The organism is Maritimibacter sp. DP1N21-5 (assembly GCF_019218295.1).
Taxonomy (GTDB): domain Bacteria; phylum Pseudomonadota; class Alphaproteobacteria; order Rhodobacterales; family Rhodobacteraceae; genus Maritimibacter.
The window spans coordinates 56583-168333 of the sequence record NZ_JAHUZF010000003.1; the positions used below are offsets into that span (position 1 = coordinate 56583).

The following is a 111751-nucleotide window of genomic DNA, read 5'->3' on the forward strand; positions in this document are numbered from 1 at the left end:
CGAGCGACCCGAAGGCGAAGAGCCGCATGAGCGCACCCTCCAGCACGCGCACGTTCGTGGTAATCCGATGGGCGAGGAATTCGAGCACGCCGGGCGCGATCTTCATGTCCGGGAAGGCGCTCGCGTTCTGGGCCACCTTGGACTGAAGCACGCCAAGGCGCAGTTCGTAATCGGTGGGATGAAGGTCCACGACCAGACCACACTGAAGCCGGGACTTGATCCGTTCCTCGAGGTCCTTGATGTCCCCCGGCGCGCGGTCCGCCGAAATAATGATCTGCTTGTTCTGGTCCACCAGCGCATTGAACGTGTGGAAGAACTCTTCCTGCGTGGAATCCTTACCCGCGATGAACTGAACGTCGTCGACCATGAGAACATCGACCGAGCGGAACATGTGCTTGAAGTCCATCATCTGCTTGTCGCGCAGCGCCTGCACGAAGCGATACATGAACTGTTCCGCCGATAGATAGAGCACCCGAAGCTCGGGTTTGCGGGTGGTCATCTCATGCGCGATGGCGTGCATGAGGTGCGTCTTGCCTAGGCCGACGCCACCGTAAAGAAAAAGCGGGTTGAAGGTGACCGGCCCGCCTTCGGCCACGCGCCGGGCGGCGGCATGGGCCAGTTCGTTGGGCTTGCCCACAACGAAGTTGTCGAAGGTGAAGCGTTTGTCGAGCGGTGCACCGGGCAGCTCGCCGCCGTTTCCGACAGTCGGGGCCGCACTGGCAGGTGCGGCGGGGCGGCCGTTGCCGTTGGCTGGCGGCGGCGCGACGCGGCCCGAGGCCTGAGCCTTCGGCACCACGAATTCAAGCCGCGACACCTGCGCGCCGTCGCTCATCAGCTGCTTGAGGATCGTGTCCCCGAAATTACGCTGAACCCAGTTGCCCATGAAGTTGGTCGGCACAATGAAGCGGGCGACGCCGTTTTCGAGATCCGCGAACTCCAGCGGTGCGATCCAGTTGCGATAGTTGTTCGCCCCGACCGATTGTTCGAGTCTCTCACGTACACGTCCCCACATGTTTTCCGCCATATTCCTTGACCTGTCATTTCATGGATCACCCTCGTCCGGCCCAGTCCCGGATATACGAGGGCGACTACCGCTCTTTTCGAAAACGGACGCCTGAACGCGCCACTTAGCCCACTCCCTTGACGGGAATGAGGCGAACGCGGGCCAACAGTGGGTCATTGCCTGCCGGGAGCAGCCCGACAAACCTGTCAACGTCTTGCACGCCCGCAAAATGCAGCTTGCCGGCTATACATCAGTCAAAACTACCGGAGATGTCCCCTCAGATCCCCTCCGGTACGGTCCTCGCGTGAAGATCCCCATCTTCACCAACCGCCTGTCCCAAGTCAGCGACGTGAATCGCAGGGTCAAATTAGTTTCCCGGGGTAACGAGTCGCAACTGATCAATACGCTTGACTCAAAGATATGCAGGTCGAATCCGGGGCCGCTTTCACAAATGCAATTTTGCTCAAGTAATCATGGGGAGAATTGCCTGTCGGTGTGTCGTGATCACGAATCGAGCCGACCGAAGGGATGTGTCGCGGGTGCATCAACGCCGTGTCGGAGCCACGGTTCACGGTCTCTGCGACGTTGTGTCCGCCGATGTTTCGCCGCGTCTTTGGGCAGTCCGTCGAGCCCTCCAAAGTGGACGTAACGTCATGCCACCGTTCCGTCCAATTTGGTGCCCGCTGCCGATTCCCCGCCCCGAAACGCAAAACGCGGCGACCTTTCGGTCACCGCGTTCCAGTCTTCGGATCGAATCGCGCTCAGGCGAGCGTTTTCACCCGGTGGGCGAGGCGCGACATTTTCCGCGACGCGGTGTTCTTGTGATAGACGCCCTTGGTGACGCCCCGCATCAGTTCCGGCTGGGCGGCCTTCAGAGCGGCAGCGGCAGCGTCCTTGTCGCCCGAAGCGATGGCTTCTTCGACTTTGCGGAGGTAGGTGCGGATGCGCGAACGGCGGGCTTTGTTGACTTCGAAGCGGCGCTCGTTCTGACGTGCGCGTTTCTTGGACTGCGGCGAGTTGGCCATGGTGATCTTCCCTTCGTCGGGTTCGTTTCAATACTGTGTGCACGAGACAAATCCCGACCGGGTTCTCTACCGGCATCGTCCGACCAAGCGGGTCTCACGCGCATATGAGGGCTGCCTATAAGGCGTCTTTCCAGCTTTGTGAAGCCGATTCTCGTTCCTTGCATGAGACGCTGCGATCCCTGCCACTGCTTATGGGCATGCAAAATGGATCGCGTGCCCTTTACGCCTCGCCGCCTGACGCCAATATGCTGCAATGCAGCGAAAGGAAGGCGACAATGCCTAAGGACATCACGACGACCACCCCGATCGACGTGGCGCTTCAGGGCGGTGGGGCCCATGGCGCCTTCACCTGGGGGGTGCTCGACCGGCTCTTTCAGGACGAAACTCTCCGGATCGGTGCGCTGTCCGGCGCCTCGGCCGGGGCGATGAATGCCGTGGTCGCCGCTTCCGGGTTCATGCGGGGCGGGCACAACGCCGCACGGGAGGACCTGCGCATCTTCTGGACCGCCGTGAACAAGGCCGCGCGTCGCACGGCACCGTTCCTGCCGATCTTTGACCCGGTCTCCGCCTGGCTGCGCGCCTCGTCGCGATGGCTCGATACGCTTTCGGCCGGGCGCACGACTTTTTCCGCCTCGCCGCTCGCCGGGCTTCCCGCGCAGGACATGCTCCGCCGGATCCTGACCGAGGTCATCGACTTCGACGCCCTGCGCCGGCCTGAAGCCCCGCGCCTCTTCATCGCCGCGACCCACGTCCTGACCGGTCTCGCCCGAATCTTCACGAACGAAGAGATCACGCCGGAAGTGCTCCTTGCCTCGGCCTGCCTGCCCACGGTCTTTCCGCCCGTGACCATCGAGGGGGAGGATTACTGGGACGGCGGCTTTTCCGCCAATCCGCCGATCATGCCCCTGATCGAGAACACCGAAACCCGTGACCTCATCCTCGTCACCATCAACCCCTATCGGCGTCTGGGCACGCCCCGGCTCGCCACCGACATTCCCGACCGGATCAGCGAACTGACCTTCAACCAGTCGCTCCTGTCCGAACTCCGGGCCATCGCCATGCTGAAGGAAGAGTTTCAGGACGATCCCACCGCTTGCCGGATCGGTATCGTGCGCGCTGTGGCCCGGCTTCGGTTCCACGAAATCAACAACGAAGAGGCGATGGGCGAATACGACCCCGTCTCCAAGCTGTTTCCGTCATGGGGTCTTCTGACCGAGCTGCACGGGATCGGGGAGCGCACGACGGATCACTGGCTCAAGGCGCACCGCACGACCCTTGGCACCCGGTCCACCGCGCAACTGATCGAGCGTTTCGGCTAGATCAGGTCCCGCCAGTCGTGCTTGGGCGCGAAGCCCAGGAGTCTCTTGGCCTTGGCGTTGGAATAGAACGTCTCGCGCTCACCCATGTCGCCCCTCATTGGCACGCCCTCGTAGAATCGAGAAACCAACTCGGGCGTCGTCGCCGCCACCGAGTGGTGATCGTTGGCGACATTGAACACCTCGTATCCCAGCCCGTCGGTGCGCAGGCAGCACGCAACCATCTGGCCCAGATCCCGCGCGTCGATATAGGCGAAGATGTTGCGGCGGCGTTTCTCGGGATCGTTCACGAAGGTCGGAAACAGCGTCGCATATTCGTGCGGCTCGATCACGTTGTTGATCCGGAGGCCATAGATATCCGCCCCTGAGCGCGCCTGAAAGCTCCGCGCCGTCGCCTCGTTCACCACCTTGGACATGGCATAGCTGTCGTGAGGCACCGTCGGGTGCTCCTCGTCGATGGGGATATAGGCGGGCTTCATCTCGCCTTGGGCGAAGCAGATGCCATAGGTTGTCTCGGAAGAAGCGAAGATCACCTTTCGGACCCCGGCGCGCACCGCCGCCTCGAGCACATTGTAGGTGGCAAGCGTGTTGGTGCGATAGCATTCGGCGTCGGACGTCACGAGAATGCGCGGCACGGCGGCGAAATGCACGACGGCGTCGAAGCCGGGCTTCTCGGGTAGGTCCAACTCGTCCAGCCCCACGTAGTTCAGGACCGTGTCCATCACCTGACCCGGGTCGGTCAGGTCCACGTGGCGGGTCTCGACCCCCTCCATGTCGAGGGGCTTCAGATCGACGTTGAGCACGCGGTGTCCGGTCTCCACCAGATAGCGAACCGCATGTTTGCCTGCCTTGCCAGAGCCGCCCGTAAAAAGAATGCGCATGATGCCTCCTGTCCTACTGGCGACGGCCTAGCAGATCACTCGGCGCAGCGCACGTAGTCGAAACTGCCGGCGTTTTCGTCAACCCCGGTGTCGATCCGGGTGAGCCTGTCGCCCCCACCCGACAGGGTCAGGACCAGATCGCGTTCCCATTCCATGCCTTCGCCCGCAAAGACGAAATGGCCCTGCAGTTCCGAATCCGATCCGCCCGTGACCGACTCCAGCACGCCACGCGATTCGTAGAACCGGAGCGTGTCGCCTTCGACCACCATCAGCCCTTTCGCGATCGCGGGATCAGCGGTGCATTCCGTCGCGGTCAGCCCCCAGCGTCCCTGCATCGCCTCGGGAATGCCTGTGGGCACTACCTCTGCGCCCGCATCGGGCAGGCAACCGGGCACCGCGAACGGCAGCATCAGGATCAGCGCTTTCATGAGGTCCTCCTGTCTCTGGACACCCAAACGAAAGGGCGGCGCCGGGGGTTCCCCGCGCCGCCCTTGGCCGGCCAAAGGCCGCCGGATCACTTGTCCCGGAACTGGGGCTCGCGCTTTTCGATGAAAGCGCCCATGCCTTCTTTCTGGTCCTCGGTCGCGAAGAGCGAATGGAACAGCCGACGCTCGAACAGGACCGCTTCGGTCAGCGGCATCTGGTCGGCGCGGTGCACGGCTTCTTTGATCGCCATGACGGAAATCATCGACTTCTCGGCGATCTTCTTGGCCGCCCCTGTCGCTTCCTTCAAAAGCTCCTTGCAGGGCACCACGCGGGACACGAGGCCCGAACGCTCGGCTTCTTCGGCATCCATGAAACGGCCCGTGAGGTTCATGTCCATCGACTTGGCGCGCCCGACGAGCGCGGTCAGACGCTGGGTTCCGCCCATCCCGGCCATGACGCCAAGGTTGACCTCAGGCTGGCCGAATTTCGCGGTGTCCGACGCGATGATGAAGTCGCACATCATGGCCAGTTCACAACCGCCGCCCAGGGCATAGCCGCTGACCGCCGCGATGATCGGCTTGCGCACCCGCATTACGGCTTCTTCCTCGGGGGTGAAGAGATCGCCCAGGAATACGTCTGTGAAGCTCTTCTCCGACATCATCTTGATATCGGCGCCGGCAGCGAAGGCTTTTTCCGACCCGGTGATGATGAAGCAGCGCACCTTGTCGTTCTTCTGGCCCTCGGTCAGCGCCTTGCCGAGTTCGCGCAGGAGATCGAGGTTCAGAGCGTTGAGCGCCTCGGGCCGGTTGAGTTTGATCGTGCAGACGTATTGGTCCACGTCCACGATGATGTTTTCATATCCCATGAAGCCTCAGGTTCCTTCCATGCGGTTTCAAGTGGGACTCCTACCCACAAGATCGCCGCCCTCGCAAGTCACCTTTGGCAGGTCGGACAATAGAAGGACGACCGGCCCGATTGCACGATCCGCCCGACGGTGTCGCCGCAACCCTCTGTCACGCAAGGCAAACCTTCGCGGCCATAGACCCGGAAGGTGTGTTGAAAATACCCCAGTTCGCCGTCCGCCTGCCGATAATCCCGAAGCGAGCTTCCCCCGGCCGCGATGGCCTCGGTCAGCACGTCGCGGATGATCGGTACCAGCGCCGCGAAGCGCCTGGCCGAGATGTTGCGACAGCGCCGCGCCGGATGGATGCCGGCGCGAAACAGCGCCTCACAGACGTAGATGTTACCCAGCCCCGCCACGATGCGCTGATCGAGGAGCGCGGACTTGATCGGCGTGTTGCGCCCCTTGAGGGCGTCGACCAGATAAGTTTCGTCGAAGGCATTGCCCAGCGGTTCCGGTCCCAGACGGGCAAGAAGCATATGCACCGTCTCGCCCCCCTGCGGCAAAAGGTCCATCGCTCCGAACCGACGCGCGTCGTTCAGCGTCACCCGCGCGCCGTTCTCCATGTGAAGCACCACATGGTCATGTTTCTCGGTTGCGGGATGGTCGTGCACGAACTGCCCCAGCGGATCGCCGGAAATGAGGATCCGCCCGGACATGCCAAGGTGCAGCAGAAACACCTCGCCGGTGTCGAGATCGCCAAGGATATACTTCGACCGTCTGCGTAGCCCCGTCACAGTGGCCCCGGTCAGCCGCTCGGCCATCCGCGGCGGAAACGGCCAGCGCAGACCCTCGCGCCGAACCTCGGCCTGCGCGATCCGGACGCCGGTCATCGCCGGTTCCATGCCCCGGCGCACGGTTTCCACTTCAGGTAATTCGGGCATCCGTCCGCCTCTCGTGCCTGCTGCCTCGGTCCGCCGCCGACCCTATTGGCCTCCAGAGGAACCCTGCGACGTATAGGGGTTTGTCTCTCCGCCGTCATACGTATATCCCCAAGCAGACGAAAACGAGGCGCTATCCATGTCCGACCAGAAGACCACCCACTTCGGCTTTCAAACCGTGGACGAAGACCAGAAGGCCGGAATGGTCCATGGGGTCTTCACCAACGTCGCCTCGAAATACGACATCATGAATGACGTGATGAGCATGGGCATCCACCGGGTCTGGAAGGACGCGATGATGGACTGGCTCGCGCCGCGCGCCGGAACGAAACTGCTCGACGTGGCCGGCGGCACCGGCGACGTGGCGTTTCGCTACCTCAAGCGTGCGCCGGGCGCCCATGCCACCGTCTGCGACATGACCGAGGGCATGCTGATCGAAGGCCGCAAGCGCGCAGAGGCCGAGCAGATGGCGGGATCGCTCGACTGGATCGTGGGCGACGCGATGGCGCTGCCGTTCGAGGACAACAGCTTCGACGTCTACACCATCAGCTTCGGCATAAGGAACGTGACGCGCATCCCCGACGCGCTGTCCGAGGCGTTCCGCGTCCTGAAACCCGGTGGCCGGATCATGGTGCTCGAATTCAGCCAGATCCCCAACGACCTGATGCAAAAGGCTTACGACCTCTATTCCTTCAACGTGATCCCCAAGATGGGCAAGGTCATCGCGAACGACTCGGAAAGCTACCAATACCTCGTGGAATCGATCCGCCAGTTCCCGGATCAGGAGACCTTCGCGGCCATGATCCGCACGGCAGGGTTTGAGCAGGTCAGCTACCGCAACCTCACCATGGGCATCGCCGCGCTGCATTCGGGCTGGAAGATCTGATGCGCGGACCGATCAACATCTGGCGGCTCGTGCGAACGGGCGCGACCTTCGCGCGCACCGGCGCGCTTGGCGAAATGCTCGACGCGATGCGGGCGCCGCCGCTGATGCGGGTCACCGCCCGCACCGTGTCCTGGACCTTCGCCTGGCTCGGCAAGCGCGGCGATCCCGCGCTGCCGCCGGTGACCCGTGCGATCACAGCGCTGGGTCCCGCTTACGTGAAGTTCGGCCAGATCCTCTCGACTCGCCCCGATGTGGTGGGGCCGGAGATGGCCGAGCAACTGACCTATCTTCAGGACAAGCTCGACCCGTTCCCCACCTCGGTCGCCCGCGCCACGGTGGAGCGCGAGCTTGGCATCCGCATCGACGAGGTTTTCTCGGAGTTTTCCGATCCCATCGCCGCCGCCTCCATCGCCCAGGTCCACAAGGCGACGATCCGCGCCACCGGCCAGCAGGTCGCGGTCAAGGTGCTGCGCCCGCGCATCGAACGCGCTTTCCGCACCGACCTCGACGCCTTCCACTTCTCCGCCGCCGTCATCGAGTTCCTGCTGCCCCAGACCCGCCGCCTGCGCCCGCAGGACGTGATCCAGCACTTCGAAAACGTGGTCATGGGCGAGCTGGACCTTCGCCTCGAAGCCTCTTCGGCGTCCGAGTTCGCGGAGAACACCCAGAACGACGAAGGTTTCGTCGTGCCCCGCATCAACTGGAACCTGTCCTCGCGCCGGGTCATGACGATGGACTGGGCCGAAGGCATTCCCGCCAACGACCTCGCAAGCCTGCGCGCCTCGGGTCTCGACATGCCTGCGCTGGGCAACCGGGTGCTGCATCTCTTCCTTAGCCACGCCCTTCGGGATGGCCTCTTTCACGGCGACATGCATCAGGGGAACCTGAAGTTCGACGCGATGGGCAACATCGTCGCCATCGACTTCGGCATCATGGGCCGGATCGACGAATACACCCGCCGCGTCTATGCCGAGATCCTCTATGGCTTCATCAAGCGCGACTACATGCGCGTGGCCAAGGTCCACTTCGAGGCGGGCTATGTTCCTGCCGACAAGGATGTGGAGGATTTCGCCCGCGCGCTGCGGGCCGTTGGCGAGCCGATCTTCGGCATGGACGCCACCCATATCTCCATGGGACGGCTCCTGTCCTATCTCTTCGAGGTGACCGAACGTTTCGGGATGCAGACGCGCACCGAGCTCATTCACCTGCAACGCACCATGGTCATCGTCGAAGGTGTCGCGCGTTCGCTCAATCCCTCGATCAATATCTGGCAGGTCGCGCAACCCGTGGTCGAGGACTACATCGCCGGCTCCATCGGGCCCAAGGCGATGCTTGCCGATCTGGCCAAGACCCTGCGTGTGCTCGCCCGTTTCGCGCCCCGGCTGCCCGACATCGCCGAAGACCTGCTCATCAAACAGGCCGAGCCTCCGCGCGAGCTCGATCGCGCGCGCCCGCTTCGGGCCATGGGCTACTTTGCACTGGGCGGCGCGCTGGCGCTCATCGCGGTCACCATCGCGGAACTGCTCTGACCAGGCGTGCCCCGGCATTTCATCTTTCCTGAAAATACTCCGCGGGTGCTGCCGCAGGCAGCGGGGAGGATCTCCCTCGGGTGGCTCGCCAAGGGCGAGGCACCGCGCCCGTTTCGCCGCAGGCGAAATGCCGCAAGACCTGTACGCGCGTCAGCGCGTTCCGCTAGGTTTCCTCCAGCAGAGAGGCCTTGCCATAGCCCTCGTCGCCGCGGGCCGCGCGCCATCGGCAATAGGCCCGCATCCGCGCGGCATAGAGCGGGGCGAGCGCGCGATACCTTGCCGCGACCTCCTCGTTCCCATAGGCCGCGAGAAATCCCTCGACCTCTTCCGGGCTCAGGGGATTGTTCCCCGACATCCACTGCATGGCCGGCGACAGGAACACCGCGATATCGGCGGCCGCGTCGCCCGAGGCCGGGCATTGCCAGTCGATCAGAGTGACCTCGTCGTCATGCACCAGCACGTTGGCCGCTGTCGCGTCGCCGTGCAGGAAGACCTCGGTCGCTGGAGGCAGGTCGTCTGGCACCGGGGGCACTTTGCCCGACATGACGAGCGTCTGGCGCACCAGTTCGTTCTTGCGCAAGTCCGCGTGCGCGAGCCCTTCGGGGATCGGCTGGGCATGGAGCCGGGCGAGCGCCTTTGCCACGCCTTCAACCCCGTGTTCCGGGCGCCAGACCTCGCCTGTGACCCGGCGATAGACCACCGTGTCGCCCTCGGCGTCGATCAGCTCCGGGGCGAGGCCCGTGCCCTTCAGCACCCGAAGCGCCAGCCGTTCGGAGCGCACATCGTTGCCGAAGATGGGCGTTTCGCCGCCTTCTCGGAACCGTTTCACGATCCGCTCGCCCACGCGCCAGGTTTCGTTGGTGTTGCCTCCGGTGAGCAACTCCCAGTCGTCGGCCCCGTCGACCGCGCCCCGCGCGATCCAGAAATGGGCGAAATCAGCGTCCGGGGATGGCACCGCGCTTCACTCCTTTACCGTCCCAGTTCTCCATGGCCGCCATCGCTTCTTCCGCCGTTTCCACGAAACGAAAGAGCGACAGGTCGGCGGGCGAGATCGTGCCCGCATCGGCCAACGCATGCCAGTTCACGATGGTTTCCCAGAATTCACGTCCAAAGAGCAGAACGGGCACCTGCCGCATCCGCCCGGTCTGGATCAGGGTGAGCGCCTCGAAGAGCTCGTCGAGCGTACCGAAGCCCCCGGGGAAGACCGCGATCGCCTCGGCCCGCATCAGGAAATGCATCTTGCGGATCGCGAAATAGTGGAAGTTGAAGCAGAGCTCCGGCGTCACGTATTCGTTCGGCGCCTGTTCGTGCGGCAGCACGATATTGAGTCCGATGGATACGCCGCCCGCCTCCATCGCGCCCCGGCTTCCGGCCTCCATCACGCCCGGACCGCCGCCGGTGACGACCACCTTGGAGAGGTCCGGGGTCTTCAGCCCCTCTTCCGTCAGCATCCGGGCAAAGATCCGGGCTTCCTCGTAATACTTCGACAACCCCTGGAGCGTTTCGGTCCGTGCCAGATGCGCCATTTCGGGCGCGGGGATGCGTGCGCCGCCGAACATGACCACAGTGGACTTGATCCCGGCCTCGTTCATCGCGAGTTCCGGCTTCAGAAGCTCCAGTTGCAGCCGCACCGGGCGCAGTTCGTCCCGGGTCAGGAAATCCAGGTCGTCGAAGGCGAGCCGGTAGGTCGGGCTTCGGGTCTGCGGCGTGTCGGGGATATCGTGGCTCGCTCGCTGGTCCTCCTGGGAGTCCCGAAAGGGGTGCGCGCGGGAGCGGGTCTGTTCTGTCATTCTTGTCCTTCTTGGCCGGTCTGGCGGCGCTCTCATCCTCGATGCCGGGCACGCTCGGCGCGGTCCTTCGGCGGCCTTGCTGCATTGCGCGGCAGGGTTCGACCCACTATAGCCGTGCGCGAACAGACGAAAACCGCCAAATTCCGGCAATCCATCTTCGGGGAGAGACGATGTCCAACGCTCAGCTTGAAACTGCCATCGAAGCCGCCTGGGAGGCACGCGATACGATCACGCCCGCCACCACGGGCGAGACCCGCGAGGCGATCGAGGACACGCTCAATGCGCTCGACAGCGGCTCCCTGCGGGTGGCCGAGCGTCGCGAGAACGGCGACTGGCACGTGAACCAATGGGCGAAAAAGGCCGTGCTTCTGGGTTTCCGTATCAAGGATATGGAGATTCAGACCGGCGGTCCGCAGGGCGGGGCCTGGTGGGACAAGGTCGACTCCAAGTTCGCCGGATGGGGTGACAATCAGTTCCGTGCGGCGGGCTTCCGCGCCGTGCCGAACGCGGTCGTGCGCAAGTCGGCCTTCATTGCGCCGGGCGTGGTGCTCATGCCCTCCTTCGTGAACCTCGGCGCCTATGTGGACGAGGGCACGATGGTTGACACTTGGGCCACCGTCGGCTCCTGCGCCCAGATCGGCAAGGGCGTGCACCTGTCGGGCGGCGTCGGCATCGGCGGGGTGCTCGAACCCATGCAGGCCGGCCCCACGATTATCGAGGACAATTGCTTCATCGGTGCGCGGTCGGAAGTGGTCGAAGGCTGCATCGTGCGCGAGGGCTCGGTCCTTGGGATGGGCGTCTTCATCGGCAAATCGACCAAAATCGTCGACCGCGAGACGGGCGAAGTCACATATGGCGAAGTGCCGCCCTATTCGGTGGTCGTGGCAGGCTCCATGCCGTCGAAGAACGGGATCAACCTTTACTGCGCCGTGATCGTGAAGCGGGTGGACGAGAAGACTCGCTCGAAGACCGGGATCAACGAGCTTCTGCGCGACTGATCGCGCTGCGTCGATCCGCTGACAGGCCTCGCGCAATCGCGCGGGGCCTTTTTGTGTCCGGTCATTGGTGGGAAACGCGGGTCAAGTCGTCGAGCCCACCGGTTACGAGGTCCGTAATCCGCGGGTCGCTGGCCGGCAAGGCTCGACTCCTGACGCGGGACCGCGCCGCCCGAAAAAAGGGTCGGCCACGGCACTCGTTGAAACACCGACGCCTGTCTAGCGGCGGGGTCGCCCCTAATTATGGCCGACTTCGTACGTTTTCATGCCAAGCGCTGCGGACCTTGGCGTGATTGCCATGAATCAGGCCCTCGGAACCCGAGCACCCTTCGCGTCGTTGAGAGTGAGGACGCCGGGATCCTCCCGGATGCAGACTTGAAAGGTGTATTCACATGACCGGTATCGGCTGGCTTGCCGCCATCATCATCGGGGCCATCGCGGGGTGGCTTGCCGAACAATTCATGAAGTCCAACATGGGCCTCCTGATGAACATCATCCTCGGGATCGCCGGTGCGCTGATCCTGAATGCGATCCTCATGGCCGTTGTCGGCTCTACCCTTGGCGGCTGGCTCGGACAACTCGTGATCGGGTTCATCGGGGCTTGCCTGCTGATCGCCATCGCCCGCATGTTGCGCCGCGCGACCTGATGCGGGGTAAATTTCCATCGACGGAGGCGGGTGCCATTGCATCCGCCTTTTTCGTCTCCACATGTCCCGGGCGCGGGTCGTCCGCGTTGCCGGAGTCCCTCCCCCAATGCTCGATATCCTTCTTGTGGCCGTCGGCCTGATCGGCCTTCTGATCGGCGGCGAATTTCTTGTGCGTGGTTCGGTCGCGGTGGCCCGTGCGGCAGGTTTGTCGCCAATGGTGATCGGTCTGACACTTGTCGGCTTCGGGACCTCCGCGCCCGAGCTTGTCACGTCGCTTCAAGCTGCCGCCATCGGGTCGCCCGGCATCGCCGTGGGGAACGTCGTCGGCTCGAATATCGGGAACATCCTGCTCATTCTGGGCATCGCGGCCTCGATGGGGGTGATCGTGGTGGATCGCGGAGCCTTCGCGCGTGACGGTCTCGTCCTCGCCATCGCCTCGCTCGCGGCCCTCGCGGTTGTGCTTTCTGGCGCCATGAGCCGCCCGGCTGGGGCCGTGCTCTTCGCGCTCCTTCTCAGCTATCTGGCCTTCACGCTGATCTCCGAGCGTCGTCGTCCGCAGGCGATGGACGTCTACGAAGCCGAAGCCGACCTTCCAGCGCCGATGGCCACCTTTCCCGCCATCCTCACCACCATCGCGGGTCTTGCAGGCACGATCCTCGCCGCCAAGGCGCTGGTCACCGGGAGCGTCGGGCTTGCACAACTGGCGGGCCTCTCGGAAACGCTGATCGGCCTGACCATCGTCGCCATCGGCACCTCCATGCCCGAACTCGTCACCAGCGTCATCGCCATGCGCAAGGGCGAGGGTGACGTGGCCTTCGGCAACGTGGTCGGGTCGAACATCTTCAACATCCTGGGCATCCTCGGTATCACCGCACTGATCAGCCCGCTCGCCGTTCCGCCCGAGATCGCGCGCTTCGATATCTGGGTGATGCTCGCGGCCACCTCCGCCCTGATCGTCGCGGCTGTGTCAGGCTGGCGGATCACGCGGGGGGAGGGGGCCGTGCTCCTTCTGGGCTATCTTGTCTATCTCGGCGTTCTGATCGCCGGCGCCTGACCGGAACCATCGGAGGGGCCGCGTGTTGGCTTCCCGATGTTCTCCGCGCTTCCGACCCCCGTTCTCTTCACGCTCTTCGCGCTCGCCGGGGCGGTGGTCGTCGCGGCGTCGGTGAAGGCGACGCATCTCGCCGACATCATCGCCGACCGCACACGCATGGGCGAGGCGCTCGCAGGCGGGGTCATCCTCGGGGGTGCGACCTCGCTTTCTGGCGTCGTGGTATCAGTGACGGCGGCAGCGCAGGGCGACGCAAGCTTCGCCTTTTCGAACGCGGTCGGCGGCATCGCGGCACAGACCATGTTCCTCGCTCTCGCCGATCTCATCTATCGCCGCGCCAATCTGGAACATGCGGCGGCGGAACCGGCGAACATGTTCCAGGCTGTGATGCTCCTCATCCTCCTGAGCCTGCCCATCGCCGCCATGTCCGGCCCCGACATCGCCTATTTCGGCATTCACCCGGTCTCGATCGTTCTCTTCCTCGCCTATCTCGCGGGCGTGCGCCTATCGGCGGGCGTGCGCGAGCGACCGATGTGGCAACCTGTCGAAACCCGGGAAACCCGTCACGACACGCCCGAAAGCGCGGAAGAGGCCGAGAAACCTGTTGCGCGCCCGGCCACGCTCTTCGCGGCGCTCGCCGTGACCATGGCGATGGCCGGCTGGATCATTTCGCAGGTAGGCACCCAGTTCATCGACCGCTTCGCGCTGTCCTCCTCGCTCGTCGGCTCGCTCATCACGGCGGTGGTGACCTCGATCCCCGAGCTGGTGACGACGCTGGTCGCGGTCCGGCGTGGTGCACTGCAACTTGCGGTCGGCGGGATTATCGGTGGCAACACCTTCGACACGTTGTTTCTTGTCTTTTCCGACGTCGCCTATCGTGACGGCTCGCTGTTCCATGCGGTCGGGATGAACGACCTCTACTGGCTCGCGACGGGCATGTTGCTGACGGCGATCCTGCTGGGCGGGTTGATCTTGCGTCAGCGCGAAGGTCCGGCGCGGATCGGCATCGAAAGCCTGCTCATGCTGGTGGTCTATGCCAGTGCCGTCGCGGTCGAGGTGACCGCGAATGGATAGGAGCCCCGTGTCCTTCGAGCGGTCCCGTTCGCCCGCGCCGCTTGACACGCGCCCCGCCCCGTCGCACCCATCCCTCAGGCGACCGGAGGCTGGCATGACCGAAACAGCGGAAAAACCGAAAAAACCGAAGCGGCCCCAACAGGTCTTCACGCTGCTCGTCGAAGTGGGCCGCCACAAGGACGACGGCCTGCCTGACGGCAGCACCGGCGCCGCGCTCATGTGCTATGCCTCCGGCGTGGACGAGGCCGAAGCCGTGCGCGAGACAGTGGCGATCCTGAAGCAGGCCGACCTCGCGCCCCTCGATGTCACCGGCTACGGCACGCTCGAGGAACGGCTGGAGATGGGCCATGACATCTCGGAGGAGGAGCGCGACCTGATGGCACGGGCGCTGGCCGAGAATTCGGTCATCGTGGCCCAGATGACGCCGTTCTTCGAGGACGGCAAGAATGGCTGACCGCCTCATTCAGGTCATCGCGGGCAAGGACGACATCGGCACCATCACCAAGTGTTTCGAGGACCTGCCGGAAGAACATTGGTATTGCATGCCGGCCGGTGACGGCGACCGACAGGCGGTGATCGCTGCGCTCGACAAGGTCGATCTGCAGGACGTGCTCGACGCGATTTCCGAGGCGATGCAGGGCCGTGAGGGCTGGACGCTCCATGCGCTCCCGACCGAGGCGAGCCTACCCGAGGTCGACGAGGAAGAGGAAGAGCGCGTCGCGCAGGCCGAAAGCGCCAATGCCCGGGAAGAGATCTACAACGACATCCGGGCCGGCACCGCGCTGACGGTCGATTACCTCATCATGACGGGGCTGGCGACGGTCGTGGCGGCGATCGGGCTCTTGCAGGATCAGGTCGCCGTGGTCATCGGGGCGATGGTTATCGCGCCACTTCTGGGGCCGATCCTCGCCTTTGCCTTCGCCACCACCATCGGCACCGTGCCCCTCATGCTCATCGCGCTTCGGGCGCTTGGCGCGGGGCTGCTGGTGGCCATCGTCGCGGGCGTCGCGCTGGCCTACATCGTTCCGTTCAACGGCGAGTCGTCGCTGCTCGACTACACGGGCGAGTTGTCCCTGATGACCGTCGCCCTGCCTCTTGCATCCGGCGCCGCGGCGGCGCTCATGGTCGCGGGCGGGCAGACTTCGGGTCTGGTCGGAGTGATGGTCGCCGCCGCGCTCCTGCCGCCGCTGGCGGCCTTCGGGCTTCTGTTCGGCAACGGCAACTATGTGCAGGCACTTCGCGCCTTCGCCACGGTCATCATCAATATCGCTGCCATCAACCTCGCTACGCAAGGTGTGTTCTGGCTCAAGGGCATCCGCCCTCGAAAATGGGAAGGCGAGAACTACGCGACGTCCATCCGCATTTCGCTCGGCTCGTCGGTCCTCGTCGTTCTCGTCCTTGCGGGCGCGGCCATCGCTGCAGACCAGGGCTGGGCGTGGTTCGGATGAGCACCGTCTTTCTCGATCTCGACGGCACCCTCACCGATCCGAAGCCGGGGATCACACGGTCGGTGATCCACGCCCTTCAGCGCCTTGGCCTGCCCGCGCCCGAGGAGGACGAACTGACATGGGTCATCGGTCCGGCTCTCATCGACAGTTTCGCCCGGCTCGGCGTGTCGGAACCCGACATCGCGCTGGCGCATTACCGGGAACGGTTCTCCACCGTGGGGCTTTTCGAGAATGCGCCCTTCGACGGCATTCACGACGTTCTGGACCGGCTCGCCGCGTCGCATCGCCTCTGTCTCGCTACCGCGAAACCGCATGATTTCGCGGTCCGGATCACCGAGAAATTCGGCCTCGACCGCCACCTTGCCGCGCAATTCGGCCCCGAGCTCGACGGCACCCGCAACGACAAGGCCGAGCTTCTGGCCTATGCGCTCGACACCCTCGGGGCGGACCCTGCCGACTGCGTCATGGTCGGGGACCGGCACCACGATTTCGACGCGGCGCGGGCCAACGGGATGGCGAGCGTCGCGGTGACCTGGGGCTACGGGACTGACGAGGAATACCGCGGCGCGACCGTGATCTGCCGGACGCTCGCGTATCTGCCGCAGGCGGTGGACGTCGCGCTCGGGATGGACTGATCGCGCCTGGATATGCGGATCAGCCGCCTGGCTGCACCACGACTTCGAACATCTCGGGCACGTCGGGATTGGCGGACGAGAACATGTCCTCGAGCGGGATCACAAGCTGGGCGGTCTTGCCGTCGTCCACGATCTCGCCGCTCGTTTCGATGATCTCCTCGCCCCGCACCCGTATCGTGATTGCGTGGCCCACGAAGGCGTCGCCGAACATCATCGCCATCTGGGCGCGTTCTTCAGGGCTGGGCATGTCCGCGGTCATGTCGGAAAGGTCGAAGCTGACCCGGACATAGCCTTCGGGCGTTTCTACCATGCTCACGCCTTCGCTCATGCCCAGATCGCTGTTCGGATCGGCGACTTCGGCCATCAGGGCCTCGAGCGTGCGGACGTCGGACTGCGCACAGGTATAGGACCCGTCGGCGTTCACGGTCCCGACGCCGTCCTTGCAGGGATCTTCACCCATGGAAGCGGCCATCTGATAGACATCCGCCCCCATCGTCATCACCGCATCGAGGCGCACGGCCTCGCGATCCGTGAAATCCGCGGTCACATCGGCGTCGAAGCAGGCCGCGAGGGGCAGGGTCAGGGCCAAGACGGCCAAGGCTAGGAAACGACGCATCAATGTTCTCCAATGGACTCACGGGGCACCTTGGCAGGGGGTGCCGGAACTGTCTAGCGGTGCAGGACCATCGCCAGACTGCGCGCCTCGTGGTCCGAAAGGCGATGGCGGGCAAAAACGCGGTGCATCGGCAGCGCGGTGACCGGAAGATGCGCCAGAGCGGTGGCGGAAAGTCGCGTCTTGTCGAGCGCGATCTGGCCAACGAAAAGGCTCTCGGACCAGACCGTGTCATGCAGCAGGCAATCATGCTGGTCGAGCAACACCTGGTAATAGGTCACGAGCTTCGCGCGTTCGTCCGGGCAGGCGGCGTGACTGCCGACAAGACGCCGCGTCTCAAGCAGGACGTCGTCTTCGCCCAACATGTATTCCGCTTCGGCGCCGCCCACCCGGATGCGGTGGTCGGGCGCCATCGTGAGATCGTTCTCGAGGCCGAAGAAGGGCGCGCGCAGGCGCACGGGGCGGAAGGCCCCCAGCGCCGGGACCGTGCGCTTGGTGATCCAGCGCACCGGCTGGACGCCCGAACTCGCCGTCACGACACTGTCGCCCAGCCTCAGTCGCTCGATCGGCACCGCGCCCGAGGGCGTTTCGACCGGCGTGCCCTCGCAGATGCCGGCGCCAAGCCCGATCGGCTCGACCTTGTCCGACACTGCGAGGAAGACGCAGTCCTCGGACGTCTTCGACTTGTTCCCGTTGCGCATGATCGTCATGGCATCGAGCACCGGCATCGGCAGCGGGTCGTCAAAGTAAGCGACGTGGAACTCGCCAGAGGCGATGAATTTGATCGCGAGACGCGCCCAGCGTTGGGGCCCGTTCCAGCTGTAGTAAAGCCGGACGCCCGTATCCTGATGAGGCACCGGGAAATCGAGGGACGCATCAATGCGGGACCGGCCTTGCACCGCCTCGACCTCGAACTTGCCCGAGGCATGAAGGGTAAGTGACAACTCCCGCTTCCATTCGCGGTGACGGGCGAAGCGCAGGACCTCTTGCGGCGTGTCTTCGGTGGCGAGAAAGCGGGTTTCGACGATCAGCGTGCCTTCGGCGAGGATCGCGTTCGGCAGCTCTTCCTTGACTGCTTCGGACTTGGGCGTGCCGATCCCCGCAGGGTTGAAATGGGCGCGCTTGAGGTCGGTCAATCCAATCCAGCTCATGCCGCGGCCCCCTGCGGCAGGAGAAGCCGCGCTTCGTAACCCTTGAGCATCTTGCGGGCCGCCGCCGGAAAACCGGTTCCCGTCACGGGGTCGAGCTCAGGGAACAGAGACAGGATCTCGGCGGCGATCTCTGCTTCGAAGCCACCGATGATATGCGGACCGGGCAGGAAGCTCTCGGTCGCGAGCCCTTCAGAATAGATCACCTGATGCCGGTCGAAGAGTACATGGACATAGTCCACATCACCGCCTTCGACCCGGCGCACGCTGCGGTCGTTGACGAGGTTCTTCGCGGCGATCAGCACTTCAGGCTCGCCGAAGAGAAGTTCGGCCATCCCGTCGCGGATGAGGACCCGGTGAAGCGGCGACAGGCGCAGCGTGCCATGGGTGCCGAAGGTGTTGGCGCGAATTTCGATGGGGGCGAACAGTCCCGTGGCCGCGACCCGCCGCATGCCGATCCAGCGCACCGGCTGCGGTCCCTGATCAAGGGTGAGCACGAGATCGCCGGGGCTGAGGCTTTCAACCGGCACCGCGCCCGAGGGGGTGTCGATGCGCGTGCCCGCGACGAAGCAGGGGATCGAGTTGATCGTGACGAAGGCGCTGTCGGACGCGCCGGCGCCACCGCCGGAGGCGACCGTGTAGGAAAAGTTCACCGACTCGATGTCGGTGCCGTTCACGACCGTGAAGGTGCCGTTCGGGTTCAGCGTCACCTGCTGACCGGTGGTCAGGGTGACGGTATCGCCCGCGACCACGGCGATTCCGTTGACATGGGTGATCGTCAACGTCGAACTGCCCGGGCCGTCGTCGTTGGACAGGACGTCGATGGTTTTGGTCCCGCCCAGCCCGATGGACAGTTCATCGTCATGCGCGATCACGGCCGATTGCCCGGACTCCGCGGCGATGAGCAGGGTGGAATCGTAGCTCGCGTCGCCCACGTCGGCGATGCCGATACGGATCGTGTTCACCACATTGGGAATGACCGACATCTTCACGGTCATGGTGACGGTGAACCCGTCCATCTCGGTGTTGTATTGGTCACCGGTATTGGAGACGTAGAGGTTCTCGTTCGACGATCCGTTGATGTTGCCGACCGAGGACTTGCCGGTCCCGATGGTCATGGTCGCGGGCTGGCCATTGACCCAAACGCCGACGATGTCGTTGTAGATCGAGCCCGCGTATTCCGGGTATTCTTCCGACGAGAACACGAACTGAAGCGAAATCGTGTCGCCTGTCGGGATCACGTCCGCCGTGATGTAGCTCGCGTCATAGGTCGAGGCCCCCGCGAGCGCGTTGAAGAGCGCGTTGTTGTTCTGGCCCGAGGTATCGGTCGACGTCGAGGCGGATCGATTCGGGTCGCCGTTGCGTTGAGTGAAATCGGCAAGGTTGCCTGTCGAGAGCAGAACGCCGCTGTCCGCCGGCGTGATCTCGGGCGAGACGGTGTCGCCGTTGGAATAGATGCCGGAGGACCGATTGTCCCCGGTATAGGTCGCCGATACGACCGTGACGCCCTCGCCGAAGATGGTGTTCGCCATCTGCAACGCCGACGCGCCCGTGTTGATCGGGAGTTCCTGTCCCGTCGCCATACGCTCTGCCCCTTGCCCCGGACGGCAGAGACGGTTCAGCCGGGCACAGTGCCCGCTTGTCCTGAAAGTCCGCTCGGTGGTCCCCGCTTTTGCCGCGTCTAGATGGACCGCACCCCTGCCTCGGGATTTGTTATGAGCCGACTATGGGGCAAAATGGGCAACCTGTTAACGGACTTGTTCATTTTCGCTGCGCAGGGAGAAGACCCTGTCGCAGGCCTGCAACATTTGCGCCTTCGGACAGGGGACGGTAAGTATCGCGGGCGCAAGGAGAAAACCCCATGGTCGAACGTCACGCTGTCGAGATCACCAGACGGTTGATCGAATGCCCTTCGGTTACGCCGGAAGAAGGCGGGGCGCTCGTCTATCTGGCGGAGGTGCTCGAGCAGGCGGGCTTTGCCTGCACCCGCGTCGACCGGGGCGGGATCGCGAACCTCTTCGCGCGCAAGGGCCCCAAGGGCGCGGGAAGGACGCTGGGTTTCAACGGCCATACCGATGTCGTGCCGGTCGGGGACACGGGCGCCTGGACGGTGCAGCCCTTTGGTGCGGAAGAGCGGGACGGGATGCTCTGGGGCCGGGGCGCGACCGACATGAAGTCCGGCGTGGCGGCCTGGGTCGCAGCGGCCGCGGCGGCCGATCTGCCCGAGGACGGGGCCCTTGTGCTGGCCATCACGGGCGATGAGGAGGGCGATGCCACGGACGGGACCGTGGCGCTGCTCGACTGGATGGCGGCCAACGGCGAAGCGATGGACGCCTGCATCGTGGGCGAGCCGACCTGTCCCGAGGTCATGGGCGACATGATGAAGATCGGGCGACGCGGGTCGATGACCGCCTTCTTCACTGCGCGCGGCGTGCAGGGGCACGCAGCCTATCCGCACCGGGCCAAGAACCCGGTGCCCGCGCTCGCCCGGCTGGTCGCGCTGCTCGATACCCATGTGCTGGACGACGGTACCGATCATTTCGACGCCTCGACCCTGGCCGTCACGACGATGGACGTGGGCAATCCCGCGACCAATGTGATCCCGGCCGAGGCCCGCGCCACGGTGAACATCCGCTTCAACGACGCGCATACCTCTTCCGGGTTGACCCGTTGGCTCGAAGAGATGGCCGACGAGGTGGCAGCACAGACCGGGATCGGAATTTCCATGACGGTGAAGGTTTCGGGCGAAAGCTTCCTCACCCCGCCCGGTGCCCTGTCGGACCTCGTCGCCGCGGCCGTCGAGGTCGAGACGGGGCGGCGGCCGGAAATGTCGACGAGCGGCGGAACCTCGGACGCGCGCTTCGTCAAGGACCACTGCCCGGTGGTCGAATTCGGGCTGGTCGGAAAGACCATGCACCAGGTCGACGAACGGGTCGAGATCGTCCAGATCGAACAGCTCGCGCGGATCTACGAGCGGATCATCAGGGACTTCTTCCGCTAAAGCGTTCCTTTGCTTGGGGTTGGACTGTTAACCTTTGGCAGGGGGCGGGGTCTCATAAGGGCCTGATTTCGCTCTGGTTTTAAGGAATCCAGGATTCTAGAATTCCGGAATCCTGAAACACCTCTTGCGCCTAATGCGGCCCGCCCCTGAAACCCGCGCCAATTGCCCGACCACAACCTAGCTCAGCGTGACCCCCGCCGCCCGCATGTCCTCCAGCGCCCCGTCGAGCGAGCCGTCGAGGTCGATGGCGCGGCAGGCCGACAACTTCACTTCGACCTCGAACCCAAGTCGCACCGCATCGAGGGCCGACCATGCGACGCAGTAGTCCGTGGCGAGACCCACCAGGGTCAGCCGGGTCGCGCCGCGTGTCCTCAGGTAGCCTTCAAGCCCTGTCGGCGTCTGATGGTCGTTCTCGGAAAAGGCCGAGTAGCTGTCGATCTCCCTGCGAAACCCCTTGCGCAGGATGAGATCGGCGGGATCACGGTCCAGAGCTGCGTGGAACTCCGCCCCCGTGCTGCCCTGAAGGCAGTGATCGGGCCAGAGCACCTGCGGCCCGTAGGACATTTCGAGGACTGAAAAAGGGGCACGCCCGGGGTGGGAGGAGGCGAAGCTCGAATGCCCGGCGGGGTGCCAGTCCTGCGTGAAGACCCGGATCGGAAACTGCGGCAGCATCCGATTGATGTAGGGCACGACCTCGTCCCCTCCCGCCACGGCGAGCGCGCCGCCGGGGCAGAAATCGTTCTGCACGTCGATGACGATGAGCGCGTCCATGACGGGCCTCAGCCGTTGAAGCGCGCGGTGACCTGCCGGTTGCCGCGCAGGTAATCCACCCGCCACCAGCCCGATTGCCCGGTGACAACGGCTTCCAGGTCGGCCGCGGTGCGAACACCGATGCGGTTCACCGTGAGGATGACGTCGCCGCGCTGAAACCCGGTGCGGGCCGCGCGTCCTTCGACCTCCACGACAAAAAGCCCTTCGGTGACATAGGGATTGCGGGTCGCTGCGCCGATTTCCGGGCTCATCGGGGCGACGGTCAGCCCCTGGAACGGACCGGGCGCCGCGATGGTGACGAGGTCGAGTTCCGGTCCTTCGGGTGCGGGCACGAGCGCCACTTCGGTGCCTTGCCAGGATCCGCCCGAGACGTAACGCACCGCGACGCTTTCGCCGAGGGGATGGGTGGCCAGGCGGAAGTCGAGCTCGGCCGCCGCGTTCACCGGCTGATCCTCGATCGCCACGATCACGTCGCCGGGGACAAGCCCCGCCTCGGCGAAGGGGCTGTCGTCGGCGAGACGGCGGAGGATCACACCCATGGGCCGGTCAAGCCCCAGCGCCTCGGCCATGGCGGCGTCGACCACCTGCACCTCGACCCCGGAATAGGGTCGGGTGAAGCGGTCGTTGCCGGCGGCGGCCTGATCCACGACCTGTTTCACGAGGGCGGCGGGGATCGCGAAGCCGATGCCGTTCGACCCGCCCGATCGCGTCACGATCTGGGTGTTGATGCCGACGAGGCGACCTTCCATGTCGACCAGCGCGCCGCCCGAGTTCCCGGGATTGATCGGCGCGTCGGTCTGGATGAAATAGCGCCCGCCCTGCATCATCGCGCCACCCCCCTGACCGCTGCGGGCAAGGCCCGACACGATGCCGGAGGACACCGTCTGGCCCACGCCGAAGGGGTTCCCGATGGCCAGCACCAGGTCACCGACCCGGAGCCCGTCACTGTCGGCAAATTCGAGCGCGGGCAGGTCCGGCGCGTTCTCGAGCCGGATCACCGCGAGGTCAGCGAATTCGTCGGCGAGCACCATGGTCCCGGCATATTCGCGCCGGTCGGCGAGGACGACGCGGATGTCGTCGGCATTGCCCACCACATGGAAGTTCGTAACCACGAGCCCTTCGCCAAGGATCACCCCGGAGCCGAGCGAATTCTGCTCCCGGGGACCCAGCACGAAATCCTTGAAGAATTGCGAGAAGAAGGGGTCGTCCTGAAACGGCGAGCGCTGCTCGAGCGTGCGCGAGGCATAGATGTTGACCACGGCCGAGGCAGTCGCCTCGACCACCGGGGCAAAAGACATCTGCATGTCCATCCGGCTTTCCGGCACGCGGGTGTCGGTGGCGGTCTGTGCCGCGAGGGGTGTCGCCAGTCCGGCGACGATCAGGATCAGAATGCGAAACATGGTCCCTCCCATTGTGTCTTCGATGTGGGCAAGTCCGGAGCGAAATCAAGAGAATGCACCAGCTGAGCCAAAATCCAGCCCCATTCCCGGACCATCGTGCGGGCACTGCCACGAGGACATCATGACACCCGAAACATACGACTACACGTTGACCACCGCAAAGGGGTCCACGCTTGGGGGGCTTTTCGCCGTTGCGGCGCTTGGACTTGGCTACATGGCCGTTTCTCATGACGGGTCCCTGCGGATCCTGTGGGTGGACCTGGGCCAAGTGGGAACGACAGCCTTCCTTGCCGCGCTGGCGCTTGTCGCGGCGGCGCTTGGGGCGGACCAATTGCGCCTGATCCTGCGGCCCGGTGCGGTGAACGCGCCGATCCGTCTGGATACGGAGGCCATCGTCGCGCCTGCGCGCTGCGACGATCCGGCGCTGCTCCGCCTTACCTACAAGGGAATTTCCGAGATCAAGCCGCGCACCATGGCGGGCGACCGCGTGCTCGAGATCAGGCATATCGAGGGCAACCTCTATATCTCGGGCACCGCGATGGAGAGCCGCGAGGCTTTTGACCGGCTGTGGCGCTCGCTCGAAGCGCGGGTCGGGCTGCATCGCGGCTATCGCTACTGACGCTTGATTGAAGAGGGCGGGGGGCGTAATCCCCCGCCCATGTTCACCGTCTGCGCCCTTTACCACTTCACGCCCTTCGACGACCTGCCCGCGATCCAGAAGCCGCTGGCGGCGCTGTGCTGTGGTCAGGGGATCACCGGCTCCCTGCTCCTGGCCCCCGAGGGGATCAACGGCACCGTCGCGGGCAGTGCCGAGGCCATCGACAGGCTGATTGCCTATATTCGCGCCCTGCCGGGTTGTGCGGATCTCGATTACAAGCTCTCGACGGCGCAGGAGCAGCCTTTCGGCCGCATGAAGGTGCGGCTCAAGCGCGAGATCGTGACCATGGGCCAGCCCGACGTCGATCCCCGCGCGGGCACCGGGCACTACTGCACGCCCGAGGAGTGGAACGACCTCATCCGGCAGGACGACGTCGTGGTGATCGACACGCGCAACGACTATGAGGTCGCCATCGGCACTTTCGAGGGTGCCGTCGATCCGCATACGACGAGCTTTCGCGAGTTTCCCGCGTGGTGGGAGGAAAACCGCGAGCGGTTCCACAACAAGCGCGTCGCGATGTTCTGCACCGGCGGCATCCGCTGCGAGAAATCGACGAATTATCTGCTCGGGCAAGGGGTCGAGGATGTGTTCCACCTAAAGGGCGGCATCCTCAAGTATCTGGAAGAAATACCCGCCGAGGAAAGCCTCTGGCAGGGCGAGTGCTTTGTCTTCGACGGACGGGTGAGCGTGGGCCACGGCCTTGTCGAAGGGCCGCACGAGATGTGCCATGCGTGTCGCCGCCCGATCCTGCCCGAGGACAAGGCGGGGCCGGAGTATGAGGAAGGAGTGTCCTGTCACCTTTGCGCGGGCGACTACGACGCGGATCGGCGCGAGCGATTTCGGGAACGCCAGCGCCAGATCGCGCTCGCCAGGTCGCGCGGCGACAGGCATCTGGGTCCGCGTGATCCGGACTGATCTCACGTCACGCGTGACCTGAGCGCCCCGCGCGTTATCCTTCCGACAAACCACGGGAGGACCGAACATGAGCCTTTTCACACCGACCGCCACCTGGGCCACGGACGAACACCGCATGTTCGCCGACATGGCAGGCAAATTTCTTGACGACGCGATGGTGCCCAACATCGAGAAATGGGTGAAGGCCGGCGTCGTCGACCGCGACTTCTGGCGCGCGGCGGGCGAGGCGGGCCTCATGGGCGGGTCGATCCCCGAAGAACATGGCGGCGTTGGGGGTGACTACGGCTTCGACGCAGTGCTCCTTTACGAACAGACCCGGCGCGGCGACATGGGCTGGGGCTACGGCATCCAGTCGATCGTGGCGCATTACATCACCGCCTATGGATCGCAGGAACAGAAGGCCCGCTGGTTGCCGGGGCTCGTCTCTGGCGACATCGTCGGCGCCATCGCGATGACCGAACCGGGCACCGGGTCCGACCTGCAAAGCGTGCGCACCTTCGCCGAGAAGGATGGCAACCACTACAAGATCAACGGGTCGAAGATATTCATCACCAACGGGCAGACGGCCGATCTGGTGATCACGGTGGCGAAGACGTCGAAGGAAAAAGGCGCGAAGTCCATCTCGCTGATCGCGGTCGAGCCGAAGGAAGCCGAGGGTTTCCGGCGCGGGCGCAACCTCGAAAAACTGGGCATGAAGGCCAATGACACGGCGGAGCTTTTCTACGAGGACGTGCGCGTGCCGACCTCGAACCTCATCGGGACGGAAGAGGGGCAGGGGTTCTACCAACTGATGAAGCAACTCCCGTGGGAACGGCTGCTGATCGCCATTCAGGCGCTGGGCGCGGTCGACTTCGCCATCGAAGAGACGGTGAAATACGTGCAGGAGCGCAAAGCCTTCGGCCAGCGCGTCATGGATTTCCAGAACACGCGCTTCAAGCTCGCGGAATGCAAGACAAAGGCCGAAGTGCTGCGATCCTTCGTCAACGACTGCACCGCGCGGCTGGTCAAGGGCGAGCTCGACGCGGCCACGGCAAGCATGGCGAAATATTATGGGTCCGAGGTGCAGGGGCAGGTCATGGACGACTGCCTGCAACTCTTCGGCGGTTACGGCTTCATGATGGAATACCCCATCGCGCGCGCCTATGCCGATGCGCGGGTGCAGCGGATTTATGGCGGCACCAATGAGATCATGAAGGAACTGATCGCGCGGTCGATAGACGTCTAGGGGCGGCGATGAACGTCCGCTTTGCCCTTCACTTCCCGGCGGCAGTGCATAGGTTCCTAGCCAGCCAACCATAAACAGCAGGAGCCCCCATGCGCTACCTCCACACCATGATCCGCGTCACCGACATCGACGAAAGTCTCGACTTCTGGGTGGGCAAGATGGGACTTGTCGAAACCCGGCGCAAAGAAGTGCCGGAAGGCAAGTTCACCCTGATCTTCCTTGCCGCCCCGAAGGACGAAGCGGATGCAAAGGCGCACAACGCGCCGGAGCTCGAGCTTACCTATAACTGGGACTCGGACGAAAAGCTCGACACGGCCCGTGCCTGGGGTCATCTCGCCTACAAGGTCGACAACATCTATGACACCTGCCAGCGGCTGATGGATGCCGGGGTCACGATCAACCGGCCGCCGCGCGACGGGAACATGGCCTTCGTCAAGTCGCCGGACAACATCTCGATCGAGCTTCTGCAAGAGGGCGATCCGCTTCCGAAACAGGAGCCTTGGGCCAGCATGGAGAACACCGGGAGCTGGTAAGTCCCGGGGCCCGGCCTACACCGGGTCCTCGTCCTTGGACCAGCGGCGTTCGACTGCGCCCAGAAACCGGATGACGATCAGCGCCGGCACGGCGGTCAGGATCGCTACATCCCATAGCCCGAGGCCGCAGGCCACGCCTACCGCCGCGACGAGCCAGAGGCTCGCCCCGGTGGTGAGGCCGTGGACCTTGCCCTGAGAAAAGACGATCATACCGGCCGCGAGGAAGGCAACGCCCGAGGTGACAGCTTCGATCACACGGATCGGATCGTAGCGTGCTGTGTCCACGGTGTTGTCGCCTTGGGCCATCAATTCGAGCGTCAGGATGCAGTAGACCGCCGCCGCCAAACCGACGAGCATATGGGTGCGCAGCCCCGCCGGACGGTCGCGGGACTCGCGTTCGAAGCCGATCGCCCCACAGAGCACAAGTGCGCCCAGAATACGGAGCGCAATGATGCCCAAAGGCATCTGAGTCGTCGGCGAGAATTCGGCTATGAGTGTATCGAGCATGATTTGAACCCTTGCCTCAACACGCTGAATCGTTGGATGGTTCCCTTGCAGGGGGTGATTTCGCAGCAAGCCCAAGAAATTCGGGAACATTTTTGTGAGATGCGAGATTACCTCATAGGACAAAGATTCCGTGAACGAAGGAGACAGACATGAAAGCCCCCCTCTTTGCCATTGCCATTGCGTCCGCATTTGCCGTCGCTGGCTGTGAAACGCAGAACCAGACGCAGGCGACGCTTGCCGGTGCCGCTACCGGCGCGGCCATCGGGGGTCTGACCTCCGGCTCCGTGGGCGGTGCGCTTATCGGTGGTGCGACGGGTGCCGTCGCCGGCAACCTCATCGGCCGCGTGGCCGACAGCCAGAACGATTGCTACTACCGCGACGCTGCCGGTCGCCGTTACGTGGCAGCCTGCCCGTCCTGATCCTTCAAGACAACAGGTGCACCTTGCCCCGTCTCTTCGTGAGGCGGGGTTTTTCTTTGCGTCGCCATCCTGCGCTCAAACAAAAAAAGCGCCCGCCGGATTACTCCGACGGGCGCTCGTCTGTCTTGGCGCGATCAGTGGCGGCTCAACCAGTTGTCGACTTCGTGGCGGGCTTCTTCCTTGGATTTGCCGTAGCGTTCCTGGATCTTGCCTTCGAGCTTCTCGCGGTCGCCCGCGATTTCGTCGAGCTCATCGTTGGTGAGCTTGCCCCACTGGCTCTGTGCTTCACCTTTGACCTGTTTCCATTGACCTTGGACTTGGTCCCAATTCATAACGTTCTCCTTTCACCTCATGGGTTGTGAAAGAGAAACGTCGAGTCCCTCGTGGGGGTTCCCGCTTATGCGCGGGCGACGATGGGGTGAGTGTGATCCGACGGCACGATCTCGTCGTCGAAGGCCTGGATCGGGAACTCGATCTGAACGTGGTATTCCCCGTCCTCTTCGAGCCGCGTGACCTTGGCTTCCATCTGGCTTGCAAACGCGCGCACGAGCTGTTCGCCAAGCCCGGTGCTTTCCTCGCCCGCGCCCTCGCCGAAGGGGGTGCCGAGGGTGTTGCACACGGTCACGACACCCTTGTCGCCGCCCGCCTCGCAGGCCAGCCGAACGGTCAGCCGCGGCGGGCCGCCGGTCTCGGGGCGGCCGAGATGCTTCAGGGCGTTGGTCACGAGCTCGGACACGGCGAGAGACAGAGGCACGGCCTGATCCGGGTAGACCACGCATTCGTCGAAGTGGAACTCGGTCTCGATGCTTTCGTCGCCCGTCGTCGCGGAAGCGAGGATCTGGTGCACGATGGCGTCGAGCAACTCGTTGGCGCGAACCCGTTCTGCGGTCGATGTCTCGTAAAGGTTCTGGTGCACGCGGGCGATAGACATGACCCGCTGCTGGATGTCGGCGAGCGCGTTCTTGATCGTGGGCGAGTTCGACTTGCGCATCTTCATGCCCACGATGGACACGATGAGCTGCAGGTTGTTCTTCACCCGGTGATGGACCTCCTTCAACAGGACGGTGCGCTGGTGGATCGTGTCGTAAAGCTCCGCCTCGTCATGGAGGATGTTCTCGGCCAGACGCATCCAGGTTTCTTCCATGTCCCGGATTTCGGCGGGCACGGTCGGATCGGCCTTGGGCTCGACCAGCTTGCGCGACCGCATGAAGGCGAGCATCCGTGCGCGAAGGTTACGGGTCGGTTTGATGACCATGCGCTGCACGGCGTAGAAGGCGACGACGAGGCTGACGATCCACATGATGAGCGGGAACACCATCGAGGTGCCCCAGCTGACGCCGCCGATCGTGGCGCCTGACCGATACTCCCAGGAGCCGAGGGCAAAAACCTGCCCGGGGACGATGGGCACGACAGCGAACAGGCGTGGCTCGCCCGAGGCGGTTTCGCCGGCGAATGTCACTTCGTCCGTGCCGGCCAGCGCCGCCAACGCACGATTCAGCGGGATATGCTGCTCTACGTCGTCCATGCCTGAAGACGCCGTCAGCACGTCGCCCTCGGCGTTGAAGGTGATGAGCTCGAGGGGGCGACCTTCGGTCGCCGTGTCGTCGATGGGTGTCAGTTTGCGGTGCGGGATGGAGGCGCTGACGTAGCCATCGTATTCCCCGTCGGTGATGACGGGAAGCGACACGATGATGACCGGAGTCTGGCTGATCGAGGGCGCGAGGTTGAACTTCACGCGCGGGCCGGGACGTTCGATGAACTCCTCGTGCAGGGGGCGGCCAGTCAGGTCGTTGCCCTGCCCGCCGGAGGCACAGGCCACGGTGCCATCGGCCTGGACATAGGCGATCAGGGACAATTCCGGCGTGTCGCGCAGGAGCGAGGCCAGGGGCCCCTCGCAGGGCCAGCCTTCTGCCCGCAGGACCGGAATGAGCGAGACCAGCGTCTTCGCGACGCCGGTGGCCGTGCGGATGGCAGCCTCCGGCTCGGCGGCCGCATCCGACGTCAGCGCCAGAAGCGTGTCGGCAAGGTCCTCTTCGGTCCTGTTGAGGAGCTGATAGGTCGTGGCGACGGAGATCAGGCCGACCGGCAGGAGCGCAAGCGCCAGCAGGGCCGCAATCCGGAAGGTGAGGGTTCTACTCCGCTCGCGAAGCGTTGTAATCAAGTGCCGGATTTCCTCACCTGAAGACCCGCATTGATCACGGCCATGGTGGCCCGATCCGTGATCTCGATTCCATCTTCGTCGCCCAGTTCCAGCAACTCGGCCAGACGCGACCGACCCCGGTTGATGCGGCTCTTGATCGTGCCGATGGCCACGCCGCAGGTTTCGGCGGCTTCCTCATAGGACATGCCGGAGGCGCCAACAAGGATCAGCGCTTCGCGCTGTTCGACGGGCAGTTCGGAGAAGACCTTCTCGAAATCGGCGAAGGCCAATCGACCGTCGTGCGCCGGTTTTTCGGAAAGCGTCCCGGCCATCACGCCATCGACATCCTCCACCTCGCGGCGTTTCTTGCGCAGGTCGGAATAGAAGGTGTTGCGAAGAATGGTGAAAAGCCAAGCCCGCAGGTTGGTTCCGGGCTTGAACTTGTCGAAGTTCTTCCACGCCTTCACGATGGTGTCCTGCACCAGATCGTCGGCGGCGGCGGAATTGCGCGTCAGGCTCGCGGCAAAGGCACGCATGGCGGGCAGATGCTCTACCACAGCCTCTCGGGGATCGTCGAACGCCTTGTCATTTGCCATGGGCCGAACCCCCGGCATCCTGCTCCTTCAACTTGGCGAGAAGGTCCAGAAACTTGTCCGGCACGTCTTCGTCCAACTTGCTTTGAAACACTTTCCGAAGGTTGTCGTCTATCTGCCTCTGCAGTCGATCGTCGTCTTTTTGCTTTGTCATTCCCGGCTCGTCCCGTCCAATGTCTGGCCGATGGCTCGGCACATTTTTTTTGCGCAGTTTGGAACCTAACGCCATGGGCGACGTTCGGTTCCCGTGAAGACCAAAAAAAGTAGGGGCCTTTCAGGGATGGACGGAATGCCGGACAACGAACAAGAATACCTGTCGGTGAAGATCGCATCGCTCTTGCCGTATCTTCGCCGCTATGCGCGTGCGCTGACGGGCAGTCAGACCACCGGAGATACATATGCTGCCGCCACGCTCGAGGCGCTGCTCGAAGACCGCTCGGTGTTCGAGATGGGGCTCGATCACAAGGTGGCGCTGTTTCGCGCCTTCAACCAGATCTGGACGAGCTCCGGCTCGCCCGTCGCGACCGAAGAAAACGGCATACGCGAGCGCGCTCAAACCCATCTGGCGCGGCTGACCACCAACACCCGCGAAGCGTTGCTTCTGCACACGGTCGAAGAGTTCAGCGTTTCCGATATCGCCGCGATCATGCAGGTCGACGAGGTCGAAGTGACCGAGCTGATCAAGATCGCGCGTCGCGAGATGGAAGACAGCGTGAAGGGCCGGATCCTCATCATCGAGGACGAGGCGATCATCGCGATGGACCTCCAGGATATCGTGGCCGACATGGGCCATGCGATCACCGGAGTCGCCCGCACGGAACGCGGTGCCGTCGACTTGGCCGGCAAGGAAAAGCCCGACATGATCCTGTCGGACATCCAGCTTGCCGACGGATCCTCGGGGATCGACGCCGTGAACGCGATCCTGAAGTCGGCGGGCGACGTGCCGGTCATCTTCATTACCGCTTTCCCGGAACGACTTTTGACCGGCGAACGCCCGGAACCGGCATTCGTGATCACCAAGCCCTATTCCGAGGACCAGGTGCGCTCGGCCGTGAGCCAGGCGATGTTCTTCTCTTCAACGGAAACGCTGGAGATCTAACTCTTCGATCTAAGGTGCACGATCGAAAGAAGCGCGGGGCCATCGGTCCCGCGTTTTCTTGTGCGCTGACCGCAGACACGAAAAAGGGGCGCCCGAGGTACATTCGGCGCCCCTTAACTCATTCTCTTTGAGCGTCTCGTCAGATGTTACGGCCACGAACGGCCCGTGCCACGAGGGTGACCACGAAGAGCACCAGGAACACGAAGAACAGGATCTGCGCGATGCCGGCCGAAGCCGATGCGATGCCGCCGAAGCCGAACAGCGCCGCGACAAGCGCGATGACGAGGAATGTAAGAGCCCAACCAAGCATGGGTATTCTCCTTCGATTTGCGATGTGCCGCACGGGCACGGTGATTGAGAAGAAAACCGCCTGCGGCATGGAAATGTTCCGCCAAAAAGAATCTCGGGCGCTTCGGAACAGCCGCGCGGGGGATTGCGTTTATGGCCAAAGGACAGACACCTTAAGGAGTTTCTACATGGCAACCGCCACCCAAACTGCGAAGCCCTCGAACGGCATGGACAAGAGCGTCAAGGAGCTCGAGGCCCAGATCGCCGCGTTGAAATCGGATGTTTCGGAGCTGACCGCCACCCTTGGAAAACTTGGCCGCGAGGCCGGAACTGAAGCCCGTGCGCGTGCGTCGAAAGCCGCCAACACGGCCAAGGAGAGCGCCTATTCGACGGCCCACGCAGCCGGCGCACAGGCCCGTGAGTATTACGGACAGGCCGAAGCGCAGGTGCGCGAGAATCCCGCTGCGGCCGTCGGCATCGCAGCCGGCGTCGGATTCCTCGCCGGTCTCCTTTTCGCGCGGAAGTAAGCCGTTGTTGTTCGGCGCGATCGAAATGAAGGCTCGTCTGGCTGCACGCAGAGCCGCGTTCAGCCTGGCGGGCGCTTTGCTGTTGATGGTGGGGCTCGCGTTCCTGACGGTAGCGGCCTGGATCGGCTTGGTTCAGGCGACCGATACGCTGACGGCCGCTCTGGTCATTGGCGGGGCCTATACCGGCCTCGCACTCATCGCATTCGCCTTTGCGATCCGGCGGCCCCGCGTGCCGATGCGCGATCCCTACGTCGCCGCTGCGATGGCGACGCCGCCCCGTCACAAGAGCGGGCTGGAGGAAGCGGGCGGAATCGCTGCGGCCTTCATGTCCGGGCTGAACGCGGGTTCGGCGGCACGCAACGGCTTTCACCGTGGGCGGGAGCACTGATCCAACTGGATCGTGCCGCCCGCGGCCAGAACCTATCCTCAATGCTTGTGGTGCTTGAGATCGCCGTGGTGCAGAACCGGTGCCGCGTCGATATCCCTTGCGTCGAGCATCGCCGCCACGCGTTCGAGCGCGGCGATGATCTGCGCCTGCTCCCAGTCTTCCAGGGCCTCGAACTTGCGCACATACCGCTGTTGAAGCGCGTCCGGCGCCTCGTCGAGCACCGCTTGCCCGGCGGCCGTGACCGTGACGTTCGTCTGCCGCCGGTCACGTTGGGACTGCTCGCGGGACACGAGCGCCTTCGCGACGAGCTTGTCGACGAGTGTCGTGATCGTCGCCTGGCTCACCCCCATGCGCGCGGCAATGGCCGAAGGGGTCGCAGAGCCCGCTTCCCCGGCAATCTGGAGCACACGCAACTGCGGCGCGGAAAGACCCGCCGCCTGGGCAAGCTCTTTCCCGTAAAGCTCGGTCGCGCGCAGGATACGGCGCAGCGCGATCAGACTGACATCGGTCCGGTCCATGGTTTTCCCCTCTTTCGGCATAGGTGCCACAAGGGTGAGCAGTGAATCAATCATGATCCTTAGATAGGCGAAAGATTAGATAAGTAAAGGTTATGCGGTGCTTATCTGAAGCCTATCAAAGCAAAAAGGCCAGATATTCATGGGTTTCTCCAGAATTTTCCTTAGACGGTTGAAACATTATGGCCGATCCATTAGTTTAGTTTGCGAAGGAACTTTGGAGGCACTGACCCATGAAAGACATGAATGACTTCATGCATTCCACCGACCGAACCGGATCGCCCCGATCCGACGCTCTCACCCTGCGCAAGCCGGTGAGCGAGGACGGGGCCGCAATCTGGGACCTCGTGCGCGCGTGCAAGCCGCTCGATGAAAACTCTGTCTACTGCAATCTTCTGCAATGCGACCATTTCCGCGACACCTGTGTCGTGGCTGAGAAAGACGGTGAAGTTGTCGGCTGGATCTCCGGCTACATCGTCCCGAATGAAGACACGCTGTTCGTCTGGCAGGTTGCCGTTGGCGAAAAGGCACGCGGTCTGGGGCTCGCGGGCAAGATGCTCGACGAGATCATGGAGCGCGAGGAATGCATCGACGTGGACCGCATGAAGACCACGATCACCGAGGATAACGACGCCTCCTGGGCGCTGTTTCGGAAATTCGCCCGCCGTCACGGTGGCGAGTTGACCGACGATCCGCATTATCACGAGGACGACCATTTCGGCGGACGTCACGACACCGAACATATGGTGACGATCACGCTGCCGGAACCGCTGGCCGCCGCCGCGTAATTCGCGCCGCGCCGCACGTCCCTTTCACATCACTGGAGAATTCTCATGACGACCCAGAAGTCCGTCAACGACCCCGTTTTTGCCCGCCGTGAGAGCGAAGCCCGCTCTTACTGCCGGAGCTTCGACACCACCTTTGCCTCTGCGCAGGGGTCCATCATGACCGACACGAACGGCCGCGACTACATCGACTTCCTCGCGGGCTGCTCGTCGCTCAACTATGGCCATAACGACCCCGACATGAAGGCGGCGCTTGTCGACCACATCACGTCGGACGGCATCGCGCATGGTCTGGACATGTTTACCGAGGAAAAGGCCAAGTTCCTCAAGGCCTTCGAGGAGATCATCCTCAAGCCGCGCGGCATGGACGACTACAAGATCATGATGACTGGCCCCACCGGCACCAACGCCGTTGAAGCCGCTATCAAACTCGCCCGCAAGGTGACGGGTCGGCGCAACGTCGTGGCCTTCACCAACGCGTTTCACGGTATGACGATGGGCGCACTTGCCCTGACTGGCAATGCCGGCAAGCGCGGCGGAGCGGGCACCGGCTCGCTCACCGACGTGACGCATTTGCCCTATGACGGTGCATTCGGCGACGACGTCGACACGCTCGCGATCATCGAACAGATGCTGACCAACTCGTCCTCCGGCATGGACGCGCCGGCGGCTTTCATCTTTGAACCCGTGCAGGGCGAGGGGGGCCTCAATGCCGCCTCGCGCGAATGGATCGAAGGTGTCGCGAAACTCGCCCGTGAACATGGTGCGATGATCATCGTGGACGACATACAGGCGGGCATCGGCCGCACCGGCAAATACTTCGGTGTCGAGGATATGGACATCGAGCCCGACATGATCACCCAGGCGAAATCGCTCTCTGGCTTCGGGCTTCCCTTTGCCTGCCTGCTCATCAAGGGCGAGCACGACATCTGGAAACCGGCCGAGCACAACGGCACCTTCCGGGGCAATACCCATGCCTTCGTGACTGCCCGCGTGGCGCTCGAGAAATTCTGGGCCGACAAGGTCGCCATGGAAGGCATGATCGCCGAGAAATCGGAGACCCTGCATAAGAAGCTGTCCGAAGTCGCCAAGCTGATCCCGGGTGCGCGGCTCAAGGGACGCGGCTTCATGCAGGGCGTGGACGTCGGCTCGGGCGAGCTTGCCTCCGACATCTGCGCGCGGGCCTTCAAGAAAGGTCTGATCATCGAAACCTCGGGTGCCGAGGACGAGGTGGTCAAGGTCCTCGCCGCGCTCACCATCCCGAACGATGTGCTGGAGCGGGGGCTCAACATCCTCCTGGATGCGACCCGCGACGCGCTTGCCGACAATCACAAAATCGCTGCGGAGTGACAGACATGCTTATTCGCGACTTCAACGAACTGAAAAACACCGACAAGGAAGTGGCTGACGCGCGCTGGACCTCGGTCCGGATGTTGCTTGCCGATGATGGAATGGGCTTTTCCTTCCACATCACGACGCTCGAAACGGGCTCGGAGCACACGTTCCACTACAAGCACCACTTCGAAAGCGTCTATTGCATCTCGGGCAAGGGATCGATCACCGACCTCGCCACCGGCGAGACGCATGAGATCAAGCCGGGCGTGATGTATGCGCTCAACAAACACGATCACCACACGCTGCGCGCGGAAGAAGAGCTGGTCATGGCCTGCTGTTTCAACCCGCCCGTAACCGGGACCGAGGTGCACCGTGAAGACGGCTCCTACGCGCCCGCAGAGGACGCGGCGTAAGGAGGGCCAGATGACCCAAGACGAGATCAACAAGCGAAATCATACTGTCGAGAAAATCGGCGGAACCTCGATGAGCCGGGTGCACGAACTGCGTGACAGCCTGCTCATCCGCGCCACGGACCCCTACAACCGCATCTTCGTGGTGTCGGCCTTCGGAGGGATCACCAACCTGCTGCTCGAACACAAGAAGTCAGGCGAGCAGGGGGTCTATGCGCTCTTCGCCGAGGACAACGACGACCACGGCTGGCTCGATGCACTCAAGCGCACCGGGCGGGCGATGGAAGACGCGCATCGCGCCGTGCTCGACCACCCTGCCGACATTTCGGACGCGACGGACTTCGTGCGCGACCGGATCGAGGGCGCGCGGTCCTGCCTTTTCGACCTGCAACGGCTCTGCACCTATGGCCACTTCCGGCTGTCCGAACACATGGGCCGGGTGCGCGAGCTTCTGTCAGGTCTCGGCGAGGCGCATTCCGCCTATGTCACCGCGCTCATGCTGAAGCGGGCCGGTGTCGCCGCGCGGTTCGTGGACCTGTCGGGTTGGCGCGACGAAGGTGACGTGACGCTCGACGAGCGGATCGCACTGGGCCTCGAGGGCGTCGACGTGTCGGCGGAGATGCCCATCGTCACGGGCTATGCCCAGTGCCGCGAAGGGCTGATGAGCGAATACGACCGGGGTTACTCAGAAGTGACCTTCGCCCGGCTCGCCGCGCTGACGCAGGCGAAAGAGGCGATCATTCACAAGGAGTTCCACCTGTCCTCGGCCGATCCGAACCTTGTCGGCGGCGCGGTGCGCAAGATCGGGCACACGAACTATGACGTGGCGGATCAGTTGTCGAACCTCGGGATGGAGGCCATCCACCCCTCGGCGGCAAAGATGCTGCGCCAGGCGGACGTGCCGCTTCGTGTGACCAATGCCTTCGAGCCGGAAGATCCCGGCACGCTCATCGACGACAAGCCCGCGGACAAACCGGGCGTGGAGATCGTCACAGGGCTCGACGTCTTCGCGCTCGAAGTCTTCGAGCAGGACATGGTTGGCGTCAAAGGTTACGACGCGACGATCCTTGACGCGCTCAAGCGTCACAAGGTCTGGATCGTCTCGAAGACGTCGAACGCCAACACGATCACGCATTACCTGCGCGGCAATCTCAAGTCCGTGCGGCGGGTCGAAGCCGACCTGAAGGAAGCCTATGCAAACGCCTGCGTCGGCGTGCGCTCGCTCTCGATCGTCTCGGCGGTCGGTCGCGATCTGCGCAAACAGTCGGTGCTGGGCCGCGGGCTTCTGGCGCTGGACCAAGCCGGGCTCGACGTCATCGCCGCCCATGCGACGCCGCGCAACGTGGACGTGCAGTTCCTCATGAACCGTGACGAGGCGAAAGCCGCCATCGCCGCGCTTCACAAGGCCTTCATGGAAGAAGAGGCCGACCTGCAAGACGCCGCCTGACGCCAAGGTTCCTTCAAGACTTGTCAGGCTGTGATGCGGGCGCTCGGGTGGACCGGGCGCCCGTCTTTTTGTGCCGCCTATCCCCGAGACACCTGCACCCTCTGTTCAACGAGCGTCGCCGGCGCGAGCGAGGTCATGAAGGCGATGTCGTAGGCGTCGCGTCCGACCGCCACGATGGCGAGCGTTTCCGGCGTGCTCATCCCGGTCGCGTCCACCAGATGCCAGCCGCCATCGAGCCAGACCTGGGCGACGGCATGGAAATCCTGCGGGTTCACATCCGGTCCATAGGCCGCGACCATTCGCGCGGGAAGGTTGGCCGCCCGCAGCATGGCGCAGGTCAGATGGGCATAGTCGCGACACACGCCTTCCCGCCCAGCGAAGGTATCGAGCACGGTTGTGTCCGCAATCGAACTGCCGGGTACATAGGACAGCTCCCGCCCGATCCAGTCCACGATCGCCTGCGCCTTGGCGCCGCCGTCCAGATGCCCGAACTTCTTGGCCACGAAACTCACGAACTTGTCCGACTGGACATAGCGCGAAGGTCGAAGATAGGGCGCGGCCTCGGCGGGGATCTGGTTCAAGGGCTGCGCGGTGAGGCTGTCGAGTGGCGGGTTTGCGCGGGGCGTTTCGACCTCGGCATGATAGGTCAGGGTCAGCCCCGCGCCAGGGATGTCGACCCAGAGCCTGTTGCCGACGCCGGAATCCCCGATGAAGCGGGTCACCGTGGCGTCCTGTATCGCGATGTTCTCCGTCACGATCTCCTGCCCATCGGTGTGGGCGGCCTCGATGGCCAGAAGGGCGGTCGTGGGTTCGGGGAAGGTATACTGAAGCGAAACGTCGAGGATGAGGCGCATTGCGGGTCCATGTTCGGGGAAAGGGTCCTGTCCACGCCAACGGGCCAAAGGGGACGAGGGTTCCAGCAGGAGGGGAGTATTCGTGTCAGGCTCGTCACCCGGTCACCCGATCATCCGTGATTTGTCGAGGGTCAGGACGAACTCCGACCCCAAGGCGCGGGCAGGGGTCTGAAAGCCGGTCGGAAGGCGCCCGTCCGCCGCAGCCTGCGCGAACATCGGCGCGGTGATCGAGGTCAACTCGTAGGGCTCCATCGTCTCGAGCCGAAGCTCTACCACCTCGCCCGCGCCATTTACCGCCCGCCCGTAGATGCGCGCGCGACCCGTGGCGCGCGCTTCCGCGTCCGGCCCGTCCGGCATCTTGCGAAGCTGGGCGTTGACGATGGGCTTGCCAAAGGGTGTGGACAGGAACCATTTCACCACGCGCGGCAGGCGGAGCAGCGCGACCGTGGCCGGTGGGGGTTGGAAGAAGACCTCGATGTTCTGGACGCCGGTGGTATGGGCGGCGGTCACGATATCGCCCCATGAGACGGCCATCACCTCTTCCGGACCTTGGCCGAAATCGACCTCGGTCGAAAGCGGTCCTTGGCGCGCCTCGATGCGGCCGTTCCGGCGCACCTGTGGTGGCGTCGCCAGATGCCGCGCGCCGGTCGTCGCGGTCCCGCGCGAGGCCTGGCCGACGCCGCGAAAGGCGAGCGTGATCTCCTGCGCGTCGGGCAGGCGTTCGACCAGCATCGCGGCCATGCAGTCGGTCGGCACCACGTCGAAACCGACGCCGGGCAGGATCGTGATGCCCACGCCCTTCGCCGCCTCGTCAAGCGACGCGCAGCCAGCGAGCACATCGGGTTCGCCGGTGATGTCGAGGTAATGGGTGCGCGTGTCGAGACAGGCGCGGGTCATGTGCTCCCAGGTGTCCGCGAAAGGCCCGGCACAGTTCAGGACCGCCTCCACATCGGCGAGCGCCTCACGGGCGGCGGCATTGTCGGTGACTGCGAAGGCCGTTTTCTCGCAGCCAAGCTCCTCGGCGATCGGGGCAAGGCGAGTCATCGAGCGCCCCGCGAGGATCGGATCAAGACCCACCGCCACCGCCTGCCTCGCCGCAAGGGCGCCGGTGTATCCGGTGGCTCCATAGATCATGATCTTGCGCATCAGGTGCTCCTGTTCGGGACAGAGGGACGCTAGGCCGGTGGTGCCGTGACGGTGGTGCTCACCGTGTCGCCCGAGACGGGCGCGCTGGCGAGGATCGCCTCCAGCGGATCATGTTCGGCGACCCAATGCCCCGGCGCCACCTGTTCGAGCCGGGGCGTATAGTCGTCCTGGCCGGCGGCGAGCTTCGAGGGCAGGAAGCGAAGCGCCGCCTTGGGATCGAGCGGGGAGGGTAATTCGCCGGGAATGCGGATGCGTTCGCGCGAGCGTTCGAGTTCCGGGTCAGGGATCGGCACGGCCGATATGAGCGCCTTGGTATAGGGGTGCAACGGGTTTTCCACCACGTCGCCCGCATTGCCCAGTTCCACGATCCGCCCAAGGTAGAGCACCATGATCCGGTTCGAGATGGCGCGCACCACGGAGAGGTCGTGCGAGATGAAGATCATCGACATGCCGAACTCGGCCTGAAGATCCTTCAGAAGCTGCACGATCTGCGCCTGAATCGACACGTCGAGCGCGGACACGGCTTCGTCGCAGATGATGAGTTTCGGCTGGTTGATCATGGCGCGGGCAATGCCGACGCGCTGGTTCTGGCCACCGGAAAGCTCGTGCGGATAGCGGTTGTAGTAGGTCTGATCGAGCCCCACGCGCTTCATCATGGCGATGACTTTGTCCCTGCGTTCGGACTTGGTGAGGCCGGGCTGGAAGGTCTTGAGCGGCTCGGCGATGGAATCCGCGATGGTCATGCGCGGGTCGAGCGAGGCGAGCGGGTCCTGGAAGACGAGCTGCATGTCGCGGCGGGATTTCGTCATCTCGCGCCGGTCCAGCGCCGTAAGGCTGCGACCCAGCCATGTGACCGAGCCATCCGTGGGCTCGATGAGCCTCAGGACGGCGCGGGCCATGGTGGATTTGCCGCAACCACTCTCTCCCACGACGCCGAGCGTCTCGCCGCGTGCGAGGTCGAAGGTCACGCCGTTCACGGCCTTGAGCGGAATGGTCCGCCCGAAGAAGCCGCCCTTCACGCGGATCGGGAAGTGAACCTTGATGTCATCGGCAGAAAGAAGCGGCTCGGCATCGGGTGCGGTCCCCTCCGGTGCGCCGTGATCGTCGATCCGGGGCATCGCGTCGAGAAGCCGCCGGGTGTAGTCGTGCTTGGGCTCCTTGAAGACTTGCATCACGTCGCCCGACTCCACGTATTCGCCAAGGCGCATGACCTCGATCCGGTCGCACATGCGCGCGACCACGCCCATGTCGTGGGTGATGAGCGCGATGGCGGTGCCCTGATCGTGCTGCAGCTCGACGATGAGATCGAGGATCTCGGCCTGCACCGTCACGTCCAGCGCGGTGGTCGGCTCGTCCGCGATCAGGAGCTTGGGTTCGCAGAGCATCGCCTGCGCGATCATCACGCGCTGGCGCATGCCGCCGGACAGCTCATGCGGATACTGGTCCAGTCGCCGCTCCGCTTCCGGGATCTGCACGCGGTTGAGCCAGTCGAGGCAATGGCGCCGCGCCGCCGCGCCGGACATTCCCCGGTGGACCTTCAGGACCTCGGCCATCTGGTCGCCGACCTTGAGATGCGGGGTGAGGGCAGTGAGCGGGTCCTGAAAGATCATGCCCACATCCGCGCCGCGAAGCCGGTTGAGCTTGCCCACCGGCAGGTTCAGGATTTCGCTGCCCTGAAAGGTGACGGACCCCGTCGCCTTCCCGTTGGGCGGAAGGAGGCCCATTGCGGCCATGAAGCTTTGCGATTTGCCGGAGCCGGACTCGCCGACAATGCCAAGGCATTCGCCGGGGGCGATGTCGAAGCTCACGCCCTTCACGGCGTGGACGGGACCATCGTTGGTCTGGAAGGTGACGCTGAGGTCGCGTGCGGACAGAACGGTCATCGTGGCGGTCCCCCTTACCTGTCTTTTGGATCGAGCGCGTCGCGTAGACCGTCGCCGATGAAGAACATCGTGATGATGATCGCGACATAGAAGAAGAGCGGATAGAGAAGCTGCCATGTCGTGCCATAGGCCATGGTGCCAGCGCCTTCCGCGATGAGCTTGCCGAGCGAGGTGTAGGGCTCGGAAATGCCAAGACCGAGGAACGAGATGAAGCTTTCCGTCAGGATCATCTCCGGCACGAGGAGCGAGGCATAGACGATCACCACCCCGATCAGGTTGGGCAGGATATGCCGCAGCATTATGGTGGTTTCGGGCACACCGGCGGCGCGGGCGGCCTCGATGAACTCGCGGTTCTTGAGGCTCAGGGTCTGGGCCCGCACGATCCGGGCCATGGTGAGCCAGCCGAAGGCCCCCAGCGCCACGAAGAGCATGAAGAAGCTGCGCCCGGCGATGACCATGAGGAGGATGATGATAAGCGTAGTCGGGATCGCCAGAAGGATATCGACGAAGCGCATCATGGCGCTGTCGGCCCGCCCGCCCACATAGCCCGCGATAAGTCCAAAGGCAGTCCCGATGATGAGTGCGGTGGCCGCACCCACCACGCCGACAAGGAGCGATGTTCGCGTCGCCTGAATGACGCGCGAATAAAGGTCCCGGCCCAGTTCGTCCAAGCCGAAGTAATGCCCGTTCGCGATCGAAGGCTGGCCCGAGGCCGCGATGTCGCCCATCCGTTCCCAGTCGATTTCCTCGTTCGACCATTGCGCGAAAAGCGGGCCGATCAGGACGAAGAGCACGATGAGCGCCAGAACGACGACGGAACCCATTGCGGCCTTGTTGCGGATGAACCGGCGGTAGGCGTCTTGAAACAGCGACCGGCCCTTGACGGGCAGGACGTCGGTGACCTCATCCGCGATCTGCGCGGCCTTGGCGGAGCTTCCGAATGCCATGTCGCCCCCTTAGTAACGGATTTTCGGATCGAACCATGCATAGGCAAGGTCGGTGAGAAGGTTCACGAAGACGGTGAGCACCCCGTAGAGGATCGTGACCCCCAGAAGCACGGCGTAGTCGCGGGTCAGCGCGGAGCCGACATAGGCCTGGCCCAGACCGCCGGTCGAGAAGTAGAGGTCGACGAAAACCGACCCTGTCAGCACATATACGAACACGGGACCGAGATACGACACCACCGGCAAGAGCGTCGGCTTCATCGCGTGTTTCCAGATCACGCTGCGCATGGGCAACCCCTTGGCGCGCGCGGTGCGGATGAAGTTTGAGTTGAGGACTTCGAGCATCGAGGATCGGGTCAGGCGCGCGATGTTGCCCATGTAGGACGTCGACAGCGCGATCACCGGCATGATCAGGTATTCCCACTGGCCACCGTTCCAGCCGCCGCCAGGCAACAGGCCCAGCCAGAGCGTGAAGGTCAGGATCAGGATCGGCCCCATGATGAAGTTGGGCAGCGCCTGCGCCGCGATGCCCAGGGTCACGGCGAAATAGTCGATGAAGCTGTTGTGCCGGATCGCGGCCCAGACGCCGAGGCCGACACCCACCAGCGTGGCGGCGATGAAGGACAGCGACCCGTAAGTGAGCGAGATCGGGAAGCCCTGCGCGATGATGTCGTTCACGTCCCGGTCCTTGAACTTGAAGGACGGGCCGAAATCGAAATGCAGGATGATATTGGTCAGGTAATCCCAGAGCTGTTTCCACAGCGGCTGATCGAGTCCATAGCGCGCCTCGATATTGGCGAGCACGGCAGGCGGCAGGGGCCGTTCTGACGTGAAAGGACCGCCGGGCGCGAAGTGGATCAGGAAGAAGGACGCGATGATCAGGATCAGGATCGTCGGAATGGCGATCAGCAGTCGCTTGATGATGTAGGCCAGCATGGGGCGCTCCAATACCGATGACCGCGCCCCCGAGGTGATCGGGGGCGCGGATCGTTAGGATGCGAGCAACGCGGGGTTACTCGGCGATCTTGTAGAGGTTCTTCGAGTACCAGTTCTGCTCGACGTTGTTGACGGGCCAGTTGCCCAGATCGGTGTCGAGCATGTAGACGCCGGCATAGTGGTAGATCGGGATCACCGGCATTTCGTCGTAAAGGATCTGTTCCACCTCGGTATAGATCGGGCCGGTGTCGTCCGCCGTCTTGGCCTCTTCCAGAAGCTCGTCGACGCGGGCGTTGTTGTACTTGCCGTCATTATATCCCGACTCGCTGTCGAGCAGGTCGAGGAAGGTCGAGGCTTCGTTATAGTCGCCGCACCACGCGCCGCGCGCCATTTCGAAGTTCTGGTTGCCGCGCTCTTCGAGGAAGACCTTCCACTCCATGTTGGCGAGCGTGGCCTGAACGCCGAGCTTCGACTTCCACATCTGGCTCAGGGCCACCGCGACCTTCTCGTGGTCGTCCGAGGTGTTGTAGACCATCTCGAACTCGAGCGGGTTGTCGGGTCCATACCCGGCTTCGGCCAGAAGCTCCTTGGCCATCGCGTCACGGTCGGCCTGCGTCATGCTCGCCCATTCGAGTGCCGGCGGCTCGAACCCGGCCACGGCGGCGGGGGTGAAGGTATAGGCGGGCGGCTGGCCCCCCTGCATCACCTTCTCCACGATGATGTCACGGTCCACGGCCATGGCGAGCGCCTTGCGCACGTTCACGTCCTTGAAGGCCTCGGGGCCGGACTCGGAGACGTTGAAGGTGTAGTAGTAGTTACACAGACGGGGGAAGCTCGTGGCTTCATCCGGGTATTCCTCGGCCATCTTCGGATACTGACCGGCCGGGATTTCCGTGCGGTCGAGCTCGCCGGCGAGGTAACGGGTCAGGGCGACGTTTTCATCATTGATGACCAGGGCCACGGTCCGTTCGATGACCGTGTTCTCGTTGTCCCAATACATCTCGTTGCGTTCACGCACCGAGCGTTCGTTGGGCAGGTGCTCGGTCAGGACGTAGGCCCCGTTCGACACGATGTTCTCGGGCTTGGTCCAGTCTTCGCCGAACTCCTCGATCACCGACTGAGGCGCGGGGAAAGTCGTGGCATGGGTGGTCATATAGGGGAAATAGGGGAGCGGGGCGGTCAGCTTGACCTCGAGCGTGCGGTCGTCGATCGCGGTCACGCCCAGCGTGCCCGGTTCGGCGGTTCCGGCGATGATCTCGGACGCGCCTTCGATCGACATCAGTTCGATGAACCACTGGTAGGGCGAGGCGAGCGCCGGATCGGCGGCGCGGTTCCAGGCATAGACGAAATCGCCCGCGACCACGGGGTCGCCGTTCGACCACTTGGCGTCTTCGCGCAGGTGGAAGGTGTAGGTCATCTTGTCTTCGGAGACATCGTAATCAGTGGCGACACCCGGCACGAGATTGCCGTCGGCGTCCTGGTTCATCAGGCCTTCAAAGAGGTCGCGCACGATTTCCGAGCCGGTGACGTCTTCGACGACCTGCGGATCGACCGAGGAGTGTTCATCGAGGACGCGATAAGTGAAGGTTTGATCATCTGCGAGTGTCACGCCTTCGGGCACGTGGCTCGCGGCCACGGCGACCCCGGCCAGCATGGTGGACGACAATAGCGTCGCCACAGCAAAGCGAGTGGTGTGTTTCATGAGTGTTTTCTCCCTGTGTTCGTGAAGGGTCCCGGGCGTTTCGGCCCCGGCCATTCTTTTTTCCGATTGGTCAATCCTAGCGGGACAATAGGTCCCGACAAGCGATTGCAAGGCTGACGTGAGGAAACCGTGCGAAAATTTGCTCAAATTCCGTGAACCATTTCGTCCGCAAGTCGACGCATCCGCCAGCGCGCCCTGAAGCAGGCCGAATCGTTTTGGTATACCGTCGCACACATTGACTTGCCCGATCCCGTGATTTAGGGCGGTGGCAACCCGGCGGCGGGGGGTGCCTTGCCGCGATTCCCACCCAGCGACGGAGACCTCCCGTCGCGCGATTTACCGTGACGGAGACGAGCATGGCCAAGGACATTCCCGATATCATCTACACCCAGGTCGACGAAGCGCCGGAGCTTGCTAGCCATTCGCTCCTGCCGATCATCCGGGCCTTCGCGGGCGCGGCGGGGCTCGATGTCGACATCATGAACATTTCGCTCGCCGGTCGCGTGCTGAGCCAGTTCCCCGACGTCCTCACGGATGATCAGAAGGTGTCCGACGACCTGGCCGCGCTGGGCGAGATCGTGAAGCAGCCGGAAGCCAACGTCATCAAGCTGCCCAACATCTCCGCCAGCCAGCCGCAGCTCGACGCCGCCATCAAGGAGCTTCAGTCGCAGGGCTATGCGATCCCGGACTACCCGGTGAACGCCACGACCGACGCGGAAAAGGACATCAAGGCACGCTATGACGCGGTCAAGGGCTCGGCTGTGAACCCGGTCCTGCGCGAAGGCAACTCGGACCGCCGTTCGGCGAAGGCCGTGAAGAACTACGCCAAGGCCAACCCGCATTCGATGGGTGACTGGTCCGCCGACAGCCCGACGCATGTCGCCTCGATGAAGGGCAACGACTTCTTCGCGAACGAAAAGTCGGCGACGATCACCGCGGCACAGTCAGGCGGCGCCAAGATCGTCTTCGTGGCAGACGACGGCAACACGAAGACGCTTAAGGACGGTCTGAAATACGAAGAGGGCACTGTTGTCGATGCCACCTTCCTGTCCGTGGCCGACCTGCGCGACTACATCAAGGAAGAAATCGCGAGCATGGAGCCGGGCGTGCTGTTCTCGGTGCACCTGAAAGCGACGATGATGAAGGTCTCGGACCCGATCATCTTCGGCCATTTCGTGAGCGGCTACCTCGAAGAGTTCATCACGCGGCACGCGGACGAACTCGATGCGCTCGGGTTCAACCCCAACAGCGGTATCGGTGCGCTCGAGAAGAAGATCGCGGGCAATGCCGAGCTCGAGGCCGACCTCAAGGCCGTGATGGCGAAGCAGCCGCCCATGTATATGGTCGATTCGGACAAGGGCATCACCAACCTGCATGTCTCGTCGGACGTGATCATCGACGCCTCCATGCCCGCCGTGATCCGCGCGGGCGGCATCGGCTGGGGCCCGGACGGCAAGGCCGCGCCGACCAAATGCTGCATCCCCGACAACTCCTATGCGCCCGTCTATGACGAGACGATCAAGTACTTCAAGGAAACCGGGAAACTCGACGTGACCACCTGTGGCGCCGTGTCGAACGTAGGTCTCATGGCGCAGAAGGCCGAGGAATACGGCTCGCACCCGACCACCTTCGAAATCCCCGCGTCGGGCACGGTGCGCATCGTTCTGGACAACGGCGACATCCTGCACGAACACAAGGTCCACGAAGGTGACATCTGGCGCTCGGCCACCGCGAAGAAGGCGCCGATCCTCGACTGGATCCAGCTTGGCATCGACCGGACCCGCGCGACCGGCAAGGCTGCCTTCTGGCTCGACGCGAACCGGGCGCACGACGCGGAACTGATCAAGTATGTAAAACCGGCGCTCGAGAAGGCCGGGATCGACATCCCGATCATGGCCCCGCGCGAAGCGACGCGCTTCTCGCTCGAAACCATGCGGGCGGGTGAAGACTGCGTCACGATCACCGGCAACGTGCTGCGCGACTACCTCACCGACCTCTTCCCGATCCTCGAGCTTGGCACCTCGGCCAAGATGCTGTCGATCGTGAAGCTGATGAACGGCGGCGGTATGTTCGAAACCGGCGCCGGCGGCTCGGCCCCCAAGCACGTCCAGCAGTTGATGGAAGAGAACCACCTGCGCTGGGACTCGCTGGGCGAATTCTGCGCGCTGGGCGAGAGCCTCAAGTTCCTCGGTGAAACCCGCTCCAAGCCGAAAGCGGTGGTGCTGGGCGATGCCGTGGACGTGGCCACGCAGAAGGTGCTGGACGAAGACCGCTCGCCCGAACGCAAGGTCGGCCAGAACGACAACCGCACCTCGCATTACTGGTTCGCCCGCTACTGGGCCGAGGCGCTGGCCGCGCAGTCGGACGACGCCAACCTCGCCGCCCATTTCGCGCCGATCGCTAAGGCGATGGCCGAGAAGGAAGCCGAGATCCTGAAAGAGCTTCAGGCGGACGAGGGCAAGGCTGTGGACCTTGGCGGCTACTATCATGGGGACGAGGCCAAGACCTTTGCCGTGATGCGCCCCTCGGCGACGATGAACGCCATCGTGGACTGATCCGGTCCTCTGGCCGACAGGAAAGGGCGGGGCCATTGGCGCCGCCCTTTTTCGTGGGTGCTGCGGCGCCCTGACGGTATGTTTCGGCACCTCGCGGGCGACCACACCCGGCGGGGCCGGAAACAAGCTCTTGTCCGCCGGAAAAAACACCCCCAATCGCGTGACATTCCCCCCTGAAAAAGCTAGAAAACAGCAACAAAAATACAGGACGGTATCAATGGCCGACGACGCGCAGAACAACGCCGAATACGGCGCGGATTCCATCAAGGTTCTCAAAGGCTTGGAGGCGGTTCGCAAACGCCCCGGCATGTATATCGGGGACACCGACGATGGTTCGGGTCTGCACCACATGGTCTATGAGGTCGTGGATAACGGCATCGACGAGGCGTTGGCGGGTCATGCCGATCACGTCCGGGTGACGATTCATGCCGATAACTCGGTCTCGGTCTTCGACAACGGTCGCGGGATTCCCGTCGACATCCACCCCGAAGAGGGTGTCTCGGCGGCCGAGGTCATCATGACCCAGCTCCATGCGGGCGGGAAGTTCGACTCCAACAGCTACAAGGTGTCGGGTGGTCTGCACGGCGTCGGCGTGTCGGTCGTGAACGCGCTCTCCGACTGGCTGGAGCTGACGGTCTGGCGGCAGGGCAAGAAGCACCGGGCGAAATTCGTGCGCGGCGACACGTCGGAACATCTGGAGGTTCTGGGCGATGCCGAAGGGCTGACCGGGACCGAGGTGCGTTTTCTCGCCTCGACTGATACGTTTTCGAACCTCGACTACAGCTTCAAGACGCTCGAAACCCGTCTGCGCGAGCTTGCCTTCCTCAATTCCGGCGTGCGGATCATCCTGCGCGACGAACGCCCTGCCGAGGCGCTCGAGACCGAGCTTCACTATGACGGCGGCGTGAAGGAATTCGTCAAATACCTCGACCGGCACAAGCAGCCGATGATCGCGGAACCGATCTTCATCACCGGCGAGCGCGACGGCATCGGCATCGAAGTCGCGATGTGGTGGAACGACAGTTACAACGAGATGGTGCTGCCCTTCACCAACAACATCCCGCAGCGCGACGGCGGCACCCATATGGCGGGTTTCCGGGGCGCGCTCACGCGGACGATGAACCTTTATGCGAACTCCTCGGGGCTCGCGAAGAAGGAAAAGGTCGCTTTCACCGGCGACGATGCCCGCGAGGGTCTGACCTGCGTGCTCTCGGTCAAGGTGCCGGACCCGAAGTTCTCGTCCCAGACCAAGGACAAGCTGGTGTCCTCCGAAGTGCGCCCGGCGGTCGAAGGCCTGATGAACGAACGCCTGACCGACTGGTTCGACGAACACCCGGCCGAGGCCCGGCTGATCGTCGGCAAGATCATCGAGGCGGCACTCGCCCGCGAAGCCGCGCGCAAGGCACGGGAACTCACCCGCAAGAAGTCGTCCAACGACGTGGCGAGCCTTCCCGGCAAACTTGCAGATTGCCAGGAGAAAGACCCCGCCAAGCGCGAGATCTTCATCGTCGAGGGTGACTCGGCCGGCGGCTCGGCAAAACAGGGCCGGTCGCGCCACAACCAGGCGGTGCTGCCGCTTCGAGGCAAGATCCTGAACGTCGAACGCGCGCGCTTCGACCGGATGCTGTCGTCGGAAACGGTCGGCACGCTGATCACGGCGCTGGGCACCGGCATCGGTCGCGACGAGTTCGACATCGAGAAGCTGCGCTATCACAAGGTCATCATCATGACCGACGCCGACGTGGACGGCGCGCATATCCGCACGCTCCTGCTGACGTTCTTCTATCGCCAGATGCACGAGATCATCGACGGCGGCTACCTCTACATCGCGCAGCCGCCGCTCTACAAAGTGTCGCGTGGCCGGTCCGAGGTTTACATCAAGGACGTTCCGGCGCTCGAGGACTACCTTATCCAGCAGGGCATCGAAGGGGCCGTGCTGCGGCTCTCAAACGGCGAGGAGATCGCCGGCGCCCATCTGGCCGAGGTCATCGACGCCGCCCGTGGCGTGAAGAAGATCCTCGACGCCTTCCCGACCCATTACCCGCGCAACATCCTCGAACAGGCCGTGTTGGCCGGCGCTTTCGACGCGGGCGCTGTGGACCGCGACCTGCAAGCCGTGGCCGATGCGGTCGCGCGCCGGCTCGATGCCGTCGCGGTGGAGTATGAAAAAGGCTGGCAGGGCCGGATCACGCAGGATCACGGCATCCGGCTCGCCCGGATCCTGCGGGGGGTCGAAGAAATCCGCACCCTCGACGGCGCGATTCTGCGCTCCGGCGAAGCGCGCAAGCTGTCGCAGGTCTCCGCCGAGTCACGGCGCTATTACGAGGATCCGGCCAAGCTCGTGCGCAAGGACCGCGAGCAGGAGATCTTTGGTCCGACCGACCTTCTGGCGGCCGTCCTGGCAGAGGGCGAAAAGGGCCTCACGCTCCAGCGCTACAAGGGTCTGGGCGAGATGAACCCCGATCAGCTCTGGGAAACCACGCTCGATCCCGAGGCGCGCACGCTCCTGCAGGTAAAGGTGGAAGACCTGGCCGAAGCCGACGATCTCTTCACCAAGCTCATGGGCGACATCGTCGAACCCCGCCGCGAGTTCATCCAGCAGAACGCCCTGACGGTCGAGAATCTGGATATCTGAGACAGTTGTAGGTCCGTGGGTCCATCTGGCGCAATGAGACCATTCCCTCTGTTGGCCTCCGCCTCTACGCGTAGTATGGGGACCAACGCGACCGCGGGGCCCAGTTGCTCCGGATCACCTGGCGGGGGATGCACGTGGGACGACAGTCCGTCACATCGGCCAAGGCCATCGCGACCATGGCAGGGCCTGGCACGGCCCGCGTGGCGTGGCTGAACCTGTCGGGCGTGACGCTGCGGATTGACGGCCGGACCATCATCGACAACCTGTCTTGCGACATCCGGGAACGACGCGTGGGCATCGTCGGGCGCAATGGATCGGGCAAGACCACGCTGGCCCGGCTCATAGCCGGACTGCAGAAGCCCGACTCCGGTCGCGTGGAAATCGACGGGGCGGACATGCTGTCGGACCGGCGCGCGGCCCTGAGCCATGTGGGCATCCTGTTTCAGAACCCCGAGCACCAGATCATCTTCCCCACCGTGGAAGAGGAGTTGGCTTTCGGCCTCTTGCAACAGGGACAATCGAGAGAAGACGCGGCCGAGGGCGTGGCGCGGGTCCTCGCCCGTTTCGGGCGCTCGGACTGGCGCGATGCGGCGACCGCCACCCTGTCGCAGGGCCAGAAACAGCTGGTCTGCCTGATGGCGGTGCTGGCCATGCGGCCGCGGTTGATCGTGCTCGACGAACCTTATTCGGGGCTCGACATCCCGACGCGGCGGCAACTCATGCGCCATGTCGATCAGGTCGAAGCCAGCGTGGTGCAGATCACGCACGACCCGGACAGCGTGGCCGATTGCGACCGCGTCCTCTGGATCGACAAGGGAGCCATCCGCCGCGACGGTCCCGCGCCCGAGGTGCTGGCCGAGTTCTGCCGGACGATGGAAGCCTGGGGGGACGACGATGATCTCGCTCACCTCGCCAGTTGAGACCTGGGCGCACCGGCTGCCGGCCGGAGTGAAACTCGCCGCACTCTCGGCCGCGACAATCCTGCTCTTCGCGCTGGACGACCCTCGCCTGCTCGCCATGGCCCTCGCCGGGGCGGCGGCACTGACCTTGAGCGGGGGGCTGCGGTTTTCACGGGCGGCGGTGCGGGCGCTGCGCGTGCTGGTGCCCTTTCTGCTGCTCATCGCGGTCTGGCACGGGGTCACCGGTCAGCTCGCGACGGGCCTCGCGGTATCGCTTCGCCTGTTGGCAGCCCTCGCCCTGGCCAATTTCGTTACAATGACCACGCGGATCACCGACATGGTCGCGGTCATCGCCTGGCTGCTCGCGCCGCTGCGCCGGTTCGGCCTGTCCACCCGGCATTTCGAGCTTGCCGTGGCGCTGGTCATCCGCTTCACGCCGGCCATCGCCCGCAAGGGCACGCTTCTGTCCGAAGCCTGGCGCGCCCGTTCGCGCCGGCGAGCAAGCTGGCGCATTGTCTTACCACTCGCTGCGCTGGCGCTCGACGATGCCGATCACGTGGCCGAGGCGCTGCGCGCGCGGGGCGGGCTGATCCCGCCCGGCGCCCCACATCCAAACCCCGCCCCCTGACAAAGAGGATACGTCATGGAACGCAACATCGCTCATATCGCCCTGTTCGCCGCGCTGATCGCGGCGCTCGGGCTCATTCCGAAATTCACGCTCGCCTTCGGGGTGCCGATCACGGCGCAAAGCATGGGCGTCATGCTCTGCGGCGCGGTGCTGGGTGCGCGGCGCGGCGCGTTGGCCGTGCTCCTTTTCCTGGCGCTCGTCGCCATTGGGCTGCCGCTGCTTGCCGGGGGACGGGGCGGGCTTGGCGCCTTCGCCACGCCGTCGGTGGGCTTCCTGATCGGCTGGCCGATCGCGGCCTTCGTCACCGGGCTGGTGGTCGAGAAATGGCGCGGCAACATCGGCATGGTCGCAACCCTCGGCGCGCTCGTCGGCGGCGTGCTGGTTATGTATGTCTTCGGCGTGCTGGGCATGGCCTATATGCTCGACAAGGGTCTCGTCGAAAGCCTGATGCTCGTCACGGCCTTCATCCCCGGCGACATCGTCAAGGCTATCGTCACTGGCGTCGTGACCGCGGGCCTCGCCCGGTCGCGGCCTTCAAGCCTGCTGTCGCGGGCATGACCGAACGCCCCGTTTCGAGCGCGCTCACCAAGCGCCGCTCGATCCGGGCTTTCCGTCCGGACCCGGTGGACCGGGACATCGTCGCGCGGCTTCTGACCGCCGCGCGCACGGCACCTTCGGGGGCCAACCTGCAACCGGGGCGGTTCATCGCGCTTGCCGGTGCGGCCCTCTCCGATTTCACCGAGCGCCTCTGCGCGGAGATCGAGGCAGGACGCCCTCCGGTTTCCGAGTATTCCTATTTTCCCCAGCCGATGCCGCCGGCGCTCAAGGAACGGCAACGGGCCGCCGGTTATGCGCTTTACGAAAGCCTTGGCGTTGCGCGGCGCGACGTGGCGGGCCGAAAGGCGCAGTTCCTTCTGAACTATCGATTCTTCTCGGCCCCGGTCGGGATCGTCATCACGATCCGCCGCGACATGGGCAAAGGGTGTTTCATGGACCTCGGCATGTCGCTCATGGCGCTGATGATGGCGGCCGAGGACGAGGGGCTCGCCACCTGCGGGATCGGCGCGCTGGCGAATTACGGCGATCTCGCAGGGGCGCTCCTGAACATCCCAGGGGAAGAGCTCGTGGTTTGCGGCGTGGCGCTGGGATACCCCGATCCGGACGCGCCGGTGAACCGGGTCCGGACGGCGCGCGACGACCTCGACGTCTTCGCCGAGTTTCGCGGCTTCTAGGGCGCGGTGGACAGAAGCACCGCCGTCCCGATCCCACCGGCTGCCGCAATGGCGGCAAGCCCGAGCCCGCCAACCGACCGAAGTTCATGCCAGAGCCGCACGGCGTTGACTGCGCCCGAGGCGCCGATGGGATGTCCTCGGGCCAGCCCGCCGCCGCCGGGGTTGACGCGCGCGGGATCGAGACCGGCCAGGCGCACGCAGGCCATCGCTTGCACGGCATAGGCTTCCATCACCTCGATCACCGCCAGATCGCTCACGCGGGTCTCGGTCTGCGCAAGGAGATCGCGGATCGCCTCGACCGGCGCCAGTCCCGGCATCTCGGGCCGCCCGCCAAGCGTGATCCCCGCAACGAAACGGGGGCCCGGGCGCCCGAGCTGCCGCGCGACGCGATCAGAGACCATGACACAGACCGCGGCACCGTCGGCGGCCACGGCGGCATTGGCGGCCGTCACCGGTCCGACGAGCACGGGGGCCCGCGCGGCGATCCGGGGTGTGAGGTCGCGGGTGAAAGCATCTTGGGCGAGCCCGCCCAAAGGCAGGATCTCGGACCGGAGGCGGGCTTCGGCCATCCGCGCGCGGCGATGGCTTTCCACGGCCCAGCCGTCCATCTCTTCCCGCGTCAGGCCCAACTCCCGCACCAGATCTGCCGCCGCATCGTCCATCTCCGGGTCGCGGTCGGGCCAGGGGGTAAAGGGGGGCCGGTCATAGGCGACCGGGGGGCCACCGTCGGGATCCGTGCGCCATCGCAAGGGTCGGCGGGAATAGCTTTCGACACCGCCCGCGACGACGACCTCGGCCTGTTCGGCCCGGATCAAGGCGGCGCCCATGACCAGAGCGTCAAGACCGCTCACGCATTGCCGGTCGAGCGTCAGCCCGGCTACCCGTTCCCCAAGCCCTGCGGCCAGTGCGATGCGTCGCGCCGGGTTACCCCCGGCCCCAAGGGCGTTCCCAAGGATCACCTCATCCACGGCATCTCGTGCCATGCCGGCGGCCTCGAGTGCCGCGCCAATGACAGGTGCGCAAAGCTCGGGCAGGTCCAGCCGGGACAGGGCGCCGCCCCGGGGCGCAACCGGGGTCCGCAGAGCCGCGAGGATCTGCACGCCGCTCATACTGCGGTTCTCATGCGCCGCGTCACTTCGGCATAATGCGGCTTTCCGGCAGCCGTGAGAGGAAAATCGTCGAGGACCATGAAGCGGCGCGGCGCGGCGAGGGGGCCGAATGCCGTTCGGCAGTCGGCCAGTAGCTGTGCCGTGACCTCGGGGCCGGTCGTCCTTTCGGGTCGGGCGCCGATGGCAGCGACCAGCACGTGACCGCGCAACGGATCGGGCACCGGAACCACCGCACAGAAGTCCACATCGGGGTGGGCCAGACACCGTTCCTCGATAGCTTCGGGAAAGACGTTCTGATCCGCAATCGTCACCATCCGGTTGCGCCGTCCCAGCACAGTCAGAAAGCCCGCCTCGTCGATCCGGCCCATCTCGCCAAGGCTCACGTGGCCGTCCACCTGCTCCAGCGGCGTGATCCCGTCGCCCACGTAGCCTTCGGCGAGGTAGGGGCTCTTGATCCAGATGTCGCCAACCTCTCCGGGCGGAGCATCCACGCGCAGCGACACGCCCGGATAGGCGCGGCCTACGCTCCCCTCCGGGCCGGTTCCGTCGCCCCAGGCGATGAAGCTCGTCTCGGCTGCGCCGTAGAACTCCCGCACCACGGCCTTGGGGCAGAGCGTCGCAACAGCCCTGCGCAGGTCAGCGCCCATCCGGCCGCCACCGCAAAGCACATGGCGCAGGGCGGGCAGCGTGATGCCGGTGCCGACGAGAAGGCGCAACTGGGTCGGCGTGGCGTAAAGCACGCTCACCCCGTCAAGAGCCCGCGCCTGTGCCCGTGGCCCAAGTCCTGCGAGCGCGTGGATGTCGGCGCCGAGGAAGGCCGCCTCGACCATCGCGTAGAGCGACAGGGAGTGGACTTCGGGACCCAGAACGCCGTAGCGGTCTGCGTCGGTCAGCCCCAGTTCGGCCGCATTGACCCGAAAGCTGGCGATCCACGAGGAATGGGTTCGCCGGATCGCCTTGGCCTGGCCTGTCGTTCCGCCCGTCGCCGTGCGGAAGAAACCGGGAACGCCGCCTTGCACGTCGGACACTCCGGACGGGCCGACAGCGAATTCGATCCCGCGCGCAATCGCGTCGAGCAGAGGCGTCAGGTCGCCAGCACCTTGAACCCGGGTCCGGGTCGAAGGATGCAGGCGAAAGGTCTCGGGCGAGGTGGGGTGCAAGGCGCCGGGGGTCATGGTCATGTCCCTGCTATAGCCGGGCGGAACACCTGCGGGAAGCGGTGGGTGGAGGTCCGGGCGGTCAGCCGAGCCCTGTCCATAGCGCGACTGCGCCAAGAATTACGCGGAACAGACGGTTGATCACGCGCGCTCTCGTCCCCGACGCGGGGTCCTCTCGGCTCTCCGCTCCGCCCTTTCCAGCGGGACTCAGCAGACTTCCGCCATAAACCAGAGCTATAAATGGACCATCTGGTACGGGTCCCGGGTCCTCGGTTCCGCCCCAAAATAGTTCTCTTTCAATAACTTACATTAGGTAAGGCATAGGCTTGCCGATGCCACGGCGCAATTCTGCCGAACGCGACTCCGACCGCCGTTTGACTTGAATAACCGCCTCGGCAACGTTTTCGCCAGTCGGCCAAAGCGGTCGGCAGGCCTGCTTCGCGACGTCGAAGAGGTCCTGCGCCGCACACAGAGCCGGTCATTGGGACAGGACAGGACATTAGGACATGAGCATGCGGCGTTGGCCACGTACGGACATCGGCACGGTGGTCCTGCATTGGCTGGTTGTCGGCGCCATCGGCGTCCTGACCTGGACAGGCCTTAGGTTTGCCGCCGACGATGTTCATAGCGAATGGCTGCGTGACTTCGACCGGCAACTCGCGTCGGAGGATCTCTGGGTCTGGCACATCTATGGGGGATATGTCCTGACCTTCGCTGTCGCCGCCTATGCGGTCTACATGATCCGGGCGCGGCTGGGTGCACGCATTCGCCTCGACGCCGCGCGACTACAGGGTCTCTTCGGCACCGCGAAACAGCGTTGGAGCTGTATCAACGTCCTCCTTTGCTGGGGCCTCTTCGCGTCCGTGGCGGGCGTCTGTGTGACAGGCTGGCTCGCCTATCACGATGCCGGGGCGCCGGTCCTGCTGGTCCATCGGTGGTGCACCTGGGCGATCCTCGGCTTTCCCCTGCTGCATGTCTTCGCCCTGATCCGGATGGGTGGGGCGACGCAGATCGTGCGGATCTTCCGTCCGAAGCGAACGGAGGTTCCGGAAGAGGACATCGACCTTGCCGATCTGGTCGCCGACCTGCTCGCCCAAAAGCAGGACAAGACCCGAACGCTCGACCGCACGCATTGACCGAAGAGGCGATCATGGCTTCCAGAAAAGCACATCCACTCGTCACCGCCGCAGTTGGCGGGACCATGGCCTGCCTCGGGCTCATCGCACTTGACTGGGTGACGAGCCCGCGTCTCGTGGTGTCGACGATCAACGCGGTCGATGCCCCGATGCTCGACGGTGACATCTCGGACCGGGTCTGGGCGGATGCGACCCCGGTAACGGTCCTGACCCGGCATGGCGGGGATTTCGGCGGCAGCGGCGAAAGCCGGATCGTCGTGCGCGCGGTGCGCGACGACCAGAACGTCTATTTCGCCTTGCAATGGGAAGACCCGACCCGGTCGCTCAAACACCTGCCCCTGGTCAAGGCCAATGGCGGTTGGCACGGGCTGGAAACCGATACGGACAGGGCGAGCGAAGAACGGTTCTTCGATGACAGGATCGCCGTGATGCTCGCGTCTCCGGGAATGCCTCTGATCGGCGGTGCAATTCATCTGGGCGAGCGGCCGCTGCCCGATGGCCCGCCTTCGACGACAGGCCGGGGTCTTCATTTCACCGATCCCGGAACCTGGGTGGATCTGTGGCAATGGCACGCTGCCGTGGGGGCTGTGAGCGACCGGGTCGAGGATGGATTCGTCGGAGAACCCTTGCCGCCGACAGAAGCCCAGATGGCCGGCGAGGAGCGCTATCCCGGCGGGCTTGGCATCGACGACCCGGAAGCGCCCGTCCTGATGTCGAACATCGACCCGCGCTTTTCCGGTGAAGGCGACAGTCTTGAGCCCCGCGTTCTGCCGCGCCTTGCGAGCCTGAACCTTGGCGACGTCGAACCCGACGCACAGTTCAGCGACGAGAGGAACGGCATCCGAAGCTGGGCGCTCCGCGCGTCGTTCGCGGTGCCGCACACGGAAGCGGTCGACGATACGCTCCCGGACGGAACCGTCATTCCCGGCGTCTTCGTCGACGACAGCGTGGCCCCCGGTGCCCATGATGTCACCGCCCGCGGTGCCTGGGCGGGGGGGCACTGGATCCTCGAAATGAAACGCAGCCTCGATGCCGGACCGATGGATCTCGAAATTTCGGACGGCCTCATGTTGTGGTTTGCCGTCTTCGACCACGCCCAGACCAGACACACCTATCACCTTCGTCCGCTCATCATGGAGATGCCCTGACATGCCCAAGACTTTCAACGTGACCGTCAGCGATCAGAGTTTCACGATCAAGGCGGGGGACCGGTTGCTCGATGCAGCCCTGCAGAGCGGCGTGGACCTGCCGCATGATTGCCGGTCCGGACAATGTGGGACCTGCACGGTCGAACGGGTGCGGGGCATCACGCTTGGGGGTGAGGCGGGCAGCGGCAGCATCCTTGCCTGTCAGGCGCGGGTGTTTTCGAACCTCGAAGTTCAGGTGCCCAACGCCCCGAAGACGGTCGAACGCAATGCGGTCGTCGAAGAAATACGGGATCTTGCCGAAGGGGTGGTCGAAGTCGTCATTCAGCCCCGCCAGCCGATCGACTGGCTGCCCGGCCAATACATGAAGTTGCAGTTTCGCGGCTATCCCGCCCGCTGCTTCAGCCCCACTGCGACCCTTGGCGGCGGCGCATTCGATGGCAAGCTGAGGTTCCATATCAAGCGTGTTCGGGGTGGGCTGGTCACACCCAGACTCGGCACCGAGATTGTCGCCGGGGCGCGGTTGAAACTGGTGGGACCTTTGGGGCACGCCTTCCTGCGCGATCACGAGGCCGGACGGCTCGTTCTGGCCGGGAGCGGCACAGGCTTCGCGCCGATCTGGGCCATCGCGTCGGCTGCACATCACGCGTCGCCAGAGCGTGAGATCCTGCTGGTCTGCGGCGCGAAGGACGCCAAGTCGCTTTACATGGGCGAGGCCCTGTTGACGGCGTCGCGGCGAAAACGCACCTCGGTCAAGATCGCCTTCGAACGCAACACGCCCCCCATTCCTGGTGTGGGAACCGGCACGCCCGCCGATTTCCTGGGCCAGTTGTCGTCTTCGGATGTGGTCTACGCCGCCGGAGGTCCGCGCATGGTGGAGCGCGCAAGGGACCTGGCCGAGGACGCCGGGGCGCGCTTCTACGCCGATCCCTTCCTTCCCTCGCCCCGGTCGGACCCTTCGAGCGCATTCGGACTCGTGTCGCGCGTGTTCAGCGCAGCCAGATAGACTGTCGGTGAGGCGATCCGGGCCGGCCCGAGGCCCGCCCGGCACGCCATCTGCCATCAGTCTGTTACAAAAAATTCACTGTCATCTCTTAATTATTTCTTATATTCGTGAATTATGGAAAAAGAAGCCCAAACACTGCTCTCACCGCTCGCCGATCAGCTTGCCACGCTCGGCCATTCCCAGCGGCTCGCGCTGTTTCGCCTCATGGTGCGCCGTTACCCCGATCAGGTGCCGGCGGGCGAGCTTGGCGCTTCCTTGGGCGTGAAGCCGAGCACCCTGTCCTCTTACCTGGCCTCGCTGCAAAGGGCGGGGCTGATCACGCAGACGCGGCACGGAACCTCGCTTCTCTATACCGCCGAACTCGATGCCGTGCGTCGCATGTTCGACGGGCTGCTTGGCGATTGTTGCGCAAACAGGCCCGACCTTTGTTTTCCCATGCCTCAAGGAGCGATGACCGTGGCGAACCGGCACTACAATGTCCTCTTCATCTGCACCGGGAACTCGGCGCGCTCCATCTTTGCCGAGACGCTGCTGCGCGATCTGGGCGGGGAACGCTTCATCGCCTACAGCGCCGGAACGACGCCGCACTCGGAGCTGAACCCCTTTGCGGTTAAGGTCCTCAAGGACAAGGGACATGACGTGAGCCCCTTGTACTCGAAAAACGTGGCAGAGTTCACCGGCCCCGATGCGCCGCAACTCGATTTCGTCTTCACCGTCTGCAACACGGCCGCGAACGAGGTCTGCCCGCCATGGGAAGGACAGCCCGTCAGCGGCCATTGGGGCATGCCGGACCCGGTCAAGGCCACCGGGACGGACGCGGAAAAGGCGCTGGCCTTCCAGCAGGCCTACGGCGCGCTGCGGCGGCGGATCGAAGCCTTCGTGGCCCTGCCGGTCGAAAGCCTCGACCGGATCGCGCTTCAGACTGCGATCGACGATATCGCGAAAAACCACAAGGACTTCGCATGACGACTTATGCCCTGAACGGGCTTGGCCGGATCGGCAAGCTCGCCCTGAAACCGCTGCTTGAACGCGGGGCCGAGATCGCCTGGATCAACGATGCGGTGGGAGACCCGGAGATGCACGCGCATCTGCTCGAGTTCGACACGGTTCATGGTCGTTGGTCCGCGGATTTTTCCCATGACAGGGATAGCGTGACGGTGAACGGAAAGCGCCTCCCCTTCATCGGGACGCGCAGGATCGAGGATCTGCCACTCGCGGGCGTGGACGTCGTCATCGACTGCACGGGCGTGTTCAAATCCGAAGCCGCGCTCGCGCCTTATTTCGCGGCGGGGGTCAAGAAGGTGGTGGTCTCGGCACCGGTCAAGGACGGACCGACCGCCAATATCGTCTATGGCGTGAACGAGGCGACCTATGACGTCGACCTGCATGACATCGTGACCGCCGCGTCCTGCACCACCAACTGCCTCGCGCCGGTGGTCAAGGTCGTACACGAAAACCTCGGCATCCGGCACGGGTCAATCACGACGATCCATGACGTGACCAATACGCAGACCATCGTGGACCGGCCCGCCAAGGACCTGCGGCGCGCGCGCTCGGCGCTCAATTCGCTCATTCCGACCACGACGGGGAGCGCGACGGCGATCACTCTCATCTATCCCGAACTCAAGGGCCGGCTGAACGGTCATGCCGTCCGGGTGCCACTCCTGAACGCCTCGCTCACCGATTGCGTTTTCGAGGTCGAGAGGGCGACGACCGCGGAAGAGGTGAACGGCTTCTTCAAGGCGGCGGCCGAAGGCGAATTGCGCGGCATTCTGGGATATGAGACGCGCCCGCTCGTGTCCACGGATTACACCAACGACACAAGGTCGGGGATCGTCGATGCGCCCTCCACGATGGTCGTCAACGGCACGCAGGTGAAGGTCTATGCCTGGTATGACAACGAAGTCGGCTATGCCAACCGGCTCGTCGATGTGGCGCTCATGGTAGGGGCAAGCCTGTGAGCCAGGCCGAAACCCGGCCCGAGGGCATGTCGGCCTATGTCGCGGTGACGGCGGCTTATTGGGCCTTCATGCTGACGGACGGGGCCCTGCGCATGCTGGTGCTTCTCCATTTTCACACGCTCGGGTTCTCGCCCGTCGCGCTTGCCTATCTCTTCGTGCTTTACGAAATCGCGGGCATGGTGACCAACCTCACCGCTGGCTGGATTGCCGCGCGCTTCGGACTGACCTCGACGCTCTATGCCGGGCTCGGGCTACAGGTCGTGGCGTTGCTCGCGCTGACCCAACTCGATCCGGCCTGGACCATCGGCGCATCGGTCGCTTTCGTGATGTGCGTGCAAGGGGCCAGCGGCGTGGCCAAGGATCTGGCCAAGATGTCGTCCAAGTCGGCGGTGAAGCTGCTCGCGCCCACACAGGACGGCGGACTTTTCCGCTGGGTGGCCGTGCTGACCGGGTCGAAGAACGCGATCAAGGGGTTCGGCTTTCTGCTGGGTGCGGCGCTTCTTGCGACGGTCGGCTTCACGGGGTCGATCCTCGCCATGGCGGCCGTGCTGACCGTCATCCTCGTGGCGGTCGCGGTTTTCATGCCTCAGGGGCTGCCCCGTGGCCGTAAAGGCGCGAAATTCACTGAGGTCTTCTCGAAGTCGGCCAATGTGAACTGGCTTTCTGCGGCCCGGGTGTTCCTTTTCGGAGCGCGCGACGTCTGGTTCGTCGTCGGCATCCCGATCTACTTCTACGCAGTCCTGTCGGACGGGACCACAGAGGGCAATCGCACGGCCTTCTTCCTGATCGGCGGCTTCATGGCGGTCTGGATCATCCTCTACGGGGCGGTGCAGGCTGCTGCCCCGCGCATTCTTGGCGCGGCCCGCCGGCCGGAGAGCGACCTTGTCCAAGCGGCGCGGCGCTGGGCCGTGGCGCTGTTCTTCGTGCCCGTCGCTTTGGCTCTTGCGCTCTTCTTCGCTGGCGGGCCGCAATCCTGGATGACCGCCACGCTGGTGGTCGGATTGCTCGTCTTCGGCGTGATCTTCGCGGTGAACTCGTCGCTCCATTCCTATCTCATCCTAGCCTTCACACAGTCCGAGCGGGTGACGATGGATGTCGGGTTCTACTACATGGCCAATGCGGGCGGGCGGCTTCTTGGGACGGTGCTGTCGGGTCTGACCTATCAGATCGGCGGGCTTTCCTTGGTCATGGCGACCGCGGCCTTCATGGTCGCGCTGGCGGCGCTGACGTCGACCCGGCTCCGCGCCTAGTGCACCTCAGGGTGGGGGCGCCTGCGAAAAGGCGTCGCGCCAGCGGGCGAAGAACTGTTGCTCGGTGCTCTTGTCCAGCGCCACGAGGAGCGGAGGAGCCAGCGGGATCGAGCGGCGAGCCGACGGGATCAGCCCCTGGTCCACCGGATCGCCCGCCTGGATCAAGCCGGCTGCGGCCAGGATCGCCTGCCCCTGATCGGAGAGCAGAAAGTCCAGAAATCGCTCGGCGGCCTCCGGGTTCGCGGCGCGGCGCGGGATCATGTAGGCCCGCGAGAGGAAGAGCGTATAGTCCTCTGGCAAGACGATCCCCACATTCGCGGGCGCGGCATTCGTCACGTAGGACCCGAGCACGTTATAGGCGATGAGATATTCGCCGCGTGACACGCCGTCGATGATCTCGGCGGAGCAACAGGTGGCGATGGCATCCGACCGCGCGAGACCTTCGAGGAGCGAACCGAAGGTCGTGGCCTCCAGGCTGTCTGCATAGGCGAAGAGATAGCCCAGTCCCGAGTCCTCGATGTCGTAGGTCGCGATCCGACCTTGCAGGAGCGCGGGGCGCTGTCGCATGAGGTCGAGCAGGGCGAAGCGCGACAGGGGCACCTCGTCGCCCGAGATCCGGTCGGTGTTGTAGATGATGACGGCAGGTTCCTGCGTCAGGCCCCAGACTTCGTTGCGCCAGCGCCGTGTATCAGGGAGCGCGTTTGTCAGGGACGAGGAATAGGGGCGGGCGCAGGCCCGGTTGACCAAGGCGACAACCAGATGCGCCGCCGAGGACCAGACCGCATCGGCGGCCTGGGCGTTTCCGTCACAGGCGCGTTCGGCTTCCTCGAACAGCGGGATCGAGCCCCATTGTTCGTAGGTCACCGCGAGGTCGGGGTTCGCGTCGGCGAAAGCATCGAGCGCGGGCTGGATGATGTCGATATCCGTTGTCGAACGTACGACGAAGGGGGTCGGTCCATCCCCGACGGTGGTGACCGCTTCCTGAGCGGCGAGCGGCCCCGTCGCGACAAGGACGGCGAGGACCGCAGGGATCAGGCGGGACATCATCATGGGTCCTCCACGAGCGGCAGGGACAACGTCACGCGAAAGGCGTTGCCGTCATGATGGGTCGAGAGGGAGCCGTCGAAGGCCTGCGCCACGGCAGTGACGATGGATAGGCCAAGTCCCACGCTATCTTCCCGGGAAGCGGCGCTGCGCTGGAACCGCTTGCCGAGATCGGCCGAGAGCGCGGCAGGCATGCCCTTGCCGTGGTCCTCGATCCAGAGCCGGGCCAGCCCGTCCTGACTGTCGACCCCGAGACGCACGGGGGGTGCGCCATGTTTGAGCGCATTGGTGAGGAGGTTCTTGCCCGCCTGCACCAGCGAGAACTCGACCGCCGCGACCATGACCGGACTTTCCCCCAGAACGAGGTCAATCTCCCCACCCTGCGACAACGTTTCGTGGTCGCGCGTTTCGATGATGTCGAGCGCGATCTGGCGCAGATCGAAGACCTCGCGCGCCACCGAGTCGGTCCGATGAATGACCAGCGCGCGCGACAGCATCTGGTCGAGAAGTGTGCCGAGCGACCGAGTGCGTTTCGCAAGCCGTTCGAGAAGGCGTTCGCGCTCGGCGGCATCGGTCGTTTCAATGGCGGTTTCGGCCTGTGCCCGGATCGCGGCGACGGGCGTGCGCAGCTGGTGCGCCGTATCGGAGATGAGGGACTGCATCGCGGTGAACTGGCGGTCGAGGCGCCCCATGAAACGGTTCATCGCCAAGAGAATCCCGGTGATTTCGCGTGGCACCTTGGCGGTATCGACCGGGGTCAGGTCATAGGGATCGCGGCGCAGCATGTCGTCGGTGATGCGGTTCAGCGGACGGACCGCGCCGCGCACCACGAAGATCGAAATGAGGACGAGCGCGATCCCGCCCGCCGCCATGGGCACCAGCGCATTGAGCATGAGGTCGGTCGCAAGCGCCCGGCGCGCGATCATGGTCTGGCCGACGGTGATTTGAACGGTGCCCGAGAAATCGCGCTCGGCGAAGCGGCGCGGAACCTCCACGAAGCGCGCGCTTTCGCCCTGAAGCACGCCGTCGAAGAAGAAGGCGCCCGCCGCGCGGGGACGGTCTGGCGGGGCGACTTCGTTCTCTCCGGTAACTAGGGTGCCCCCGGGATCGCGCACGGCATAGGCGATCCGGTCGTCGGGGGCCTGTGCGAGCAACTCGAAGGCCGAAGTGGGCAGGTTCACGACAACGGCGCCCTCGACGATGCGGATCGATTCCGCGATGTCGTTCGCCGCGCCCAGCAAGAGCCGGTCGTAAGCCTCCCACGATGCGCGGCGACCGTTGAACCACGTCGACAGGGCAAGGACCACCGCGCCCACGATCAGGATCAGGACGACCCCGGTCAGAAGCCTCGCCAGAAGGCTGGGCGCCGGGCGAAGGCTGCGTGGATCAGCCATCCTGCAAGATCCGGTATCCGAAGCCGCGCTGCGTTTCGATGGACACCCCGCTGGCCGCCAGTTTCTTTCGCAGCCGCGCAATATAAAGCTCGACGGCATTGAGGCCCACATCGGCATCGTCGAAGGCGAAGAGCCCGTCGTAGAGACGTTCCTTGGACAGGAACTGCTCCGGGTAACGCATCAGGAGCTCAAGGAGCGCGGCCTCGCGTCGGGTCAGGGTCAGCCTGTCGTCACCCAGTGTCGCGGTGCGCTCCGCAGGCCAGTAGGCAAGGGGGCCAAGCCGGATCACGTCGCTTTTCTGGATCGCCTCGCGCCGGACCAGGGCGCGCAGCCTGGCCTCCAGCTCGCGCTGGTCGAAGGGTTTGACGAGGTAGTCATCGGCCCCGATGTCGAGCGCGTCGACCCGATCGTCCACCGTCCCGAGCGCGGTGAGCATGAGCACGGGCGTCCGGTCGCCCGCCTCCCGAAGACCGCGCAGGAGCGTCGTGCCGGTTCCGTCCGGGAGGTTGATGTCGAGAACGAGCGCGTCATAGCGCTGCACCGAGAGGTGGTCGCGCGCGTCCGACACGGTCCCGGCGATGTCGCAGACGATGCCCACGCGGGCGAAACGGGCGGCGACCGTTTCGGCAAGGTCCGTCGCGTCTTCCACCATCAATACGCGCATGTCGGGGTATCCGTTGGGGCCTTGGGTGGCGATTTCAAGGGGGCGGCCCTCTGGGCTTGGGGCACATGACAGGTTTGTGACAGCTTCACGCGGTATTTCCCTCCTAACCCGTCCGGAGGATTGCTGCAAAGACTGGCGGCATGGGCGGGGACTGGTGTGAGCGGCATGGAGGCCGCTCGTTCACAAAGTGGAGGACATAAATGACTTTCGTGACCCGCATCGCGCTGGCTGCCGCATTTGTCGGCGCTTCGGCTTTCACCGTTTCCGCACAGGGCTTCTCGCCCGAAAACCCCGAGTGCATTGCGCCCGCCAACCCCGGCGGCGGCTGGGACTTCACCTGCCGTCAGGTCGGCAAATCGCTGCAGGACCTCGGCCTGATCGACAAGACCATGCAGGTCGTGAACCTTGCCGGCGGTGGTGGCGGCGTCGCCTATGCCGAGGTGGTGAACAAGCGCAACGATTCGAACGATCTCATCGTGGCGGCCTCGTCCGCGACTGCGACCCGTCTCGCCCAAGGGGCGTTCCCGGGCAACACCATGAACCAGGTGCGCTGGCTCGCGTCGGTCGGTGCCGACTACGGCGTGGTCGCCGTGGCCGCTGACAGCGACATCGCGACGCTCCCCGAGCTTCTGGACATGATCAAGGCCGACCCGACCAGCGTGTCGGTCGCCGGCGGTTCGGCCGTGGGTGGCTGGGATCACCTCAAGGTTCTGATCGCGGCCAATGCCCATGGCATCGAAGATGTCCGCTCGGTCAAATACATCGCCTTCGATGGCGGCGGCGAGGCTGTGACCCAGCTTCTGGCCGGGTCTGTGCAGGCCTTTACCGGCGATATCTCGGAAGCCAAGGGTTTCGTCGACTCGGGCGACATCAAGGTGCTGGCCGTGCTCGCGCCAGAACGGCTTGAAGGCGAGTTCTCCGAGATGCCGACCGCCCGCGAACAGGGCGTTGATGCGCTCGGCGCGAACTGGCGTGGCTTCTATGCGCCCGGCGGCATGTCCGACGAGGCCTATGACGCCTGGGTCGCGAAGATCGGCGAGCTCTACGCCTCGCCCGAATGGAAAGAGATCATGGCCGTGAACGGGATCGCCCCGCTCGACCTTCAGGGCGCCGAGTTCGAGGCCTTCGTCGCCGACTCCGTCCAGCAGATCCAGGACATCTCCCGCGAAATCGGGATCATCAAATAACGCGCCACTCGCGTAACTTCGGGGGCCGGCCAATTAGGGTCGGCCTCCGACCCCCACGGGTATTCACCAAGACCAAGCCGTAAAGGAGGTCGCCATGAGCGATCGGATTTTCGGCGTCGTCGGGCTCCTGCTTGCCATCGGTTTCGCGCTTACGGCGCTCAGCATCGAGGAAAGCTTCCTGTCGGACGCTGTCGGCCCCAAGGCCTTCCCTCTCATTATCGCCGTCATCCTCGGGCTGTCGAGCCTCGTAATCGCCCTGCGCCCCGATCCGGAGCCGCATTGGCCCGCCTTCGGGCGGCTGGCCGAGATTGCCGGCGCCGTCGTCGTGATGCTGCTCTATGCCGAGCTACTCCCGGTCGTCGGCTTCGTCATCGCCACCGCTTTCGCCGCCGCCTACCTTGGATGGCGGCTCGGCTCCGGCCCGTTGGGTGCTGTCCTGACGGGCGTCGGAACCTCTCTCGGCATCTATGTCATTTTCCACCTCGTGCTGGGTCTGTCGCTCGCGCGCGGTCCGCTCGGGTTCTGAGGAGGCGCGCATGGACATTTTCGCAAACCTCGGCGACGGCTTCGCCATCGCTTTCACCTGGAACAACCTGTGGCTCGCGCTTCTGGGATGTTTCCTCGGCACCATCATGGGCGCGCTGCCGGGCCTTGGCCCGTCGAACGGCGTGGCAATCCTTATTCCGCTCGCCTTCACGCTCGGACTTGGTGCGACCCCCGCGCTGATCCTGCTGACATCTGTCTACTATGGCGCAATGTATGGCGGGCGTATCTCGTCCATCCTTCTGGGCATCCCCGGAGACGAGCCAGCCATGATGACGGTGCTCGACGGGCATCCGATGGCGAAAAAGGGCATGGCCGGCGAGGCGCTTTCGCTGTCCGGCATCGCCTCTTTCGTCGGGGCCTTCATTGCGACCTGGGGCCTGATCCTGCTCGCCCCGCAACTCGTGAAAATCGCGCTTCTGTTCGGCCCTGCCGAATACTTCGCGCTCTTCGCCCTGGCCTTCATGACGCTTGGCGGTGTCTCATCGACGAACCAGGCGAAATCGGCCTTTGCCGCCGCGCTGGGCCTTGGCCTCGCCATGATCGGCGTGGACACCCAGACCGGCGTGCCGCGCTTCACCTTCGGAGAGGTCCACCTTTACGATGGTCTGGATTTCCTCGTCGCTATCGTCGGCCTCTTCGCGCTCTCGGAAGTGTTCATCTTCCTCGAAACGCGCCACGGCGCCTCCGATGCCCAAGGGCAGAAGCTCAATATCGGTCGTCTGACCCCGCCGATGTCGATGATCAAGCAGACCACCCCAACGATGCTGCGCACGTCGGTGCTTGGTTTCATCGCGGGCGTGCTGCCGGGGGCGGGCGCGTCGCTCGGCTCCTTCATCAGCTATTCCTTCGAGAAGCGGCTGGTGGACAAAGAGGGCACCTTCGGAAAGGGCGATCCCCGGGGCGTCGCGGCGCCCGAGGCGGGCAACAACGCCGCCGCCGGGGGTGCTCTGGTGCCGATGCTCGCGCTGGGCGTGCCGGGGTCGGGGACCACTGCCGTGCTTCTCGCGGTGCTCCTGTCGCTCAACATCACGCCGGGGCCGCTCCTCTTCACCCAGAACCCGGACGTGGTCTGGGGCCTGATCGCGGCGCTCTTCATCGCGAACTTCATGCTGCTCGCGCTGAACATCCCGATGGTGGGGCTCTTCACCCGCATCCTGCTGATCCCGCCGCGCGTCCTCATGCCCATCGTGGCCATGGTGAGCTTCGTCGGCATCTACGGCATCTCGGGCTCGTCCTTCGACCTGCTCGTGATGATCGGCTTCGGTGTCATGGGCTGGGTGCTGCGCAAGTTCGACGTGCCTCTGGTGCCGATCATCCTCGGCACGCTCCTGGGCAACGCGATGGAGAACAACCTGCGTCGTGCCATCACCATCGACAATGGCAACTGGTGGACGCTGATCGACAGCCCGCTGACCATCGTGCTCTGGTCGATCGCGATCGTCGGGTTCATCCTGCCGATCATCGTGGGCCGCCGGGTCAAGGCGAAGATGCAGCGCCGGGACGAAGAAGGCGCGATCCGGGACTGATCCTTGTGATCTTGTCGAAAGAAAGGGAGCGGCGTGCGAGCGCCGCTCTTTTTCGTTCAACTGCAGATACGCGCCTTGGCGGATTCGTATTCCGCCTCCAGTCTGTCAACGACTGTGGCGGTGGGCAGCACCTCACGGATCGGCCCGATGCCTTGACCCGCGCCCCAGATGTCGCGCCAGGCTTTCGACTTCTCGCCTGCCGCGACAGAGGAAATCGCCCCCTTCTCCCCGCCCAAGGCTGTCGGGTCGAGGCCCGCGTTCACAATGGAGGGGATCAGGTAGTTCCCGTTCACTCCGGTGAAATGGTCGGAGTAGAGGATGTCTTCCGCCCCGCAGTCGCAGATCATCTGCTTGTAGCCCGGCTGGGCGTTCGCTTCCTCGGTCGCGATAAACAGGGACCCGGCATAGCCGCCGTCTGCCCCCATCGCGCGCGCCGCGAGGACCGCGTCGCCCTTGGCGATCGCGCCGGACAGAAACACGGGCCCATCGAACCAGTCGCGGATTTCCTGAACCAGCGCGAAGGGGGATTGCACCCCCGCATGACCCCCGGCCCCGGCGGCCACCGCGATCAGCCCGTCTGCACCTTTTTCGATGGCCTTCTTCGCGAAGCGGTTGTTGATCACGTCGTGCAGCACCACGGCGCCGACCGAATGCGCCGCCTCGTTGATCTCCGGCCGGGCGCCGAGAGAGGTGATCCAGAGCGGCACGCGGTGCTTCACTAGGATGTCGATGTCGCGCTGAAGCCTTGCGTTGGTGCCATGCGCGATGAGGTTCACGCCAAAGGGCGCGGCGGGACGTTCCGGATGGGCCGCGTCATGGGCGGAAAGCTCGGATTTGATCCGTTCGATCCAGGCTTCGAGCAGGATCGGTTCGCCCTCCTTCTCCCGCGCGTTGAGCGCCGGGAAAGTGCCGACGATCCCCGCCTTGCACTGGGCGATGACGAGTTCCGGGCCGGACAGGATGAACATCGGCGCCCCGACGAGCGGAAGGCGGAGATTGTCGAAAAGGGCGGGCAGGGTCATAGGTTACTTCCCCTTGAAGGTCGGTTTGCGTTTCTCGATGAAGGCCTGGACCGCTTCGCGCGCATCCTCGCTCTCGGTCAGGTCGGTCTGTTCCCGTGCCTCGGCGCTGATCGACGCTTCGTAGCTCATGCCATCCATCTGCCGCAGAAGCCGCTTGGCAGCAGAGGCGGCCAGCGGCGCGCTGGCGGCGATGCGGTGAGCGAGCGCCGTGGTATCCTCGGCCAGCGTCTCCGGCGCATGGGCCGAATTGGCAAGGCCGAGCGCCACCGCCTCCGCCGCCGGGATCTTGCGCCCTTCCAGGATGGCCTGCATCGCGCGCTTGTAGCCAAGCCCCCGGTGCAGAAGCCAGGTGTTGCCGCCGTCCGGCACCAGACCGATCGCGGCGAAGGCCATGTAGATCGTCGCATCCTCGGCCATCGTCATCAGGTCGCAGTTCATCGCAACCGCCGCACCGATCCCGGCTGCCGAGCCATGCACCTGCGCGATCCAGATCTTGGGAGAGTTCGAGATCGCCGCCAGAATGGGCCTGTATTCCTGTTCGAGGAGCAGCGAGATCGGGCTCACCAGCCCCTCTTTCAGATCGGTGCCCGCCGAGAACCCGCGCCCGTTGCCGGCCAGGATGACCACGCGCACATCCTTGGCCTTATGGATGCGCGAAATCGCCTCCTTGAACCCGTCGCGGAGCGCCTTGTCCATGGCATTGAAGGCATCGGGCCGATTGAGCGTCACACGCGCAATCGTGCCGTCGATCTCGCACAGGAGCGGGTCTGTCATGTCATGTCCCCTCAGGTCAGCACGCCATCCTCGCGCATGTGCGCAAGCGTGTCTTGGTCGTAGCCCAGTTCAGCCAGAACGGCGTCGGTATCGCCACCCGGGGCGGGCGGTGACGTGACGTCGCCGGGGGGCGAGCGGGAAAAACGCGGGGCGGGGGCGGCTTGCGTTACGCCGCCCGGCGCGAGGAAGGTTCCGCGTGCCGCCATATGCGGGTGATGCGGTGCTTCGGACCATGTAAGTACCGGGGTCGCGCAGGCGTCGGAGCCGTCGAAGATCGCCGCCCATTCGTTGCGCGTTTTGCTGGCGAAGACGGTGGCGTATGCTGCACGCCGCTCGGGCCAGGATTTCTGGTCCATCTGGGTCGCGAGATGCTCTTCCGGCAGTCCGGCGAGCCGCACGAGTTCGGCAAAGAACTGCGGCTCCAGAGGTCCGACGGCGAAGAACTTGCCGTCCTTGCATTCGTAGGTCCGGTAGAACGGCGCGCCGCCGTCCAGCAGGTTGGTCTCGCGCGTTTCGCCCCATTGGCCGCGGGCGATGAAGGTATGGATCAGTCCCATCAATGCCGACGCCCCGTCGACCATCGCGGCATCCACCACCTGACCCTTGCCCGAGGTCTGGCGCTCGTAGAGCGCGGCCATGATCCCGAAGATCAGGAACATCGTGCCGCCGCCGTAGTCCGCCCCGATGTTGAGCGGCGGCGGCGGGCTGTCGTCGGCCCGTCCGATGGCGTGAAGAAACCCGGTCAGGCCAAGGTAATTGATGTCGTGCCCGGCGGTCATGGCCAGCGGCCCGTCCTGCCCCCAGCCGGTCATCCGCGCAAAGATCAGTCCGGGGCTGTCCGGGAAATCCCCCGGCCCCAGCCCCATCCGCTCCATCACGCCGGGCCGGAAGCCCTCGATCAGCACATCGGCCTTCGCGGTCAGCCGCTTGACCGCCTCGACCCCTTCCGGCGTCTTGAGGTTGATCGCGATGGACCGCTTGCCCCGGTTGTTGATGTCGGTCGGGTCCGCTGGCCCGCTCTTGCGCGTGACCAGTGTGACCTCGGCCCCCAGATCGGCGAGGAGTTGCCCGGCCAGTGGCGCAGGGCCGAGGCCCTGCATCTCCACGATCTTCAGACCCGCGAGGGGCCCGCTCTTCTTCGCGCTCATGCCGCCTTCACCGCCGGTTCGCGCAGCCGGTCATACATGCGGTCGGGCACCGCAAAGCGTTCGCCATAAAGCTCGGCCAGCTCTTTCGCCCGCGCCGCAAAGGCATCGACGCCCTCGCCCCGAATGAACTGGATCGCGCCGCCAGTATGGGCCGGGAAGCCGATGGCGAAGATGCCACCGAGGTTCGCTTCGACCTCGGTGTTGAGCACGCCTTCATCCAGACAACGCAGCGTCTCGATCGCCTGACGGTAAAGAATCCGGTCCACCGCGTCCTGCAAAGGCATCTCCTCGTTGCCCTTGGCGAACTGACCGAGCCCCGCCCAGAGCGTCCGGTTGCCCTCGCTGTCGTAGTCGTAGAACCCGCCGCCATACTGCCGTCCTCCGCGACCCATCTCGATCATCGGATCCGTCACGGCGACGGTCGCCGTGTTATGCGCGCCGAAATGGCTTTCCACCCCTAGCCGTTTGTCGAGCGACTCATGCGTCTTGCGTACCTTCTGGCCGAGGATCAGCGACACCTCGTCGAAGACCTGAAGCGGTCCGACCGGCATGCCCGCGAGCCACGCGGCGCGTTCGATGGCCGAGGGTTTCATGCCGTCGACCAGCAACTGGCAGCCCTCGTCCATGAAAGTCCCGAAGACGCGGCTGGTGAAGAACCCGCGCGAGTCGTTCACGACGATGGGCATGTAGCCGATCTGCTGGACGTAATCGTAGGCCTTGCGGAGCGTATCCTGCGAGGTCTTTTCACCCATGATGATCTCAACCACCTTCATCTTGTCGACGGGGCTAAAGAAATGCAGGCCGATGAAACGGCTCGGATCGGGGCAGCTTTCGGCGAGGATCGAGATCGGCAGGGTCGAGGTGTTGGACCCATAAATACCATCCTCCGACAGCATCGGCCAGGTGTCCGCGATGACCTTGTCCTTGAGGTCGATGTCCTCGAAGACCGCCTCGATGATGATGTCCAGCGTCCCGGGATCCGCATTCGCGGTCGTCGGCGTGATCTGGTCGAGCAAGGCCGCCTTCGCGGCCTCGTCCATCCGTCCGCGTGACAGTGCCTTGTCGCAGAGCTTTTCCGAATAGGCTTTGCCCTTGTCCGCGTTCGCCTGATCGGTGTCCTTCAACCGCGTCGCGAGGTCGCGCTTGGCATGGGCATAGGCGATGCCCGACCCCATCATGCCCGCGCCCAGAACGGCGGCATTCCTTGCCTTCCAGGCAGGACCTTCGGGGCGCACCTTGCCCGATTTGATTGCCTGCATCCCGAAGAAGAAGGTGCTGATCGCGGCCTTCGATTCCTTCGACGCCATGAGCCCGATGAACCGCCGCGTCTCCATCCGAAGCGCGGCATCGAAGTTCATCCGCATGGAGTTGACCGCCACATCCAGGATCTTCTCGGGTGCAGGCAGCAGACCGCGGGTCTTCTTGGTGAGCATGGCGGAAGAGGCCACGATCATCTGGCGCACTTTCGGATGGAGCGCGTCGCCGCCGGGATAGCGGAAGCCCTTCTGGTCCCAAGGCTGCGTGTGACTGTCGGGGTTCGCCTTGATCCACGCCTTTGCGGCGGGCACCAGCTCGTCCCGCGTCGCAACGATCTCGTCGACCATCCCGACCTTCAGCGCCTCCTGCGGTGCGGCCTGTTTGCCTTCCAGCAGATAGCCGAGCGCGGTTTCCAGCCCGAGCTTGGCGGTCAGTCGCACGACGCCGCCGGCACCGGGCAGAAGCCCCAGCGTCACTTCGGGCAGGCCGACGACGGCTTTGCGGTCGTCCACCACGATTCTGTGGTTGCAGGCCAGGCAGAGCTCATAGCCCCCACCCAGCGCCGCGCCGTTGATCGCCGCCACAACGGGCACCGGCAGTTTCTCCAGCCGCCGGTAAGTAGCCTTGTTCGCCTCGATGAAGTCGAAGGTCTCCTGCGTGACCTCGGTCGTCGCCAGAATGTCGTGCAGGTCGCCGCCGGCAAAGAACGTGGACTTGGCGCTGGCAAAGACCACGCCGGTCAGCCTCTCTTCGGCCACGAGCCGATCACAGACCGCGCGCATCCCCGGCTCGAAGCGGGCATTCATCGTGTTGGCGCCCTGACCCTGCATGTCCATCGTCACCGTGACGATGCCGTCCGCGTCTTTCTCGTAGATGAAATCTTCCATGGTTTTCTCCCTCAGGCCTTGGCCTCAGACCCGTTCGATGATCGAGGCGATGCCCATGCCGCCACCGACGCACATGCAGATGAGCGCGCGCTTCAGGTTTCGGCGCTCCAGTTCGTCGAGCATCGTCGAGACGAGGCAACCGCCCGTGGCACCCAGCGGATGACCCATGGCAATCGCGCCGCCCACGACGTTCAGCTTCTCGGCCGGAACGTCCAGATCGCGTTGCAGCCGCAGCGCGACCGACGCGAAGGCTTCGTTGATCTCGACAAGGTCGATGTCGTCCATGGTCATCCCTGCCTTGGCCAGCGCCTTTTTCGACGCGGGGCCGGGGCCGGTGAGCATGATGGTCGGCTCGGTTGCCGTCAGCGCGATGGACACGACACGACCCCGCGGGTCGAGCCCCATATCCTTGCCCGCCTGTTCGTTCCCCACCATGACGAGGCTCGCCCCATCCACGATGCCCGAAGAGTTCCCCGGCGTATGGACATGGTTGATGCGTTCGACCTCGGGATATTTGGCGAGCGCCACGGCATCGAAACCGAATGCACCAGGACCGGCGAAGGACGCCTTCAAAGAACCCAGTTTCTGCATGTCGGTGTCGGGCTTGATGAAGTCGTCGCGCTCCAGAATGATCAGCCCGTTCTCATCGCGCACCGGCACCACGGAACGGTCGAACCAACCGGAATCCCGCGCATGGGCGGCTCGCTTCTGACTTTCGAGCGCGAAGGCGTCCACGTCATCGCGGCTCCAGCCTTCGATCGTGGCGATCAGGTCGGCGCCGATGCCTTGCGGCACGAAACCGGTGTCGAGCGCGGTTTCCGGATCCTCGGCAAAAGGTCCGCCGTCCGCCCCCATGGGCACGCGGGACATCGACTCGAACCCGCCCGCACAGACGAGGTCCTCCCAGCCGGAGGCGACTTTGGCGGCAGCGGTGTTGAAGGTGTCGAGACCCGAGGCGCAGAACCGGTTCACTTGCGCGCCGGGCACGGTTTCGTCCCAGCCGGCTTTCTGAAGCGCGATCTTCGGCAGCACCGCGCCCTGTTCCATCACCGGGGCCACGCAACCCAGCATCACGTCGTCCACGCGGGACGTGTCGAGGTCGTGGCGGCTCTGCATTTCTTCGAGCAGCGTCGTGACAAGTGTGATCGGCTTCACTTCATGCAAAGACCCGTCCGCCTTGCCCTTGGAGCGCGGCGTGCGGATCGCGTCATAGATATAGGCTGCTTCAGCCATGGGCTTTCCTCCTCCCAAAATCCCCTCCCGATCAGGCGGCGTCGAACGCCGCGAGCCGGGGTAGGGGGTCCAGTTCCCTGTTTGTTATGTCGCGGGCCTCGGCGCGGTCCAAACCGACGCCGCGCAGAATGATCTCGGCGGTGTCTGTGCCCGCCTGCCGCCACGTCCGGCGACCGTCGAGAACAAGGCTCATCGCCCCGAAGGTCGCCCCGCCCGCCGTCGCGGTGATCGAGGCGATCTGGTCGCGGTGGATGTTGAACCGGCCCGAGATCATGCCCCGGCGCAGTTCCTCGGCGGGCATCTCGGCCCAGAAGCTGCCGAGGATCGGTTCGATCATCGCGTAGCGGGCGATGAATTTGCCCCAAGGCGCATCGTCATGGACCCGACGCACGCATAGGCGGATCGCGGCCGAAATGCGCTCGGCCGGATCGGTCATCTCTGCCGTGGCCGAGTGTATCGAGTCGCGAAACTCGGTGGCTACGGATTCGCAGACGGAATGGAAGAGCGTGTTGGGGTCGTCCACGTTGTTGTAAACCGTCCCGCGCGACAGCCCCGCCTCGCGCGCAAGGTCGCTGACAGCCACGGCAGTTCCACCGTTTTCCGCGAAGAGCCGCATGGCGGCCTGATGGATGCGCTGGGTCGCTGCGTTCATGCGTGTCGTGCCGTTCTTACTTTTTCGCGAGTCCGAAAAATCACTGTTGACTGAAATTGAACACGAGTGTTTAAATCGTGTCAACAGCGTTCATTGCCGATGGGAGGAAACGGCCGTGAATACCAAAGGGAGGGGCGCCCAGGCGCTTTGGCTCCGCGTGGGATGCCACGTATGGAGCTGATACAACTCATCATCGGCGGGCTTGCCAACGGCTGTATCTACGGCCTTGTCGCCCTTGGCTTCGTGCTCATCTACAAGGCGTCAGAAGGCGTGAACTTCGCGCAGGGCGACATGATGATGCTCGGCGCCTTCATCGCGCTCGGGCTTGGCAATTCGGATCAGACGGGGCTGTCGTTCTGGCTCGCCGTGCCTCTGGCCATCGTCATCATGTTCGGGGTCGGCTGGGGGGTCGAGCGTGTCGTCGTCCGGCGCATCTTCGGTCAGCCGCAATTCGCGCTCGTCATCCTGACCATCGCGCTGGGCTTCGTGTTCCGCTTTGTCGCTGGGTCGATCTGGGGTTTCACGCCCTTGATCCTCGAAACCCCCTTCGGCGGCACGAACCTGCGGGCCGGCACACTGGTGATTTCGCTCGCTGACCTCGTGACCATCGGCGTCACCCTTGTCCTGACCATCGCGCTCTGGGCGTGGTTTGGCTTTACCCGGATCGGGCTGGCCGCACAGGCCGCGAGCCAGAACCAGATGGCCGCCTATATCGTGGGCGTGCCGGTCATGAAGGTGAACTCGCTGATCTGGGGTCTTTCGGGCGCCGTGGCCACGGTCGCCGGCGTGCTCTATGCCACGCGCGGCGCTATCGACCCCAATATCGGGCTCCTGGGCATCAAGGCCTTCGCCGCCGCCGTCATAGGCGGGCTGGGGAGCCTTCCGGGCGCGCTCATCGGCGGACTGATCATCGGCGTCGTCGAGCCTGTCGCGGGCCGTTATATCCCCGGCGAGCTGTCCAAGATGTCCCCCTACATCATCATGCTGATCGTGCTCGTCACCCGTCCTGGTGGCCTCTTCAGCCAGATACAGATGAAGAAGGTCTGAACGATGCGGGTGGTCTTCAAGACAAGCTACGACAGCGACATCGACCTGTTCGAGCACTGGCGCAAGCGAGCCTGGATCCTCGCGCTCCTGGGGCTCATGATCGTGCTCCCGTTCCTCGTGGGCGAGTATTATCTGGCCGAGGCGGCGAATACGCTGATCTGGGCACTTGCGGGCATGGGGCTCATGATCGCCGTGGGGCATACCGGGCAGGTGAGCCTTGGCCACGCTGCTTTTCTCGCCATCGGCGCCTATACCGATGCGGCGCTCATGAACGTTGGTGTGCCGTGGCTCGTCGCCTTCGCGGCGGCGGGGCTTGTCGCGGGGATCTTCGGGGCGCTCATCGCCATACCCGCAGTGCGCATGTCGGGCATCTACCTCGCCATCGCCACGCTCGCGGTCTTCGTCATCGTCGAGGAACTGGTGATCATGCTGGAGCCGATCACCGGCGGCGTGGGTGGCATAATGGCGCCTTCCATCACCATCCTCGGGATTAGTTTTGACCGCTATGGCGCGCTTCAGAACTTCTACTGGTTGATCCTCGGCGTCGTCGCGCTGGTCACATGGGGTTACGCGAACCTCATGCGCTCTCCCACCGGGCGTTCCTTCCTTGCTGTCCGGGATAGCGAGGTCAGCGCGCGGGCGCTGGGGATCAACGTCACGCGGACGCGGGCGCTGGCCTTCGGGCTCTCGTCGGGCGTGACGGGGCTCGCGGGGGCGCTCATGGGCCACTACATCGGCTTCTTCAACTACGAGCTTTTCTCGATCTTCATCTCGATCAACCTCCTGCTCGTCGTGACCATCGGGGGGCTGGGGTTCATCCAGGGGGCCTTTCTCGGCGCGATCCTGATCACTGGCATGCCACAGGTCATTGCGATCCTGCGCGACGGGCTTAACGCCAACTTCGGGATCAACATCGGCGCGATCCCGGGTCTCGACACGATGCTCTTCTCGGTGATCCTGATCCTCTTCATCATCTTCGAGCCGACCGGGCTTTATGGCCGTTGGCTCAAGATCCGCACATGGTTCGAGATCTTCCCACTGGCCCGGCGCGACATGTTCCGTCGTCAGAAAAGCTATCTCAAGACGGAGCGGATGAAATGAGCCTGCTCGAAGTCAAGGATCTGGCTGTGCATTTCGGTGGCGTGAAGGCGGTGGACGGCGTGTCCTTCGCGGTGGAGCCCGGCGAGGTCTTCGCGATCATCGGCCCGAATGGGGCGGGGAAGTCCACGATCTTCAACCTGATATCCCGGATCTACCAGCCGACGCGTGGCACGATCCATTTCGATGGCGAGGACATCACGGGACTCAAAGCACATCAGACCGCGCCCCTCGGCATCGCGCGGACCTTCCAGAACATCGAGCTCTTTGATCATTCGACGGTGCTCGCGAACCTTCTCATGGGGCGCCACACGCATCGGACGACGAACTTCGTGCAGGACATCCTGTTCCTGCCGAAAGTGCGCCGCGAGGAGCGCGCGCACTGGGAACGGGTCGAGCAGGTGATCGAGTTTCTGGAACTCGAAGCCTACCGCAACAAGATGATCGCGGGGCTGCCCTACGGTGTGCGCAAGGTGGTCGAGATCGGGCGCGCGCTGGCGCTGGGGCCGAAGATCATCCTTCTGGACGAACCGGCCTCGGGCCTGTCGGTGGAAGAAACGCAGGATGTCGCCTTCTGGATCGAAGACATGCGCCGCGACATGGGGCTGACGGTGCTCATGGTCGAACACGACATGTCCTTGGTCAATCAGGTGTCTGACCGGGTGCTTGCCGTGGCGAACGGTCAGCCTCTTGCCCTCGGAACGCCGGCCGAAGTTCAGGCGGACCCGGAGGTGCAGGCGGCCTATCTGGGCACGGGGGTGGCGGCATGACCGTTCTATCCGTTCGCAACCTCGAAACCTTCTACGGCGCGATCATGGCGCTGCGCGGGGTGTCCATCGACGTCTCCGAAGGCGAAATCGTCACCATCCTTGGCGCAAACGGCGCGGGGAAGACGACCTTGATGAAGACCATCGCGGGGCTCATGGACCCCGAGAAGGGCACGATCACCTTCATGGGTCAGCCGATCCATGGCCTCGATCCAGACCGTGTCGTGGCCAAGGGCATCGCGCTCGTCCCGGAGGGGCGCGAGGTGTTTCCTTATCTCTCGATCGAGGAAAACCTGAAACTCGGCGCCTTCACCCGGCGCGAGAGCCACGCCGATGACCTCGACCTCGTCTATCAGTATTTCCCGATCCTGAAGGAGCGCCGCCGTCAGGCTGCCGGGTTCCTCTCGGGTGGCCAGCAGCAGATGCTCGCCATCGGGCGTGGTCTCATGGCGCGGCCGAAGCTCATGATGCTGGATGAACCCTCGCTCGGTCTCTCGCCGCTTCTTACGCAAGAGATTTTCGGGATCATCTCGCGCCTCAATGCCGAGCAGGGCGTCACCATGCTCCTCGTCGAACAGAACGCCCATATCGCGCTCGCCACGGCGCACACCGGATATGTCCTCGAAATGGGCCGCATCGTCATGGCGGGACCGTCCGAGAAACTGCGCGCCTCCGATGACATTCAGGAGTTCTACCTCGGTCGAACGGATGCGGGCGAACGGGGGCAGAAACGCTGGAAGAGGCGCAAGACATGGAGATGATGCGCGTGACCCCATCCGACCCGCTCGCCTTCGACGGCCATACCAACATGGTCTCGCTCTGGGCGGACCGCTGCGCCAAGTATGGCGCACGCACCGCGCACCGCGAGAAACGTCTGGGCATCTGGCAGGCACACAGCTGGGCGGAGTGGTACGACACGAGCCGCAAGATCGGACGCGCGCTCATGGCTTTGGGTGTGAAACGCGGCGAGCCGGTGCTGATCCTGTCGGAGGACCGGCGCGAGTGGCTCTATATCGACCTTGGCACGGCGGCCATCGGGGCCATTCCGGCGGGCGTCTACACCACCGACAGCGCCAAGCAGCTCGCCTATCTTGCGGGAGACAGCGGCGCCACGGTGCTCTTCGTCGAGAACGACGAGCAGCTGGACAAATACCTGACCGCCCGCGCCGACATGCCCGGCATCAAGCATGTCGTGGTGCTCGACCGGGACGGGCTGGCCAATTTCACCCATCCCAACGTGATCTTCTACGACGATTTCCTTGCGCGTGGCGCGGACGAAGAAGCGGGCGATCCCGGCGCCTTCGAGGCGGCGATCGAGGACATCCGCCCGGAAGACCCGAGGATGCTCATCTACACTTCGGGCACGACGGGCCCGCCGAAGGGCGCGATCATCACCCATCGCAACATGATCTTTCAGCTTGTGGCGGGTAAACAGGTGCTCGATTTTCACGAGTCTGACGAACAGCTCTGTTTCCTGCCGCTCTGTCACGTGCTGGAACGGCTCGTTTCGGTCGAAGCCCCCATCGCGAACGGATCGACCGTGAATTTCGCGGAAAGCCCGGAAACGGTGTTCGAGAATCTGCAGGAGGTGAACCCCGATACCTTCGCCGGCGTGCCGCGTATCTGGGAAAAGATCTATTCCCGTGTGATGATCCTGCGGTCCGAAGCCGGGCCCATCGGGCGTCGCGCGCTCGATTGGGCCATGTCCGTCGGTGACCGCGCCGCGCGGACCGACACGCGCGGTCTCGGGCTCCGGCTGCAACATGCGCTTGCGAATGTTCTGGTGCTCTCGAACTTGCGCCGGATGCTCGGCTTCGCGAACGCCCGTCGTGTGACCTCGGGCGCCGCGCCCATTTCGCCTGACCTCATCCACTGGTTCGGCGCGCTCGGGGTGCCGCTGGTCGAGGGCTACGGCATGACCGAAACCGGCGGCGTGGCCACCGTGAACACGGTCGCGGACAATCGCGTCGGCACGGTCGGCCCGGCCCTGCCCGGTGTCGACCTGAAGATCACCGAGGAGGGCGAATTGCTCGTCGGCGGTCCCTGCGTCTTTGGCGGATACTGGAACAAGCCGGAGAAGACCGCCGAGACCATGACCGAGGATGGCTGGCTGAAGACCGGGGACGTGGGCCGGATCGGCAACGACGGCGCGCTTACCATCACGGGCCGGATGAAGGACATCATCATCACCGCGGGCGGCAAGAACATCACGCCCGCCGAGATCGAGTCGAAACTGAAGTTCTCGCCCTACATTTCCGACGCCGTCGTGATCGGGGACAAGCGCAAGTACCTGACCTGTCTCATCATGATCGACCAGGAGAACGTCGAGAAATTCGCGCAGGACGGGCAGATCCCCTTCTCCGACTTCGCATCGCTCACCCGGGCGCCAGAGGTCCGCGAGCTGATCGGCGGCGTTGTGGCGGCGACGAACAAGGATTTCGCGCAGGTCGAACAGATCAAGGATTTCAGGCTCATCGACATATTGCTCACGGCGGAAGACGAGGAGCTTACGCCGACCATGAAGCTCAAACGGAATTTCGTGAATGAGCGCCACAAAGGCCTCATCGACGAGATGTATGCCCCGGCAGGGGCGTGATTAAGGGAGGAAAGCATGAAATATATCAAAGCATTGGCGGCGGCTGCACTGCTCGCGTCGCCCGCGGCGGCCCAGACGATGGGCGTCACGGATACGGAAGTGAAGATCGGGGGCGCGCATGACCTTTCCGGCATCTTCGCGCCCTTCTCGGTGCCGGCCGTGGCCGCAGCCCAAGCCTATTTCGCCGAGGTGAACGCGGCGGGCGGCGTGCACGGTCGCCAGATCAATTACATCGTCGAAGACCACGGCTATCAGGTGCCCCGCGCCGCGCAGGCCGCGAACAAGCTCGTGAACCGCGATCAGGTCTTCGCGATGCTCCTGAACCTCGGGACGCCGCATAACCTCGCGATGTTCCAGCTGATGGAGCCTAAGGGCATCCCGAACATCTCGCCGATCACTGCGGCGCGTCAGATGATCGAGCCGCCTGCGCCGTGGAAATTTGCGGGCACCTCGTCCTATTACGACGGGACCATCTCCGCGCTGACCTACATGGCCGAGAACGAGGGCACCCAGAAGGTTTGCCTCATGATCCTGCCTACCGACTTCGGTCAGGAGATCGCCGAAGGAGCCAAGAAACTCGCCGAGGACGGCTTGATCGAAATCGGCGAAGAGATCGGGCACAAGCCGGACGAGAGCGATTTCACCGGTGCGCTGGGTCGCGTGCGTGACGCAGGCTGCGACACGGTCGGCATGGCGCTGGGCATTTCCCAGCAGATCAACGCCATCGCGACGGCCCGCAAGCTCGGCATGGATGACCTCAAGTTCTATCTCTCCGGCGCTGGGTTCCACACCGTTGTCGCCAAGGGCCTTGCCCAGCAAGGCGTGATGGATGGCGTCTATGCCGGGGCGGGCTGGCAGGACCTCGAGGCGCGCGTGGGCGAGCCTGAAGTTGCCGAATGGATCGCGCAATACAAGGAGGCCACCGGCGAGGACTATCCCGGCACCGGCGCACTTCTGGGCCGCTCGGGCGCGGAAATCTTCGTGCGGGCGCTGGAAGCCGCCGGTCCCGACCTGACGCATGAAAGCTTCATCGCCGCGATGGAAAGCCTCGACTACGACGACGCGATCGCGGGCAACCACGTCGACTTCTCGGCAGAGGATCACACCGCCGCCGACGAGATCTTCGTCTCCCGCATCGAGAACGGCTCCTGGGTGCTCGTTCAGACGATCGAGTAATCCCGACGCGGGGCGGCGCCTGCCGCCCCGCCACCACCACTCACGCCACAGCTTCCAATGTCCCACTCAGCCGGAGGTCCCGATGCTGAAACGAACGATTTATGCCGAAGAGCACGAGATGTTCCGCCAGACGGTCCGCGCCTGGGCCGAGAAGGAGGTCTACCCCAACGCCGACGCATGGCGCGAAGCGGGCGTCGTGTCGCGCGAGGTCTGGAAAAAGGCCGGGGAGGAGGGTTTCCTTTGCATGTATGCGGACGAGAAATACGGCGGTCTCGACACCGACGATTTCCGCTACGACATGATTCTCTGCGAAGAAATCGGCCCTCGCGAACCGGGGCTGTTCATTGGGCTCCACAACCGGATCGTCGGGCCGTATCTCCAGAAATTCGCCAGTGACGCGCAGCGCGAGAAATACATGCCCGGTGTCGTATCGGGCGAGACGATCCTTGCCATCGCGATGACGGAACCTGGCACCGGGTCCGACCTCGCCGGGATCAAGACACGTGCGGTGGACCTGGGAGACCATTGGGTTCTGAATGGGTCCAAGACCTATATCTCCAACGGCTTTCTCGCGGGGCTTATCCTGGTCGCCGCGCGGACCAACCCCGAGAAAAGCCACGAGATCGGGCTTTTTTGGGTCGAGGACGGGACGCCGGGCCTGTCGCGTGGCCGCAACCTCAAGAAGGTCGGTCTGGAAAGCCAGGACACCGCCGAATTGTTCTTCGACGACATGAAGATCCCGAAAGAGAACCTGCTGGGCGACGCGCGCTCGGGCTTCAAGACGATGATGATGAACCTCGCTGAAGAGCGCCTGATCGGGGCCGTCGGTTTCGTCGCCCGTGCCGAACATGCCTTCAACATCACGATGGAGTTCATCATGGAGCGTCGCGCCTTCGGGCGGCCCATCGGCACGTTCCAGAATTCGCGCTTCAAGATGGCCTCCATGCGCACAGAACTGGATGCCGCCTGGGCGCTCACCGACCACTGCGCGCACGCGCACATGAAGGGCGAGCTTTCCGCCGAGATGGCCGCCGAGGCCAAGCTCTATACCTCCGAAGTCGAAGGACGCGTGGTGGATGAATGCCTCCAGCTTCATGGCGGGGCGGGGTATATGGACGAGTACGAAATCTCGCGTCTCTACCGCGACGCACGGATCAGCCGCATCTACGCGGGCACGTCCGAGATCATGCGCGAGATCATCGGTCGTGGTCTTGGCCTCGACGAACGGCAGCGGAACTGATGGGCCTGTCGCTCACCCAGCCGCTCGACAAGGCGGCGTCGGAGCGGCCGCAGGGAATCTTCACGATCTTCGGGGACCGTCGCCGCACCAACGCGGATTTCGTGGACCGGGTCGCCCGGCTGGCGGCGGCGCTCCGCGACCGGGGGGTGGGCAAGGGCGACCGCGTCGCGATGCTCGCGATGAACTCCGACGCCTATGTCGAATACGTCTATGCCACGCTCTGGGCGGGCGCGGCGATCAACCCCGTGAACGCCCGCTGGTCGCCCGCCGAGATCGCGTTCTCGCTCGAGGACAGCGAGACGCGGGTGCTGATCGTGGACGACACCTTTGTGCCCATGCTCCCCGCGCTCCGTGCAGCCGCACCGGGACTGCACCATATCATCCACATTGGCGACGTGACCCCCGAGGGGGTCGAACGATACGAGGACCTTCAGTCCACCGCGCCGATGGACAATACGGGTGCGCAGGGCGACGACATGGCCGCGCTCCTTTACACTGGCGGCACGACCGGGCGGCCCAAGGGCGCCATGCTGTCCCACGCCGCCATCACGACCTGTTCCCTGTCCCTGACCGCCGCCGCCCCGAACGGCGGCGATGCGCCGGGGCTCCATGTCGCGCCCTTCTTCCACATCGGGGGCGTCGGCGTGATCTTCCAGTTCGCCTTCCGCCGCGCGCCGCAGGTCATCACGCCCGCCTTCGACCCGGGCGAGGCCCTGCGCCTGATCGAGGCCGAACGCGTGGGCGACATTTTCGTGGTGCCCACGATGCTGCGCATGATGCTCGACCACCCAGACATCGCGACCCGCGATCTGTCCTCGCTCGTCTCGATCCGCTACGGCGCGGCCCCCATCGACACGACGCTGCTGCACCGCGCGATGGACGCGGTGCCGACCGCAGGCTTCATGCAGGTCTACGGCCAGACCGAATTCGCGCCGGTCATCACCTGCCTCGCACCTGCCGATCATCTGGGCGAGGGGTCCGAGAAACGGCTGGTCAGCGCGGGTCGCCCGCTGCCCTCCGCCACCGTCCGGATCGTGGACGAGAACCGCAATCCGCTCCCCACGGGCGCGGTTGGGGAAATCGCCGTTCAGGGCGCGCAGCAAATGACGGGCTACTGGCGCCGGCCCGAGGAAACCGCCAGGGCGCTTGCAGACGGCTGGCTCTATACCGGGGACGCGGGGCGGATGGACGAAGAGGGGTTTCTCCACGTCGTGGACCGGGTGAAGGACATGATCGTGACCGGCGGCGAGAACGTCTATTCCGCCGAGGTCGAGAATGCCTTGGCCACCATGCCCGAGGTCGGCCAGTGCGCCGTCATCGCGTTCCCCGACGAGTATTGGGGTGAACGCGTCCATGCGGTCATCGTGCCCAGGCCGGGGGCCGACATCACGCTCGACGGCGTGCGCGCCCACCTCAAGCTCCTCATCGCGGGTTACAAGGCGCCGCGCTCGATTTCGCTGGTCGAGGCGCTGCCTTTGTCGCCCGCCGGCAAAATCCAGAAAAACGTCCTGCGCGACACGCTTTCCGAGGAGGCCAGTTGATGCCCTTTCCCCGCGTCCACCTTGAACCCGAACACGAGATGTTCCGCGATCAGGTCCGCCGTTACCTGCGCGACACCATGTCCGACAAGGTGTCGAAATGGCGCGAACAGGGGCATGTGGACAAGGAGGATTTCCTCGCGTTCGGGGAACAGGGATGGCTCTGCCTCTGGGCGGACGAAGAACACGGGGGGCTTGGCATCCGCGACATCCGCTACGATCAGGTCTTGCAGGAGGAAACCGTGCGCTGGACTGACAGCGGGTTCTTCCACAACGCCCATTCCATGCTCGTCGGCCCGTATCTCGACCGTTTCGCCAATGCCGACCAGAAAGCCCGGTTCCTGCCCGGTGCTGTGTCGGGCGAGACGATCATGGCCATCGCGATGACCGAACCGGACACGGGATCGGACCTTGCCGCGATCAGGACCAAGGCCGAGGATATGGGGGATCATTACCTGCTCAATGGCTCCAAGACCTATATCTCCAACGGCATCATCGGCGATCTCTGCGTCGTCGCCGCCAAGACCGGTGCCAAGCGCGGCGAGATCGGGCTTTTCGTCGTGACCTCGGACATGGAGGGCTTCTCGCGCGGGCGGCACTTGAAGAAAATGGGGCTGCAAGCGCAGGACACCGCCGAAATCCGCTTCGACAACGTGAAAGTCCCCACGGAAAACCTGTTGGGCGAGGCGGGCATGGGGTTCAGCTACATGGCCGAATGTCTCGCCGTCGAACGCACGATGAGCGCGATTGGCTCGCTGGCCCACGCGCAGGTCGCCTTCGACATCACGCTCGACTTCATCAAGGAGCGCACGGCTTTTGGCCAGCCCGTCGGCACCTTCCAGAACACCCGCTTCGTCATGGCGGACCTGCGCGCGCGCCTGGATGCGACGCAGGCATGGCTCGACCAATGCGTGATGCTGGCCAATGCAGAGAAACTGACGCCCGAGGACGCGGCCGCCCTGAAACTCGTGACCTCCGAGTTGCAGGGCGAGGTGGTGGACGCGGGGCTCCAGTTCCACGGCGGCGCCGGATACATGGACGAATATGCGATCAGCCACATGTTCCGCGACGCCCGTATCGCCAGGATCTACGCGGGCACATCCGAGATCATGAAGGAGATCATCGGTCGCGGGCTTGGGCTGGGCGAACGGCGCTAGGTTAGCAGAATCATGCTGGAAGCACGATCCGCTGCCCCTCGACCTCGACCACAGACACCTGCGTTTCGTAAAGGTCCGACAGCCCGCGTGCCGACAACACGTCCTCTGCTGCCCCGGCACTGTGGACCCGCCCGTCCTTCAGCGCCACCGCATGATCGGCATGGGCCGCTGCGACCGACAGATCGTGCAGCACGACGATGACCGTGCGCCCCCTTGTGGCTTCCTCCCGGGCGACCTCCATCACCACCCGCGCGTGGTTGATGTCGAGCGCCGCGAGCGGTTCGTCGAGCAGCATCACCTCGGCCTCCTGCGCGAGCGTCATCGCGATCCGCGCCCGCTGCCGTTGTCCGCCAGAGAGCGTGTCGAGAAACCGGTCGGCGAGGTCCAGAAGCCCGAGCCGCGCCATCGCCTCCTCCACCTTGGCCTTGTCATCTGGTCCGGGTCTCCCGCGGCTGTGGGGATAACGGCCAAAGGTCACGAGGTCGCGCACCGTGAGCCGTGGCATCATCTGCGCATCCTGCCGCAGCACCGACAGCTTCAAGGCAAGCGCCCGGTCGCTGTATCCCGACAGCGCCACGCCGCCCAGGCGAACCTCGCCGGTTGCGGCCGGTATGAGCCGACCCAGAACGCCGAGCAGCGTCGACTTGCCCGCCCCGTTCGGCCCGACGAGCGCCGTCATCCGGCCTTCCGGGAAGGTCACACTCACATCCGACAAGATCGTCGCGCCCCCAAGGTTTGCAGCCACGCCTCGCGCCTCGATCATCGTGCCCTCCGTCTTAGAATCAGGATCAGGAACACCACGCCTCCCAGCGCCTCGATCACCACCGAGACCGAGGTTTGCAGCCCCAGCACCCGCTCGAACAGCGTTTGCGCCCCGACCAGCGTGATTGCCGATACCAGCGCCGACACCGGCAAGAGCACGCCATGCCGCCACGTCCCCGCGATGCGATAGGTGAGCGCCGACACCAAGAGGCCAAAAAAGATCACCGGGCCGACGAGCGCCGTGGACACGCTCACCAGGAGCGCCACGACGACGAGCAGACGTCGCACCTCCCGGTCCTGCGACACGCCCAGCGACAGCGCCGTGTCGCGCCCCAGCGCCATCACATCGAGCATCCGGTGCCGTGCCATGAGCCAGAGGAAACAGGCGACGACGATCGCCGCCGAGATCCATGTGAGCTCTGCCTCGATGGCCGAGAACCGCGCGAAACTCGCCTGCTGCACCACCGAGAATTCGTTCGGGTCGATCATGCGGTTGAGCAGCGAGGTCAGCGACCGGAGCAGGACGCCCAGAATGAGGCCGGTCAGCACCATCCGCGCCAGATCCTTGGCATTGCGCAGCACAACGCCAAAAAGCGCCAGCGCTGCCACCAGCATCAGCGCCGTCTCGACCCCGAACTTGGCGAAGGGGTTGAGCGACGCGAAGCCGAAACCGCCAAGGAAAAAGACGAGCGCCGTCTGAAGAAAAAGGTAGAGTGCGTCGAACCCCATGATCGACGGCGTCAGGATGCGGTTCGCCGTGATGGTCTGGAACACCACGGTCGAGACTGCCACGGCCACGGCAATCGTGAGAAGTGCCGAGAGTTTTGCCCCGCGAAACGCCAGGACGAAATCCCAATGCCCTTTCGCATCGATCGTCAGATAGCCGACGATGACCGTGATGAAGAGCACGCTCAAGGTGCTGAACAGCCTATCCACGTCGCGGCCCCCGGTGCAGGATCCAGAGGAAGAGTGCCGCGCCGAGCACGCCCAGGACGGTGCCCACCGGCACTTCGAAGGGATAGCGGATCACCCGGCCGATGATGTCGCAGGCAAGGACCAGAACGCCGCCGGAGACCGCCACATAGGGCAGCGTTTCGCGCAGGTTCTCGCCGCGCATCCGGGCGACGAGGTTGGGCACGACGAGTCCGACGAAAGGGATCATGCCGACCGTGACCACCGTCACCGCCGTGATCACCGACACGATCACCAGACCCAGCGCCACGACCTGTCCATAGCCGAGCCCGAGAGAGCGCGTCGTTTCCTCGCCGAAGCCCGCGATGGTGAACCGGTCAGCGTAGAGATAGGCGAGCACCGTCAACGCCCCGCCGATCCAGAGAATCTCGTAGCGCCCCAGCATGACGCCGGAAAACTCACCGCTCATCCAGATGTCGATGTATTGCAGAAGGTCGCGCTCGTAAGCGAGGAACGTGGTCGCGGCCCCGAGGATGCCGCCGTAGACGATCCCCGTCAGCGGAACGAGGAGTGGATCGCCCGTGGGCAGCCGTCTGACCAGAGCGACGAAACCGGCGGTGCCGATGAGCGCCGCCGTTGTCGCCGCACTCATCTTGAGCCAGATCGCCGCGCCGGGGGCGAGCAGCGTGACCGCCACCAGTCCCAAGCCTGCCGCCTGCCCTGTGCCCGCCGTCGCGGGCTCCACGAAGGGATTGCGCGCGAGCATTTGCATGATGACGCCCGCCACGGCCAGCCCTGCGCCTGCCAGAAGTGCGGCCAGCGTCCGGGGCAGGCGGCTCACGAAGACGAGCCACCAGCCATCCTCGCCCAAGGACGCGACCCCCGTGACAAGGCTCACGAGGATCAGCGTGACGAGCACGGGAAAGACGAAGGCTGGCCGTGTCATGGCGACTGGGGCGGGCTTCTGGCTTCTGCGTTCTTACGAGGAAGCGCCGAAGGCCGTCTGGATGATCTCCAGCGTATTGAGGACCGAGGTGATCCCGCCGCCTGCGACATAGATGTCCCCGGCGTTCAGATAGACGATCTGGCCCTTCTGCGCCGCAGTCGTTTCGGCGACCAGCGGGTTGTCGAGCGTCGCCTCGGCGCTCTCGCCCTCGCCACCGATGGCGGCCACGCGGTCGAGCACGAGGATCCAGTCAGGGTTCGTTTCACGAATGAACTCGAAGGACACGCTTTCGCCGTGCGAGGTGTCCTCCAGCCCCTCGATGACTTCCGGCAGGCCGATTTCGGTGTGGATCCAGCCGAACCGCCCGCCTGCGCCATAGGCCGACACCTTGCCGCCGTTCGTCATGAGGATAAGCGCGTTGCCCTTGCCCTCGACCGCCGCTTGGGTCGCCGCGATCTCGGCGTCGAGCGATTCGGTCAGCGCCGCCGCTTCAGCTTCCTTCCCGTAGAGCGCGCCAAAGGCGGCGAGACGGGCACGCGTCTGATCGAGGAGATCGTCGCCCCACATGGTCATGTCCACAGTCGGTGCGAGTTTTTCGAGTTGCGGCACGGCTTCGGTCGAGCGTCCGCCAGCGACGATGAGGTCGGGCGACAGCGCATTCAGCGCCTCGTAATCCGGTTCGAACAGGGTGCCGAGATCCCCGGCATAGGGGGCGAGACGTTCAAGGTAGGTGTTTGAAGTCGCGGTGACGCCCTCGATCCCCAGCGCGTCCAGCATGTCGAGCGATGCCATGTCGAGCACCGCCGTTGTGGCGGGGGTTTCGCTGATGGTGACCGGACCGGTCGCGGTCTCGATGGTGGTCTCCGCAAGGGCGGGAGCGGCGAAGAGCGTCAGCGCCGTGACGGCGGCGAGGGTGCGTTTCATATGAGAACCTTGTGACGTGGTGAATACCTGAGTGATTCACTAAACAATATATCGGGAATGGCCAACGTCAATTCCGATAGATTTACTCAGTTTTTTGTGACCAGCCCCAGATGTGCGAGGGGACAGACTGCGACCCCTCGTCGCGGTGGCGCCGGACTTGACCCAGCGCAAAGCCGGTCGGCGGCTCTGGGAGCATTACGCGGCGCAGACGAAATGCGACAAGGAACAGACCGATGATCAGATCAATTCTTACAGGCGCCGCACTCACACTTCTTGCAACGGTCGCCTCCGCCGAAACCATTCAAGTGAAAATGCTGGGTGCCAGCCCGAACGAGGCGATGCGCTTCGAACCCGCTTTCGTACAGGCCCAGCCTGGTGACACCATCGAGTTCATCGAGACCTCGCACGGCCACAACGTGGCGACGATCCGGGGCATGTTGCCCGCTGGCGCGATTGCGGTGAAATCGCCCATCGGGGAAAGCTATGCCATGACCGTGACGGAAGAAGGGCTCTACGGTGTAACCTCTTCCGCGCGTTATACGGTCGGGATGGTCGCGCTGATCCAGGTGGGCGATGCCGTCAATCTCGAGGATGCGGTCGCGGCCCCGCAAAAGGGTCTCGCCCGGGCCGCCATGGCCGACCTTCTGACGCAGGTGCCGCATTCGGGAAGCTGAGTGGCGCCACACAGTTCTTTCGCTCCGCGCGGAAACATGATCCTCTCGGCCTTGCATCGAACGGGGCAGGGATTTGACCGCAAGACCTTTGTGGATCGGCATCGCGGGTGCCGGGATCGGCGGCCTCGCCACGGCAGCCCTGCTCGCGCGCGCGGGTCACTCTGTCGAGGTCCATGACCGCTTCGACCGCCCCGCGCCGGTGGGCTCGGGTCTGGTGATCCAGCCCGTCGGGCGCCGGGTGCTTCAGGCCATCGGCGTCGAGGCGGTCGCGCTGTCGCAGGGCCAGATCCTCTCTGGCCTTCTAGGCACCAGCGTCGAAACCGGCGGCCCGGTGCTCGTCGCGTCATATGGACAGTCGGCAGACGCCAAGGGCCTTGGCATCCATCGCTCGGTGCTCTTCGACCTGCTTCTCGAGGCCGCGACGGGTGCCGGCGCGGTGTTGGTACCGTCCTCGGAAGTTGTCGGGCAGGCGGGCGACAAGTTCGCGCTGACCCACGGGCAAAGTCGCCGATATGATCTTCTGATCGACGCGACCGGGGCGGGGTCTCGGCTCTCGCCGCTCGCCCATCGCATCCTGCCCTTCGGGGCGATCTGGGCCACGGTCGACTGGGTAAGCGGCACGTTTCCCAAGGACGAACTCACGCAGAAATACCACTATGCCGACCGCATGATGGGCGTGCTTCCCATCGGCGGGGTCAACGGCGCCCGGAAAGCCGCGCTGTTTTGGTCCCTGCCGCGCGATGGCTACGACGCCTGGCGGCACCAAGGCGTCGCCGCATGGCGCGACGTCGCGCGGGCGCATTGGCCGCAAGCCGCGCCGTTCGCCGATCAGATCACCGATCCTGACCAGTTCACCATGGCCCGCTATGCGCATGGCACGCTCCTGAACCCTGTGCGCGAAAACCTTGTCCATATCGGTGACGCTGCGCACCGGACCTCGCCGCAGCTGGGGCAGGGCGCGAACATGGCGCTGCTCGACGCCTTCGCCCTGTCACAGGCTCTGGCGCTGCATCCCCACACGCTCACCGACGCGCTGCGCACCTATGCCTGGATGCGGCGCGTCCATGTCTGGGGCTATCAGGCGCTCTCTGCCGCGTTCACACCGCAGTATCAGTCCGAGAGCCGCGCGCTCGCCCATTTGCGCAACCGCTGTCTCTATCCCCTGTCGCGGGTCTGGCCGGTGCCGCGGTTGCTCACTCGTCTGGTGCAGGGCGACCTGCTGCCGCCAATTACCGGGCTGCCCCGGAACTAGGTCGCAAAAAGCTGATCCATATCGGCAAAGGCCTTCAGTTCGACCGCATTCCCCGACGGATCGAGAAAGAACATGGTCGCCTGCTCGCCGGGCTGACCCTTGAACCGGATATAGGGTTCGATCACGAACTCTGTGCCCGCAGCGCGCAGTTTCTCCGCCGTCGCTACCCAGGTTTCCATGTCCAGAACGGCCCCGAAATGGCGCACAGGAACGCCGTGTCCGTCCACCGCATTCGTCGCGGCCGACCCGCATTCATCAGGCGCCAGATGGGCCACGATCTGGTGGCCGTGGAAATTGAAGTCCACCCAATCGGGCGAGGAACGTCCCTCGGTGCAGCCGAGCAGTCCTTTGTAGAAATCACGCGCGGCGGCCAGGTCATGGACCGGGAACGCGAGGTGAAAAGGGGGCATCGCCATGGTCGTCTCCTTTCAGGTGTCGGGCCAACATGACCGGTCGCGCGAGGCTTGGCAAATGCCCATGCCAGTGACTCCGCGTAGGTTTGGACTTGGGGCTAGGAAAGGCGGAACCGATATTCCGGCAGACCCCGTGGCGCGTTCTCGATGCCGAAGGTCTTCCCGGAGTGGGTTTCGTCCTGGGTGCTCTTGAACCCGTGGCCGTCTGTCGCGCTCGTGACATAGAGCGTGGTGAAATCGGGCCCGCCCGGGGCCGGACAATTGGCAAAGGGGGCAGGCACCGAAAGCCGGCCCGTGATCCGCGCGTCCGGGTCGACCAGAAGCACCTCGCCGCGGCCCCAATTCGTGACGGCGAGCGTGCCGTCGGCCAGCACAACCGCGCCGTCTGCCAGCAAGTCGTGTTCCTTTCCGTCCAGAAACAGAACTGGGTCGCTCTCCGGCCAGCCGTCGCTGTCCAACGCGACACGCCATGTCTTGCGCTGGCCCGTATCGCTGAAATAGGCCGCACTACGGTCGGGCAGGAACGAGATCGAGTTTGGGACCGAGATATCGGGGAAGAGGAGCCGTGTCTCGCCCTCGTAATGGCGGTAGATCGCCCCCGCCGCCCGTTCGTGCGCCTTTCCCATCGTCCCGATCCAGAACCCGCCCCAGGGGTCGATCCTGCCGTCATTCGTCCGGTTCCCGGGCCTGTCGCTCTCAAGCTCGGCGAAGGACTCCATCTGCCCGTCCACGGTCCAGCACCAAAGACCAGTCTCCGAGGCGAGGACGAGCGTTTCCCGGTCGATCCAGCCGGCGGCGGAAAAGACCTCGGGCAGGTCGATGTCGCGGGTGACGCCCGTGCCGAAGTGACGCGACAGAAGCCGCTGTCCCTTGATGTCGAACCAGAAAAGCTCGCCCCGCTCCGGGTGCCAGAGCGCCCCTTCCCCCAGGATGCAGGCGCGGTCGTCAAAGATCATGTGGTCTCCTCCTGTCCAGAGCCTGCGATGGCCCGATCCCCCTGTCCAGCATTGACGCCGCGTGCCCGATGCGTGAGGGAAAGGAAAAGGGAGGACAGGATGAAGATCTTTCGGTTCGGTGAACGGGGTTTGGAGCAGCCCGGCGTGGTGGACAAGGACGGCGGGCTTCGCGACCTGTCCGGAACGGTGCCCGACTTTTCCGGAGAGACGCTGTCGCCGGCGCATCTCGCCCAGATCGCCGCGATGGACCTCGGGACACTGCCACTGGTGCCGGACGGCGCGCGGATCGGTGCGCCGGTGGGCGGGACCCGCAACTTCATCGGGGTCGGCCTGAACTTTGCCGATCACGCTGCGGAGGCTGGCATGGACATCCCCAGCGAGCCGATCCTCTTCAACAAGGCGCCTTCCTGCATCGTCGGCCCCAACGACGACGTGGTGCTGCCGCGCGGTTCGGTGAAGTCGGACTGGGAGGTGGAGCTCGCCATCGTGATCGGGACCGGCGGGAGCTATATCGACGAGGAAGATGCTCTCACTCATGTCGCGGGCTTCACGATCTGCAACGACCTGTCTGAACGAGAGTATCAGATCGAACGGATGGGCACCTGGTCCAAGGGCAAGGGCTGTCCGACCTTCGGCCCGCTCGGACCCTGGCTCGTCACGCCGGACGAGGTGGACACCGCCGATCTCGCGATGGAGCTCGACCTGAACGGGCGACCGCAGCAGCGCGGGTCGACTTCGACGATGATCTTCAAACCGGCGTTTCTGGTGAGTTACATCAGTCGCTTCATGGCCCTGGAGCCGGGGGACGTGATCTGCACCGGCACGCCACCGGGCGTCGGCATGGGGATGAAGCCGCCACTCTACCTCAAGGCCGGCGACGAGATGCGCCTGTCGATCGCGGGGCTTGGCGCCCAGCGACAGAAAGTCGTGTCAGCGTAGACGCTCCGCGAGGAAATCGTAAACGAAGCGCAGCCGCCGGTTCTGATGAATCTCCCGGTGCGCGACGAGGTAGACCGGAAAGCTGAGCGGGGGCAGCTCGGCCAGAACCCGGACCGCCCCCGGCTCCGCATCCCCGATCCGGTCGTCGATGATGCCGATGCCCATGCCGCGCAGCACCATGGCCCACATGACAAGGAAGTTCTCGCAGCGGATCGGGATGTTCGCCTCGGTGATCGGCACGCCCATCTGTTGCAGGACACCAAGCATCAGCCCGGTATTGTCGAGCCCGATGAAACGGGCCTGAGTCAGATCCGACGGCGTCTCGAACGGGCCGTAACGCCGCACGAAATCGGGCGAGGCATAGAGACGGGCGTCGGCAGTGCGCAGGCGACGAGCGATGAGTTCGGGCTCCTTCGGCTCGAAGCTGCGGATGGCGATATCGGCTTCGCGGCGCAGAAGGTCCGAGGCCGAATTGGACACCACGACCTCGACCGTGATGCGCGGCTCGACTTCGGTCAGTTCATCGAGGATCGGCGGCAAGAGGATGCCCGCGTAGGCGTCCGAGGACGAGATCACCACCGGCCCTTCCATCGCGTCATTCTGGCCGAAGGCGGTCATGGAAAGGCGCGCCGCCGCCTCTCCCATGACGCGGGCATGAGGCAGGAGCGCATGGCCGGCGGGGGTGAGCGACAGCCCGCGCCCGACCCGTTCGAAGAGCGCGACGCCCAGTTCTTCCTCGAGCAGGTCGACCTGCCGTCCGAGCGTCGGCTGTGTCAGCCCCAGAGCACGCGCGGCGGCCGAGAGCGATCCCTCTTCCGCGGTGACAAGGAAGGCACGCGCGCGGGTCCAGTCGAAGGTGACGTTTTTCCAATCCATAGAAAAACGCATACCACATCCAGATATTCAGGCAATTTTCTAGAGACGCCCGTCGGGCTATTCCTGTGACACGGGCCGCGACGGTCCATCCCGACAAGTTTTCAAACGCCATCCCCTGCGACGCCGTTTCGCAGGCCCGGCACCCCTTTGCCCGAGAGGAGGCACCAGATGATATTCGACAATCCTACCACCCGCTCCTATGCCCGGCTGACCGGCAGCTTCTACCTTGGCATCGCCGTTTTCGGTGCCTTCGCAATCGGTTACGTGCCCAGCCAGATCGTCGTCGACGGCGATGCCGCCGCGACACTTGCCAATGTGACGGCCCGGCGTGGTCTCTTCAACGCGGGCATCGGGGCCGATGCTCTGGTCATGATGCTCGAAGTCATGACGACCACGATGATCTACCAGATGTTCCGCCGCGTGAACGAAACGCTTGCCTTTGCCGCCGCGCTGGCCCGTTTCGGCATGGTGGCCGTGATGGGTGCGATGCTCCTCCTGCACGGCGGTCTCCTGTCGCTGGCGAAGGTGGGCGGCGATCCGGCACTGGCGCAGATTCTGCTCGATGCGCATCATTCCGGCGTCTGGATCTGGCAAGTGTTCTTCACGCTTCACCTGTGGCTCCTTGGCACCCTGGTCATCCGTTCCGGCCTCTATCCCCGGCTTCTGGGCCTCGGGCTCGTGATCGGCGGGACGGGATATCTTCTCGACAGCCTCTACAGCTTCGCTTTCCCGGATGCCTCGGCGCTGGGCTACCTGCGCATCGGGCTTCTGGTCATCGTGACCCTGTCCGAGGTCGGCTTCGCCCTTTGGCTGGTCGTCCGCGGTCCCCGCGGCGCGCAATGAAACCCAGAACAGGAGTGCATGACATGAAAGTCGCGATCATCGGCATCTCCGGCAAGCTCGGTCAGTACATGACCGAGCACTGCCTGAACCGGGGCTACGAGGTGACAGGGGTCTGCCGTCCCGACAGCGTCGCCAAGCTCGATAAATACGAAGGTCGGATCCGGGTCATTCCGGGTCGGACCGACGACCGGGAGGCTGTCGGTGAGGCGGTCTGCGACGCGGATGCGGTGCTGACGGTGCTGGTCCCCTGGGGCGTGAACGACTATGCCTCGGGCACCGCGCGGGCGGTGCTCGATCTGGCCCGACCGGACGCCCGGCTCGTCTTTTCCTGTGGCTGGCACATCAGCCGCGATGGCAAGGACAGATACGACTGGAAGATCCGCTATCTGGTGCCAATCATTGCGCGTGTGGCGCGCCTTGCGAGAGCGGTCGACCTTCAGGATCAGGTGCGCGCCACCGACTTGATCTTTGCCTCCGACCGGCGCTGGACGGTGGTGCGCGGCTCCGATCTCGAAGAGGGCCCGTCCGAGGGCCTGCCGCTTTGGGCCCGGCATGTGGGCGATCCTGTCCTTGCAGCCAACCGGACCCGGCGGATCGACTTCGCCCTGTTCATGGTGGCGGCACTTCAGGACGAGACCCTGATCCACGAAGCCCCGGCCATTGTCAGCCGCGCTAGCCTGCCGGTGGGGGCAGAACCCAGTCGCGCCTAGCGTGCATGAAAAGGTATGGCCGCCGGGCAGCGGGAGGGCGCCCGGCGGTCCATTGGCGCTCCAGGAGGAGAGGCCGGCACCGGCGGGAGAGAGGGGTCTCGCCGATACCTTCACTCTCCTCGATTCGAGTTCACAACAAGAGAGGCGTCGGGCGGGCCAAGGTGGGGTCTGTCTCAGGGATGAGACACCATGAGGCTCCAACTTGCGCGCCGAGGTCTCAGGTCAGGCCGAGCCGTTTCATGCGCCGGTAAAGCGTGGCACGCCCGACGCCAAGGCTCCGGGCCGCTTCCGAGACGTTTCCGCCGGTGCGGGCGAGGGCGCGCACGACGACCGTTCGCTCCGCCTTCTCGAACCCTTTCGCGTCTTCCTCGTGCCCCAACAGGTCCGCCGCCGGGCGCGGCGCGAAGGCATCGGCCCCCAAGTCAAACAGGCGCCGCGCCTCGCGGGTCGCGCCGACGACCAGATCGTCGTCGTCGATGGCCAGGAGGACGGCGGCATCGCTGTCCCCGGCATCCCCCATCACGATCCGCTCGCACGCATAGGTCGCGCGGAAATGCGCTTCCTCGATGGCGCGGGCGGTCTGGGTGACCTGAGCGGCGATGAGACGGTTGAACCCCTCGGTCTGGTCGGCGCGGGCCGAGGACACGTCGAGGGCGGCGACCAGTTGTCCGTCTGGGCCATAGATCGGTGCATCGATGCAGGACATCGCAATATTGCGGGCATAGAAGTGTTCGTCGCGGTGGATGATGAGCGACCGGTTCTCGGCAAGGCATGTTCCGATCCCGTTCGTGCCTTCGCGTGCCTCGCTCCAATCCGCGCCAGGGCGCAGGCCCCAGCTTTCAAAGGCCGGGCGGTCGCCGTCGGCCAAGCGCTGATCAAGGATGACGCCATCGGTGTCGGTCAGGAAGACGGCGCAACCGGAGGCGCCCAAGAGGCTGTAGAGCCGGTCGAGGCGCGGCGCGGCGACGGTCATGAAGCGGGCATGCTTCCGTTGACGGCGGCCAAGGGTCGGGGCATCGATGATATGGGCGGCGCCGCGTTCCGACGGGTCGAGCCCATGCTTGACCACGGAGCGACGCCAGCTCGCCGCGAGTCGCGACCGCGCGGCGGCCGAGTTCGACGCGGCCGTCTGCATCACCTTCTCGACGTGATCCATCGTGGGACTGGCGGTCATGGTCTGTCCTCCCTGCGCGACCGTAGTCGGCACCGCGGGACGGGCGCAAGTTGGACCAAGGTTTCGGGTCGGGGCAAATTGCCCCAGTCGCACAACGGGAGCGCCGCACCCGGTGGCAGTTGCCGAGAAATGCGGCAGGGCGACAGAAATTCCGTGGCCGCGGTGATCTCGCTGCTTTACACCGCGACCCGAAACGGGGTGCAAAGAGAGACATGAAAGACAGATTGTCGGTCGTCATCGTCGAAAAGGATCGTGAACGCGGCGTGCTTATCGAAGAAAGCCTGCGCGTGGCGGGGGATTTCGAGATTCGGGTCGTTTCCGAGACCAACGACCTCGCGGCCAAGATCCGGGACCTCAACCCCGACGTGGTGCTCGTGGACATCGCCAATCCCTCGCGCGACGTTCTGGAGGAACTCGCCATCGCGTCGGGGCCGATGCAGCGGCCGGTCGCGATGTTCGTGGACCGTTCGGACGAGAACCTGACCCGCACCGCGATCGAGGCCGGCGTGTCGGCCTATGTGGTGGACGGGCTGAAATCGGACCGGGTGAAGCCGATCCTCGATGCCGCCGTCGCGCGGTTCAACATGTTCCACCGGATGCGCGTCGAACTGGCGACGACCAAGCGCGCGCTCGAAGAGCGCAAGGTGATCGACCGCGCGAAAGGGGTGATCATGAAGGCGCGCAAGGTGGATGAGGACGAAGCCTATGCCATACTGCGCAAGGCCGCGATGGATCAGGGCAAGCGCGTCGCCGAGGTGGCGCAGGCGCTCGTGTCGACGGCGGGGCTCCTGTCGTGAAAGGGGCGCTCGTTTCGGTCGGTTTCATCCCGCTGGTGGATGCGGCGCCGCTGATCGCGGCGCAGGAAATGGGCTTCGCGGCGGAAGAAGGGCTCGCGCTGGATCTGGTTCCGGCCCCCAGTTGGGCGTCGCTGCGGGACATGCTGGCCTTCGGTCGCGTGGATGCAGCCCATATGCTCGCCCCAGTGCCCGTGGCCACCGCGATGGGGCTGGGCGGATCGGGCACGCCGCTGTGCGCCTTGTCGGTGCTGTCGATGAACGGCAACGTGATCGGGGTGAAGAACGACCTTGCGCGCAAGATGCGCGATGCGGGACACGACTTCGGCTTCAGCGATGCGCGCGCGGCGGGCGAGGCGCTGATTGCCGCCGCAGGGCCGGGCCTTCGGATCGGCGTGCCGTTTCCCTTCTCGATGCATGGCGAGCTTCTTTACTACTGGCTCTCCGCGCTTGGCCTGCCTGCCCCGCAGGGGGTCGAGGTCCGCACCGTGCCGCCGCCGCTCATGGCAGAAGCCATCGCCTCGGGCGAGATCGACGCCTTCTGCGTGGGCGAACCCTGGGGGTCGATCGCGGTAGAGAAGGGCGTCGCACATCTCCTCCTTCCGAGCCGCGCGATTTGGCAGGGCGCGCCCGAGAAAGTGCTCGCCGTGCGCGCCGGATGGGCGGACGACGAGCCGGAACTGTCCGCGCGGCTGATCCGGGCTGTCTGGCGGGCCCAGCGCTGGCTCTTCGCGCCGGACAGCCGGGCCTTGGCGGGCGAGTTGCTCTCGCGTCCCGAGTATCTCGATATGCCGGTCGAGGTCATCGACCGCGCGTTGTCGGGCAACCTGTGCATCTCGCCGGACGGCGATCTGCGGCAGGTCGCGGATTTCGTCACCTTCTACAAGAACGGCGCGAGCTTTCCCTGGCGGTCGCAGGCGCAATGGATCGGCTATCAACTGGCCGCGCGCATGGGGCTTGACCGGGTCGAGGCATTGCGCCGCTCCGAGCGGGTTTTTCGCCCGGATCTTTACCGTGCCGCGCTTACGCCAGCCGGAGCGACCTTGCCCACGGCCTCGTCCAAGATCGAAGGCTCGATCGACCAGGAGACCCCGGTTGCCAGTGGCGCAGGGCGGCTCTTCCTTGGTCCCGATTCCTTCTTCGATGGCAAAACTTTTGATCCCAGCCGGACATAGTGCTGCAAAATCACGCCCAAGATTTAATCACTTTCTGCATTGCAGCGGAAATTTTGCCGCGCCCGTCGGTCTTCAATTGAGCACGTCCTCCTGACAGGCCATCAAGGTGACAGGCGGACAACGATGTCTGCCGACGAAATTCTCCCAGTGAATGGGAAGCCTGAGCAAAGCCGCTCGAATCCAGCGTCGCGATTTCCTCCCCGCGACAGGACGATTCGAGCGGCTTTTATGTTTTCAGCCAGGGCAGGAGCCTCGGCACACAGGACAAGGGACCTGACCACATGAAGAAGATTGCGCTCGCTCTCGCCGCCTCGACCGCGCTGACCGCCCCGGCCATGGCGCTGGACCTCGAGAAAGATCTGCTGACCTTCGGCTTCATCAAGCTGACCGACATGGCACCGCTCGCGGTCGCCTATGAGCAGGGCTTTTTCGACGACGAAGGTCTCTTCGTGACGCTCGAAGCGCAGGCGAACTGGAAGGTGCTGCTGGACGGCGTCATCTCGGGCACGCTCGACGGGGCCCACATGCTCGCCGGTCAGCCGCTGGCCGCGACCATCGGTTACGGCACCGAGGCGCATATCATCACGCCCTTCTCGATGGACCTGAACGGCAACGGCATCACCGTGTCGAACGAGGTCTGGGAGATGATGAAGCCGGGTCTGCCCACGGACCCGGATGGCAAGGTCTCGCACCCGATTTCCGCCGAGCACCTGAAGCCGGTGATCGAGGAGTTCAACGCGAACGGCAAGCCCTTCAACATGGGCATGGTGTTCCCGGTCTCCACCCACAACTATGAACTGCGCTACTGGCTTGCCGCTGGCGGGATCAACCCTGGTTACTATTCGCCCGAAGATGTCACGGGCCAGATCGGGGCCGAGGCTTTCCTCTCCGTCACCCCGCCGCCGCAGATGCCCGCCACGCTCGAAGCCGGCACCATCTCGGGTTACTCGGTGGGTGAGCCGTGGAACCAGCAGGCTGTGTTCAAGGGCATCGGCGTGCCGGTCATCACCGACTACGAACTGTGGAAGAACAACCCGGAAAAGGTCTTCGGCATTACGGCCGAGTTCGCGGAAGCCTACCCCAACACCACGCTCGCGGTGACCAAGGCGCTGATCCGCGCGGCCATGTGGCTTGACGAGAACGACAATGCCAATCGGGAAGCGGCCGTCGAAATCCTCGCCCGCCCGGAATACGTGGGCGCGGACTACGAAGTGATCGCCAACTCGATGACCGGCACCTTCGAATACGAGAAGGGCGACACCCGCGAGGTCCCCGACTTCAACGTGTTCTTCCGCTACAACGCGACCCAGCCCTATTACTCCGACGCGATCTGGTATCTGACCCAGATGCGCCGCTGGGGCCAGATCGCCGAAGCCAAGCCCGACAGCTGGTTCGATGAGGTGGCCAAGTCGGTCTACAAGCCTTCGATCTACCTCGAAGCCGCGCGGATGCTGGTGGACGAAGGGCTCGCCAATGAAGCCGACTTCGACTGGGACAGCGACGGCTACAAAGCGGCGACCCCCGCCGGCGACGTGATCGACGGCATCGGTTACGACGGCCGGACCCCCAACGCCTATCTCGACAGCCTGCCCATCGGGCTGAAGGGTGACCAGGTCGTCGTGGGCAACGAGATCCAGGGCTGAAAGCCGTGACTGCCGCTTCCCCGGCGACCGGCCGGGGAGGCACCCCCTCTACCTCAAAGGACCGAAGCCATGACGACCGTCGATCCCGATTTCGCGCGTGAAGCCGAGCGTGAAGCCCGCAAGGCCCGCACCTTCACCCGCATCAACAAGGCCGACACCTACTTCAAGGTTCTCGGTCTCGCCTGGATCACGCCGATCCTCAAAGCCGTCGCCGGCGACAACCCCGCGGCCCAGATGAAAGACGTCTGGCGCCTTCTGGGGGTGCCGGTCGTCGCGATCCTCTGTTTTCTCGCGCTCTGGGGCACGCTCGCCCCGCGCGTCCAGACCTCGCTCGGTGCCATTCCCGGGCCGGTCGCCGTGTGGTCGTCTTTCGTTGACCTGCACGAGGATGCGCTGGAGAAGGCGGCGAAGGAGCGCCAGCATCACGAACGTGTCGAGGCGCGGAACGAAAAGCTGATCGCGGCAGGCAAGGCGGACGAGGTGAAGGACATCCCCTTCACCGGCGCGCCGAGCTACTACGACCAGATATGGACCTCGATCAAGACGGTGTTCTTCGGCTTCCTCATCGGATCGGCCATCGCCATTCCGGTCGGCATCCTCGCAGGTCTGTCGCCCACCGCGAACGCCGCCGTGAACCCCATCGTGCAGATCTTCAAACCGGTAAGTCCGCTGGCATGGCTCCCCATCGTGACAATGGTCGTCTCCGCGCTCGCCGCGTCGGGGACCGACGGGATGCTCCCCAAGAGCTTCATCATCTCCGCCGTCACGGTGACGCTCTGTTCGCTCTGGCCCACGCTCATCAACACCTCCCTCGGTGTCGCCTCCATCGACAAGGATCTCGTGTCCGTCTCGAAGGTCCTGAAGATGAACACCTATACCAAGATCACGAAACTGGTCTTGCCCTCGGCCCTGCCGCTCATCTTCACCGGGCTGCGCCTGTCGCTGGGTGTGGGCTGGATGGTGCTGATCGCGGCCGAAATGCTGGCCCAGAACCCCGGTCTCGGCAAGTTCGTCTGGGACGAGTTCCAGAACGGATCGTCGCAGTCGCTCGCCCGGATCATGGTCGCGGTCTTCACCATCGGGATCATCGGCTTCCTTCTGGACCGCGTGATGTATGCGCTCCAGTCCGCCTTCACCTTCTCCAACAATCGGTGAGCGTCATGGCAGTCCTAGAGTTTTCCAGCGTCTCCAAGAGCTTTGGCCAGGGCACCCATGCGACCCACGTGCTGAAGAACATCGACCTGAAGGTTGAGGAGGGCGAGTTCCTCGTGCTGCTCGGGTTCTCCGGCACTGGCAAGACGACCTTGATCAACCTGATGGCCGGGCTCGAATTTCCGACCGAGGGTAAGGTGACCTTCGAGGGAAAGCCTGTCGACGGCCCCGGCCCGGAACGCGGCGTGATCTTCCAAAGCTATTCGCTGATGCCGTGGCTTACCGTGCACGGGAACGTCATGCTGGCGATGGACAGCGTGTTTCCGAAGTTGCCGAGGGCCGAGAAGGAAACGAAGGTCGCGCATTACATCCGGATGGTCGGCCTTTCCCATGCGGCCTCGCGCCGTCCGGCGGAGCTCTCGGGTGGTATGCGCCAGCGGGTGAACGTCGCCCGTGCGCTCGCCATGAACCCCGAGGTGCTACTGCTTGATGAACCGCTGTCGGCACTGGACGCGCTGACCCGGGCGAACCTTGGCGGCGAAATCGAGGCGATCTGGGAAGCCGACAAGAAGACCTGTGTCCTCATCACAAACGACGTGGACGAGGCTATTCTTCTGGCTGACCGGATCGTGGCACTCAACCCCGACGGGACGCTGGGGGCCGAGTTCAAGGTGGGTCTGACCCGGCCGCGCGACCGGACGGCGATGAACCACGATGACGCGTTCAAGGCGCTTCGGGCCGAGGTCACGAAATACCTCATGGACGTGGGGATCGAGGCCAAGGCGGACGGCATCCGCCAGTTGCCCAACGTGACCGCGATCCACAACGAACCCCTGCCGAATGCCTTGGTCGAGGCGCGGGTCTCGGCGCTCGAGGACAAGTATCTCGAGTTTTCGCACATCCATAAGATCTACCCCACGCCCAAGGGGCCGCTCACCGTGGTCGAGGACTTCGACCTCAACGTGAAGAAGGGCGAGTTCATTTCGCTCATTGGCCACTCGGGCTGCGGCAAGTCGACGGTCCTGACCATGACCGCCGGTCTCAATGCGATTTCGAAGGGCGGGATCATTCTGGACGGCAAAGAGGTGGTCGAAGCCGACCCCGAACGCGCCGTGGTGTTCCAGTCGCCGAACCTGTTCCCCTGGCTCTCGGCACGCGAAAACGTCGCGATCGGGGTGGACAAGGTCTATCCCAACGCGAGCCGTGCCGAACGGCAGGACGTGGTGGACTACTACCTTGAACGCGTCGGTCTGGGCGACAGCATGGACAAATCGGCCTCCGAGATGTCGAACGGGATGCGGCAGCGCGTCGGGATCGCCCGCGCCTTTGCGCTCTCGCCGAAACTTCTGCTCCTCGACGAACCCTTCGGGATGCTCGACAGCCTGACGCGCTGGGAGTTGCAGGAAGTGCTGATGGAGGTCTGGGACCGGACCAAGGTCACCGCGATCTGCGTCACACATGACGTGGACGAGGCGATCCTACTGGCCGACCGCGTGGTCATGATGACCAACGGGCCGCAGGCGACCATCGGTAAGATCACCAAGGTCGACCTGCCGCGCCCTCGTAGCCGCAAGGCACTTCTGGCCCACCCGGATTATTACGCCTACCGTCAGGAAGTGCTCGATTTCCTCGAGGAATACGAACACGGGGCCAAGCCGAAACCGAAAGCCGAAGGGGCGCCGGCCCCCAAGGCCATCGCGGCGGAGTAAGGCCCATGGGCGCGCGGAGGGACGAACCGGCTCGGTCCGATGGGCACGCTACGAAGCGCCTTGTGGTCATAGGCGCGGGCATGGCTGCCGGACGGATGATCGACCATCTGGTGGCGGAAGACTCCGGCTGGCAGATCACGATCTTCAACGCCGAACCGCGCGGGACCTACAACCGTCTCATGCTGTCACCGGTGCTGGCGGGCGAAAAGACCTATGACGAGATCGTCACGCATAATGACGACTTCTATGCAGGCCACGGGATCGTGACGCGCTTCGGCGAACAGGTCCTTGGCATCGGCCGGGCCCGGCGCGTGGTGGTGGGCGAGAAGGGCGAGGTGCCCTATGACAGGCTGGTCATCGCCACCGGGTCGACTCCCTTCATCATTCCGCTTCCGGGTCACGACCTGAAAGGCGTGATCCCCTACCGTGACCTCGAGGATACCGAAGAGATGATGCGCCTGGGCGACAGGCCGGGGGCCAAGGCCGTGGTGATCGGGGGCGGGCTGCTGGGCCTCGAAGCAGCGGCGGGCATGGCGGCGCGCGGTGTCGACGTGACCGTGGTGCATATCATGGGGCACCTCATGGAGCGTCAGCTTGACGAGGCGGCGGGCTATCTTCTGCGTCGGTCGCTCATGGACAAGGGCATTCGCGTGCTCTGTCAGGCCAATTCCAAGGCGATCCTCGGCGAGGACGGTCGCGTTCGGGCGCTGCTTCTGGAAGACGGCACGGAACTTCCGTGCGACCTGCTCGTCATGGCGGTGGGGATCCGGCCCAATGTCGCTCTCGCCAAGGAAGCCGGTCTGGAGGTCGGGCGGGGTGTTATCGTGGACGACCATATGACCACCTCAGACCCCGATATCCTCGCGCTGGGCGAATGCGTTGAGCACCGGGGCGCGGTGTTTGGTCTCGTCGCACCGCTCTACGATCAAGCCAAGGTCGCTGCCGAAATGCTCATGGGCCGCCACGCCGTTTTCGTGAACAAGGAAGTCTCTACCAAGCTCAAGGTCACCGGCTGCGACCTCTTTTCGGCGGGTGATTTCGCCGCCGGCGGCGGGCGGGAAGAGATCGTCTTTTCTGACCCGACCCGTGCTCTCTACAAGCGGCTCGTGATCGAAGGCGACCGCCTGATCGGGGCGGTGATGTACGGCGAAACCGACGACGGCGCCTGGTTTTACAAGCTGATCCGTGACGGGGTCGACGTAAGCCCGCTGCGCGACGTGATGATCTTCGGGCCCGATTATCAGGAACCGCTCGCGGATATGTCCTCGGGCCGCTGTTCGCTGGCTGGGTGAAGACGATGAAGGACATGGCCTCTCCCACGATCCGATCGACCTGTCCCTACTGTGGTGTGGGCTGCGGGGTTCTGCTGACGCCGACCGGCGACGGGGGACTGGAGGTCAAGGGCGACCCGACCCATCCGGCGAACAGGGGCCGGCTTTGTTCAAAAGGCTCGGCGCTGGGCCAGACGCTTGGGCTGGACGACCGGCTGCTGGAGCCACGCATCGGGAAGGAGCCTGCCACTTGGGATGCGGCGCTCGACCTCGTGGCCGGGACCTTCAAGCGGACGATTGCGGAGCACGGACCGGACTCGGTCGCGCTTTATGTCTCGGGCCAGCTTCTGACCGAGGACTACTACGTCGCCAACAAGCTCGCCAAAGGGTTTTTCGGCACGGCCAACATCGACACGAACTCGCGGCTCTGCATGGCCTCGACCGTGGCCGGTCACAAACGGGCGTTCGGCACGGATACGGTGCCGGGCACCTATGACGACCTCGAGGAGGCCGACCTCATCGTCCTTACCGGGTCGAACCTCGCCTGGTGCCATCCAGTGCTCTACCAGCGCATCCTCACCGCACGAAAGGCGCGAGGCACGAAGCTCGTCGTCATCGACCCGCGCCGCACCGCGAGTTGCGACGGGGCCGAGCTGCACCTGCCGCTCGCGCCGGGCTCGGACGTGGCGCTCTTCAACGGGCTTCTCGCCGAAATTGCAGGGCGCGGTCTGGTCGATGCCGATTTTGCGGCGCATGTGTCGGGGGCCGAAGAGGCTATCGCGGCAGCGCAGGCGACGGACCTGTCGGTGACGGAACTGTCGGATGGGGACCTCGCCGCGTTCTTCGACATGTGGTGCGGCACGGAAAAGGTCGTCACGATCTTCTCGCAGGGCGTGAACCAATCCTCGTCTGGCAGCGACAAGGTCAACGCCATCCTCAACTGTCACCTTGCCACGGGACGGATCGGCAGGCCGGGCCTCGGACCTTTTTCCGTCACCGGCCAGCCCAATGCCATGGGCGGGCGCGAGGTCGGTGGTCTGGCCAACATGCTCGCCTGCCATCTCGATATCGAGAACGCCGCGCATCGTCAGACGGTCCAGGGCTTCTGGTCGTCGCCTGCCATGCCCGAGGCGGCGGGGCTCAAGGCCGTGGACATGTTCAAGGCGGTGGGAGACGGGCGCATCAAGGCGCTCTGGATCATCCACACGAACCCGGCGGTGTCGATGCCTGATGCCGATGCCGTGAAATCCGCCATCGCGGGCTGCGATTTCGTCGTGGTCAGCGATGTGACCGTCGCGACCGACACCGCGCGGCTCGCCGATGTGCTCTTGCCCGCCGCCGCCTGGGCGGAGAAGTCGGGGACCGTCACCAACTCCGACCGGACGATCTCGCGGCAACGGGCAGCGCTGCCTTTGCCCGGCGACGTGCGCCCGGACTGGGCGATCATGGCCGAGGTGGCCCGGCGGATGGGATGGACGGAGGCCTTCGACTATGAAACGCCCGCCGAGATTTTCCGGGAGTACGCGGCCCTTTCCGGGTTCGCCGCGCAGTTCGGGCGGGATTTCGACATCTCGGGTCTCGCCGACCTGACGGACGAGGATTACGACGCCCTGTCCCCGGTGCGCTGGCCCGTGACCGCCACCACGACCGGCGGGCGGTTCTTCGGCGACGGGCGGTTCTTCACCCCCGACGGTCGCGCAAGGATGGTCGCTGTGAAACACCGTGCGCCGCACGCGACCACCGCAGAGGAGCGTCCCTTCCGTCTGAACACGGGCCGGGTCCGGGACCAGTGGCACACGATGACACGCACGGCGAAGTCGCCGCGCCTGTCGGCGCATCTGCCGGAGCCCTTCCTCGAAATCCATCCGAGCGATGCCGAGCGCCTAGGCCTTGGTCCTGCTGCGCTGGTTACGGTCGAGACCGACCATGGCCGTGCGATCCTGCGGGCGCTAGTGACCGACAATGTACGCAGGGGCGAGGTTTTTGCGCCGATGCACTGGACCGGCGAGAACGCGCCCTCCGCCCGGATCGACGCCTTGGTCGCGCCAGTCGTGGACCCTGTCTCGGGCCAGCCCGAAAGCAAGGCGAGCGTGGCCAGCGTCATGCCCTACGATGCCGCATGGTATGGCTTCGCGATCGCGAGCCGCCACATCGCGCTGACCGCGGACTATGTCGCGCGGGTGCGCACGGAGGCCGGTTGGCGCGCCGAACTTTCCGGGGCGGACAGTCCCGCAGACTGGACCGTCTTCGCGCGCGATTTGTTCGGGCTCGGACCCGAGGTGCAGATGCAGGCCGTGAAGGACGAGGCGCGCGGCAATCATCGCTTTGCGTTCTTCGAAGACGGCCAGCTTGTTGCGGCCTTCTTCGCGTCGAAAACGCCCGTGGCGCTTACCCGAGATTACCTTGCCACTCTCCCGGGAACCGAAGGTCAGGGCGTGCTCACGGGCCGGGCACCGGCCGACCGGCCGGATCCGGGTCCGACGATCTGTGCCTGCTTCGGGGTCGGTCTCAACACCATCGTCGCGGCCATCGAAGAGAGAAGCCTCACCCGCGTCGACGACATCGGGGCGGCACTTCAGGCGGGCACGAATTGCGGCTCCTGCCGGGCCGAACTCGGCGCGCTCCTCGCCGGTCGGACGTCCAACGTCGCGGCAGAATGACGACACCCTTGCCCGAAAGACAGTCCGTCGCCTAGAGTTTGAGCAGACACCCTGCGCAATCGCTCAAACCGCGGGCAAAGGCGACTGTGATGCCCAAATCGCGGGGGATCACTGGACCAATCCGTACAGGCGCGAAAATGTCGGGTGCCACGCCTTTGCAGGCCTGTCCAAACTGGGAGTATCCAACGTGTTCCAACGCACCATAATCGTTACCGCTTTCGCCGGTCTGGCAGCGACCACAGCCATGGCGCAAACCGCCGTGCCATTCGCGCTTGACTGGAAATTCGAAGGTCCGGCGGCCCCGTATTTCGTCGCCATCGACAAGGGCTATTTCGCGGACAAGGGCCTCGAGGTGGAAATCACCGAGGGCGCAGGGTCGCTCGATGCGATCCCGAAGATCGCGACCGGGGCCTTCCCGGTCGGCTTCGCCGACATCAACTCGGTCATCAAGTTCCTTGACCAGAACCCCGGCGCGCCGGTCACGGGCATCATGATGATCTACGACAAGCCGCCCTTCGCGGTGATCGGCCGCAAGTCGCTGGGCATCACCGATGACCCGAAGTCGCTCGAAGGCAAGGTGCTTGGCGCGCCGCCGCCCGATGGCGCCTGGGCGCAATTCCCGATCTTTGCCGCCGAGAACGAACTCGACATGTCCTCGATCACGGTGGAACCCGTCGGCTTCCCGACCCGCGAGCCGATGCTGGCCGAGGGCAACGTGGCCTCGATCACGGGGTTCTCGTTCACGAGTTACCTCAACGCCGCGCGTCTGGGCGTGCCGGAGGATGACCTCGTCACGCTTCTCATGTCGGACCATGGCGTGGACCTCTACGGCAACGCGATCATCGTGAACACCGATTACGCCGCCGAGAACCCGGATGTGATCAAAGGCTTCCTCGAAGCCGTGGCGATGGGTTGGAAGGACGCCATCGCAGACCCGTCGGCCGCTGTCGAAAGCCTGATGGAGCGCAACCCGGCGGCGGATGCCGAACTGGAAACCCGTCGTCTGCAGCTCTCCATCGACGCCAATGTCGCGACCGAGGCCGCCATGGCGGGCTTCGGCCTGATCGACGAGGACCGGATGGCTTCGGCGGTCGAGCAGATCAAGCTCACCTACGAATTCACGAACGAACCGGACGTGGCCAGCTATTTCACAGAGGACTACCTGCCGGAAGCGGGCTTCCCGCTCGAATAAGTGATGCGACGGGCGCGGGGCAACTCGCGCCCGTATTCCGTTTTGGGGAAAGGGGCGGGACCATGTATCCCATGATCAAGATCGAAGGCGTGCGCCACGCCTACAAGACGGCAAAGGGGCCATTGCCGGTGCTGAACGGCCTCGAGGTCGAGGTAAACGAAGGCGGCTTCGTCGCGGTCGTCGGTCCGTCCGGCTGCGGAAAATCGACGCTGACCAAGCTGGTCGCGGGGCTCATGAAGCCGGACGAGGGCCGCGTCATGGTGCACGGCGAGGTGGTGACAGGCCCGAGGTCGACGGTCGGGATGGCGTTCCAGAACCCGGTCATGCTCGAATGGCGCACGATCCTCGAGAACATCATGCTGCCGCTCGAGATCGTGCCGAACAAGCTCGGCAAGGCGGAGAAGGTCGAGCGGGCGAATTACCTGCTGGAGCTCGTCGGGCTTGCGGGCTTCGGCGACAAACGCCCCTCCGAATTGTCGGGCGGGATGCGCCAACGGGCGAGCCTCTGTCGCGCCCTGGTGCACAAGCCGGAGGTGCTGATCCTTGACGAGCCCTTCGGCGCCCTCGACGCCTTTACCCGCGAGGACCTGTGGCAGACCATGCACAAGGTGAAGGAGGAGGAGCCCTTCACCGGGGTCCTGATCACCCATGACTTGCGCGAGTCGATCTTTCTGGCCGACACGGTCGTAGTCTTGTCGCAGCGCCCGGCGATGACGCAATACGTCCTCGACGTGCCGAGCAAGGGGCCGCGCACCCTCGACGATCTCTACACGCCGGAAGCGGCGGAAATGCTCAACATTCTGCGACACCAGATCGAAGTGGCACAGGGAAGGGTGGCGGCATAATGGCCTATGTTCCGGAAATGAAGGCGGACACGGCGGGCGGGTCCGTGGTGAAGGTGCTGACGTCGCGCGCGATGCTGGCCCCGATTGCGGCGGTGGTCGTGTTCCTCGCCCTGTGGGAAGCGCTCGTCTGGGTGAACGGCTGGCCGAACTATGTCATGGCTTCGCCCTCGGACCTGCCCCCCGCCTATGCGAAATACTGGGGCCTTTTCATCGAGATGGGGTGGCAGACGCTCTGGCGCACCGTCGTGGGGCTGGTGCTCGCGGTGATCGTGGGGCTTTTTCTCGGCATGATCATGGGGTTCTCCAAGCTCATGCGCGACGCGCTTTATCCGCTTCTCGTGGGGTTCAACGCGATCCCCAAAGCGACGGTGGTGCCCATCGTGGCGCTGATGTTCGTGGGCGAGCACAACTTCAACACGATCCTCATGGCCTTCATGATCTCGTTCTTCCCCATCGCAGTCTCGGTGTCGATCGGCCTGTCCACGCTGGAGCCGGAGTATCGCGACATCCTGCGGGCGCTCGGGGCGAGCCAGTCGACGATCTTCTGGAAGATCGCCCTGCCCAAGACGCTGCCGGAATTCTTCGGCGCGCTGAAGGTGGCCGTGACGCTGGCCTTCATCGGGACTAACCTGATGGAAATCGTGTCGCCGCATGGCCGGGGGCTCGGCGCGCTCTTTGACAGTGCCAAGACCAATTCCGACTATCCGCTCATGTTCGCGGTGTTGATTGCTTTGGCGGCCTTGGGGATCGTGCTTTATTACGCGGTCGTGGCGCTGGAGAAGATCTTCGCCGGTTGGGCGGAGCGACCGCAGGGATAAGGTTCGCGCCAGCAAGCTGGCACGACCCATCGGGGGGAGGCCAGCCTCCCCCCAAACCCCCCTCCGGGATATTTATGGACCAGAGAAGCAAGAAGGGCCGGGAGTTGATCCCGGCCCTTCGTCTTGGTCACTGCTCTCAGTTCGTTATGATCTCTGGTCCCATGAGCATCGTCGGGAGCCAGGTCGATATGATCGGCACATAGGTCACGAGGATCAGGAAGATGAAGAGGATGCCCAGGAAGGGCAGCGCGGCGCGCACCACCTTCATCATCGGCATGCCGGCCACGCCCGAGGTCACGAAGAGATTGAGGCCCACGGGCGGGGTGATCATCCCGATTTCCATGTTCACGACCATGATGATGCCGAGGTGGATGGGGTCCACGCCAAGCTCCATGGCGATGGGGAACACGAGGGGCGCCACGATCACGATGAGCCCCGAGGGCTCCATGAACTGACCGCCGATGAGCAGGATGACGTTCACGATGATGAGGAACATGATCTTGCCGAAGCCCGCCGAGAGCATGGCGTTGGCGATCTGTTGCGGGATCTGTTCGTCGGTCAGCACGTGCTTCAGGATCAGCGCGTTCGCGATGATGAACATGAGCGTGACCGTGAGCTTGCCCGCGTCAAAGAGCGTGTCGCGGGTGTCCTTGTGCCAGAGCGAGGTGACGAGCGCCTGCGGTCGGGACAGAAGCGACTTCTTCTGGCCGCCATTGTTGGCTTCCGACAGCGGCCCCATGTCGCGGTAGACGAAGGTCGCCACGATGAAGGCATAGATCGAGGCGACGGCGGCCGCTTCGGTCGGGGTAAAGATCGCCCCGGTGATCCCGGGGATGCCGTAGATGCCCACCATGATGATGACGATCAGCATGAGGCCCCAGAAGGCCTGCGCGAAGGAACGCGCAATTTCGCGCCAGCCCGCGAAGTCGCCCTTGGGCATGTTGCGGATCCGGGCGATCACGTAGATCGCGATCATCAGCATGACACCCGCGATGATCCCCGGAATGACACCGGCAAGGAACATGCGCCCGACCGATACCTCGACCGAGGAGGCGTAGACCACCATCACGATGGAGGGTGGAATGAGGATGCCCAGCGTGCCCGCGTTGGCGATGACGCCCGCCGCGAAGTCCTTGGTGTAGCCCTGCTGGCGCATGGCCGCGATCACGATGGTCCCGATGGCGACCACGGTGGCGGGCGACGAGCCGGAGAGCGCGGCGAAGAGCATGCAGGCGAAGACGCCGGCGATGGCGAGTCCGCCGCGGAAGTGACCGACGACCGCGATGGCGAAGCGGATGATCCGTTGCGCAACGCCGCCGGTCGACATGAAACTCGACGCGAGGATGAAGAAGGGGATCGCGAGGAGCGTATAGTGCCCGGCCATCGCCTGGTAGAAGCTCTGCGCGATGGAGGCGAGCGAGGTGTCCGAGAACACCAGAAGGAACAGGATCGACGAGAACCCCAGGGCGATCGCGATGGGAACGCCGATCAGGAGCAGACCGATGATGATGACGAAGAGAAGTGCGACTTCCATGGGTCAGTCCTCGATGCGAGCGGCTTCGACTTCCTCTTCCATCTCGTGCGAGACGATGAGGCTGTCGGACTGGCCACGGATGATGTGAATGGCGACCTGGATGTAGCGGAACAGGAACAAGCCGACGCCGATGGGCATGATCGCGTAGGGGATCACGCGGGGCAGCTTGTCGTATTCCTCGCCCATGTTGATCCAGTCCTCGAGGAAGCGCAGGAAGCCGAGCATCGGCACCTGGTCGGTG

The 111751-nt window shown here is 64.5% G+C and carries 108 protein-coding genes and 1 pseudogene (2 of these 109 only partly in view); 62 read left to right on the plus strand and 47 right to left on the minus strand.

The window, feature by feature from the left end:
* Both dnaA and rpsT read right to left on the minus strand, forming a co-directional pair.
* Positions 1-1024: the 5' portion of a chromosomal replication initiator protein DnaA gene (gene dnaA, locus KJP29_RS01985; RefSeq protein ID WP_218461873.1), read on the minus strand. Its footprint begins 356 nt before the window's first position; the window shows 1024 of its 1380 coding nt (coding positions 1-1024); it begins with the start codon at positions 1022-1024; the stop codon falls past the left edge of the window.
* A 740-nt stretch (positions 1025-1764) separates the two neighbouring features.
* Positions 1765-2028 carry a 30S ribosomal protein S20 gene (gene rpsT / locus KJP29_RS01990; RefSeq protein WP_218461874.1) on the minus strand — a complete coding sequence of 88 codons (264 nt, stop codon included), beginning with the start codon at positions 2026-2028 and terminating at the stop codon, positions 1765-1767.
* 275 nt (positions 2029-2303) lie between these two features.
* Here rpsT and KJP29_RS01995 point away from each other — a divergent pair, with 275 nt between their 5' ends.
* Positions 2304-3347: a patatin-like phospholipase family protein gene (locus KJP29_RS01995; RefSeq protein ID WP_218461875.1), complete on the plus strand. Its 1044-nt coding sequence runs from the start codon at positions 2304-2306 to the stop codon at positions 3345-3347.
* On the opposite strand, the gene KJP29_RS02000 is transcribed toward KJP29_RS01995, so the two are convergent.
* The 4 genes from KJP29_RS02000 to mutM all read right to left on the minus strand — a co-directional run bounded on the left by KJP29_RS02000 (position 3344) and on the right by mutM (position 6436).
* On the minus strand, positions 3344-4225 hold the full coding sequence (locus KJP29_RS02000) for an NAD(P)-dependent oxidoreductase (RefSeq protein ID WP_218461876.1): 882 nt from the start codon (positions 4223-4225) through the stop codon (positions 3344-3346). The two genes, KJP29_RS01995 and KJP29_RS02000, sit on opposite strands and share 4 nt — an antisense overlap.
* Positions 4226-4260: 35 nt before the next feature.
* A complete protein-coding gene (locus KJP29_RS02005; RefSeq protein WP_218461877.1) occupies positions 4261-4653 on the minus strand; it encodes a hypothetical protein in 393 nt (130 codons plus the stop codon).
* Between the two features lie 86 nt (positions 4654-4739).
* A complete protein-coding gene (locus tag KJP29_RS02010; protein ID WP_218461878.1) occupies positions 4740-5516 on the minus strand; it encodes an enoyl-CoA hydratase in 777 nt (258 codons plus the stop codon).
* 68 nt (positions 5517-5584) lie between these two features.
* A complete protein-coding gene (mutM, locus tag KJP29_RS02015; RefSeq protein ID WP_218461879.1) occupies positions 5585-6436 on the minus strand; it encodes a bifunctional DNA-formamidopyrimidine glycosylase/DNA-(apurinic or apyrimidinic site) lyase in 852 nt (283 codons plus the stop codon).
* A 136-nt stretch (positions 6437-6572) separates the two neighbouring features.
* Between mutM and ubiE the strand changes: the two genes are divergently transcribed.
* Together ubiE and ubiB are read left to right on the plus strand one after the other, a co-directional pair.
* Positions 6573-7319 carry a bifunctional demethylmenaquinone methyltransferase/2-methoxy-6-polyprenyl-1,4-benzoquinol methylase UbiE gene (gene ubiE, locus KJP29_RS02020; RefSeq protein ID WP_218461880.1) on the plus strand — a complete coding sequence of 249 codons (747 nt, stop codon included), beginning with the start codon at positions 6573-6575 and terminating at the stop codon, positions 7317-7319.
* Entirely contained in the window at positions 7319-8848 is a 1530-nt protein-coding gene (gene ubiB / locus KJP29_RS02025) for a 2-polyprenylphenol 6-hydroxylase (protein WP_218461881.1), read from the plus strand. Before ubiE ends, ubiB begins: the two co-directional genes overlap by 1 nt.
* 163 nt (positions 8849-9011) lie before the next feature.
* On the opposite strand, the gene KJP29_RS02030 is transcribed toward ubiB, so the two are convergent.
* The gene (locus KJP29_RS02030) at positions 9012-9803 is read right to left on the minus strand and encodes a phosphotransferase (RefSeq protein ID WP_218461882.1); all 792 of its coding nucleotides are present in this window, start codon (positions 9801-9803) and stop codon (positions 9012-9014) included.
* A complete protein-coding gene (locus tag KJP29_RS02035) occupies positions 9784-10638 on the minus strand; it encodes a TIGR00730 family Rossman fold protein (RefSeq protein ID WP_218461883.1) in 855 nt (284 codons plus the stop codon). The genes KJP29_RS02030 and KJP29_RS02035 overlap by 20 nt, the downstream gene beginning before the upstream one ends.
* Before the next feature lie 170 nt (positions 10639-10808).
* Between KJP29_RS02035 and dapD the strand changes: the two genes are divergently transcribed.
* The 7 genes from dapD to KJP29_RS02070 all read left to right on the plus strand — a co-directional run bounded on the left by dapD (position 10809) and on the right by KJP29_RS02070 (position 16488).
* Positions 10809-11636 carry a 2,3,4,5-tetrahydropyridine-2,6-dicarboxylate N-succinyltransferase gene (gene dapD, locus KJP29_RS02040; RefSeq protein WP_218461884.1) on the plus strand — a complete coding sequence of 276 codons (828 nt, stop codon included), beginning with the start codon at positions 10809-10811 and terminating at the stop codon, positions 11634-11636.
* Positions 11637-12025: 389 nt separating this feature from the next.
* Entirely contained in the window at positions 12026-12280 is a 255-nt protein-coding gene (locus tag KJP29_RS02045; RefSeq protein ID WP_218461885.1) for a GlsB/YeaQ/YmgE family stress response membrane protein, read from the plus strand.
* Between the two features lie 106 nt (positions 12281-12386).
* A complete protein-coding gene (locus KJP29_RS02050) occupies positions 12387-13334 on the plus strand; it encodes a calcium/sodium antiporter (protein ID WP_218461886.1) in 948 nt (315 codons plus the stop codon).
* Between the two features lie 36 nt (positions 13335-13370).
* Entirely contained in the window at positions 13371-14405 is a 1035-nt protein-coding gene (locus tag KJP29_RS02055; protein WP_218461887.1) for a sodium:calcium antiporter, read from the plus strand.
* Positions 14406-14499: 94 nt separating this feature from the next.
* Positions 14500-14859, plus strand: a complete 360-nt coding sequence (locus tag KJP29_RS02060) for a hypothetical protein (RefSeq protein ID WP_218461888.1) — start codon at positions 14500-14502, stop codon at positions 14857-14859.
* The gene (locus KJP29_RS02065) at positions 14852-15853 is read left to right on the plus strand and encodes a TIGR00341 family protein (protein WP_218461889.1); all 1002 of its coding nucleotides are present in this window, start codon (positions 14852-14854) and stop codon (positions 15851-15853) included. The genes KJP29_RS02060 and KJP29_RS02065 overlap by 8 nt, the downstream gene beginning before the upstream one ends.
* A complete protein-coding gene (locus KJP29_RS02070; RefSeq protein ID WP_218461890.1) occupies positions 15850-16488 on the plus strand; it encodes an HAD hydrolase-like protein in 639 nt (212 codons plus the stop codon). The genes KJP29_RS02065 and KJP29_RS02070 overlap by 4 nt, the downstream gene beginning before the upstream one ends.
* Positions 16489-16507: 19 nt before the next feature.
* On the opposite strand, the gene KJP29_RS02075 is transcribed toward KJP29_RS02070, so the two are convergent.
* From KJP29_RS02075 to KJP29_RS02085, 3 genes are read right to left on the minus strand one after another with little or no spacing between them, the layout of a single operon-like run.
* Positions 16508-17104 carry a hypothetical protein gene (locus KJP29_RS02075; protein ID WP_218461891.1) on the minus strand — a complete coding sequence of 199 codons (597 nt, stop codon included), beginning with the start codon at positions 17102-17104 and terminating at the stop codon, positions 16508-16510.
* Between the two features lie 53 nt (positions 17105-17157).
* The gene (locus KJP29_RS02080) at positions 17158-18252 is read right to left on the minus strand and encodes a Hint domain-containing protein (RefSeq protein WP_218461892.1); all 1095 of its coding nucleotides are present in this window, start codon (positions 18250-18252) and stop codon (positions 17158-17160) included.
* A complete protein-coding gene (locus tag KJP29_RS02085; protein ID WP_218461893.1) occupies positions 18249-19832 on the minus strand; it encodes a Hint domain-containing protein in 1584 nt (527 codons plus the stop codon). The genes KJP29_RS02080 and KJP29_RS02085 overlap by 4 nt, the downstream gene beginning before the upstream one ends.
* A gap of 278 nt (positions 19833-20110) precedes the next feature.
* On the opposite strand from KJP29_RS02085, the gene dapE reads away from it, so the two are divergent.
* The gene (gene dapE / locus KJP29_RS02090; protein ID WP_218461894.1) at positions 20111-21250 is read left to right on the plus strand and encodes a succinyl-diaminopimelate desuccinylase; all 1140 of its coding nucleotides are present in this window, start codon (positions 20111-20113) and stop codon (positions 21248-21250) included.
* Positions 21251-21427: 177 nt separating this feature from the next.
* Here the strand turns inward: dapE and pncA are convergent, their stop codons facing one another.
* The gene (pncA, locus tag KJP29_RS02095; RefSeq protein ID WP_218461895.1) at positions 21428-22021 is read right to left on the minus strand and encodes a bifunctional nicotinamidase/pyrazinamidase; all 594 of its coding nucleotides are present in this window, start codon (positions 22019-22021) and stop codon (positions 21428-21430) included.
* A gap of 8 nt (positions 22022-22029) precedes the next feature.
* Positions 22030-23421: a trypsin-like peptidase domain-containing protein gene (locus KJP29_RS02100; RefSeq protein WP_218461896.1), complete on the minus strand. Its 1392-nt coding sequence runs from the start codon at positions 23419-23421 to the stop codon at positions 22030-22032.
* Positions 23422-23542: 121 nt separating this feature from the next.
* Here KJP29_RS02100 and KJP29_RS02105 point away from each other — a divergent pair, with 121 nt between their 5' ends.
* The 4 genes from KJP29_RS02105 (at position 23543) to KJP29_RS02120 (ending at position 26752) form a co-directional block, all read left to right on the plus strand.
* Positions 23543-24040, plus strand: a complete 498-nt coding sequence (locus KJP29_RS02105) for a hypothetical protein (protein WP_218461897.1) — start codon at positions 23543-23545, stop codon at positions 24038-24040.
* Positions 24041-24079: 39 nt separating this feature from the next.
* Positions 24080-24994 (plus strand): rhodanese-related sulfurtransferase, encoded by a 915-nt coding sequence (locus KJP29_RS02110; RefSeq protein WP_218461898.1) that lies wholly within the window; start codon positions 24080-24082, stop codon positions 24992-24994.
* Positions 24995-25061: 67 nt separating this feature from the next.
* Complete coding sequence (locus tag KJP29_RS02115) at positions 25062-26219, plus strand: acyl-CoA dehydrogenase family protein (RefSeq protein WP_218461899.1); 1158 nt, start codon at positions 25062-25064, stop codon at positions 26217-26219.
* An 89-nt stretch (positions 26220-26308) separates the two neighbouring features.
* Complete coding sequence (locus KJP29_RS02120; protein WP_218461900.1) at positions 26309-26752, plus strand: VOC family protein; 444 nt, start codon at positions 26309-26311, stop codon at positions 26750-26752.
* Positions 26753-26767: 15 nt separating this feature from the next.
* Here KJP29_RS02120 and KJP29_RS02125 read toward each other — a convergent pair whose 3' ends face one another.
* A complete protein-coding gene (locus KJP29_RS02125; RefSeq protein WP_218461902.1) occupies positions 26768-27259 on the minus strand; it encodes an MgtC/SapB family protein in 492 nt (163 codons plus the stop codon).
* A gap of 149 nt (positions 27260-27408) precedes the next feature.
* Here KJP29_RS02125 and KJP29_RS02130 point away from each other — a divergent pair, with 149 nt between their 5' ends.
* Positions 27409-27678 carry a glycine zipper domain-containing protein gene (locus KJP29_RS02130; RefSeq protein WP_218461903.1) on the plus strand — a complete coding sequence of 90 codons (270 nt, stop codon included), beginning with the start codon at positions 27409-27411 and terminating at the stop codon, positions 27676-27678.
* 134 nt (positions 27679-27812) lie between these two features.
* Here KJP29_RS02130 and KJP29_RS02135 read toward each other — a convergent pair whose 3' ends face one another.
* The 4 genes from KJP29_RS02135 to KJP29_RS02150 form a co-directional block, all read right to left on the minus strand.
* Entirely contained in the window at positions 27813-28010 is a 198-nt protein-coding gene (locus KJP29_RS02135) for a CsbD family protein (protein WP_218461904.1), read from the minus strand.
* A gap of 65 nt (positions 28011-28075) precedes the next feature.
* Positions 28076-29839, minus strand: a complete 1764-nt coding sequence (locus KJP29_RS02140) for a sensor histidine kinase (protein WP_218461905.1) — start codon at positions 29837-29839, stop codon at positions 28076-28078.
* Positions 29836-30414: an RNA polymerase sigma factor gene (locus tag KJP29_RS02145; protein ID WP_218461906.1), complete on the minus strand. Its 579-nt coding sequence runs from the start codon at positions 30412-30414 to the stop codon at positions 29836-29838. The genes KJP29_RS02140 and KJP29_RS02145 overlap by 4 nt, the downstream gene beginning before the upstream one ends.
* A complete protein-coding gene (locus KJP29_RS02150) occupies positions 30404-30640 on the minus strand; it encodes a NepR family anti-sigma factor (RefSeq protein WP_370630756.1) in 237 nt (78 codons plus the stop codon). The genes KJP29_RS02145 and KJP29_RS02150 overlap by 11 nt, the downstream gene beginning before the upstream one ends.
* A gap of 51 nt (positions 30641-30691) precedes the next feature.
* Here KJP29_RS02150 and KJP29_RS02155 point away from each other — a divergent pair, with 51 nt between their 5' ends.
* Positions 30692-31510 carry a response regulator gene (locus KJP29_RS02155; RefSeq protein ID WP_305067314.1) on the plus strand — a complete coding sequence of 273 codons (819 nt, stop codon included), beginning with the start codon at positions 30692-30694 and terminating at the stop codon, positions 31508-31510.
* 139 nt (positions 31511-31649) lie between these two features.
* On the opposite strand, the gene KJP29_RS02160 is transcribed toward KJP29_RS02155, so the two are convergent.
* On the minus strand, positions 31650-31820 hold the full coding sequence (locus KJP29_RS02160) for a DUF1328 domain-containing protein (RefSeq protein WP_218461908.1): 171 nt from the start codon (positions 31818-31820) through the stop codon (positions 31650-31652).
* Positions 31821-31986: 166 nt separating this feature from the next.
* On the opposite strand from KJP29_RS02160, the gene KJP29_RS02165 reads away from it, so the two are divergent.
* Complete coding sequence (locus KJP29_RS02165) at positions 31987-32325, plus strand: YqjD family protein (RefSeq protein WP_218461909.1); 339 nt, start codon at positions 31987-31989, stop codon at positions 32323-32325.
* 7 nt (positions 32326-32332) lie between these two features.
* Positions 32333-32713: a hypothetical protein gene (locus tag KJP29_RS02170; RefSeq protein ID WP_218461910.1), complete on the plus strand. Its 381-nt coding sequence runs from the start codon at positions 32333-32335 to the stop codon at positions 32711-32713.
* A 38-nt stretch (positions 32714-32751) separates the two neighbouring features.
* Here KJP29_RS02170 and KJP29_RS02175 read toward each other — a convergent pair whose 3' ends face one another.
* On the minus strand, positions 32752-33231 hold the full coding sequence (locus KJP29_RS02175) for a MarR family winged helix-turn-helix transcriptional regulator (RefSeq protein ID WP_218461911.1): 480 nt from the start codon (positions 33229-33231) through the stop codon (positions 32752-32754).
* 239 nt (positions 33232-33470) lie between these two features.
* On the opposite strand from KJP29_RS02175, the gene ectA reads away from it, so the two are divergent.
* Genes ectA through KJP29_RS02195 form a run of 4 tightly spaced genes read left to right on the plus strand, consistent with a single transcriptional unit; the run spans position 33471 to position 37205 of the window.
* Positions 33471-34016, plus strand: coding sequence for a diaminobutyrate acetyltransferase (gene ectA / locus KJP29_RS02180; protein WP_255553426.1), 546 nt, complete (start codon positions 33471-33473; stop codon positions 34014-34016).
* A gap of 45 nt (positions 34017-34061) precedes the next feature.
* Positions 34062-35363 (plus strand): diaminobutyrate--2-oxoglutarate transaminase, encoded by a 1302-nt coding sequence (gene ectB / locus KJP29_RS02185; protein WP_218461912.1) that lies wholly within the window; start codon positions 34062-34064, stop codon positions 35361-35363.
* Positions 35364-35368: 5 nt separating this feature from the next.
* The gene (locus KJP29_RS02190) at positions 35369-35761 is read left to right on the plus strand and encodes an ectoine synthase (RefSeq protein WP_218461913.1); all 393 of its coding nucleotides are present in this window, start codon (positions 35369-35371) and stop codon (positions 35759-35761) included.
* Between the two features lie 10 nt (positions 35762-35771).
* Complete coding sequence (locus tag KJP29_RS02195) at positions 35772-37205, plus strand: aspartate kinase (protein ID WP_218461914.1); 1434 nt, start codon at positions 35772-35774, stop codon at positions 37203-37205.
* Positions 37206-37282: 77 nt separating this feature from the next.
* Here the strand turns inward: KJP29_RS02195 and KJP29_RS02200 are convergent, their stop codons facing one another.
* The 6 genes from KJP29_RS02200 to KJP29_RS02225 all read right to left on the minus strand — a co-directional run bounded on the left by KJP29_RS02200 (position 37283) and on the right by KJP29_RS02225 (position 44670).
* Positions 37283-38059, minus strand: coding sequence for a transglutaminase family protein (locus KJP29_RS02200; protein WP_218461915.1), 777 nt, complete (start codon positions 38057-38059; stop codon positions 37283-37285).
* Positions 38060-38161: 102 nt separating this feature from the next.
* On the minus strand, positions 38162-39205 hold the full coding sequence (locus tag KJP29_RS02205) for a trans-acting enoyl reductase family protein (RefSeq protein WP_218461916.1): 1044 nt from the start codon (positions 39203-39205) through the stop codon (positions 38162-38164).
* Positions 39206-39234: 29 nt separating this feature from the next.
* Entirely contained in the window at positions 39235-41088 is a 1854-nt protein-coding gene (locus tag KJP29_RS02210; RefSeq protein ID WP_218461917.1) for a dipeptide ABC transporter ATP-binding protein, read from the minus strand.
* Positions 41089-41102: 14 nt separating this feature from the next.
* Positions 41103-42035, minus strand: coding sequence for an ABC transporter permease subunit (locus tag KJP29_RS02215; RefSeq protein ID WP_218461918.1), 933 nt, complete (start codon positions 42033-42035; stop codon positions 41103-41105).
* Positions 42036-42044: 9 nt separating this feature from the next.
* Entirely contained in the window at positions 42045-42968 is a 924-nt protein-coding gene (oppB, locus tag KJP29_RS02220) for an oligopeptide ABC transporter permease OppB (protein ID WP_218461919.1), read from the minus strand.
* 76 nt (positions 42969-43044) lie between these two features.
* The gene (locus KJP29_RS02225) at positions 43045-44670 is read right to left on the minus strand and encodes a peptide ABC transporter substrate-binding protein (protein ID WP_218461920.1); all 1626 of its coding nucleotides are present in this window, start codon (positions 44668-44670) and stop codon (positions 43045-43047) included.
* 356 nt (positions 44671-45026) lie between these two features.
* Here KJP29_RS02225 and KJP29_RS02230 point away from each other — a divergent pair, with 356 nt between their 5' ends.
* The 6 genes from KJP29_RS02230 to KJP29_RS02255 all read left to right on the plus strand — a co-directional run bounded on the left by KJP29_RS02230 (position 45027) and on the right by KJP29_RS02255 (position 52619).
* The gene (locus tag KJP29_RS02230) at positions 45027-47225 is read left to right on the plus strand and encodes an NADP-dependent isocitrate dehydrogenase (RefSeq protein ID WP_218461921.1); all 2199 of its coding nucleotides are present in this window, start codon (positions 45027-45029) and stop codon (positions 47223-47225) included.
* Positions 47226-47442: 217 nt separating this feature from the next.
* Positions 47443-49860, plus strand: a complete 2418-nt coding sequence (gene gyrB, locus KJP29_RS02235; protein WP_218461922.1) for a DNA topoisomerase (ATP-hydrolyzing) subunit B — start codon at positions 47443-47445, stop codon at positions 49858-49860.
* A 128-nt stretch (positions 49861-49988) separates the two neighbouring features.
* Positions 49989-50780: an energy-coupling factor ABC transporter ATP-binding protein gene (locus tag KJP29_RS02240; protein WP_218462344.1), complete on the plus strand. Its 792-nt coding sequence runs from the start codon at positions 49989-49991 to the stop codon at positions 50778-50780.
* Complete coding sequence (locus tag KJP29_RS02245; RefSeq protein ID WP_218461923.1) at positions 50755-51387, plus strand: CbiQ family ECF transporter T component; 633 nt, start codon at positions 50755-50757, stop codon at positions 51385-51387. The genes KJP29_RS02240 and KJP29_RS02245 overlap by 26 nt, the downstream gene beginning before the upstream one ends.
* A 15-nt stretch (positions 51388-51402) precedes the next feature.
* Positions 51403-51945, plus strand: a complete 543-nt coding sequence (locus KJP29_RS02250; protein WP_218461924.1) for a biotin transporter BioY — start codon at positions 51403-51405, stop codon at positions 51943-51945.
* Complete coding sequence (locus KJP29_RS02255) at positions 51942-52619, plus strand: nitroreductase (protein ID WP_218461925.1); 678 nt, start codon at positions 51942-51944, stop codon at positions 52617-52619. Before KJP29_RS02250 ends, KJP29_RS02255 begins: the two co-directional genes overlap by 4 nt.
* Here the strand turns inward: KJP29_RS02255 and KJP29_RS02260 are convergent.
* Both KJP29_RS02260 and KJP29_RS02265 read right to left on the minus strand, forming a co-directional pair.
* On the minus strand, positions 52616-53728 hold the full coding sequence (locus KJP29_RS02260) for a thiolase family protein (RefSeq protein WP_218461926.1): 1113 nt from the start codon (positions 53726-53728) through the stop codon (positions 52616-52618). The genes KJP29_RS02255 and KJP29_RS02260 overlap by 4 nt on opposite strands.
* Complete coding sequence (locus KJP29_RS02265) at positions 53725-54909, minus strand: AMP-binding protein (RefSeq protein ID WP_218461928.1); 1185 nt, start codon at positions 54907-54909, stop codon at positions 53725-53727. The genes KJP29_RS02260 and KJP29_RS02265 overlap by 4 nt, the downstream gene beginning before the upstream one ends.
* A 482-nt stretch (positions 54910-55391) precedes the next feature.
* Here KJP29_RS02265 and KJP29_RS02270 point away from each other — a divergent pair, with 482 nt between their 5' ends.
* From KJP29_RS02270 to arsJ, 6 genes are all read left to right on the plus strand, one after another.
* The gene (locus tag KJP29_RS02270) at positions 55392-56021 is read left to right on the plus strand and encodes a cytochrome b/b6 domain-containing protein (protein ID WP_218461929.1); all 630 of its coding nucleotides are present in this window, start codon (positions 55392-55394) and stop codon (positions 56019-56021) included.
* A 14-nt stretch (positions 56022-56035) separates the two neighbouring features.
* Positions 56036-57169: an ethylbenzene dehydrogenase-related protein gene (locus KJP29_RS02275; protein ID WP_218461930.1), complete on the plus strand. Its 1134-nt coding sequence runs from the start codon at positions 56036-56038 to the stop codon at positions 57167-57169.
* 1 nt (position 57170) lies between these two features.
* Positions 57171-58172: a 2Fe-2S iron-sulfur cluster binding domain-containing protein gene (locus KJP29_RS02280; RefSeq protein ID WP_218461931.1), complete on the plus strand. Its 1002-nt coding sequence runs from the start codon at positions 57171-57173 to the stop codon at positions 58170-58172.
* A 114-nt stretch (positions 58173-58286) separates the two neighbouring features.
* The gene (locus KJP29_RS02285) at positions 58287-59138 is read left to right on the plus strand and encodes a helix-turn-helix domain-containing protein (RefSeq protein WP_218461932.1); all 852 of its coding nucleotides are present in this window, start codon (positions 58287-58289) and stop codon (positions 59136-59138) included.
* Entirely contained in the window at positions 59135-60133 is a 999-nt protein-coding gene (locus KJP29_RS02290) for an ArsJ-associated glyceraldehyde-3-phosphate dehydrogenase (RefSeq protein ID WP_218461933.1), read from the plus strand. The genes KJP29_RS02285 and KJP29_RS02290 overlap by 4 nt, the downstream gene beginning before the upstream one ends.
* Positions 60134-60159: 26 nt before the next feature.
* Positions 60160-61383, plus strand: coding sequence for an organoarsenical effux MFS transporter ArsJ (gene arsJ, locus KJP29_RS02295; protein WP_218462345.1), 1224 nt, complete (start codon positions 60160-60162; stop codon positions 61381-61383).
* 6 nt (positions 61384-61389) lie between these two features.
* Here arsJ and KJP29_RS02300 read toward each other — a convergent pair whose 3' ends face one another.
* Genes KJP29_RS02300 through KJP29_RS02310 form a run of 3 tightly spaced genes read right to left on the minus strand, consistent with a single transcriptional unit; the run spans position 61390 to position 64485 of the window.
* A complete protein-coding gene (locus KJP29_RS02300) occupies positions 61390-62433 on the minus strand; it encodes an ABC transporter substrate-binding protein (protein WP_370630757.1) in 1044 nt (347 codons plus the stop codon).
* Positions 62430-63821, minus strand: coding sequence for a sensor histidine kinase (locus KJP29_RS02305; protein ID WP_218461934.1), 1392 nt, complete (start codon positions 63819-63821; stop codon positions 62430-62432). The genes KJP29_RS02300 and KJP29_RS02305 overlap by 4 nt, the downstream gene beginning before the upstream one ends.
* The gene (locus tag KJP29_RS02310) at positions 63814-64485 is read right to left on the minus strand and encodes a response regulator transcription factor (protein WP_218461935.1); all 672 of its coding nucleotides are present in this window, start codon (positions 64483-64485) and stop codon (positions 63814-63816) included. The genes KJP29_RS02305 and KJP29_RS02310 overlap by 8 nt, the downstream gene beginning before the upstream one ends.
* A 200-nt stretch (positions 64486-64685) precedes the next feature.
* Between KJP29_RS02310 and KJP29_RS02315 the strand changes: the two genes are divergently transcribed.
* From KJP29_RS02315 to KJP29_RS02325, 3 genes are all read left to right on the plus strand, one after another.
* A complete protein-coding gene (locus tag KJP29_RS02315; RefSeq protein ID WP_218461936.1) occupies positions 64686-65672 on the plus strand; it encodes a tripartite tricarboxylate transporter substrate binding protein in 987 nt (328 codons plus the stop codon).
* Positions 65673-65766: 94 nt separating this feature from the next.
* Positions 65767-66198, plus strand: a complete 432-nt coding sequence (locus KJP29_RS02320) for a tripartite tricarboxylate transporter TctB family protein (protein WP_218461937.1) — start codon at positions 65767-65769, stop codon at positions 66196-66198.
* A gap of 10 nt (positions 66199-66208) precedes the next feature.
* A complete protein-coding gene (locus tag KJP29_RS02325) occupies positions 66209-67744 on the plus strand; it encodes a tripartite tricarboxylate transporter permease (protein ID WP_218461938.1) in 1536 nt (511 codons plus the stop codon).
* A 56-nt stretch (positions 67745-67800) separates the two neighbouring features.
* Here the strand turns inward: KJP29_RS02325 and KJP29_RS02330 are convergent, their stop codons facing one another.
* The 6 genes from KJP29_RS02330 to KJP29_RS02355 are packed head-to-tail and all read right to left on the minus strand — an operon-like array spanning position 67801 to position 74717.
* Positions 67801-68766, minus strand: a complete 966-nt coding sequence (locus KJP29_RS02330) for a nitronate monooxygenase family protein (RefSeq protein ID WP_218461939.1) — start codon at positions 68764-68766, stop codon at positions 67801-67803.
* Between the two features lie 3 nt (positions 68767-68769).
* A complete protein-coding gene (locus KJP29_RS02335; RefSeq protein ID WP_218461940.1) occupies positions 68770-69540 on the minus strand; it encodes an enoyl-CoA hydratase/isomerase family protein in 771 nt (256 codons plus the stop codon).
* 11 nt (positions 69541-69551) lie between these two features.
* Positions 69552-70688: a CaiB/BaiF CoA-transferase family protein gene (locus KJP29_RS02340; protein ID WP_218461941.1), complete on the minus strand. Its 1137-nt coding sequence runs from the start codon at positions 70686-70688 to the stop codon at positions 69552-69554.
* The gene (locus tag KJP29_RS02345; RefSeq protein ID WP_255553401.1) at positions 70685-72832 is read right to left on the minus strand and encodes a 3-hydroxyacyl-CoA dehydrogenase NAD-binding domain-containing protein; all 2148 of its coding nucleotides are present in this window, start codon (positions 72830-72832) and stop codon (positions 70685-70687) included. The genes KJP29_RS02340 and KJP29_RS02345 overlap by 4 nt, the downstream gene beginning before the upstream one ends.
* A gap of 24 nt (positions 72833-72856) precedes the next feature.
* A complete protein-coding gene (locus KJP29_RS02350) occupies positions 72857-74065 on the minus strand; it encodes an acetyl-CoA C-acetyltransferase (RefSeq protein WP_218461942.1) in 1209 nt (402 codons plus the stop codon).
* Positions 74066-74096: 31 nt separating this feature from the next.
* Complete coding sequence (locus tag KJP29_RS02355; protein WP_218461943.1) at positions 74097-74717, minus strand: TetR/AcrR family transcriptional regulator; 621 nt, start codon at positions 74715-74717, stop codon at positions 74097-74099.
* 171 nt (positions 74718-74888) lie between these two features.
* Between KJP29_RS02355 and KJP29_RS02360 the strand changes: the two genes are divergently transcribed.
* The 9 genes from KJP29_RS02360 (at position 74889) to KJP29_RS02400 (ending at position 85336) form a co-directional block, all read left to right on the plus strand.
* Positions 74889-75764, plus strand: a complete 876-nt coding sequence (locus KJP29_RS02360) for a branched-chain amino acid ABC transporter permease (protein WP_218461944.1) — start codon at positions 74889-74891, stop codon at positions 75762-75764.
* Between the two features lie 3 nt (positions 75765-75767).
* Entirely contained in the window at positions 75768-76865 is a 1098-nt protein-coding gene (locus KJP29_RS02365) for a branched-chain amino acid ABC transporter permease (RefSeq protein WP_218461945.1), read from the plus strand.
* The gene (locus KJP29_RS02370) at positions 76862-77632 is read left to right on the plus strand and encodes an ABC transporter ATP-binding protein (protein ID WP_218461946.1); all 771 of its coding nucleotides are present in this window, start codon (positions 76862-76864) and stop codon (positions 77630-77632) included. The genes KJP29_RS02365 and KJP29_RS02370 overlap by 4 nt, the downstream gene beginning before the upstream one ends.
* On the plus strand, positions 77629-78390 hold the full coding sequence (locus tag KJP29_RS02375; RefSeq protein ID WP_218461947.1) for an ABC transporter ATP-binding protein: 762 nt from the start codon (positions 77629-77631) through the stop codon (positions 78388-78390). The genes KJP29_RS02370 and KJP29_RS02375 overlap by 4 nt, the downstream gene beginning before the upstream one ends.
* On the plus strand, positions 78381-80225 hold the full coding sequence (locus KJP29_RS02380; RefSeq protein WP_218461948.1) for a long-chain fatty acid--CoA ligase: 1845 nt from the start codon (positions 78381-78383) through the stop codon (positions 80223-80225). The genes KJP29_RS02375 and KJP29_RS02380 overlap by 10 nt, the downstream gene beginning before the upstream one ends.
* Before the next feature lie 15 nt (positions 80226-80240).
* Complete coding sequence (locus tag KJP29_RS02385) at positions 80241-81401, plus strand: ABC transporter substrate-binding protein (RefSeq protein ID WP_218461949.1); 1161 nt, start codon at positions 80241-80243, stop codon at positions 81399-81401.
* Positions 81402-81483: 82 nt separating this feature from the next.
* Complete coding sequence (locus tag KJP29_RS02390; RefSeq protein ID WP_218461950.1) at positions 81484-82641, plus strand: acyl-CoA dehydrogenase family protein; 1158 nt, start codon at positions 81484-81486, stop codon at positions 82639-82641.
* Positions 82641-84182 carry a long-chain fatty acid--CoA ligase gene (locus tag KJP29_RS02395; protein ID WP_218461951.1) on the plus strand — a complete coding sequence of 514 codons (1542 nt, stop codon included), beginning with the start codon at positions 82641-82643 and terminating at the stop codon, positions 84180-84182. The genes KJP29_RS02390 and KJP29_RS02395 overlap by 1 nt, the downstream gene beginning before the upstream one ends.
* Positions 84182-85336, plus strand: a complete 1155-nt coding sequence (locus KJP29_RS02400; protein ID WP_218461952.1) for an acyl-CoA dehydrogenase family protein — start codon at positions 84182-84184, stop codon at positions 85334-85336. Before KJP29_RS02395 ends, KJP29_RS02400 begins: the two co-directional genes overlap by 1 nt.
* 10 nt (positions 85337-85346) lie before the next feature.
* On the opposite strand, the gene KJP29_RS02405 is transcribed toward KJP29_RS02400, so the two are convergent.
* From KJP29_RS02405 to KJP29_RS02420, 4 genes are read right to left on the minus strand one after another with little or no spacing between them, the layout of a single operon-like run.
* Positions 85347-86099 (minus strand): ATP-binding cassette domain-containing protein, encoded by a 753-nt coding sequence (locus tag KJP29_RS02405; protein ID WP_218461953.1) that lies wholly within the window; start codon positions 86097-86099, stop codon positions 85347-85349.
* Positions 86096-87034: an iron chelate uptake ABC transporter family permease subunit gene (locus tag KJP29_RS02410; RefSeq protein WP_218461954.1), complete on the minus strand. Its 939-nt coding sequence runs from the start codon at positions 87032-87034 to the stop codon at positions 86096-86098. Before KJP29_RS02410 ends, KJP29_RS02405 begins: the two co-directional genes overlap by 4 nt.
* Positions 87027-87956, minus strand: a complete 930-nt coding sequence (locus KJP29_RS02415; protein ID WP_218461955.1) for an ABC transporter permease — start codon at positions 87954-87956, stop codon at positions 87027-87029. The genes KJP29_RS02410 and KJP29_RS02415 overlap by 8 nt, the downstream gene beginning before the upstream one ends.
* 33 nt (positions 87957-87989) lie before the next feature.
* Positions 87990-88880 (minus strand): siderophore ABC transporter substrate-binding protein, encoded by an 891-nt coding sequence (locus tag KJP29_RS02420; RefSeq protein ID WP_218461956.1) that lies wholly within the window; start codon positions 88878-88880, stop codon positions 87990-87992.
* 233 nt (positions 88881-89113) lie between these two features.
* Between KJP29_RS02420 and KJP29_RS02425 the strand changes: the two genes are divergently transcribed.
* Together KJP29_RS02425 and KJP29_RS02430 are read left to right on the plus strand one after the other, a co-directional pair.
* The gene (locus KJP29_RS02425; protein ID WP_218461957.1) at positions 89114-89554 is read left to right on the plus strand and encodes a pseudoazurin; all 441 of its coding nucleotides are present in this window, start codon (positions 89114-89116) and stop codon (positions 89552-89554) included.
* 73 nt (positions 89555-89627) lie between these two features.
* The gene (locus tag KJP29_RS02430) at positions 89628-90806 is read left to right on the plus strand and encodes an NAD(P)/FAD-dependent oxidoreductase (RefSeq protein WP_218461958.1); all 1179 of its coding nucleotides are present in this window, start codon (positions 89628-89630) and stop codon (positions 90804-90806) included.
* Here KJP29_RS02430 and KJP29_RS02435 read toward each other — a convergent pair.
* Positions 90803-91216 carry a VOC family protein gene (locus tag KJP29_RS02435; protein ID WP_218462348.1) on the minus strand — a complete coding sequence of 138 codons (414 nt, stop codon included), beginning with the start codon at positions 91214-91216 and terminating at the stop codon, positions 90803-90805. The two genes, KJP29_RS02430 and KJP29_RS02435, sit on opposite strands and share 4 nt — an antisense overlap.
* A 101-nt stretch (positions 91217-91317) precedes the next feature.
* Complete coding sequence (locus tag KJP29_RS02440) at positions 91318-92175, minus strand: SMP-30/gluconolactonase/LRE family protein (protein WP_218461959.1); 858 nt, start codon at positions 92173-92175, stop codon at positions 91318-91320.
* 99 nt (positions 92176-92274) lie between these two features.
* Here KJP29_RS02440 and KJP29_RS02445 point away from each other — a divergent pair, with 99 nt between their 5' ends.
* Positions 92275-93114, plus strand: coding sequence for a fumarylacetoacetate hydrolase family protein (locus tag KJP29_RS02445; protein WP_218461960.1), 840 nt, complete (start codon positions 92275-92277; stop codon positions 93112-93114).
* On the opposite strand, the gene KJP29_RS02450 is transcribed toward KJP29_RS02445, so the two are convergent.
* Positions 93106-93990, minus strand: a complete 885-nt coding sequence (locus KJP29_RS02450; RefSeq protein ID WP_255553402.1) for a LysR family transcriptional regulator — start codon at positions 93988-93990, stop codon at positions 93106-93108. The genes KJP29_RS02445 and KJP29_RS02450 overlap by 9 nt on opposite strands.
* Positions 93991-94158: 168 nt before the next feature.
* Here KJP29_RS02450 and KJP29_RS02455 point away from each other — a divergent pair, with 168 nt between their 5' ends.
* Together KJP29_RS02455 and KJP29_RS02460 are read left to right on the plus strand one after the other, a co-directional pair.
* On the plus strand, positions 94159-94833 hold the full coding sequence (locus KJP29_RS02455) for a DUF4386 domain-containing protein (protein ID WP_218461962.1): 675 nt from the start codon (positions 94159-94161) through the stop codon (positions 94831-94833).
* A gap of 23 nt (positions 94834-94856) precedes the next feature.
* A complete protein-coding gene (locus tag KJP29_RS02460) occupies positions 94857-95543 on the plus strand; it encodes an NAD(P)-dependent oxidoreductase (RefSeq protein WP_218461963.1) in 687 nt (228 codons plus the stop codon).
* Between the two features lie 217 nt (positions 95544-95760).
* Here the strand turns inward: KJP29_RS02460 and KJP29_RS02465 are convergent, their stop codons facing one another.
* Complete coding sequence (locus KJP29_RS02465; protein ID WP_255553403.1) at positions 95761-96717, minus strand: GAF domain-containing protein; 957 nt, start codon at positions 96715-96717, stop codon at positions 95761-95763.
* A gap of 212 nt (positions 96718-96929) precedes the next feature.
* Between KJP29_RS02465 and KJP29_RS02470 the strand changes: the two genes are divergently transcribed.
* From KJP29_RS02470 to KJP29_RS02515, 10 genes and pseudogenes are all read left to right on the plus strand, one after another.
* Positions 96930-97514, plus strand: coding sequence for an ANTAR domain-containing response regulator (locus KJP29_RS02470; RefSeq protein WP_218461964.1), 585 nt, complete (start codon positions 96930-96932; stop codon positions 97512-97514).
* Positions 97511-98686, plus strand: a complete 1176-nt coding sequence (locus KJP29_RS02475; protein WP_218461965.1) for an ABC transporter substrate-binding protein — start codon at positions 97511-97513, stop codon at positions 98684-98686. Before KJP29_RS02470 ends, KJP29_RS02475 begins: the two co-directional genes overlap by 4 nt.
* A gap of 281 nt (positions 98687-98967) precedes the next feature.
* Positions 98968-100329, plus strand: coding sequence for a CmpA/NrtA family ABC transporter substrate-binding protein (locus KJP29_RS02480; RefSeq protein ID WP_218461966.1), 1362 nt, complete (start codon positions 98968-98970; stop codon positions 100327-100329).
* Positions 100330-100398: 69 nt separating this feature from the next.
* The gene (locus KJP29_RS02485) at positions 100399-101484 is read left to right on the plus strand and encodes an ABC transporter permease (protein WP_218461967.1); all 1086 of its coding nucleotides are present in this window, start codon (positions 100399-100401) and stop codon (positions 101482-101484) included.
* Between the two features lie 5 nt (positions 101485-101489).
* Positions 101490-103190 (plus strand): ABC transporter ATP-binding protein, encoded by a 1701-nt coding sequence (locus tag KJP29_RS02490; RefSeq protein WP_218461968.1) that lies wholly within the window; start codon positions 101490-101492, stop codon positions 103188-103190.
* Positions 103191-103195: 5 nt separating this feature from the next.
* Positions 103196-104458, plus strand: a pseudogene (locus KJP29_RS02495) (NAD(P)/FAD-dependent oxidoreductase); the annotation flags it as partial.
* A 29-nt stretch (positions 104459-104487) separates the two neighbouring features.
* Positions 104488-107121, plus strand: a complete 2634-nt coding sequence (locus KJP29_RS02500; RefSeq protein WP_218461970.1) for a nitrate reductase — start codon at positions 104488-104490, stop codon at positions 107119-107121.
* 187 nt (positions 107122-107308) lie between these two features.
* Positions 107309-108313: an ABC transporter substrate-binding protein gene (locus KJP29_RS02505; protein ID WP_370630758.1), complete on the plus strand. Its 1005-nt coding sequence runs from the start codon at positions 107309-107311 to the stop codon at positions 108311-108313.
* A gap of 62 nt (positions 108314-108375) precedes the next feature.
* Complete coding sequence (locus KJP29_RS02510; RefSeq protein WP_218461971.1) at positions 108376-109158, plus strand: ABC transporter ATP-binding protein; 783 nt, start codon at positions 108376-108378, stop codon at positions 109156-109158.
* Positions 109159-109229: 71 nt separating this feature from the next.
* Positions 109230-109976 carry an ABC transporter permease gene (locus KJP29_RS02515; protein WP_218462351.1) on the plus strand — a complete coding sequence of 249 codons (747 nt, stop codon included), beginning with the start codon at positions 109230-109232 and terminating at the stop codon, positions 109974-109976.
* Positions 109977-110112: 136 nt separating this feature from the next.
* Here the strand turns inward: KJP29_RS02515 and KJP29_RS02520 are convergent, their stop codons facing one another.
* Both KJP29_RS02520 and KJP29_RS02525 read right to left on the minus strand, forming a co-directional pair.
* Complete coding sequence (locus KJP29_RS02520) at positions 110113-111510, minus strand: TRAP transporter large permease (protein WP_218461972.1); 1398 nt, start codon at positions 111508-111510, stop codon at positions 110113-110115.
* A 3-nt stretch (positions 111511-111513) separates the two neighbouring features.
* Positions 111514-111751, minus strand: partial view of a TRAP transporter small permease gene (locus tag KJP29_RS02525; RefSeq protein WP_218461973.1) — the 3' portion only. Its footprint extends 413 nt past the window's final position; only the last 238 of its 651 coding nucleotides appear in the window; its start codon lies off the right edge, out of view; the stop codon is at positions 111514-111516.

What these genes read in the sequence shown, in the direction of transcription:
- rpsT (WP_218461874.1), bottom strand. Translation starts at nt 2,028, where the DNA reads ATGGCCAACTCGCCGCAGTCCAAGAAACGCGCACGTCAGAACGAGCGC.
- KJP29_RS01995 (WP_218461875.1), top strand. Translation starts at nt 2,304, where the DNA reads ATGCCTAAGGACATCACGACGACCACCCCGATCGACGTGGCGCTTCAG.
- KJP29_RS02000 (WP_218461876.1), bottom strand. Translation starts at nt 4,225, where the DNA reads ATGCGCATTCTTTTTACGGGCGGCTCTGGCAAGGCAGGCAAACATGCG.
- KJP29_RS02005 (WP_218461877.1), bottom strand. Translation starts at nt 4,653, where the DNA reads ATGAAAGCGCTGATCCTGATGCTGCCGTTCGCGGTGCCCGGTTGCCTG.
- KJP29_RS02010 (WP_218461878.1), bottom strand. Translation starts at nt 5,516, where the DNA reads ATGGGATATGAAAACATCATCGTGGACGTGGACCAATACGTCTGCACG.
- mutM (WP_218461879.1), bottom strand. Translation starts at nt 6,436, where the DNA reads ATGCCCGAATTACCTGAAGTGGAAACCGTGCGCCGGGGCATGGAACCG.
- ubiE (WP_218461880.1), top strand. Translation starts at nt 6,573, where the DNA reads ATGTCCGACCAGAAGACCACCCACTTCGGCTTTCAAACCGTGGACGAA.
- ubiB (WP_218461881.1), top strand. Translation starts at nt 7,319, where the DNA reads ATGCGCGGACCGATCAACATCTGGCGGCTCGTGCGAACGGGCGCGACC.
- KJP29_RS02035 (WP_218461883.1), bottom strand. Translation starts at nt 10,638, where the DNA reads ATGACAGAACAGACCCGCTCCCGCGCGCACCCCTTTCGGGACTCCCAG.
- dapD (WP_218461884.1), top strand. Translation starts at nt 10,809, where the DNA reads ATGTCCAACGCTCAGCTTGAAACTGCCATCGAAGCCGCCTGGGAGGCA.
- KJP29_RS02045 (WP_218461885.1), top strand. Translation starts at nt 12,026, where the DNA reads ATGACCGGTATCGGCTGGCTTGCCGCCATCATCATCGGGGCCATCGCG.
- KJP29_RS02050 (WP_218461886.1), top strand. Translation starts at nt 12,387, where the DNA reads ATGCTCGATATCCTTCTTGTGGCCGTCGGCCTGATCGGCCTTCTGATC.
- KJP29_RS02055 (WP_218461887.1), top strand. Translation starts at nt 13,371, where the DNA reads ATGTTCTCCGCGCTTCCGACCCCCGTTCTCTTCACGCTCTTCGCGCTC.
- KJP29_RS02060 (WP_218461888.1), top strand. Translation starts at nt 14,500, where the DNA reads ATGACCGAAACAGCGGAAAAACCGAAAAAACCGAAGCGGCCCCAACAG.
- KJP29_RS02065 (WP_218461889.1), top strand. Translation starts at nt 14,852, where the DNA reads ATGGCTGACCGCCTCATTCAGGTCATCGCGGGCAAGGACGACATCGGC.
- KJP29_RS02070 (WP_218461890.1), top strand. Translation starts at nt 15,850, where the DNA reads ATGAGCACCGTCTTTCTCGATCTCGACGGCACCCTCACCGATCCGAAG.
- KJP29_RS02075 (WP_218461891.1), bottom strand. Translation starts at nt 17,104, where the DNA reads ATGCGTCGTTTCCTAGCCTTGGCCGTCTTGGCCCTGACCCTGCCCCTC.
- KJP29_RS02080 (WP_218461892.1), bottom strand. Translation starts at nt 18,252, where the DNA reads ATGAGCTGGATTGGATTGACCGACCTCAAGCGCGCCCATTTCAACCCT.
- KJP29_RS02085 (WP_218461893.1), bottom strand. Translation starts at nt 19,832, where the DNA reads ATGGCGACGGGACAGGAACTCCCGATCAACACGGGCGCGTCGGCGTTG.
- dapE (WP_218461894.1), top strand. Translation starts at nt 20,111, where the DNA reads ATGGTCGAACGTCACGCTGTCGAGATCACCAGACGGTTGATCGAATGC.
- pncA (WP_218461895.1), bottom strand. Translation starts at nt 22,021, where the DNA reads ATGGACGCGCTCATCGTCATCGACGTGCAGAACGATTTCTGCCCCGGC.
- KJP29_RS02100 (WP_218461896.1), bottom strand. Translation starts at nt 23,421, where the DNA reads ATGTTTCGCATTCTGATCCTGATCGTCGCCGGACTGGCGACACCCCTC.
- KJP29_RS02105 (WP_218461897.1), top strand. Translation starts at nt 23,543, where the DNA reads ATGACACCCGAAACATACGACTACACGTTGACCACCGCAAAGGGGTCC.
- KJP29_RS02110 (WP_218461898.1), top strand. Translation starts at nt 24,080, where the DNA reads ATGTTCACCGTCTGCGCCCTTTACCACTTCACGCCCTTCGACGACCTG.
- KJP29_RS02115 (WP_218461899.1), top strand. Translation starts at nt 25,062, where the DNA reads ATGAGCCTTTTCACACCGACCGCCACCTGGGCCACGGACGAACACCGC.
- KJP29_RS02120 (WP_218461900.1), top strand. Translation starts at nt 26,309, where the DNA reads ATGCGCTACCTCCACACCATGATCCGCGTCACCGACATCGACGAAAGT.
- KJP29_RS02125 (WP_218461902.1), bottom strand. Translation starts at nt 27,259, where the DNA reads ATGCTCGATACACTCATAGCCGAATTCTCGCCGACGACTCAGATGCCT.
- KJP29_RS02130 (WP_218461903.1), top strand. Translation starts at nt 27,409, where the DNA reads ATGAAAGCCCCCCTCTTTGCCATTGCCATTGCGTCCGCATTTGCCGTC.
- KJP29_RS02135 (WP_218461904.1), bottom strand. Translation starts at nt 28,010, where the DNA reads ATGAATTGGGACCAAGTCCAAGGTCAATGGAAACAGGTCAAAGGTGAA.
- KJP29_RS02145 (WP_218461906.1), bottom strand. Translation starts at nt 30,414, where the DNA reads ATGGCAAATGACAAGGCGTTCGACGATCCCCGAGAGGCTGTGGTAGAG.
- KJP29_RS02150 (WP_370630756.1), bottom strand. Translation starts at nt 30,640, where the DNA reads ATGGCGTTAGGTTCCAAACTGCGCAAAAAAAATGTGCCGAGCCATCGG.
- KJP29_RS02155 (WP_305067314.1), top strand. Translation starts at nt 30,692, where the DNA reads ATGGACGGAATGCCGGACAACGAACAAGAATACCTGTCGGTGAAGATC.
- KJP29_RS02160 (WP_218461908.1), bottom strand. Translation starts at nt 31,820, where the DNA reads ATGCTTGGTTGGGCTCTTACATTCCTCGTCATCGCGCTTGTCGCGGCG.
- KJP29_RS02165 (WP_218461909.1), top strand. Translation starts at nt 31,987, where the DNA reads ATGGCAACCGCCACCCAAACTGCGAAGCCCTCGAACGGCATGGACAAG.
- KJP29_RS02175 (WP_218461911.1), bottom strand. Translation starts at nt 33,231, where the DNA reads ATGGACCGGACCGATGTCAGTCTGATCGCGCTGCGCCGTATCCTGCGC.
- ectA (WP_255553426.1), top strand. Translation starts at nt 33,471, where the DNA reads ATGAATGACTTCATGCATTCCACCGACCGAACCGGATCGCCCCGATCC.
- ectB (WP_218461912.1), top strand. Translation starts at nt 34,062, where the DNA reads ATGACGACCCAGAAGTCCGTCAACGACCCCGTTTTTGCCCGCCGTGAG.
- KJP29_RS02190 (WP_218461913.1), top strand. Translation starts at nt 35,369, where the DNA reads ATGCTTATTCGCGACTTCAACGAACTGAAAAACACCGACAAGGAAGTG.
- KJP29_RS02195 (WP_218461914.1), top strand. Translation starts at nt 35,772, where the DNA reads ATGACCCAAGACGAGATCAACAAGCGAAATCATACTGTCGAGAAAATC.
- KJP29_RS02200 (WP_218461915.1), bottom strand. Translation starts at nt 38,059, where the DNA reads ATGCGCCTCATCCTCGACGTTTCGCTTCAGTATACCTTCCCCGAACCC.
- KJP29_RS02205 (WP_218461916.1), bottom strand. Translation starts at nt 39,205, where the DNA reads ATGCGCAAGATCATGATCTATGGAGCCACCGGATACACCGGCGCCCTT.
- KJP29_RS02210 (WP_218461917.1), bottom strand. Translation starts at nt 41,088, where the DNA reads ATGACCGTTCTGTCCGCACGCGACCTCAGCGTCACCTTCCAGACCAAC.
- KJP29_RS02215 (WP_218461918.1), bottom strand. Translation starts at nt 42,035, where the DNA reads ATGGCATTCGGAAGCTCCGCCAAGGCCGCGCAGATCGCGGATGAGGTC.
- oppB (WP_218461919.1), bottom strand. Translation starts at nt 42,968, where the DNA reads ATGCTGGCCTACATCATCAAGCGACTGCTGATCGCCATTCCGACGATC.
- KJP29_RS02225 (WP_218461920.1), bottom strand. Translation starts at nt 44,670, where the DNA reads ATGAAACACACCACTCGCTTTGCTGTGGCGACGCTATTGTCGTCCACC.
- KJP29_RS02230 (WP_218461921.1), top strand. Translation starts at nt 45,027, where the DNA reads ATGGCCAAGGACATTCCCGATATCATCTACACCCAGGTCGACGAAGCG.
- gyrB (WP_218461922.1), top strand. Translation starts at nt 47,443, where the DNA reads ATGGCCGACGACGCGCAGAACAACGCCGAATACGGCGCGGATTCCATC.
- KJP29_RS02240 (WP_218462344.1), top strand. Translation starts at nt 49,989, where the DNA reads ATGCACGTGGGACGACAGTCCGTCACATCGGCCAAGGCCATCGCGACC.
- KJP29_RS02245 (WP_218461923.1), top strand. Translation starts at nt 50,755, where the DNA reads ATGATCTCGCTCACCTCGCCAGTTGAGACCTGGGCGCACCGGCTGCCG.
- KJP29_RS02250 (WP_218461924.1), top strand. Translation starts at nt 51,403, where the DNA reads ATGGAACGCAACATCGCTCATATCGCCCTGTTCGCCGCGCTGATCGCG.
- KJP29_RS02255 (WP_218461925.1), top strand. Translation starts at nt 51,942, where the DNA reads ATGACCGAACGCCCCGTTTCGAGCGCGCTCACCAAGCGCCGCTCGATC.
- KJP29_RS02260 (WP_218461926.1), bottom strand. Translation starts at nt 53,728, where the DNA reads ATGAGCGGCGTGCAGATCCTCGCGGCTCTGCGGACCCCGGTTGCGCCC.
- KJP29_RS02265 (WP_218461928.1), bottom strand. Translation starts at nt 54,909, where the DNA reads ATGACCATGACCCCCGGCGCCTTGCACCCCACCTCGCCCGAGACCTTT.
- KJP29_RS02270 (WP_218461929.1), top strand. Translation starts at nt 55,392, where the DNA reads ATGAGCATGCGGCGTTGGCCACGTACGGACATCGGCACGGTGGTCCTG.
- KJP29_RS02275 (WP_218461930.1), top strand. Translation starts at nt 56,036, where the DNA reads ATGGCTTCCAGAAAAGCACATCCACTCGTCACCGCCGCAGTTGGCGGG.
- KJP29_RS02280 (WP_218461931.1), top strand. Translation starts at nt 57,171, where the DNA reads ATGCCCAAGACTTTCAACGTGACCGTCAGCGATCAGAGTTTCACGATC.
- KJP29_RS02285 (WP_218461932.1), top strand. Translation starts at nt 58,287, where the DNA reads ATGGAAAAAGAAGCCCAAACACTGCTCTCACCGCTCGCCGATCAGCTT.
- KJP29_RS02290 (WP_218461933.1), top strand. Translation starts at nt 59,135, where the DNA reads ATGACGACTTATGCCCTGAACGGGCTTGGCCGGATCGGCAAGCTCGCC.
- arsJ (WP_218462345.1), top strand. Translation starts at nt 60,160, where the DNA reads ATGTCGGCCTATGTCGCGGTGACGGCGGCTTATTGGGCCTTCATGCTG.
- KJP29_RS02300 (WP_370630757.1), bottom strand. Translation starts at nt 62,433, where the DNA reads ATGATGATGTCCCGCCTGATCCCTGCGGTCCTCGCCGTCCTTGTCGCG.
- KJP29_RS02305 (WP_218461934.1), bottom strand. Translation starts at nt 63,821, where the DNA reads ATGGCTGATCCACGCAGCCTTCGCCCGGCGCCCAGCCTTCTGGCGAGG.
- KJP29_RS02310 (WP_218461935.1), bottom strand. Translation starts at nt 64,485, where the DNA reads ATGCGCGTATTGATGGTGGAAGACGCGACGGACCTTGCCGAAACGGTC.
- KJP29_RS02315 (WP_218461936.1), top strand. Translation starts at nt 64,686, where the DNA reads ATGACTTTCGTGACCCGCATCGCGCTGGCTGCCGCATTTGTCGGCGCT.
- KJP29_RS02320 (WP_218461937.1), top strand. Translation starts at nt 65,767, where the DNA reads ATGAGCGATCGGATTTTCGGCGTCGTCGGGCTCCTGCTTGCCATCGGT.
- KJP29_RS02325 (WP_218461938.1), top strand. Translation starts at nt 66,209, where the DNA reads ATGGACATTTTCGCAAACCTCGGCGACGGCTTCGCCATCGCTTTCACC.
- KJP29_RS02330 (WP_218461939.1), bottom strand. Translation starts at nt 68,766, where the DNA reads ATGACCCTGCCCGCCCTTTTCGACAATCTCCGCCTTCCGCTCGTCGGG.
- KJP29_RS02335 (WP_218461940.1), bottom strand. Translation starts at nt 69,540, where the DNA reads ATGACAGACCCGCTCCTGTGCGAGATCGACGGCACGATTGCGCGTGTG.
- KJP29_RS02340 (WP_218461941.1), bottom strand. Translation starts at nt 70,688, where the DNA reads ATGAGCGCGAAGAAGAGCGGGCCCCTCGCGGGTCTGAAGATCGTGGAG.
- KJP29_RS02345 (WP_255553401.1), bottom strand. Translation starts at nt 72,832, where the DNA reads ATGGAAGATTTCATCTACGAGAAAGACGCGGACGGCATCGTCACGGTG.
- KJP29_RS02350 (WP_218461942.1), bottom strand. Translation starts at nt 74,065, where the DNA reads ATGGCTGAAGCAGCCTATATCTATGACGCGATCCGCACGCCGCGCTCC.
- KJP29_RS02355 (WP_218461943.1), bottom strand. Translation starts at nt 74,717, where the DNA reads ATGAACGCAGCGACCCAGCGCATCCATCAGGCCGCCATGCGGCTCTTC.
- KJP29_RS02360 (WP_218461944.1), top strand. Translation starts at nt 74,889, where the DNA reads ATGGAGCTGATACAACTCATCATCGGCGGGCTTGCCAACGGCTGTATC.
- KJP29_RS02365 (WP_218461945.1), top strand. Translation starts at nt 75,768, where the DNA reads ATGCGGGTGGTCTTCAAGACAAGCTACGACAGCGACATCGACCTGTTC.
- KJP29_RS02370 (WP_218461946.1), top strand. Translation starts at nt 76,862, where the DNA reads ATGAGCCTGCTCGAAGTCAAGGATCTGGCTGTGCATTTCGGTGGCGTG.
- KJP29_RS02375 (WP_218461947.1), top strand. Translation starts at nt 77,629, where the DNA reads ATGACCGTTCTATCCGTTCGCAACCTCGAAACCTTCTACGGCGCGATC.
- KJP29_RS02380 (WP_218461948.1), top strand. Translation starts at nt 78,381, where the DNA reads ATGGAGATGATGCGCGTGACCCCATCCGACCCGCTCGCCTTCGACGGC.
- KJP29_RS02385 (WP_218461949.1), top strand. Translation starts at nt 80,241, where the DNA reads ATGAAATATATCAAAGCATTGGCGGCGGCTGCACTGCTCGCGTCGCCC.
- KJP29_RS02390 (WP_218461950.1), top strand. Translation starts at nt 81,484, where the DNA reads ATGCTGAAACGAACGATTTATGCCGAAGAGCACGAGATGTTCCGCCAG.
- KJP29_RS02395 (WP_218461951.1), top strand. Translation starts at nt 82,641, where the DNA reads ATGGGCCTGTCGCTCACCCAGCCGCTCGACAAGGCGGCGTCGGAGCGG.
- KJP29_RS02400 (WP_218461952.1), top strand. Translation starts at nt 84,182, where the DNA reads ATGCCCTTTCCCCGCGTCCACCTTGAACCCGAACACGAGATGTTCCGC.
- KJP29_RS02405 (WP_218461953.1), bottom strand. Translation starts at nt 86,099, where the DNA reads ATGATCGAGGCGCGAGGCGTGGCTGCAAACCTTGGGGGCGCGACGATC.
- KJP29_RS02415 (WP_218461955.1), bottom strand. Translation starts at nt 87,956, where the DNA reads ATGACACGGCCAGCCTTCGTCTTTCCCGTGCTCGTCACGCTGATCCTC.
- KJP29_RS02420 (WP_218461956.1), bottom strand. Translation starts at nt 88,880, where the DNA reads ATGAAACGCACCCTCGCCGCCGTCACGGCGCTGACGCTCTTCGCCGCT.
- KJP29_RS02425 (WP_218461957.1), top strand. Translation starts at nt 89,114, where the DNA reads ATGATCAGATCAATTCTTACAGGCGCCGCACTCACACTTCTTGCAACG.
- KJP29_RS02435 (WP_218462348.1), bottom strand. Translation starts at nt 91,216, where the DNA reads ATGCCCCCTTTTCACCTCGCGTTCCCGGTCCATGACCTGGCCGCCGCG.
- KJP29_RS02440 (WP_218461959.1), bottom strand. Translation starts at nt 92,175, where the DNA reads ATGATCTTTGACGACCGCGCCTGCATCCTGGGGGAAGGGGCGCTCTGG.
- KJP29_RS02445 (WP_218461960.1), top strand. Translation starts at nt 92,275, where the DNA reads ATGAAGATCTTTCGGTTCGGTGAACGGGGTTTGGAGCAGCCCGGCGTG.
- KJP29_RS02450 (WP_255553402.1), bottom strand. Translation starts at nt 93,990, where the DNA reads ATGGATTGGAAAAACGTCACCTTCGACTGGACCCGCGCGCGTGCCTTC.
- KJP29_RS02455 (WP_218461962.1), top strand. Translation starts at nt 94,159, where the DNA reads ATGATATTCGACAATCCTACCACCCGCTCCTATGCCCGGCTGACCGGC.
- KJP29_RS02460 (WP_218461963.1), top strand. Translation starts at nt 94,857, where the DNA reads ATGAAAGTCGCGATCATCGGCATCTCCGGCAAGCTCGGTCAGTACATG.
- KJP29_RS02465 (WP_255553403.1), bottom strand. Translation starts at nt 96,717, where the DNA reads ATGACCGCCAGTCCCACGATGGATCACGTCGAGAAGGTGATGCAGACG.
- KJP29_RS02470 (WP_218461964.1), top strand. Translation starts at nt 96,930, where the DNA reads ATGAAAGACAGATTGTCGGTCGTCATCGTCGAAAAGGATCGTGAACGC.
- KJP29_RS02480 (WP_218461966.1), top strand. Translation starts at nt 98,968, where the DNA reads ATGAAGAAGATTGCGCTCGCTCTCGCCGCCTCGACCGCGCTGACCGCC.
- KJP29_RS02485 (WP_218461967.1), top strand. Translation starts at nt 100,399, where the DNA reads ATGACGACCGTCGATCCCGATTTCGCGCGTGAAGCCGAGCGTGAAGCC.
- KJP29_RS02490 (WP_218461968.1), top strand. Translation starts at nt 101,490, where the DNA reads ATGGCAGTCCTAGAGTTTTCCAGCGTCTCCAAGAGCTTTGGCCAGGGC.
- KJP29_RS02500 (WP_218461970.1), top strand. Translation starts at nt 104,488, where the DNA reads ATGAAGGACATGGCCTCTCCCACGATCCGATCGACCTGTCCCTACTGT.
- KJP29_RS02510 (WP_218461971.1), top strand. Translation starts at nt 108,376, where the DNA reads ATGTATCCCATGATCAAGATCGAAGGCGTGCGCCACGCCTACAAGACG.
- KJP29_RS02515 (WP_218462351.1), top strand. Translation starts at nt 109,230, where the DNA reads ATGCTGGCCCCGATTGCGGCGGTGGTCGTGTTCCTCGCCCTGTGGGAA.
- KJP29_RS02520 (WP_218461972.1), bottom strand. Translation starts at nt 111,510, where the DNA reads ATGGAAGTCGCACTTCTCTTCGTCATCATCATCGGTCTGCTCCTGATC.